This window comes from Streptomyces gottesmaniae (assembly GCF_031845845.1).
Taxonomy (GTDB): domain Bacteria; phylum Actinomycetota; class Actinomycetes; order Streptomycetales; family Streptomycetaceae; genus Streptomyces; species Streptomyces akebiae.
The window spans coordinates 401,767-514,399 of record NZ_JAVRFJ010000001.1; the positions used below are offsets into that span (position 1 = coordinate 401,767).

97 protein-coding genes and 10 pseudogenes (2 of these 107 running past the window's edge) are annotated in these 112,633 nt (G+C 70.6%); 53 read left to right on the top strand and 54 right to left on the bottom strand.

The window, feature by feature from the left end:
* Positions 1–337: the 3' portion of a MarR family winged helix-turn-helix transcriptional regulator gene (locus tag RM704_RS01690; protein ID WP_033527704.1), read on the top strand. 122 nt of this gene lie to the left of the window's left edge; the window shows 337 of its 459 coding nt (coding positions 123–459); its start codon lies off the left edge, out of view; its stop codon occupies positions 335–337.
* A gap of 193 nt (positions 338–530) precedes the next feature.
* Positions 531–962, top strand: a complete 432-nt coding sequence (locus tag RM704_RS01695; protein WP_033527703.1) for a tetratricopeptide repeat protein — start codon at positions 531–533, stop codon at positions 960–962.
* Positions 963–1,483: 521 nt separating this feature from the next.
* On the opposite strand, the gene RM704_RS01700 is transcribed toward RM704_RS01695, so the two are convergent.
* Positions 1,484–2,185 (bottom strand): DUF4142 domain-containing protein, encoded by a 702-nt coding sequence (locus RM704_RS01700; RefSeq protein WP_107072301.1) that lies wholly within the window; start codon positions 2,183–2,185, stop codon positions 1,484–1,486.
* A 332-nt stretch (positions 2,186–2,517) separates the two neighbouring features.
* On the opposite strand from RM704_RS01700, the gene RM704_RS01705 reads away from it, so the two are divergent.
* Together RM704_RS01705 and RM704_RS01710 are read left to right on the top strand one after the other, a co-directional pair.
* On the top strand, positions 2,518–3,495 hold the full coding sequence (locus tag RM704_RS01705; protein ID WP_033527702.1) for a trypsin-like serine peptidase: 978 nt from the start codon (positions 2,518–2,520) through the stop codon (positions 3,493–3,495).
* 207 nt (positions 3,496–3,702) lie between these two features.
* A complete protein-coding gene (locus RM704_RS01710) occupies positions 3,703–4,068 on the top strand; it encodes a hypothetical protein (protein ID WP_033527701.1) in 366 nt (121 codons plus the stop codon).
* 84 nt (positions 4,069–4,152) lie between these two features.
* On the opposite strand, the gene RM704_RS01715 is transcribed toward RM704_RS01710, so the two are convergent.
* From RM704_RS01715 to RM704_RS01740, 6 genes are all read right to left on the bottom strand, one after another.
* Positions 4,153–4,284: a hypothetical protein gene (locus RM704_RS01715; RefSeq protein ID WP_311588872.1), complete on the bottom strand. Its 132-nt coding sequence runs from the start codon at positions 4,282–4,284 to the stop codon at positions 4,153–4,155.
* A 7-nt stretch (positions 4,285–4,291) separates the two neighbouring features.
* Positions 4,292–5,011, bottom strand: a complete 720-nt coding sequence (locus tag RM704_RS01720) for a hypothetical protein (protein ID WP_157856706.1) — start codon at positions 5,009–5,011, stop codon at positions 4,292–4,294.
* A gap of 711 nt (positions 5,012–5,722) precedes the next feature.
* Positions 5,723–6,409, bottom strand: a complete 687-nt coding sequence (locus tag RM704_RS01725) for a class I SAM-dependent methyltransferase (RefSeq protein WP_033527699.1) — start codon at positions 6,407–6,409, stop codon at positions 5,723–5,725.
* A 174-nt stretch (positions 6,410–6,583) separates the two neighbouring features.
* Complete coding sequence (locus tag RM704_RS01730) at positions 6,584–7,171, bottom strand: hypothetical protein (protein ID WP_033527698.1); 588 nt, start codon at positions 7,169–7,171, stop codon at positions 6,584–6,586.
* 185 nt (positions 7,172–7,356) lie between these two features.
* Positions 7,357–8,793 (bottom strand): FG-GAP repeat protein, encoded by a 1,437-nt coding sequence (locus RM704_RS01735; protein WP_033527697.1) that lies wholly within the window; start codon positions 8,791–8,793, stop codon positions 7,357–7,359.
* A gap of 428 nt (positions 8,794–9,221) precedes the next feature.
* Entirely contained in the window at positions 9,222–9,518 is a 297-nt protein-coding gene (locus RM704_RS01740; RefSeq protein ID WP_311588877.1) for a hypothetical protein, read from the bottom strand.
* Positions 9,519–9,693: 175 nt separating this feature from the next.
* On the opposite strand from RM704_RS01740, the pseudogene RM704_RS01745 reads away from it, so the two are divergent.
* Positions 9,694–10,011: pseudogene (locus tag RM704_RS01745) on the top strand (MmyB family transcriptional regulator); the annotation flags it as partial.
* A 60-nt stretch (positions 10,012–10,071) separates the two neighbouring features.
* Here RM704_RS01745 and RM704_RS01750 read toward each other — a convergent pair.
* A complete protein-coding gene (locus RM704_RS01750; RefSeq protein WP_033527696.1) occupies positions 10,072–10,842 on the bottom strand; it encodes a carbonic anhydrase in 771 nt (256 codons plus the stop codon).
* Between the two features lie 465 nt (positions 10,843–11,307).
* Entirely contained in the window at positions 11,308–12,258 is a 951-nt protein-coding gene (locus RM704_RS01755) for a LysR substrate-binding domain-containing protein (protein WP_052146059.1), read from the bottom strand.
* A 71-nt stretch (positions 12,259–12,329) separates the two neighbouring features.
* On the opposite strand from RM704_RS01755, the gene RM704_RS01760 reads away from it, so the two are divergent.
* The 3 genes from RM704_RS01760 to RM704_RS01770 are packed head-to-tail and all read left to right on the top strand — an operon-like array spanning position 12,330 to position 14,886.
* Positions 12,330–13,535: a thiolase family protein gene (locus RM704_RS01760; protein WP_033527695.1), complete on the top strand. Its 1,206-nt coding sequence runs from the start codon at positions 12,330–12,332 to the stop codon at positions 13,533–13,535.
* Entirely contained in the window at positions 13,532–14,227 is a 696-nt protein-coding gene (locus RM704_RS01765; RefSeq protein WP_033527694.1) for a 3-oxoacid CoA-transferase subunit A, read from the top strand. Before RM704_RS01760 ends, RM704_RS01765 begins: the two co-directional genes overlap by 4 nt.
* A complete protein-coding gene (locus tag RM704_RS01770) occupies positions 14,224–14,886 on the top strand; it encodes a 3-oxoacid CoA-transferase subunit B (protein WP_033527693.1) in 663 nt (220 codons plus the stop codon). Before RM704_RS01765 ends, RM704_RS01770 begins: the two co-directional genes overlap by 4 nt.
* A 195-nt stretch (positions 14,887–15,081) precedes the next feature.
* Here RM704_RS01770 and RM704_RS01775 read toward each other — a convergent pair whose 3' ends face one another.
* Positions 15,082–16,515, bottom strand: coding sequence for an eCIS core domain-containing protein (locus RM704_RS01775; RefSeq protein ID WP_033527692.1), 1,434 nt, complete (start codon positions 16,513–16,515; stop codon positions 15,082–15,084).
* A gap of 99 nt (positions 16,516–16,614) precedes the next feature.
* On the opposite strand from RM704_RS01775, the pseudogene RM704_RS01780 reads away from it, so the two are divergent.
* The 5 genes and pseudogenes from RM704_RS01780 to RM704_RS01800 form a co-directional block, all read left to right on the top strand.
* Positions 16,615–16,887 (top strand): annotated as a pseudogene (locus RM704_RS01780) (LysR substrate-binding domain-containing protein); the annotation flags it as partial.
* 154 nt (positions 16,888–17,041) lie between these two features.
* Positions 17,042–17,416 (top strand): annotated as a pseudogene (locus RM704_RS01785) (MFS transporter); the annotation flags it as partial.
* A pseudogene (locus tag RM704_RS01790) lies at positions 17,412–18,100 on the top strand (zinc-binding dehydrogenase); the annotation flags it as partial. The pseudogenes RM704_RS01785 and RM704_RS01790, both read left to right, overlap by 5 nt.
* Before the next feature lie 182 nt (positions 18,101–18,282).
* On the top strand, positions 18,283–19,869 hold the full coding sequence (locus tag RM704_RS01795; RefSeq protein ID WP_033527690.1) for a Na+/H+ antiporter: 1,587 nt from the start codon (positions 18,283–18,285) through the stop codon (positions 19,867–19,869).
* Between the two features lie 56 nt (positions 19,870–19,925).
* Positions 19,926–20,885 (top strand): annotated as a pseudogene (locus tag RM704_RS01800) (amidohydrolase family protein).
* Between the two features lie 137 nt (positions 20,886–21,022).
* Here RM704_RS01800 and dgoD read toward each other — a convergent pair.
* The 3 genes from dgoD to RM704_RS01815 all read right to left on the bottom strand — a co-directional run bounded on the left by dgoD (position 21,023) and on the right by RM704_RS01815 (position 24,322).
* Positions 21,023–22,168: a galactonate dehydratase gene (gene dgoD, locus RM704_RS01805; protein ID WP_033527689.1), complete on the bottom strand. Its 1,146-nt coding sequence runs from the start codon at positions 22,166–22,168 to the stop codon at positions 21,023–21,025.
* Positions 22,169–22,508: 340 nt separating this feature from the next.
* Positions 22,509–23,276: an SDR family NAD(P)-dependent oxidoreductase gene (locus RM704_RS01810; RefSeq protein WP_033527688.1), complete on the bottom strand. Its 768-nt coding sequence runs from the start codon at positions 23,274–23,276 to the stop codon at positions 22,509–22,511.
* Positions 23,273–24,322: a LacI family DNA-binding transcriptional regulator gene (locus RM704_RS01815; RefSeq protein WP_033527687.1), complete on the bottom strand. Its 1,050-nt coding sequence runs from the start codon at positions 24,320–24,322 to the stop codon at positions 23,273–23,275. Before RM704_RS01815 ends, RM704_RS01810 begins: the two co-directional genes overlap by 4 nt.
* A 418-nt stretch (positions 24,323–24,740) precedes the next feature.
* Here RM704_RS01815 and RM704_RS01820 point away from each other — a divergent pair, with 418 nt between their 5' ends.
* The 11 genes from RM704_RS01820 (at position 24,741) to RM704_RS01870 (ending at position 37,103) form a co-directional block, all read left to right on the top strand.
* A complete protein-coding gene (locus tag RM704_RS01820; RefSeq protein WP_311588887.1) occupies positions 24,741–26,177 on the top strand; it encodes an extracellular solute-binding protein in 1,437 nt (478 codons plus the stop codon).
* Complete coding sequence (locus tag RM704_RS01825) at positions 26,174–27,205, top strand: carbohydrate ABC transporter permease (protein ID WP_033527685.1); 1,032 nt, start codon at positions 26,174–26,176, stop codon at positions 27,203–27,205. Before RM704_RS01820 ends, RM704_RS01825 begins: the two co-directional genes overlap by 4 nt.
* Positions 27,205–28,026 carry a carbohydrate ABC transporter permease gene (locus RM704_RS01830; RefSeq protein WP_033527684.1) on the top strand — a complete coding sequence of 274 codons (822 nt, stop codon included), beginning with the start codon at positions 27,205–27,207 and terminating at the stop codon, positions 28,024–28,026. The genes RM704_RS01825 and RM704_RS01830 overlap by 1 nt, the downstream gene beginning before the upstream one ends.
* A gap of 137 nt (positions 28,027–28,163) precedes the next feature.
* Positions 28,164–28,835, top strand: a complete 672-nt coding sequence (locus RM704_RS01835) for a bifunctional 4-hydroxy-2-oxoglutarate aldolase/2-dehydro-3-deoxy-phosphogluconate aldolase (protein ID WP_033527683.1) — start codon at positions 28,164–28,166, stop codon at positions 28,833–28,835.
* The gene (locus RM704_RS01840) at positions 28,832–29,800 is read left to right on the top strand and encodes a sugar kinase (RefSeq protein ID WP_311588893.1); all 969 of its coding nucleotides are present in this window, start codon (positions 28,832–28,834) and stop codon (positions 29,798–29,800) included. The genes RM704_RS01835 and RM704_RS01840 overlap by 4 nt, the downstream gene beginning before the upstream one ends.
* Before the next feature lie 41 nt (positions 29,801–29,841).
* A complete protein-coding gene (locus RM704_RS01845; RefSeq protein WP_033527682.1) occupies positions 29,842–30,915 on the top strand; it encodes a lactonase family protein in 1,074 nt (357 codons plus the stop codon).
* A 57-nt stretch (positions 30,916–30,972) separates the two neighbouring features.
* Positions 30,973–32,502: an arabinosylfuranosidase ArfA gene (gene arfA / locus RM704_RS01850; protein ID WP_033527681.1), complete on the top strand. Its 1,530-nt coding sequence runs from the start codon at positions 30,973–30,975 to the stop codon at positions 32,500–32,502.
* 11 nt (positions 32,503–32,513) lie between these two features.
* On the top strand, positions 32,514–33,467 hold the full coding sequence (locus RM704_RS01855; protein ID WP_033527680.1) for a glycoside hydrolase family protein: 954 nt from the start codon (positions 32,514–32,516) through the stop codon (positions 33,465–33,467).
* A complete protein-coding gene (locus RM704_RS01860) occupies positions 33,464–34,042 on the top strand; it encodes a hypothetical protein (RefSeq protein ID WP_157856705.1) in 579 nt (192 codons plus the stop codon). Before RM704_RS01855 ends, RM704_RS01860 begins: the two co-directional genes overlap by 4 nt.
* On the top strand, positions 34,039–36,423 hold the full coding sequence (locus RM704_RS01865; protein ID WP_052146058.1) for a carbohydrate binding domain-containing protein: 2,385 nt from the start codon (positions 34,039–34,041) through the stop codon (positions 36,421–36,423). The genes RM704_RS01860 and RM704_RS01865 overlap by 4 nt, the downstream gene beginning before the upstream one ends.
* 218 nt (positions 36,424–36,641) lie before the next feature.
* Positions 36,642–37,103 (top strand): SRPBCC family protein, encoded by a 462-nt coding sequence (locus RM704_RS01870; RefSeq protein ID WP_033527678.1) that lies wholly within the window; start codon positions 36,642–36,644, stop codon positions 37,101–37,103.
* A 100-nt stretch (positions 37,104–37,203) separates the two neighbouring features.
* Here RM704_RS01870 and RM704_RS01875 read toward each other — a convergent pair whose 3' ends face one another.
* Together RM704_RS01875 and RM704_RS01880 are read right to left on the bottom strand one after the other, a co-directional pair.
* The gene (locus tag RM704_RS01875) at positions 37,204–37,797 is read right to left on the bottom strand and encodes a hemerythrin domain-containing protein (protein ID WP_033527677.1); all 594 of its coding nucleotides are present in this window, start codon (positions 37,795–37,797) and stop codon (positions 37,204–37,206) included.
* 11 nt (positions 37,798–37,808) lie between these two features.
* Positions 37,809–39,008 carry a hypothetical protein gene (locus RM704_RS01880; protein ID WP_033527676.1) on the bottom strand — a complete coding sequence of 400 codons (1,200 nt, stop codon included), beginning with the start codon at positions 39,006–39,008 and terminating at the stop codon, positions 37,809–37,811.
* Positions 39,009–39,352: 344 nt separating this feature from the next.
* On the opposite strand from RM704_RS01880, the gene RM704_RS01885 reads away from it, so the two are divergent.
* Entirely contained in the window at positions 39,353–39,823 is a 471-nt protein-coding gene (locus RM704_RS01885; RefSeq protein ID WP_033527675.1) for an SPW repeat protein, read from the top strand.
* Between the two features lie 130 nt (positions 39,824–39,953).
* On the opposite strand, the gene RM704_RS01890 is transcribed toward RM704_RS01885, so the two are convergent.
* Positions 39,954–40,625: a hypothetical protein gene (locus RM704_RS01890; RefSeq protein WP_033527674.1), complete on the bottom strand. Its 672-nt coding sequence runs from the start codon at positions 40,623–40,625 to the stop codon at positions 39,954–39,956.
* A gap of 398 nt (positions 40,626–41,023) precedes the next feature.
* Positions 41,024–41,998 carry an aa3-type cytochrome oxidase subunit II gene (gene ctaC / locus RM704_RS01895; protein ID WP_033527673.1) on the bottom strand — a complete coding sequence of 325 codons (975 nt, stop codon included), beginning with the start codon at positions 41,996–41,998 and terminating at the stop codon, positions 41,024–41,026.
* Positions 41,999–42,375: 377 nt separating this feature from the next.
* On the opposite strand from ctaC, the gene dnaK reads away from it, so the two are divergent.
* Together dnaK and grpE are read left to right on the top strand one after the other, a co-directional pair.
* A complete protein-coding gene (gene dnaK, locus RM704_RS01900; RefSeq protein WP_033527672.1) occupies positions 42,376–44,268 on the top strand; it encodes a molecular chaperone DnaK in 1,893 nt (630 codons plus the stop codon).
* Positions 44,265–44,858, top strand: coding sequence for a nucleotide exchange factor GrpE (gene grpE / locus RM704_RS01905; RefSeq protein WP_033527671.1), 594 nt, complete (start codon positions 44,265–44,267; stop codon positions 44,856–44,858). Before dnaK ends, grpE begins: the two co-directional genes overlap by 4 nt.
* Before the next feature lie 22 nt (positions 44,859–44,880).
* Here grpE and RM704_RS01910 read toward each other — a convergent pair whose 3' ends face one another.
* Positions 44,881–45,375 carry a DUF6098 family protein gene (locus tag RM704_RS01910; RefSeq protein WP_033527670.1) on the bottom strand — a complete coding sequence of 165 codons (495 nt, stop codon included), beginning with the start codon at positions 45,373–45,375 and terminating at the stop codon, positions 44,881–44,883.
* An 868-nt stretch (positions 45,376–46,243) separates the two neighbouring features.
* Here RM704_RS01910 and RM704_RS01915 point away from each other — a divergent pair.
* A complete protein-coding gene (locus RM704_RS01915) occupies positions 46,244–47,548 on the top strand; it encodes an MFS transporter (protein ID WP_033527669.1) in 1,305 nt (434 codons plus the stop codon).
* A 271-nt stretch (positions 47,549–47,819) separates the two neighbouring features.
* Here the strand turns inward: RM704_RS01915 and RM704_RS01920 are convergent, their stop codons facing one another.
* The 11 genes from RM704_RS01920 to RM704_RS01970 form a co-directional block, all read right to left on the bottom strand.
* Positions 47,820–48,884, bottom strand: coding sequence for a glycosyltransferase family 9 protein (locus RM704_RS01920; RefSeq protein WP_078937142.1), 1,065 nt, complete (start codon positions 48,882–48,884; stop codon positions 47,820–47,822).
* A 37-nt stretch (positions 48,885–48,921) separates the two neighbouring features.
* Complete coding sequence (gene rfaE2, locus RM704_RS01925; protein ID WP_033527668.1) at positions 48,922–50,397, bottom strand: D-glycero-beta-D-manno-heptose 1-phosphate adenylyltransferase; 1,476 nt, start codon at positions 50,395–50,397, stop codon at positions 48,922–48,924.
* A complete protein-coding gene (locus tag RM704_RS01930; protein ID WP_311588920.1) occupies positions 50,394–51,053 on the bottom strand; it encodes a D-sedoheptulose-7-phosphate isomerase in 660 nt (219 codons plus the stop codon). The genes rfaE2 and RM704_RS01930 overlap by 4 nt, the downstream gene beginning before the upstream one ends.
* A 111-nt stretch (positions 51,054–51,164) precedes the next feature.
* Complete coding sequence (locus tag RM704_RS01935) at positions 51,165–52,433, bottom strand: glycosyltransferase (RefSeq protein WP_052146057.1); 1,269 nt, start codon at positions 52,431–52,433, stop codon at positions 51,165–51,167.
* Complete coding sequence (locus tag RM704_RS01940) at positions 52,430–53,395, bottom strand: glycosyltransferase (protein ID WP_033527666.1); 966 nt, start codon at positions 53,393–53,395, stop codon at positions 52,430–52,432. The genes RM704_RS01935 and RM704_RS01940 overlap by 4 nt, the downstream gene beginning before the upstream one ends.
* Positions 53,392–54,522 (bottom strand): glycosyltransferase family 9 protein, encoded by a 1,131-nt coding sequence (locus RM704_RS01945; RefSeq protein WP_078937141.1) that lies wholly within the window; start codon positions 54,520–54,522, stop codon positions 53,392–53,394. The genes RM704_RS01940 and RM704_RS01945 overlap by 4 nt, the downstream gene beginning before the upstream one ends.
* Positions 54,519–55,178: a D-glycero-alpha-D-manno-heptose-1,7-bisphosphate 7-phosphatase gene (locus RM704_RS01950; RefSeq protein WP_078937140.1), complete on the bottom strand. Its 660-nt coding sequence runs from the start codon at positions 55,176–55,178 to the stop codon at positions 54,519–54,521. The genes RM704_RS01945 and RM704_RS01950 overlap by 4 nt, the downstream gene beginning before the upstream one ends.
* Entirely contained in the window at positions 55,175–56,269 is a 1,095-nt protein-coding gene (locus RM704_RS01955; protein WP_078937139.1) for a glycosyltransferase, read from the bottom strand. The genes RM704_RS01950 and RM704_RS01955 overlap by 4 nt, the downstream gene beginning before the upstream one ends.
* Positions 56,266–57,930 carry a carbamoyltransferase family protein gene (locus tag RM704_RS01960; protein ID WP_033527665.1) on the bottom strand — a complete coding sequence of 555 codons (1,665 nt, stop codon included), beginning with the start codon at positions 57,928–57,930 and terminating at the stop codon, positions 56,266–56,268. The genes RM704_RS01955 and RM704_RS01960 overlap by 4 nt, the downstream gene beginning before the upstream one ends.
* Before the next feature lie 89 nt (positions 57,931–58,019).
* A complete protein-coding gene (locus tag RM704_RS01965) occupies positions 58,020–59,003 on the bottom strand; it encodes an NAD-dependent epimerase/dehydratase family protein (protein ID WP_033527664.1) in 984 nt (327 codons plus the stop codon).
* A 452-nt stretch (positions 59,004–59,455) separates the two neighbouring features.
* Complete coding sequence (locus tag RM704_RS01970; RefSeq protein ID WP_063774484.1) at positions 59,456–59,920, bottom strand: nuclear transport factor 2 family protein; 465 nt, start codon at positions 59,918–59,920, stop codon at positions 59,456–59,458.
* Between the two features lie 116 nt (positions 59,921–60,036).
* On the opposite strand from RM704_RS01970, the gene RM704_RS01975 reads away from it, so the two are divergent.
* From RM704_RS01975 to RM704_RS01985, 3 genes are all read left to right on the top strand, one after another.
* Positions 60,037–60,657: a TetR/AcrR family transcriptional regulator gene (locus RM704_RS01975; protein ID WP_052146056.1), complete on the top strand. Its 621-nt coding sequence runs from the start codon at positions 60,037–60,039 to the stop codon at positions 60,655–60,657.
* A gap of 354 nt (positions 60,658–61,011) precedes the next feature.
* A complete protein-coding gene (locus tag RM704_RS01980) occupies positions 61,012–62,322 on the top strand; it encodes a TolB family protein (protein WP_157856704.1) in 1,311 nt (436 codons plus the stop codon).
* Between the two features lie 261 nt (positions 62,323–62,583).
* The gene (locus RM704_RS01985) at positions 62,584–62,958 is read left to right on the top strand and encodes a hypothetical protein (protein ID WP_311588935.1); all 375 of its coding nucleotides are present in this window, start codon (positions 62,584–62,586) and stop codon (positions 62,956–62,958) included.
* 222 nt (positions 62,959–63,180) lie between these two features.
* Here the strand turns inward: RM704_RS01985 and RM704_RS01990 are convergent, their stop codons facing one another.
* Together RM704_RS01990 and RM704_RS01995 are read right to left on the bottom strand one after the other, a co-directional pair.
* Entirely contained in the window at positions 63,181–64,206 is a 1,026-nt protein-coding gene (locus RM704_RS01990) for an aminotransferase class I/II-fold pyridoxal phosphate-dependent enzyme (protein WP_033527662.1), read from the bottom strand.
* Positions 64,203–65,543 carry a radical SAM family protein gene (locus RM704_RS01995; protein WP_033527661.1) on the bottom strand — a complete coding sequence of 447 codons (1,341 nt, stop codon included), beginning with the start codon at positions 65,541–65,543 and terminating at the stop codon, positions 64,203–64,205. Before RM704_RS01995 ends, RM704_RS01990 begins: the two co-directional genes overlap by 4 nt.
* A gap of 284 nt (positions 65,544–65,827) precedes the next feature.
* Between RM704_RS01995 and RM704_RS02000 the strand changes: the two genes are divergently transcribed.
* On the top strand, positions 65,828–66,268 hold the full coding sequence (locus tag RM704_RS02000) for a VOC family protein (RefSeq protein WP_033527660.1): 441 nt from the start codon (positions 65,828–65,830) through the stop codon (positions 66,266–66,268).
* Here the strand turns inward: RM704_RS02000 and RM704_RS45425 are convergent.
* From RM704_RS45425 to RM704_RS02015, 3 genes and pseudogenes are all read right to left on the bottom strand, one after another.
* Positions 66,237–66,656, bottom strand: a complete 420-nt coding sequence (locus tag RM704_RS45425; RefSeq protein WP_438828878.1) for an AraC-like ligand-binding domain-containing protein — start codon at positions 66,654–66,656, stop codon at positions 66,237–66,239. The two genes, RM704_RS02000 and RM704_RS45425, sit on opposite strands and share 32 nt — an antisense overlap.
* A 1,164-nt stretch (positions 66,657–67,820) precedes the next feature.
* Positions 67,821–67,979 (bottom strand): annotated as a pseudogene (locus RM704_RS02010) (sensor histidine kinase); the annotation flags it as partial.
* 219 nt (positions 67,980–68,198) lie between these two features.
* Positions 68,199–68,600: a MerR family transcriptional regulator gene (locus RM704_RS02015; RefSeq protein ID WP_033527658.1), complete on the bottom strand. Its 402-nt coding sequence runs from the start codon at positions 68,598–68,600 to the stop codon at positions 68,199–68,201.
* 142 nt (positions 68,601–68,742) lie between these two features.
* On the opposite strand from RM704_RS02015, the gene RM704_RS02020 reads away from it, so the two are divergent.
* Positions 68,743–69,684 (top strand): alpha/beta hydrolase family protein, encoded by a 942-nt coding sequence (locus RM704_RS02020; RefSeq protein ID WP_033527657.1) that lies wholly within the window; start codon positions 68,743–68,745, stop codon positions 69,682–69,684.
* 212 nt (positions 69,685–69,896) lie between these two features.
* A pseudogene (locus tag RM704_RS02025) lies at positions 69,897–70,438 on the top strand (transposase); the annotation flags it as partial.
* A 66-nt stretch (positions 70,439–70,504) separates the two neighbouring features.
* Here RM704_RS02025 and RM704_RS02030 read toward each other — a convergent pair.
* Positions 70,505–71,407 carry an SDR family oxidoreductase gene (locus tag RM704_RS02030; RefSeq protein ID WP_033527656.1) on the bottom strand — a complete coding sequence of 301 codons (903 nt, stop codon included), beginning with the start codon at positions 71,405–71,407 and terminating at the stop codon, positions 70,505–70,507.
* A gap of 135 nt (positions 71,408–71,542) precedes the next feature.
* Complete coding sequence (locus tag RM704_RS02035) at positions 71,543–71,776, bottom strand: Dabb family protein (RefSeq protein ID WP_311588943.1); 234 nt, start codon at positions 71,774–71,776, stop codon at positions 71,543–71,545.
* A gap of 122 nt (positions 71,777–71,898) precedes the next feature.
* Between RM704_RS02035 and RM704_RS02040 the strand changes: the two genes are divergently transcribed.
* Both RM704_RS02040 and RM704_RS02045 read left to right on the top strand, forming a co-directional pair.
* Positions 71,899–72,516: a TetR/AcrR family transcriptional regulator gene (locus tag RM704_RS02040; protein ID WP_033527655.1), complete on the top strand. Its 618-nt coding sequence runs from the start codon at positions 71,899–71,901 to the stop codon at positions 72,514–72,516.
* A 67-nt stretch (positions 72,517–72,583) separates the two neighbouring features.
* Positions 72,584–72,832 (top strand): hypothetical protein, encoded by a 249-nt coding sequence (locus tag RM704_RS02045; protein WP_033527654.1) that lies wholly within the window; start codon positions 72,584–72,586, stop codon positions 72,830–72,832.
* Between the two features lie 212 nt (positions 72,833–73,044).
* On the opposite strand, the gene RM704_RS02050 is transcribed toward RM704_RS02045, so the two are convergent.
* Positions 73,045–73,629, bottom strand: a complete 585-nt coding sequence (locus RM704_RS02050; RefSeq protein ID WP_033527769.1) for a DUF488 domain-containing protein — start codon at positions 73,627–73,629, stop codon at positions 73,045–73,047.
* Between the two features lie 606 nt (positions 73,630–74,235).
* Here RM704_RS02050 and RM704_RS02055 point away from each other — a divergent pair.
* The 4 genes from RM704_RS02055 to RM704_RS02070 are packed head-to-tail and all read left to right on the top strand — an operon-like array spanning position 74,236 to position 79,196.
* Positions 74,236–75,909, top strand: a complete 1,674-nt coding sequence (locus tag RM704_RS02055) for a CocE/NonD family hydrolase (protein ID WP_033527653.1) — start codon at positions 74,236–74,238, stop codon at positions 75,907–75,909.
* A gap of 22 nt (positions 75,910–75,931) precedes the next feature.
* Positions 75,932–77,470 (top strand): class I adenylate-forming enzyme family protein, encoded by a 1,539-nt coding sequence (locus RM704_RS02060; protein WP_033527652.1) that lies wholly within the window; start codon positions 75,932–75,934, stop codon positions 77,468–77,470.
* 8 nt (positions 77,471–77,478) lie between these two features.
* Positions 77,479–78,597, top strand: a complete 1,119-nt coding sequence (locus RM704_RS02065; RefSeq protein ID WP_202808135.1) for a GAF domain-containing sensor histidine kinase — start codon at positions 77,479–77,481, stop codon at positions 78,595–78,597.
* Positions 78,591–79,196, top strand: a complete 606-nt coding sequence (locus RM704_RS02070) for a response regulator transcription factor (protein WP_033527651.1) — start codon at positions 78,591–78,593, stop codon at positions 79,194–79,196. The genes RM704_RS02065 and RM704_RS02070 overlap by 7 nt, the downstream gene beginning before the upstream one ends.
* Before the next feature lie 132 nt (positions 79,197–79,328).
* Here RM704_RS02070 and RM704_RS02075 read toward each other — a convergent pair.
* From RM704_RS02075 to RM704_RS02085, 3 genes and pseudogenes are all read right to left on the bottom strand, one after another.
* Positions 79,329–81,217, bottom strand: a pseudogene (locus RM704_RS02075) (propionyl-CoA synthetase).
* A 197-nt stretch (positions 81,218–81,414) separates the two neighbouring features.
* Entirely contained in the window at positions 81,415–82,326 is a 912-nt protein-coding gene (locus RM704_RS02080) for an alpha/beta hydrolase (RefSeq protein ID WP_033527650.1), read from the bottom strand.
* A gap of 424 nt (positions 82,327–82,750) precedes the next feature.
* Positions 82,751–85,522, bottom strand: coding sequence for a helix-turn-helix transcriptional regulator (locus RM704_RS02085; RefSeq protein ID WP_052146055.1), 2,772 nt, complete (start codon positions 85,520–85,522; stop codon positions 82,751–82,753).
* Between the two features lie 417 nt (positions 85,523–85,939).
* On the opposite strand from RM704_RS02085, the gene RM704_RS02090 reads away from it, so the two are divergent.
* The 4 genes from RM704_RS02090 (at position 85,940) to RM704_RS02105 (ending at position 89,915) form a co-directional block, all read left to right on the top strand.
* Complete coding sequence (locus RM704_RS02090; RefSeq protein ID WP_033527649.1) at positions 85,940–86,773, top strand: enoyl-CoA hydratase/isomerase family protein; 834 nt, start codon at positions 85,940–85,942, stop codon at positions 86,771–86,773.
* Between the two features lie 443 nt (positions 86,774–87,216).
* Positions 87,217–88,032: an oxidoreductase gene (locus RM704_RS02095; protein ID WP_078937137.1), complete on the top strand. Its 816-nt coding sequence runs from the start codon at positions 87,217–87,219 to the stop codon at positions 88,030–88,032.
* A gap of 149 nt (positions 88,033–88,181) precedes the next feature.
* Positions 88,182–89,273 carry an SMP-30/gluconolactonase/LRE family protein gene (locus tag RM704_RS02100; RefSeq protein WP_311588956.1) on the top strand — a complete coding sequence of 364 codons (1,092 nt, stop codon included), beginning with the start codon at positions 88,182–88,184 and terminating at the stop codon, positions 89,271–89,273.
* A gap of 51 nt (positions 89,274–89,324) precedes the next feature.
* Positions 89,325–89,915: a TetR/AcrR family transcriptional regulator gene (locus tag RM704_RS02105; RefSeq protein WP_033527648.1), complete on the top strand. Its 591-nt coding sequence runs from the start codon at positions 89,325–89,327 to the stop codon at positions 89,913–89,915.
* 258 nt (positions 89,916–90,173) lie between these two features.
* Here RM704_RS02105 and RM704_RS02110 read toward each other — a convergent pair whose 3' ends face one another.
* Positions 90,174–91,133, bottom strand: a complete 960-nt coding sequence (locus RM704_RS02110; RefSeq protein ID WP_033527647.1) for a GlxA family transcriptional regulator — start codon at positions 91,131–91,133, stop codon at positions 90,174–90,176.
* Between the two features lie 259 nt (positions 91,134–91,392).
* On the opposite strand from RM704_RS02110, the gene RM704_RS02115 reads away from it, so the two are divergent.
* Positions 91,393–92,349 carry an NADP-dependent oxidoreductase gene (locus tag RM704_RS02115; RefSeq protein WP_033527646.1) on the top strand — a complete coding sequence of 319 codons (957 nt, stop codon included), beginning with the start codon at positions 91,393–91,395 and terminating at the stop codon, positions 92,347–92,349.
* 209 nt (positions 92,350–92,558) lie between these two features.
* Here RM704_RS02115 and RM704_RS02120 read toward each other — a convergent pair whose 3' ends face one another.
* The 4 genes and pseudogenes from RM704_RS02120 to RM704_RS02135 form a co-directional block, all read right to left on the bottom strand.
* Positions 92,559–93,806 (bottom strand): NADH:flavin oxidoreductase/NADH oxidase family protein, encoded by a 1,248-nt coding sequence (locus RM704_RS02120; RefSeq protein ID WP_033527645.1) that lies wholly within the window; start codon positions 93,804–93,806, stop codon positions 92,559–92,561.
* An 86-nt stretch (positions 93,807–93,892) separates the two neighbouring features.
* On the bottom strand, positions 93,893–95,362 hold the full coding sequence (locus tag RM704_RS02125) for an amidase (RefSeq protein ID WP_033527644.1): 1,470 nt from the start codon (positions 95,360–95,362) through the stop codon (positions 93,893–93,895).
* Between the two features lie 242 nt (positions 95,363–95,604).
* Positions 95,605–96,474, bottom strand: a complete 870-nt coding sequence (locus RM704_RS02130; RefSeq protein ID WP_033527643.1) for an alpha/beta fold hydrolase — start codon at positions 96,472–96,474, stop codon at positions 95,605–95,607.
* Positions 96,475–97,025: 551 nt separating this feature from the next.
* Positions 97,026–97,585, bottom strand: a pseudogene (locus RM704_RS02135) (TetR/AcrR family transcriptional regulator); the annotation flags it as partial.
* 404 nt (positions 97,586–97,989) lie between these two features.
* On the opposite strand from RM704_RS02135, the gene RM704_RS02140 reads away from it, so the two are divergent.
* A complete protein-coding gene (locus RM704_RS02140; RefSeq protein ID WP_052146065.1) occupies positions 97,990–98,856 on the top strand; it encodes an alpha/beta fold hydrolase in 867 nt (288 codons plus the stop codon).
* 344 nt (positions 98,857–99,200) lie between these two features.
* Here RM704_RS02140 and RM704_RS02145 read toward each other — a convergent pair whose 3' ends face one another.
* Positions 99,201–99,806, bottom strand: coding sequence for a CGNR zinc finger domain-containing protein (locus tag RM704_RS02145; RefSeq protein WP_033527640.1), 606 nt, complete (start codon positions 99,804–99,806; stop codon positions 99,201–99,203).
* 65 nt (positions 99,807–99,871) lie between these two features.
* Between RM704_RS02145 and RM704_RS02150 the strand changes: the two genes are divergently transcribed.
* Entirely contained in the window at positions 99,872–100,744 is an 873-nt protein-coding gene (locus RM704_RS02150; protein WP_078937135.1) for an alpha/beta fold hydrolase, read from the top strand.
* Between the two features lie 475 nt (positions 100,745–101,219).
* Here the strand turns inward: RM704_RS02150 and RM704_RS02155 are convergent, their stop codons facing one another.
* Genes RM704_RS02155 through RM704_RS02165 form a run of 3 tightly spaced genes read right to left on the bottom strand, consistent with a single transcriptional unit; the run spans position 101,220 to position 104,643 of the window.
* On the bottom strand, positions 101,220–102,695 hold the full coding sequence (locus tag RM704_RS02155) for a class I adenylate-forming enzyme family protein (RefSeq protein WP_033527639.1): 1,476 nt from the start codon (positions 102,693–102,695) through the stop codon (positions 101,220–101,222).
* Positions 102,696–102,743: 48 nt separating this feature from the next.
* On the bottom strand, positions 102,744–103,670 hold the full coding sequence (locus RM704_RS02160; protein ID WP_311588963.1) for an alpha/beta hydrolase: 927 nt from the start codon (positions 103,668–103,670) through the stop codon (positions 102,744–102,746).
* A gap of 4 nt (positions 103,671–103,674) precedes the next feature.
* Entirely contained in the window at positions 103,675–104,643 is a 969-nt protein-coding gene (locus tag RM704_RS02165; protein ID WP_033527638.1) for an enoyl-CoA hydratase/isomerase family protein, read from the bottom strand.
* 261 nt (positions 104,644–104,904) lie between these two features.
* Here RM704_RS02165 and RM704_RS02170 point away from each other — a divergent pair, with 261 nt between their 5' ends.
* Positions 104,905–105,588, top strand: a complete 684-nt coding sequence (locus RM704_RS02170) for a TetR/AcrR family transcriptional regulator (RefSeq protein WP_033527637.1) — start codon at positions 104,905–104,907, stop codon at positions 105,586–105,588.
* 85 nt (positions 105,589–105,673) lie between these two features.
* Here RM704_RS02170 and RM704_RS02175 read toward each other — a convergent pair whose 3' ends face one another.
* The gene (locus RM704_RS02175; protein WP_033527636.1) at positions 105,674–106,573 is read right to left on the bottom strand and encodes a short-chain dehydrogenase/reductase; all 900 of its coding nucleotides are present in this window, start codon (positions 106,571–106,573) and stop codon (positions 105,674–105,676) included.
* A gap of 106 nt (positions 106,574–106,679) precedes the next feature.
* Between RM704_RS02175 and RM704_RS02180 the strand changes: the two genes are divergently transcribed.
* The 3 genes from RM704_RS02180 (at position 106,680) to RM704_RS02190 (ending at position 108,884) form a co-directional block, all read left to right on the top strand.
* Positions 106,680–107,177 (top strand): winged helix-turn-helix transcriptional regulator, encoded by a 498-nt coding sequence (locus RM704_RS02180; RefSeq protein WP_033527762.1) that lies wholly within the window; start codon positions 106,680–106,682, stop codon positions 107,175–107,177.
* A 112-nt stretch (positions 107,178–107,289) separates the two neighbouring features.
* Positions 107,290–107,823 carry an SRPBCC family protein gene (locus RM704_RS02185; protein ID WP_033527635.1) on the top strand — a complete coding sequence of 178 codons (534 nt, stop codon included), beginning with the start codon at positions 107,290–107,292 and terminating at the stop codon, positions 107,821–107,823.
* Entirely contained in the window at positions 107,823–108,884 is a 1,062-nt protein-coding gene (locus RM704_RS02190; RefSeq protein WP_033527634.1) for an LLM class F420-dependent oxidoreductase, read from the top strand. The genes RM704_RS02185 and RM704_RS02190 overlap by 1 nt, the downstream gene beginning before the upstream one ends.
* Positions 108,885–109,274: 390 nt before the next feature.
* Here the strand turns inward: RM704_RS02190 and RM704_RS02195 are convergent, their stop codons facing one another.
* From RM704_RS02195 to RM704_RS02210, 4 genes and pseudogenes are all read right to left on the bottom strand, one after another.
* Entirely contained in the window at positions 109,275–109,760 is a 486-nt protein-coding gene (locus tag RM704_RS02195) for an aldo/keto reductase (protein ID WP_311588971.1), read from the bottom strand.
* A 100-nt stretch (positions 109,761–109,860) separates the two neighbouring features.
* Positions 109,861–110,289 (bottom strand): annotated as a pseudogene (locus tag RM704_RS02200) (aldo/keto reductase); the annotation flags it as partial.
* Positions 110,290–110,950: 661 nt separating this feature from the next.
* Positions 110,951–111,235, bottom strand: a complete 285-nt coding sequence (locus RM704_RS02205; protein ID WP_311589045.1) for a hypothetical protein — start codon at positions 111,233–111,235, stop codon at positions 110,951–110,953.
* A 409-nt stretch (positions 111,236–111,644) separates the two neighbouring features.
* On the bottom strand, positions 111,645–111,968 hold the full coding sequence (locus RM704_RS02210) for a hypothetical protein (RefSeq protein WP_033527632.1): 324 nt from the start codon (positions 111,966–111,968) through the stop codon (positions 111,645–111,647).
* Positions 111,969–112,255: 287 nt separating this feature from the next.
* Between RM704_RS02210 and RM704_RS02215 the strand changes: the two genes are divergently transcribed.
* The gene (locus RM704_RS02215) at positions 112,256–112,582 is read left to right on the top strand and encodes a PadR family transcriptional regulator (protein WP_033527631.1); all 327 of its coding nucleotides are present in this window, start codon (positions 112,256–112,258) and stop codon (positions 112,580–112,582) included.
* Positions 112,579–112,633: the start of a DUF1048 domain-containing protein gene (locus RM704_RS02220; RefSeq protein WP_033527630.1), read on the top strand. It continues 302 nt past the right edge of the window; 55 of the gene's 357 nt are visible here — the first part of the coding sequence; the start codon lies at positions 112,579–112,581; the stop codon falls past the right edge of the window. The genes RM704_RS02215 and RM704_RS02220 overlap by 4 nt, the downstream gene beginning before the upstream one ends.

Genomic DNA, 112,633 nt, shown 5'->3' on the forward strand with positions numbered 1-112,633 from the left:
CGCCGCCGACTACCGGGTGCTCGTCCATCTCGTGGACGCGCCCGGTGGCCGTCTGCGCCCCTCGGACCTGGCCAGGAGTGTGGAGTGGGAACGGAGCCGGATGTCGCACCAGGTCGCCCGCATGGTGAAGCGTGGTCTGGTCGGCCGGGAGGGGTGCCTCAGGGGCGGCCGCGCCGCGTTCGTGGTCATCACCCCCGAGGGGCGCACGGCGATCGCGGAGGCGGCGCCCCGCCATGTGGAGACGGTCCGCCGGCTCTTCGTCGATCTCCTCACCCCGGACGAACTCCGGACGCTCGCCCGCGTGTCCCACCGCGTGATCGAGCAACTGGAGAAGTGACCTCGCGGTCGGCGGGCGAGCGGGTGGGTGGGTGGGCGATCTGAGCGGGCGGAATAACCGGACGCGGGAACGTGCTGCACAAGGGCTCCCGGCACTTGGCCGGTGTGCACGTGGCGTCCGTCGTGCCGTTCGACAGCGGTACGCCGCACTCCGGACCGTGTGAAGACGCGTCCGGGAAAGGGAGGAAGGGACCATGACCGACGACTTCCAGACGTACCCGGCCACCGGTGGGGTGGCGCCCGACCGGTGGGCCAGCGCGCTGCACCTGTTCGACAACGGCGTCGGAGTGCCGCACGAGGAGACCACCGCCGAGCGTTGGGAGCGAGCCCAGCTGCTGTTCGGCGCGCGGGACTACATCGGTGCCGCGAAGCTGCTCGTCGACGTGGTCGAGGAGGTCCCGGAGCAGACCGGCCCCCGGCTGCTGCTGGCCCGCGCCTACTACCACTCCGCGCAACTGCGGCGCGCAGAGGACCAGTTGAGGGTGATCGTCGAGCGCGACCCGGTGGAGCACTACGCCCATCTGATGCTCGGACGCACCCTGCAGCGCCAGGGACGCCAAGGCGAGGCGGAGCCCTGGCTGCGGATGGCCGGTGCGTTCGCGGGCGAGTTCCCCGACAACGAGTGAGCGGCACGGCGGACGACCGAGGGGTGGGGGCCCGGCGGCCCGGGGCCCCACCCCTCACGCCTGTGGAACGGGCCGTGAAGCACGGGGATTCGGCGCCGATCCGGTGGACGACGGTCACCCGCAGCGTCTCCCGGGGCGCCGACCTGCATGATTGTCCGCAAGGTCGTCGGGGGAGGGCTCTGCCGACGGTCGGCGTGCTGCCGCCGCGTAACCGTGCCGGTGTCACTCCTGGGCGCCAGGTAGCGGCCGACCGTCGGCTCAGCTCCCCCACCTCGATCATTGCACAGTGCAAAGATGGCCGCCAGGGGGCCGAGCCCGTTCGCACAGCCTCTTCACGTGCCCCCTTGGGGACGGGTTGCGAGGAGACTGTGCGGTGGAGCGCCGTGAGCCCCCGTGAACCGCCATGAGCCGCGGTGAGCCGCGGTGGGTCGGCTCAGGCGAAGGGGCGAGCGGTCGACCCACGCTCATCAGCCGGTGAACGGCTGCCGCTCCGACGTCGGCACGGTCGGCCGACGTGTCCCCTACTTGGGGGCCACGTCCTCCTCGACCTCCTGGAAGGTGGAGGCATCGACGAGCCCCGTGTCCTCCAGGACCTCCATGTGGTCCAGGACGGTCTGGTTGGCCTGACGGGCGTGGCGGCGGATGAGGTCGTTCTGGGTCGCTGCCCGGACCTCACCGATCGTGGCGAAGATCTTGCCGTGCGAGGCGCGAAGGACATTGGCGAAGAGCTTGTCGAACTCCTCGCCCTGCGCGTTCTCCAGATTCCGGACCCACTGCTGCTGTTCCTCGGTGGCCTCGTCGGGGATCTCCACACCGAGGATCTCGGCGTCCTCGCGCACGAGCTGGTCGAGTTTGCTGTGCCCGTCGATCAGATGGTCCCCGGCCCGCTTGACGGCCTCGCTGGACGCGTGGGTCTGGGCGAGCCGGCCGGCGGGGATCTCCCAGAGTCCGGCCTGACGTACCTTCGCGAGGAACTCGCGGTCCACGTCGGTCACGGTCAGGTCGGCGCCGTTCCGGCCCGTCGCCGCCTGTCCGGCGCCGCCACCGGCGACATGGCCGCCGGTGTGCTGGGCCTGGCCCGCGACGGTCGGGCTGGCCGAGGCTTCCTCACTGCCCGCCCTGATCGCGATGACGGCCGCGGCTATCACGGCGCACACGGCCGCGATGATCGTGACGGTCCGCCTCGACGTCCGCGTGGGTACCGCGTGTCGGTTCGCATGCATGTGTTCTCCCGGTCGGGTAGAGAGTGGTTCCTCCAGGTCGGTAGGAGCGGACACCTGTTGCGGCTGGCACGGCACGCAGTGAGAGGTACGCGTGAGGACGCCGAGATGTTCAAGGGGCGGTCACCAGGCGGTCGGTGAGGGTTGGACTTCGCAGCCACCCCGCCGACCGCGCAACTCACCGGACCCCTCGAAGAACCGCACATATGCGTGCCCGAATCGGTTCAGGGGTTGATTTCGCGCCCATTGTGACGTGTACCTGTCCAAGTCGCGGGCGGGGTGGCACTCTGCGTTGCGCGAGTTCGTCCTCGTCCCCCACCGCACAAGGAGTACGCGTGAGAGACATACGCCGCTCGTCCCGCTCCCCGCGCAAGTCCCGCCCCGTCTTCGCCGCCCTGCTCGGCGCCGCCGCGTTGCTCGCCACCGGCGTGTTCGCCTCACCCGCCGGCGCGGCCACGGCCACCGCCGACCCCGCCTCGTTCTGGACCGCCGAACGGATGCGCCAGGCCACCCCGCTGGATCTACCGACCGTGGACCGAACCCAGGTGACATCCCCGTCCCTCGCCAAGGGCCAGGAGAAGACCGTCGCCCCGACCCTCCCGGGCGTCCTGAACGAGGCCGGAGTGCTGGCCTTCCCCCACAGCGGTGGGCCCTGGACCGGCGGTGGAGCCGTGGTGTCCACGGCCGGACGGGTGTTCTTCACCTACCAGGGCCGGACGGCCTCGTGTTCCGGCAACGCCGTCACCAGCTCCAACAAGAGCACCGTCATCACCGCCGGGCACTGCGTGAAGCTGGAGGGCTCCTGGCACACCAACTGGGTCTTCGTGCCCGGCTACCACGACGGACAGGCCCCGTACGGCAGGTGGAGTGCCACGAAGACACTGGCCACCCCGCAGTGGACCGCGAGCGAGGACATCAACTACGACGTCGGCGCGGCCGTCGTCGCCCCGCTGGACGGCAAGCTGCTCACGGACGTCGTCGGCGGGCAGGGGCTGGCCTTCAACACCGGCTACAACCAGGCGATGTACGCCTTCGGCTTCCCCGCCGCCGCTCCGTACGACGGGGAGAAGTTCATCTACTGCAGCGGAACCACCAACCGTGACTTCCTGCTCTCCAACGACCACGGCATGAACTGCAACATGACCGGCGGATCCAGCGGAGGCCCCTGGTTCACCCAGTTCAACGAGTCCACGGGCACAGGACTGCTGTCGTCGGTGAACAGCTTCAAGTACAACTTCCTGCCCAACCGGATGTACGGGCCGTACTTCGGCACCGACGCTCAGAACCTCTACCAGACCGCGCAGTCGTCCTGACCGTCAGTCGGTTCGACGGACACACGGCTTCGCGCGGGGCAGGTGACGGGCTTGCGCGGTCCTTGTGACCGCGCAAGCCCCTCCCGTGCGTCGGCGTGGGTTTCCTTCCCGTCGGGCCGGCCGGCTGTCGGAGACTGGGGACCGACGGAGCCGCTGTCAGCCGATGGCTGTCACGTCGGAACCGAGGACGAGGGAGGGGCGGGGCCCATGGGCAGCTACGTGTCGGTCAGAGGGTGGCTGGAGTGTGACGAGACACAACTCGCCGCCGTCCAGCAGATCATCGCCAGGCATGACGACAACCACTACACCCATGGATGGGGAACACCGCGGCAGCACGTGAACTGGACCCACTACGTCTTCTACGGCGCCGACATCCGTGAGTCGGCCCTGGACTGGTTCGCCGACCAGGTCAGAGCGATGGCTCGGCTTCCCGCGTCCGACGCGGACGGAGACCTCGTCCAAGGTCTGTTCCTGGTCGGCCATGAAGTCGAGGGGGCGACCGAATGGCAGGTCCGCGACGGCCGACTCTTCACCGCGCCGGCCGACATCAGACACCGGTACCTCGACGAGTAGGCCGGATGCCCGGTGGCGGGCCGGTCCCGGTCCGGCCCGCCACCGGGCATCAGTGATCAGCGGGCTGAAACGGCCCGGCGGAGGTCACCGCTGTGGGGTGACGGCCGCCGCGATCGTGTCGATGGCGCCGCTGCCGTCGGCCAGCTGCGCCCCGTTCCACGAGCCGTCCACCCACCGGACGTTGTGGAACACCTGGCCCCCGACCAGCGTCAGCACGTGCAGGTCACCGTTCGGGGCGGTGGCGGCCGCGACCCTGCTGATCAGACCGTGCCGTCGGCCACCTGCGCCCCGGTCCACGAACCGTTCGCGTACCGCGCGTTGTGGAACACCCGGCGACCACCGTCAGCACATGCACGTCACCGTTGAACACCCCGGCTGCGGCGAGGTCGGTGACGGCGCCGTTGCCGTCGGCGAGTTGGGCGCCGTTCCAGGAGCCGTTGGCGTAGCGGATGTTGTGGAAGACCTTGCCCTGGACGAGTGTGAGTACGTGGAGGTCGCCGTTGGGGGTGGTGGCCGCGGCGACCTTGCTGATGGCGCCGTTGCCGTCGGCGAGTTGGGCGCCGTTCCAGGAGCCGTTGGCGTAGCGGATGTTGTGGAACACCTTGCCCTGGACGAGTGTGAGTACGTGGAGGTCGCCGTTGGGGGTGGTGGCCGCGGCGACCTTGCTGATGGCGCCGGTGCCGTCGGCGAGTTGGGCGCCGCTCCACGAACCGTTGGCGTACCGGAGGTTGTGCGACATCTGTCCGCCGGCCACCGTCAGCACATGCATGTCACCGTTGGACGCACCGGCCTCCGCCGTGTCGGTGATGGTGCCGCCGGGGTCCGAGACGTTCGCCCCGCTCCAGGAGCCGTTCGCGTACCGCAGGTTGTGGAACGCCCGGCCACCGACCGTCGTCGTCACGTGCAGGTCGCCGTTGGCCGCCTGCACTCCGTTGGGCTTCACGTAACCGGAGATCAACAGGCTGTCGGCGCCCGAACGTGCGGTGCGGGGGTCGATGACACGGCGCGCGACCTTGTCGCCGTAGTTGCCGTCGACGGTGGTGATGGTGCCGTCGCCGTGGACGGCCGTGACGAGGGAGACGTGACCCGCTGGAGTTGGCGGGGGTTCCGTAGACGGCGATGTCCCCGGGCTCGGGGTCGCCGACCCCGCCCGCGGGCCGGCTGCTGAAGAGACCGCGCTGCTGGCCCCAGAGCCCGACCCCACGGGCCACGGCCGTGTCGGGCACGGGGGACACGCCTGCGGTTCTCCATACCCAGGAGGCGAAGTAGGCGCACCAGGGTGTGGTGGTGCAGGGCCCGTACTTCAGGCACGAGCCGTTGCTCTCCGCATGGCCGACCTCCGCCTCGGCAATGGCGGCGATCTGGGCCCGGGTGGCGGCGTGGCTGGTGCCCGCCCCCATGACGAGGGCCGCGGTCATCACGGCGAGTGCGACGGCCAGGTTGACGACCAGCCGGGCTGTACGGGCGATGAGGGCGGCGTGCGTGGGGGAGGGTGAGGGTGCGGTGGTGAGTACGGCTGCGGAGGCGGGCTTCAGGCCCGTTGTTGTGGTCATGCCCGCAGCCTCCGGTGCGGCCCTTCAGCATGCCTGCAGCGGCTCCGCAGCAGCCCTTCAATCTCACCTCCGGGTCACCGCGAGCGCGGTGACGGAAGTGGTCAGCGCAGTCGGCGTACGCGTAGCACGAGGTCGTCGGTGTGGTGCGCGCCCGCTCCGCCGTCGGGTGCCAGGCGGGGCCGTTGTTCGTCGACCTCCACCACCCAGTCGTCGTCCAGGAGTTCGGTGACCATCGAGGGCCAGACGTAGTCGGCCGGGTCGAAGCCGCTCTCGTGCGTCTGCTGGGTCTGCATACCGGCGTGGTGGACGAGCAGCAGCACACCGCCTGGCGCGACGGCGGCGAGCAGGGCTTGTTCGGCTGCGGCGTCGGGTGTGCGCAGCAGGGCTGGGTACTGCGCGGAGACCAGATCGAAGGAGGCGGACGGGAGCGCTGCCCGCGTGAGTTCGGCGTGTACCCAGTTGACGGTGAGGCCGGCGTCGCGCGCGTGTCCGGCCGCGCGTCGCAGTGCCACGCCCGAGACTTCGAGCGCGGTGACGTCCCAGCCGCGGCGTGCGAGCCAGAGGGCGTCCGCGCCCTCGCCGCAGCCGACGTCGAGGACGCGTCCGGGGGTGAGCGAGGCGGTCTCGGCCACGAGTGCACCGTTGGGGCGGCCGCTCCAGAGCTGCTGCCGCTCGGCGTACCGGCTGTCCCACTCCGCACGCACCGCCGGATCGCCGGTGTAGCCGCCCCCAGGCGAACGGAACTCGGACTCGGACACGGATGCTCCTCCTGCGGTGTTGTCGGTCATGGGACCACCGTTGCCCACCGCCTCCCGGACCGGCCACTGTTGTTGCCGATCCGGCAAAACGAGTTCGCCAGTGTGAGCGTCCGAATGGTCGAGTGTCCTGGGGGCGGCGCGCCGGACGTCCCCGGCAGCGCAGCGGCTCAGCGTGCGAGCGACGTGGGCCCCGGCCTCGGGCTGTCAGTTGAAGATGTCCAGGAGGTCCGGCCAGGAGCCCGTGTCGTCGGCGGGGCGGGGCCGTATCGGGCGCGGGTCCGGGTAGGTCTCCCTCGCGGCCCTCGCGCGGACGATGTCGGGTCCGCCGCACGCCTCGACCGCGAAGGCGCCGAAGACTGTGGCGAAGGCGGCCGGGTCGCGGAACTCCACGCCGAACGCCCGGCCGTCCCGCAGCGGCACCCACACCACCCGCTCGAACCGTGTCCATTCCAGCACCGGCTGGTCGTCCGCGGTCGAGAGCCCCTCCAGCCACAGCCGCGCCACGTGCAGCAGGTTCACCTTCTCCATCGGCAGTCGCTTGCGCCGCACCCGCAGTTCACGCGCCGTCAGCTCGACGCGCTGGTCCTTCTTGGGGTACCAGACGACACCGACCCCGAACGGCACCCACAGCAGGATCCCGATCAACGGCCAGACCAGAGCGTCGCCCCACGACCGGAGCAGCCCGCCGTCCAGCAGGTACAGGGCCCCGAAGACCAGAACCCACTTCGTCGTCATCCGCCAGAATCCGCTGCCCTGCCGGTACAGGACCCGCCGCTTCCCCGTCATCGCCATGCCGACACGCTATCCACCGCCGCGCGGCAGCCGGCGAGCGCCCTACTCCGCCGGTGCGACCACGAGGCAGGCCCGCCGGCCGTGTGGTCCCTGTGCGCCTTCGGTCAGGGACCACATCGCGCTCGGTGCTCTAGGGGTGTTTCGAAAGTCCCGCACAGCACCCGACACGACTTTCGAAACACCCCCTAGTGGCCCAGGACTTCGCCGTACTTGATGGCCCCGTGGGGCAGTGCGAAGCCGAACGGGGTCAGTGACTTACCCATCGGGTACGTCTCCTCGGCGCTGGTCGGCACGAACCAGACGCCACCCGACCTGGGTTCACCGGCGTTCTCCCCGGGTGCGCTCACCGCCGTGTCCCACAGGCCGTCGCGGTTGTAGTCACCGACGGCCACCTGGGCGCCGAAACGGTCGCCGGCCTCGGCGGCGCCGGGCATGTTCGGGGTGCTCTGGCTGCGGGCGAGACCGCCGTGGAGGCCGTTCTCCGTACCGTTCAGGACGACGTATCCGCCCGCGTCCTTCACGGTGCCGACGTCCTCACCGGGCACGCCGACCACCAACTCCGGGCGGTCGTCGCCGTTCAGGTCGCCGGCTGCCAGCGCGGCGCCGAAGTCGTCGCCGTCCTCGGCGGCACCGCCGACCTCCGGGTTCGACTGCGTGATGCACTCGCTCTCGGCGCCGAAGTTCGCGCTCTTCGAACCCTTGAGCAGGAGCAGCGCCCCGCCGAGCCGGTCCGCGCAGTGCGTCGTCTCCGACTCGGGATTGGGCTGTACGAGGCCGACCGCGAGGTCGTCGGTGCCGTCCCGGTCGAAGTCGGCGGCGGCGAGAGCGCTGCCGCGGTCGGCGTCGGCCCACCACTGGGCGGGCGTGGCCTGGTCGTCCCAGCGCGTGATGAAGGTGCCGGAGTCCTCCAGGCCCTTCCAGGTGGTGGCGAGATCGTCCCGGCCGTCGCCGTCGAAGTCGCCGGTGGCCAGGTCGCGGGTGATGCCGCCCATGCTGTACCTGCGCACAGTGGTGGGGGTCACCGGGTCGGCGGTGAGCGGGCCCGGGCGGAACCGGAGCGCGCCGTGCTCCTCGCCGTTCTCGCCGTACGCGAGGTCGGTGTCGCCGTCGCCGTCGTAGTCACCCGTGGCGATGGTGTGACCGATGCTGCTGTACTCGGACGTTCCCCGGACCACGGTGGTGCCCTTGATGTTCCACTCCGAGTCGTCCAGGACGGTGATGGTGCCCTCGTCCTTGAACTGGTCGGAGGTGAGCGACTCGCCGCTCGCGCCGACGACGAGCTCGAAGGTGCCGTCGCCGTTGACGTCGACAGGCGCCACGGCGGAGCCGAAGCGGTCGCCCGCCTCGGGTGTCCCGGGTATGCCGGCCTCTGCCTGGCTGATGACGCCGGTGGACTGATACGGGCTCTCCGAGCCGCCGTAGATCACGCTGACGTAGCCGGCCTTCGCCTTGCCGTCCACGGTGGCGTCGGGCATGCCGACCGCGATGTCGACATAGCCGTCGCCGTTGAAGTCGAACCGCGCAGTCGACGCGGCGGCGGCACTCCCGGCGAGCGGCAGGGTCAGGCCGGCTGCGGTGAGTGCCGCCACGGCGGCGGTGGCGGCCAGGGTGCGTGCGCGCACGGTGAGCTCCCGTAGTCGAAGAAGGAAATGAGGGCCAAGGTGTACGGGGGTGTGACTCACGAGGTGTACGAAGGGTTGTGTGAAGGTGGCCGTCGGGGCAACGCGACCTACCTCGGTGCGAGTTCGCCCACGGCTGCCGCACCACCTCGTGCCAGCACGCCGCGCCTGCCGCCCGCCCGCGAAGGACTTCCGGAGCACTTCCCGTCAGGCGCACGCGTGACCTGAACTCGCTCTGGAAAAAGGGCCGTTGAGCGCATCGGGCTGCCAACGTTCAACATGCCCGCGCTGCGGCGACAGGTGCCCACGCCCAGCGTGTCGTACCCGATCGACCTCTTCGCCCTGGCCGGTGAGCGATGACCCGGCGCCCGCCGGCCCCGGCGGCGCCCGCGATGTGCAGCGACCTCGCAGACCGCTCTCGCAACCTCAGCTCAACAGGCGATGACGTACCAGACCGGAGTCCAGAACACGTCGTTCCGGTTGGGGGCGTCGATGGAGAACATCCAGGCACCGTTCACGTGGTAGAAGTGCGACCTGGTGCCAGGCGTCTGGTTGTTGTGGAGCGAGCCCCAGCCCACGAGGTTGGGCAGGGTGTATGTCGTGTTGCATGTGGTGTAGTCGCATCTGTTGCCGTTCCCACCCTTCCCGCACACGTAGTAGTACGCGCAGTTCAGCGAGGCGGCGACCGCCCCCGACCGGGCTGCTTCGGGAACGACGGCGTTCTTCATCTGGGCCGCCGTCAGCGACGGCTGCCGGGCGTCCTCGGAGGTGAAGTCCCGCCCCGCATCCAGTGGTTGATGGGTTCCATCACGCTGTCGGCCGCCTTCGTCCGACAGCCGCACCACCGACAGACGCGGCCGTTCGAACTTCGCCCGCTACCACTTCCTCGACGCCGGCTCACAGGCGTTCTTCGTCGACTGGGACGCCGGCGCCGCCGCCACGGTCGCGTTGCTGCGTGCCGAGGCAGGCCGTGAGCCGCATGATCGGGCCCTGCGCGAGCTGATCGGTGGACTGTCCACGGTGAGCGCCGAGTTCCGCACCATGTGGGCGGCACACGACGTCCGCATCCGCCACGAGGGCATCAAGCGGCTGCATCATCCTGAGTTCGGCTTCCTGGAGCTGACCTACCAGTCCCTGGAACTGCCCGTGTCCGACCGGACCGTGCACGACCTCAGCCTCTACACCGCCGAGCGGGCAGCACCTCCGAAGCACGCGCGGTGAACGTCCGGCCACGGTGAGAACCGGACGGCCCGGCAAGCCCGGGCGGAACAGCGACTCGGGTCAGGAGGAAGGGGCTCCTGTGAGCGTCTCCACGCGACCGGTGTCGAGCGAGTAGTAGGCGCTGACCACGCTCAGGTCGCCTCGCTTCACCAGGGGAGCGAGAGCGGTGTTGGACCGCAGGTCGGCGGCGGTCCGGTTGGCGTGGGCGCGGATCATCGCGTCGACGGGGTCGGCGTGCTTGGTCTTCGCGATGTCCTCGTAGGCGGGGCGCAGGGCCTCGACGATCGACTGCAGGTTGCCCGGCAGGTCCTCGTCGTCCTTGAGTGCCTTGTACGCCGCCTTGATCGCCCCGCAGTTCTGATGGCCGAGGACGACGATGAGCGGGGAACCGGCGGTGAGGGGCCCGTACTCGACGGAGCCGACGACCACCGGCTGCACGACCTGCCCACCGGTGCGTATCACGAACAGGTCACCTATGCCGGTGTCGAAGACGAGCTCCGGCGGCACGCGGGAGTCGATGCACGAGACGATCACGCCGTAGGGCTTCTGCTCGCTCGCGACGGCCGCCCGCCGGGCGGGGTCCTGGTCGGGGTGCTGCGGTTTGCCGCTCACCCAACGCTTGTTGCCGTCCAGCAGCCTGTCGTACGTCGCCCGCGCGGTGTCGGGCCGGGGACCGGCGTTCGGGGCGGGCGACGCCACCCCGAGGTTCGCCGCCTTCGCCGTGTCGGCACCACCGGTCTTCGATGAACAGGCGGTGAGCACGGCCGCGGAGGCCGCCGCGAGTCCTCCGGTGAGAATGGCCCTGCGTTGTGGCCGCACAGCGTTACCCATGAGTCTGCCCCTTGCGTTCTTGAGCGGAATCCGCCCGGGGGCCCGGCAAGCGTGGGTACGCCGTCCTCGGCTCCCTGCTCCCGTTCTCCCAGGCGGAGTTGGTGATTCCACCTTCGGGGGAGGCCGGTTAGCGCCCGTCCAACGCTTGTGCAGCGCAGAGGAAGGGCCCGTGCAAATCACGCCATGTGGCAGGGAAGAGGCGTGCTCGGGACCACACCGCCACACCGCCACACCGTCGTGAGGCTTGTGCACCCACTCCCGCCGCTGAGACGACAGCAGCCTCGTGCTGATCACCGTCACCGAAACCGGCACTGAAACCGACACCGATGCGGGGCGCGTGGAACGCCGTCTGTCGGCGTTCGGGTTGTCCTGCCCGCCCTGCGGGGCGTCATCTGCTCGACTCGATCGGCGGCGAGTGGCACTCGGCCGGGATGACGGAGTCGCCCAGGGGACAGCCTCGCGGACTCAGTCAGCTGACGTGGCCCGGGAGGGTTCGGCCGTCGCGGCTGCCGCCTTCCGGCGTGGGCGGGTGTCCCGGAACATCGCCCGGATGATCCCCACAGTGCGCGCCAGGTGCGGCTCGGCACGGTCGGCGCGGTGGGCGACGGCCAGCTCCACGCGTGCGTCGGCCCCGGCCAGCGGCAGGTAGATGACACCGTCGAGCGTCAGAGAGGTCACGGGCTCGGGCACGACCGCGACGCCGAGACCGCCGGCCACGAGCGTGACCAGCGTCGAGGTCTCGCCGACCTCGTGGCGGATGTGCGGCTCCACACCTGCCTCGCGCAGCAGGCCCAGCACGACGTCGTACATCACCGACCGGCGGTCGGCGGAATGCACGATCAGGTCGGCGCCGGCCAGGTCCGCTGCCCGCAGCCGTTTCCGGCGGGCGAGGGGGTGGTCGGCCGGTACGGCGACGACGAGCCGGTCCCGGCGCAGGGTGTGCGCGGTGAGGGAGAGGCCGGCCGCCGGAGGGCGCAGCAGCGCGACATCGATCGCGCCGGTGCGCAGCGCCTCGACCTGGTCGGGCGCGAGCATCTCGCCCCGGAAGGAGAAGTCGACGCCGGGCAGATCCTCCGTGAGCCGGCGCGAGAGCGCGGGCAGGAGGCTGTACGTGGCCGAGCCCACGCAGCCGATCGCGAGATGGCCCACCGAGCCGGTGGCGACGAGCCGTGCGTGGTGGGCGGCCTCGTCGACGTCGGCGAGGATCGCGCGCGCCCGCTCCAGGTAGGCCCGGCCGGCCTCGGTGAGATCGACGCGGCGTGTGGTGCGGCGGAGCAGCTCGACGCCGAGCTCGGCCTCCAGCTGGCGGATCTGCTGGGAGAGCGGTGGCTGGGCCATGTGCAGCCGCTCGGCGGCGCGACCGAAGTGGCGCTCCTCGGCCACCGCCACGAAGTACCGCAGGTGTCGCAGATCCATATCTCATCCATATCAATCAGCTCGGATATGCGTACTTCAGAATATCGCGGACCGGGGTTAGCGTCGCTGTCATGAGTGCTTTCCTCTACGCCGCGACCCGGACACCGTTCGGCCGCTTCAACGGCGCGCTGGCCGGCGTGCGCCCCGACGACCTTGCCGCCGCCGCGATCACCTCGACGCTCGCCCGGGTGCCGGGCCTCGACCCCGCCGCGATCGACGACGTGGTGTGGGGCAACGCCAACGGCGCCGGCGAGGACAACCGCAACGTCGGCCGCATGGCGGCGCTGCTCGCCGGGCTTCCGGTGAGCGTGCCCGGCACCACGGTCAACCGGCTGTGCGGATCGAGCCTGGACGCGGCCATGACGGCCAGCCGGACGATCGAGTCCGGGGACGCCGAGGTGGTGCTGACCGGCGGCGTCGAGTCGATGACGCGTGCGCCGTGGGTGCTGCCCAAGTCGGCGAAACCCTTCCCGGCCGGTGACGTCACCGCCGTCTCCACCACGCTCGGCTGGCGGCTGGTCAACCCGCGGATGCCGAAGGAGTGGACGGTCAGTCTCGGCGAGGCCAACGAGCAGCTCCAGGAGCGCTACGGGATCTCCCGCGAGCGGCAGGACGAGTTCGCCGCCCGCTCCCACCGACTCGCGCACGCCGCTTGGGAGTCCGGCTTCTACGACGACCTGGTGGTACCGGTCGACGGCATCGACCTCACCCGCGACGAGGGCATCCGGCCCGGATCCACACCCGAGGTGCTCGCGGGGCTCAAGCCGGTCTTCCGTACGCCTGAGCAGGGCGGCACCATCACCGCGGGCAACGCCAGCCCGCTGAACGACGGTGCCTCCGCGGTGCTGCTGGGCAGCGAGAAGGCCGCTGCCGCGATCGGAACCGACCCGATCGCCCGCATCGCTGGCCGCGGTGTGATGGCACTGGAGCCGCAGGCCTTCGGCTACGCCCCGGTCGAGGCAGCGAACCGGGCGCTGGCCCGGGCCGGGATCGGCTGGGATCGGGTGGGCGCGGTGGAACTCAACGAGGCCTTCGCCGTGCAGTCGCTCGCCTGCCTGGACGCGTGGAAGATCGACCCCGCCCTCGTCAACCAGAAGGGCGGCGCCATCGCGATCGGCCATCCGCTGGGCGCCTCGGGCGGCCGTGTGCTCGCCACGCTGGCCAAGGTGCTGCGCGAGACGAGGCAGCGTTACGGCGTCGCCGCGATCTGCATCGGGGTCGGCCAGGGACTGGCCGTCGTACTCGAGAACTGCGATGTCACGGGGGCGGACCGATGAGCCGCGCGGAGATCCTCGAAAGCACCGACGCCGCGGTCGCCGGGATCGAGGACGGCTCCACGATCCTCGTCGGCGGCTTCGGCCTGGCCGGGATGCCGTTCGACCTGATCGACGCGCTCATCCGGCAGGGCGCGAAAGACCTGACGATCGTGTCCAACAACGCCGGCAACGGCGACGTCGGACTGGCGGCACTGCTGGCCGCCGGCCGGGTGCGCAAGGTGCTCTGCTCCTTCCCGCGCCAGGCCGACTCCTGGGTCTTCGACGACCTCTACCGCGCTGGGAAGATCGAACTGGAAGTGGTGCCGCAGGGCAACCTGGCCGAGCGGATGCGGGCGGCGGGTGCCGGCATCGGAGCCTTCTACTGCCCGACAGCGGTCGGCACGCCGCTGGCCGAGGGCAAGGAGGTGCGCGAGATCGACGGCCGGACGTATCTGCTGGAGTACCCCATCAAGGGCGACTACGCGCTGATCGGCGCGCATGCCGCGGACACGCTGGGCAACCTCGTCTACCGCAAGACGGCCCGCAATTTCGGCCCGGTCATGGCCACGGCCGCGACGACGACCATCGTCCAGGTCGACCAGGTCGTCGAACCCGGGAAGCTCGACCCCGAGGCGGTCGTGACCCCGTCCATCTACGTCGACCGGATCGTCCAGGTGACGGCCCGTCACTACACCGTGCAGGGGGCACGATGACCATCACGCCAAGCGATCAGGTGCGCACCGACCACCGGCTCTCGATGGACGAACTGGCCGCCGTCATCGCACGCGACATCCCGGCCGGCTCCTTCGTCAACCTCGGCATCGGGCAGCCCACCAAGATCGCCGATCACCTGCCGGCCGGCTCCGGGGTGGTGCTGCACACCGAGAACGGCATGCTCAACATGGGCCCGAAGGCCGAGGGCGACGCGATCGACCCCGACCTCACCAACGCCGGCAAGGTCCCGGTGACGGAACTGCCGGGAGCGGCGTACTTCCACCACGCCGACTCCTTCGCCATGATGCGCGGCGGGCACCTCGACGTCTGCGTCCTCGGTGCCTACCAGGTCGCCTTCAACGGCGACCTCGCCAACTGGCACACCGGAAAGCCCGACGACATCCCCGCCGTCGGCGGCGCCATGGACCTCGCCATCGGCGCCAAGGACGTCTACGTGATGATGACCCTGTTCACCCGCTCGGGAGAACCCAAGCTCGTGCCGCAGTGCGCCTACCCGCTCACCGGCCTCGGCTGCGTCAGCCGGGTCTACACCGACCACGGCGTGTTCGACGTCGGTCCCGACGGCGTACGGATCCGGGAGACGTACGGCACCAGCGCCCGGGAACTCGCGGAGCGACTCGGCATCCCGCTGCCGTAGCGAGGCATCCCGCTGCCGTAGCGAGTGTTCCGTCCACCGCACTCCGGGTGTGATCGGAGGGTGGTCCGCTGCATCACCCGCGACGGCAGGGCCAGGTCCAGGTCTGCGGCACGGCGTTCGGGCCGGCACGACCGACCCGGGCCGGCTTATGCCGACCCGGGTTGGCCCGGGTCGTCCGAGTCGGCCCGGGCCGGGTCACATGAGCTTCCGGCGGCCGGTCTCCTTCTTGAGGCCGCCCACGTTGATCGGCTGGAGGATGACGGTGATCGCGCCGACCGAGAAATGCTGCACCGGGCCGCCGGTGTTGCGCCCGTGGAAGCTGTGCGGGAGCGCCTGCCCATTGGTCGGATCCGTGCCCGACGTATACATGTCGACGATGCCCTCGTACCCCTGGCGGGCCTTCGCGTCGTTGCCGTCCGCGGCCTGCTCCACGGTGATGCGGTCGTCGCCGTCCACGGCGACCACGGCCGCCACGTGGTAGGGCCACCCGCTGGTGTTGGCGGGCCGCTCGTAATCCCCGTGCCACGCGGTCTCCACGATGGCGAACGCCTGACCGGCGTTCGGCCGTTCCTCGCCGTTCGCCTGGGGACCACCCGGCCTGGCGTTCGCGTAGGCCATGGCGCCCTCCGCGTTCTCCCTGTCGCCCAAGCCGAACTGGTTTCCCCCCAGGGCGAATTCGCTGGCGTCCTGCCCCAGGGCCAGCCGCTGCTGGTGCATGATCTCCTCGGCGGTGTGGGCACAGTCCGCGAGGAAGGCCGTCGACGGCTCGTACTCCGCGTACACGCGCCCCCCGATCTCACCGCTCTGCCCGGTCGGCGTGCAGTACCGGGGCGGCGGAGCGCCCTCCGCGACCCAGATGACTGTGGTGTCCGCCCCAGAGGTGACGGTCATGAGATACAGCCCGTTCTGTGAGACCCGCGCCGGCCCCAACTCCGCGGTCGTGACCTCGGCGAAGCGCTGAACGACCGTCGTGTCGGTGTCGCGCGCCGCGCCCCGGGCGGTGACGTCGGCTTCCCGCTGTACGGGGGCGCCCGGCGGGCCTTGGTCGATCTGCTCAGGCGTCCGCCTCATCACCCGGACCGCGTTGGCCTCGGCCTCGCGCTCGAAGCGGTCGCCGGGGTCGGAGACACTCAGCCCCGACCCGTTGTCCGTACCGGCCACCGGGCCCTGGCGCTGTTGGATGACATGCGTCAGCTCATGGGCGAGGGTGTGCTTGTCGCCGCCGCCGTCGCCGATGACGACATGGCTGCCGGAGGTGTAGGCACGGGCACCCACCTCGGCGGCAGAGGCACGTGCCGCGGAGTCGGTGTGGACGCGGACGTCGGAGAAGTCGGCGCCCAGGCGGGACTCCATCTCCTGCCGCAGCGGTTCATCCAGCGGATTGCCCGGCGCGCGCAACACATCGTGCACGGCGGAGCGCTGCACCGGCTCCGCCGTGGACTGTGGGTGGCCGCAGCCCGCGCCGTGCTGGTGCCGGCTCTGCTGGAGCATACGGACGACGGCGGCGTTGCCGGCGGTGCGCTGCAGCTCGACAAGCGCATCGGGCACCCGCCCTCCCGGCCGCGCGGCCGCGCTCTTGGCCGGGCGCTGCGGCTGCTTGTCGTTCTTCATCGGCTCTTGCGCGTGCATGGACTTCCGCTCGTAGGCTGGCAGTTGGGCTGTGCTTCCCTACATACCCGGTGTCGTGGTCGCGGGTGAGAGGTAGAGGGGCACGATGGGGTGCCCGTAGGGGCAGCGCGTCCGACCTGGCGGGTATCCGCGGCCCCTGCCCCGGACGTCGGTACCACCGCGCACCTCTACCGGGACCGCTGGTTCTACCTCGTCGTCGACGACCATCCCGAGGCCGGCGAGCACCTCACCCTCGCCGACCTGGCCCGGCTGCCGTGGGTGACGTACCGGCGCACGTACGACGCCCCCGCCGCGCGCCAGATCGGCATGCTCGGCATGCTCGGCATCGAGCCGCGCGTCGAAGCCTCCGTCGACAGCTTCCAGCCGGTGCCCCAAGGGGACCATCCACGGCAAGGATGATCGCGATCCGGCAGACCTCTCGCCATCGTTCCCGCCCGCCTACGCGGAACCCGTGCCGATCGTGCCGCTGCCCGACGCGATCCTTCCGACGTCCGGTGCCGCGCACCGGCTGCGCGTCTCCCTCCTCATGGCCGGTAGCTGTCTGCCGATCCTCGGGGCCGTCCTGATCGCCCCCGTGCTGCCCAAGACGCAGGACCACTTCGCCGACGTGCCCGGCGCGGGCGCCCTGGTCCCGATGGCCCTCACCGTCCCGGCCCTGGCGCTGGACCTGCTGGCGCCCTTCGCGGGCGTCATCGTCGACCGGCTCGGCCGCAAGCGCCTGCTGATCGTCGCGACCGTCCTGTACGCGATCTTCGGCACCGCACCGCTGTGGCTGGAGTCGCTGGGCGCCATCGTGGCCAGCCGCGCCCTGGTCGGTATCGCCGAGGCCGCCATCATGACCTGCTGCACCACGCTGATCGGCGACTACTCCAGCGGTCGGGTACGGGACCGCTACCTCGCCCGCTCAGGCCGAGTACGTCCGCGTCCCTCTCGCCGACGGCACCCTGGTCACCACCCCGGAACAGCCGGCCGAGGAACTGATCCCGAGCCTGCTGACCCTGTCCGACGTCATGGGCACCGGCTGGTACGCCGCCAAGGCCGCCGAGGTGAAACCCGGTTCGACCGCCGTCGTCGTCGGAGACGGCGCGGTGGGCCTGTCCGGGGTCATCGCCGCCAAGGAACTGGGCGCCGAGCGCGTCATCGCCATGAGCCGGCACGAAGCCCGGCAGCAACTGGCCCTGGAGTTCGGCGCCACCGACATCGTCACCGAGCGCGGCGCGGAAGGCGTCGCCCGCGTCAAGGAACTGACGAACGGCATCGGCGCCGACTCGGTCCTCGAGTGCGTCGGCACCCAGGAATCGATGCACCAGGCCTGCAGTCCGCGCGCCCGGGCGGCAACGTCGGCTTCGTCGGCTTTCCGCACGGCACTCGGATCGACGGCCAGGAACTCTTCTTCTCCCACGTCGGGCTGCGCGGTGGCCCCGCCCCCGTGCGCGCCTACCTTCCCGATCTGATCAACCGCGTCTTCAGCGGCCGTATCGACCCGGGCAAGGTCTTCGATCTCACCCTCCCCCTGGACGACGCAGCCGAGGGCTACAAGGCCATGGACGAGCGCCGCGCCACCAAGACGCTGCTGCGTCCCTGACCTGAAACCCCGGCGGTGGTGGGCGGCGGACCAGCCACGTTCGAGCCGCGGACCCTGGCGGAGGCCGACGGACGGGTACCGGCACCCGGCCGATGCACCTCCCGGGTCTCCTCGGGACAGGTACTCGACAGCGAGATGATCCTCCGCTTCATCGGCGCCCGGCGTCTCCAGGAGTAAGCACCATGCTCGGTCTCGAACTCGTCGTCGTCCTCGGTGCGGCCGTACTGATGGGCAACGTCCTGGGGCAGCGCTTCCGCATCGCGCCGCCCGTCGTGCTCCTCGTCGTGGGCGCACTCCTCGGGCTCGCCCCCGCCGTCCGGCAGACGCAACTCCCTCCCGAAGTGGTTCTGCTGCTGTTCCTCCCCGTGCTGCTGTACTGGGAGAGCCTGACCACTTCCATGCGGGAGATCCGTTCCAACCTGAGCGGCATCGTCCTGCTCAGCACCGTCCTGGTGATCCTCACCGCGGGCGCCGTGGCCGTCGCGGGGCATGCGCTCGAACTGCCCTGGGGACCGGCCTGGGCGCTGGGCGCGGCCGTGGCTCCCACCGACGCCACAGCGGTCGGCGCCCTGGCCGGATCCCTGCCGCGACGCCAGATCACCGTGCTGCGCGCGGAAAGCCTCGTCAACGACGGCACCGCTCTGGTCGTCTTCGGCCTGGCGGTCGGGCTGACCGTCGACGAGGAGCATCTCACCGTTCCGCACGTCGGGGCCCTGTTCCTGCTGGCGTACGGCGGCGGCGCGGCGGTAGGCGTGGCGGTCGCCTGGGCCAACATGAACCTGCGGCGCCGACTGGACGACCCCCTGCTCGGCAACCTCGTCATGATCCTCGCGCCGTTCACGGCGTATCTGCTCGCGGAGTTCATCCACGCCTCGGGTGTCCTCGCGGTCGTCGTGAGCGGCCTCATCATGGCGCAGGTGGCTCCCAGCATCATTCGCGCCGAGCACCGACGCCAGGCCCTGGCCCTCTGGCCGCTGGCCACCTTCATCATCAACGGAGCACTGTTCGTGCTGGTCGGAGTGGAACTCCAGTACGCGCTGCGCCACTTGAGCCGCCCCGACCTACGGGATGCCCTGATCGCGATCGGAGCGGTCAGCGGGGTGCTGGTCGCGGTCCGGTTCGCCTTCCTGTTCGCCTCCGCCTACGTGATCCGCGCGCTCGACCGGCGCCCCGAGCAGCGGAGGCTGAGTATCAGTCACCGTGCCCGCGTCGTCAGCGGTTTCGCGGGCTTCCGTGGTGCGGTGTCGCTCGCCGTGGCCCTCTCCGTACCGGAGACCGTCGACTCGGGCGCACCGTTCCCCGGCCGTGCCTTCATCGTCTTCGTCACCTCCGGCGTCATCGTCGTCACGCTCGTGGGACAGGGCCTGTTGCTGCCGCGCGTGGTGCGCTGGGCCAGGCTGCCGCGCGACACCTCCGTCGACGAGGAGGAGATCCTCGCCGAGACCACGGCGACCGAGGAGGCCATCAAGGCGCTTCCGCGACTCGCCGCCGAACAGGGGACCACCCCGAAGGTCGTGGAGTGGCTGCGCCAGGAGTACGAGGCGAATCTGGCGACCGTACGGGCCAGAGGTGTCGGCTCCGACGACGATCCCGCCCTGCTCCACAACCGCCACTACACCGACCTCCGCCTCTCCCTCATCGCCCACAAGCGGGCGACCGTTGTCCGCCTGCGGGACGAACAACAGATCGACGACACCGTGCTCCGTCGAGTCCAGGCCGCCCTGGACAACGAAGAGGCGCGGCTGGCCGGTGGCGGGCAGTCCGAGTAGACCGGCTGCCCACGTGACCTCGACGACTCAAGCCCACGAGAAGGGATCCGGCCGCCATGCCGTACGGACTCATCGACGTTCACGCCCACCTCCTCCCCGACTTCTACGTCCAGCAGGCGACAGCAGCCGGCCACGCCCACCCGGACGGCATGGGAGGCTGGCCGTCGTGGTCCGTACAGGCCCACCTGGACCTGATGAACCGCAACGGCATCGACACCGCGATGCTGTCCATGTCGTCCCCCCGGTGTGCACTTCGGCGACGACAAGGCGGCCCGCCTCCTCGCACGACGCGTCAACGAGTACACCGCGGAGCTGGCCCGTGACCACGCAGGCCGCTTCGCACCTTCGCGTCGCTTCCTCTCCCGGACGTCGAGGGAGCCCTGGAGGAGATCGCCTTCGCCTTCGACGAACTCGACGCCGACGGCGTGGTGTTGCTGACCCACACCCGAGGTGTCTACCTGGGTGACCAGAGCCTCGCCCCGGTCTTCGCGGAGCTGGACCGCAGAGGAGCCGTGGTGTTCCTCCACCCCACCTCGCCGGTGTGCTGGGAGCGGTCGGCTCTCGGCAGGCCACGACCGATGGTCGAGTACATCTTCGACACGGCCCGTACCGTGACGGACCTGGTGATGGCGGGCGTGCTGACCCGCCACCCGAAAATGCGGGTGATCGTCCCGCACTGCGGTGGCGCGGTTCCGGTGCTGGCCGACCGCGTCAACGAGTTCATGCGGCTGTTCCTGTCTTCGGGGCATTCGCCCATCCCCGACGCGGTGCACCAACTGCGCGTCCTGCACTACGACATGGCGGGAACCGCCTTCCCACGCCAGATCCCGGCGATGCTCGAACTCGTCGACGCGGACCGTGTTCTGTTCGGCAGCGACTACTGCTGGACTCCCTCCGCGCTGGCCGACGCCCACATCTCCACGATCGACGCGGCCGAATCACCGATGGCCGGGACCACCTGGCGTTCCCTGACCACGGCCAACGCCCAGCAGCTTCTTCCGAGGACAAGACGGTGACGAGAAGCGGCGAAAGATGACGGACGAGCCGCCTGACGGCGGGCGCCGACGAGAAAGGGGAAGACATCATCGGCATCGCAAGGCGGAGCCCGGGCCGGACGCGCGCGATGCGGCATCCGGCCGGAGCCCCCTGCCCACTACCAGGAGGCCAGTGAGCCGTCCGTGTTGCGCCAGACCGGGTTGCGCCAGCGGTGGCCGCGTTCGGCGGCGGCCCGGACCGCGTCCTCGTCGATGGTGATACCGAGACCGGGTGCGGTCGGGCGGTCGATGTAGCCGTCGCGGAACGTGAAGGGCGTGGTGTCGGCGAGGTAGTCCAGCAGTCCGCTGCTGTCGCCGTAGCCGATGCCCAGCGCCTGTTCCTGGATGAGGAAGTTGGGGATCGCGAAGTCGAGCTGCAGGCTGGCCGCGAGGGCGATCGGGCCGAGCGGGCAGTGCGGGGCCACCAGGACGTCGTACGCCTCCGCCATCGCGGCGATCCTGCGGCTCTCGGAGATTCCGCCGGCGTGGCTGATGTCGGGCTGGGCCACGGCGATGCCGTCGGAGAGCACCGATCGGAAGTCCCAGCGGGAGTACAGCCGCTCGCCGGTGGCGATGGGGATGGAGGTGGAGCGCACCACGGCGCCGAGGTCCTGCGAGAACTCCGGAAGCACGGGCTCTTCGACGAAGAGCGGCAGGAGCGGCTCCAGGTGGGGCAGCACGCGGCGGGACATCGCCCCGCTGAACCGGCCGTGGAAGTCCAGCGCCAGATCGCGCTCCGGCCCGATGGCCTCGCGGACCGCGGCCACCCCGTCCACGATGGCGTTGATCGCGGCGGGGGAGGCGAGCGGCTCCAGCTGGCCGCAGGGGTTCAGTTTGACCGCCGTCATGCCCTTGGCGACCTGCTCGGCGGCCGACTCGGCCAGTTCCTCGGGGGTTTCGCCGCCGACCCAGCCGTAGACGCGGACCCGGTCGCGCACGTGTCCGCCGAGGAGCTGGTGGACCGGGACGCCGTGGGTCCTGCCCGCGATGTCCCACAAGGCCTGGTCGATGCCGGCCAGGGCGCTGTTCAGGACGACTCCGCCCCGGTAGAAGCCGCTCTTGGCGAGCACCTGCCAGTGCTCCTCGATGCGGGCGGGGTCCTGGCCGAGCAGGTAGTCGAACATCTCCTCGACGCAGCGGGCGACGGTGTGGGCCTTGCCCTCGACTATGGGCTCACCCCAGCCGGAGATTCCCTCGTCGGTGTCGACACGCAGGAAGAGCCAGCGCGGTTCGACGAGGAAGAGTTCGTATCCAGTGATCTTCATGGGGTGGACCTCCGGGTCCTGTGCTGTGTACGGCCGGGTGCGGGCCGAGGCTCAGTGGTGGGGCAAGCGGGCGGGTGGTGGGGCAGGTGGGTGGTTCTGTCGGTCGTGGCCGACAGCGAGCGCGGGGAACGGCCCGCCCGGGGGGACGGGAGGGGCCGGCGGTACGGGGGAGGGCTGCTGTCCGGGGGCGCAGGTACGGGAAGGCAGGGCAGAGGCAGCGGTAGCGACAGGGACAGGGACAGGGACAGGGGCAGGGACAGGGGCAGGGGCAGGGGCAGGGGCAGGGACAGGGACAGGGGCAGGGACAGGGACAGGAACGCATCGGCCGAGGTCGGGCGGCCTACTCCTGGGAGCTGATGCTGCGACCGCCGTCCACGAGCAGGTTCTGGCCGGTGACGAAGGAGGCGTCGTCGGAGGCGAGGAAGGCCACGGCGGCGGCGATGTCCTCGGGGGTGCCGAGTCGGCCGACCGGCGTGCGTGCGATGGTCTGCGCCTTGTACTCCGGGGGTGTATGGGCCCACAGGGCTGTCAGCACGGCGCCGGGCAGGACGGAGTTGAACCGGATCCGCCCCCCGTACTCGACGGCCAACTGCCTTACGAGGGCGTCGATTCCGCCCTTGGCCGCCGCGTAGGCGGGGAAGCCCTTGAAGCCGATGGCCGCATGCACGGACGAGGTGATCACCACGGCGCCCCTGGCCGTTCTGAGGAGGGGAACCCCGGCCCGGACGCCGTAGAACACCGAGTCGAGGCAGAGCTGCACCTGGTCGTGCCAGGAGGCGTCGTCGAGTTCGTGTGCCGCTCCGGGCAGGTTGCGGCCCACGTTGAGGTGGAGCACGTCGAGGCGCCCGGTCCAGGACTCGGCCTCGGCGACGGCCGCGGCCCACTGACCCGGGGAGGTCACGTCGAGGGGCCGGTCCCGTGCCCGCCCGCCCCCCGCGCGGATGTCCTCGGCCACGCGCTGGGCGGCCTCGGCGTCCACGTCGGTGACGAGGACGGACGCCCCCTCGGCCGCCAGCCGGCGGGCGGTGGCCGCCCCGATGCCGGAGCCGGCCCCGGTGAGCAGGGCCGTACGCCCGAGGAAACGTGCCGGTGCGGCGGCGAGGGTCATGGCGTTCCTCCTGGTTCCGCCGGTCCGGCCGTGGAGCCGCGCAGCACCAGTCGTGGCTCGGTCGGTACGACGACGTCTCCCACCGGCCTGTTCTCGATGGTGGCCACCAGGGCGTCCACGGCAGCGGTCCCCAGTTCGTACAGGGGCATCGCGACGGTGGTCAGCGGGGGATGGAGGTGCGCGGCCACGGGCAGGTCGTCGTTGCCGACCACGGAGACGTCCTCCGGGATCCGGAGGCCGAGGTTTCTGATCGCGGCCATGGCGCCTATCGCCTGGGCGAGCGAGCTGGTGTAGAGAGCGGTGACCGGCGGGTGCGCACTGCCGGCGGCGGGACGCAGCAGTTCCCGCGCGGCCGAGCCGCCGCCGTCCTCGGTGAAGTCCCCGGACGCCACCGGAGCCGCGTCCAGCCCCAGGGCGTCCGCGTGGCGCAGGAACGCCTCCTTGCGGACGTCGCTGGGGGTGATCCCGGCGGGACCGGCGATGTGGCCGACCCTGCGGTGACCGAGCCCGTGCAGGTGGTCCAGCGCGGTCACGCTGGAGCGGGCGACGTCCATGGTGACGTTGCGGCCGGACCCCTCCACGGCTCGGTTGAGGAAGACATGGGGGACCGGGCTGTGGTTCAGGGTCTCCAGCAGGGGGTGGCCGGGGCGGGCGGAGGCGATGAGCAGTCCGTCGACCCTGCCCTCCTGCACCAGGTCGTTGAAGGAGTCGTCGGCCTCCTGCCCGTCGAAGTCCTCCGCCAGCAGGGAGAGATAGCCCAGCTCGCGGGCCCGCTGATAGGCGCCGCGGGCGATGGTGACGTACGTGGGGTTGCCGAGGGCGGGGACCAGCAGGGCCAGCGCGTGGGTGCTGGCGCCGGCCAGGGCTCGGGCCCCGGAGTGGGGGCGGTAACCGAGTGCCTCGGCGGCCTCGTGCACGCGGCGGCGCGTCTCCGGGCGTACGGACAGGTCCTGCCGGCCGTTGAGCACCTTGGACACGGTGGCCTTGGAGACCCCGGCCGCGTGTGCCACATCCACGAGCCTGGCCCTGACGGGCTGTTCCGGCACGTGCTCCCCCTCTCCGATGGGTGTCGCCCTGTTCCGCTGGTGCGGACCGAGGGTGACTCATTACAACCTCTTGACACCTTCTGGCGACGCAACCTAACGTTCGCGAAAGTTTCAGTCAACCGGTTTCCTCAGACGGAAATAAGCGATAGGTCTGAGCAGAGCCCCCGAAACCGGCTGTATCGATACCGCTAGATGTCGGCCATGTTGACGCGCAGTCAGATGAGCCGAGGAGCCGCCCCGAGCTCACCGCGGACGCGACCACCGTCGCACCCGTGGTCTCCCGGCACCGGTGCGCGCACTCGTCCACGCAGACGGAGGCGCCCGGTCCGGGGCATCTCGCACCACCGCCGAGCGAGCCGGTGATCCACCGGCCGCAGTGCTTCCCCGTTCGCTTCTCGCGGCAGCCCCTCATGCCGCCATGGACCCCGTCGTACGTTCCGCAGCCGCCGTACGCCCCGCACCCGCGTACGCCCCGCACGAAAGGCCCATCAGCATGCCCATGTCGACGACGACCTCTCTCGACAGACGTCGCTTCCTCGCCGTCTCCGCCGGTGCCGCACTCTCCGCCAGCGCACTGTCCGGCTGTGCCGCCTCCGTCAGCGACGACGGCGACTCCGGCGGCAAGAGCGGTGCCAGGACCACGCTCACCGTCATGTCCCAGGCCAACGAGCTGGACCCCAAGACCATCAAGGCCGCCGAGCAGGCGCTGGGCGTGAAGATCAGCCTGATCACGTACGACGCCACCAAGCTCAACGCCATGCTGGCCGCCCACAACCCGCCGGACCTGGTCCGTGGCAGTGGTGCGCTGGAGACGCCGTACTTCGCCGCACGCGGGCTGATGAGCGAGCTCGACTCGTACTTCGAGAAGAGCTCCGTGCTCGATCCGTCCGACCTGGACCCGGTCAACGACCTGTGGCGCTTCGACGGAAAGAAGCAGGGGGCCGGCCCCCGCTACGGCATGGCGAAGGACTACTCCCAGGACGCGATGTTCTGGTACCGCACCGACCTGTTCGACGCCGCGGGCCTGGACCGCCCGAGCGACACCGAACCGCTCACCTACGACGAGTGGTTCGACCTCGGCAAGAAGCTCGTCAAGCACCGGCGCGGCAAGGTCAAGGTCTACGGGCTCAACGCCACCGGGCTCGGCAACTTCGCCATGTTCCTGAACATGACCGCGTCCGGCGGCGGCAGCCTCTTCGCCGAGGACCTCGCCTCGGTCGACTTCTCGTCTCCCGAGGCGCGCAACGCGCTGAAGTGGTACCTGGAGTACGCCAGGGCGGACATCGGCCCGAACGCCGCCAACCCCAACCCGGACGGCTGGGACTGGCCCACCTACCAGGCGGGCCGGATGGCGATGGCCTGCGACGGCTACTGGTTCGGCGGGGCCATCGGCGGTGACGCCAAGAAGGCCGAGGTGTCACGTTTCGCTCCCGCCCCGCAGATGGCGGGCGGCACGCGCATCAGCCCGTGCTTCGGCGCCACCGGCTACTGGATACCCAAGGAGGCCAAGCACAAGGACGCCGCCTGGAAGTTCTTCGAGTGGTACTTCGGCGGGCGGCCCGCCAAGGACCGGGCCAGCAGCGGCTGGGGCATCCCCACGCTCAAGTCGCTGCGCCCGCAGATGCCGCAGAACACGACCTTCCAGAAGCAGGCCTTCAAGGTGCAGGAGCAGGAGCTCCCGTACTTCTCGGTGCTGACCGTCACCCCGTACGTGCAGACGACAGCCCTGGACGCCGTGATCAACAAGGTTCTGCCGGGCGCCATCAAGTCCACGACATCCCCGGGGAAGGTCGCCGACCAGCTGAACACGCAGATGAACGCGCTCATCGCCAAGGGCAAGGAGCTCGTGGGGTGAGCACCGATCAGCTTGCTGGGCGGCCCACCCGGCGGCCGCGCCCCTCGTCCCCGGCCGTGGGGACGAGGGTGCGGCCCGCCGGCGGGCGGCTCTCCCTCAGACAGCGCAGGGCCGGGGCCTTCTACCTGTTCGCCGGCCCGTGGCTGCTGGGTTTCCTGGCCCTGACGGCCTACCCCCTCGGCTACGCCCTGTGGCTCAGCTTCACCAACTCCGACGGGCTCTCCCCGAACGTCAGCTTCGTCGGTCTGGCCAACTACCGTGAGGTCTTCACCGACCCCGACACCATGGCGTCACTGGGACGCACCGGGCTCTTCACCGCGATCACCGTGCCGCTGTCGATCATCGGGGGACTGCTCCTCGCGGTGCTGGTCAACCAGCCGATACGCGCCCGCGGTGTCTTCCGCACCCTGCTGTACCTGCCCGCCGTCGTACCGCCGGTCGGCGCGGCCCTCACCTTCAAACTGATCTTCGACCGGGACTCGGGCGCCGCCAACGGGATCCTCGACCTCCTTCACATCAACGGCGTGCCCTGGCTGGTGGATCCGTACGCCCGCTGGGTGCTGGTCGCCCTGACGATGTGGGCCGTGGGCAACGTCATGATCATCTCCTTGGCCGGTCTGCAGGACATCCCCAAGGAGCTGAACGAGGCGGCACGGGTGGACGGCGCCAGTCCCTGGCAGTCCTTCACCCGGATCACCCTCCCGCTGCTCTCGCCGGTGATCTTCTTCCAGGTCGTCACCGGGATCATCGGGGCGCTGCAGAGCTTCGCGCCACTGCTGATCGCGATCAACCCCACCCCGGCCGGCGTGACGTCCGTCCCCGAAAGCAACTACTTCTACATGATCGACGTCTTCGCCCAGTACTTCGCCAACGGACGCTACGGCTACGCCTCGGCGATGCTGTGGGTGCTCTTCCTGGTCATCATCCTCATCACCTTCCTCCTCTTCAGACTCAGCAGGGGCGCGGTCTTCTACTCGGTGGAGCCGGAATCCGCGAAGACCAAGCGCCGCACGATCGGAGGCGCGTGATGGTGCTGTCCCGGCGTACCGCCACCTACATGCTCCTGGTGGCCTGCCTCGTACTCTTCCTCAGTCCCTTCGGCTGGCTCGCCGTCACCGCCCTCAAAGCCCCCGCCGAGCTGCGTGCCCTGCCCATCCACTGGTGGCCGCACCAACCGGACCTGGCCAACTTCCAGGACGCCCTGACCGCGTTCGACTACCTGGGATACGCCCGCAACTCCCTGACGATCTCCGTGACCTACTCGGTCCTGGTGACCTTCGCCTCGGCCTGGGCCGGCTTCGGGTTCGCCCGGCTCGAGGCACCCGGCAAGCGGCTGATCTTCGGGGTGCTCATGTCGACGATGATGCTGCCGGCGGTCATCACCCTCATCCCGACCTATCTGATGTTCGCCAAGCTGAACCTGCTCAACACCTACATGCCATGGGTGCTGTGGGGTCTGTGCGGCGCACCGTACCTGATCTTCCTGTTCCGGCAGTTCTTCGTGAACATGCCGAAGGAACTGGAGGAGGCGGCGATCGTCGACGGCTGCGGAACCATCCGCATCTTCGCGCGGATCTTCCTCCCGCAGTCCTGGCCGGTCATCGCCACCAGTCTCATCCTGTCCTTCGCCTGGACGTGGGGCGACTACATCGCGCCCGCGCTGCTGCTCGACGACGACCACACCACGCTCGCCGTCAAGCTCGCCACCGGCTACGTCAACGCGCACGGCGAACCGCTCTCCAACCTCGTCGCGGCCGGCGCCGTGATGTACGTCCTGCCGGTGCTGGCGCTGTTCCTGATCATGCAGCGCGGCTTCGTCGCCGGCGTCGCCACCTCCGGACTCAAATGACCCGCCCGCACCGAGGCACCTCCGGTCCGCCCTTACCGACGCCTCTCTGATCCGCCTCCACCCGCGTACCTCGCCAGCAAAGGAACTCGCATGACCGACACCCAGGGAGCCCCCATGTCCCCCGCGGCGGTGGGGTCATGACGCAGCGTCCCGCCCTCACCCCGCAGCTCGGCCGGACCCGGGTCATGGCCATCCTCAGATCGGCCGACGCCTCCGGGCTGCCCGCCGTGGCCCGGGCCCTCGCCTCCGGCGGCGTCACCTGCCTGGAGGTCACCCTCACCACCGCCGGAGCGCTCGACGCGCTGGCCCGCATCCGGGCGGAACTCGGACCCGACGTGGCGGTCGGCGCGGGCACCGTGATCACCGGCGACCAGGCCAGGGACGCCCTGGCGGCGGGAGCGGAGTTCCTCGTCGCGCCCGTCGTGGACACCGAAGTCGTCCGCGGCGCGGCCGACCGGGGTGTCCCGTGCTACCCGGGGGCCTGGACACCGACCGAGGTGTCACAGGCGTGGCGGGCCGGCGCCGCCGCCGTCAAGCTGTTCCCCGCGAGCACGGGCGGCCCCGCTCACCTGCGCCAACTGCGAGCGCCCCTGCCCGACATCCCACTCCTCGCCGTCGGCGGCGTCGGCATCGACGAGGCGCGGGACTACCTGGACGCGGGCGCGTGCGCGGTCGGCATCGGCTCCCCGCTGCTGCGCGGGGCGGACCAGGCCCCGACTCCCCAGGCACTGGGTGCCCTCACCACGAGGGCACTCGCCCTGCTGGACGCGGTAGGGACCACCGCACGGGCCGGGGAGGCGACGGCGTGAGCGTGACCGCACCCCCGCCGGGCGAGCCCTACCTCGTCACCCTCGGCGACGTGCTCGCCGTCATGGCGGCCCGGGATCCCGGCCCGTTCGCGCTCGGCACGGCCCTGCGGCTGGGGATCGCCGGCGCGGAGGCCAACGTCGCCATCGGGGTCAGCCGGCTCGGCGGCTCCGCGACCTGGATCGGCCGGGTGGGCGACGACGAACTCGGCGAACTCGTCCTGCGGGAACTGCGGGCCGAAGGGGTCACCACCGTCGCCGCGCGCGACGCCGCCCCCACCTCCCTCCTGCTGAAGGAACGCCGTACCTCCAGCCGCAGCCGTACGCGCTACTACCGCACCCACACGGCCGGCGCCCGGCTCACCGCCGACGACATCCCCGAGCACGTCGTCACGGGGGCGGCGGTCCTCCACATCACGGGCATCACCCCGGCGCTCGGTGAGGGCCCCGCCCAGGCCGTGACCCGGGCCGTGGACATCGCCGCCGACGCCGGCGTGACCATCTCCCTGGACGTCAACTTCCGCGCGCTGCTGTGGAGCGAGGCCGAGGCGCGGCGCGCCCTGCTGCCTCTGCTGCGCCGGAGCGACCTGGTCTTCGCCGGACCGCACGAGGCCGGGCTCGTGGTGCCCGGTGCCGAAGGACCGGAGGAACTCGCCCGGGGCATCTGCGACCTCGGACCCGGCGGAGCCGTGATCAAGATCGGTGCCGACGGGGCGTACGCCCTCCTCGACGGACAGCCCCACCGGCAGCCCGCCGTACCGGTCCAGGTCCACGACTCGGTGGGCGCGGGAGACGCGTTCGCCGCCGGCTACCTCGCCGAACTGCTCGCGGGGGAGCCCCCGCAGCGGCGGCTGCGGACGGCGGCCCTGCTCGGCGCCTTCGCGGTGAGCACCGCCGGCGACTGGGAGGGCCTGCCCCGGCGCTCCGACCTGGGACTGCTCGACCACCACGACGACATCGTCCGCTGACCCCTCCTTCCGCCCCGGCACAGCGACTCTCAGGACCACCCATGCCCACAAGCCCCTCCACCGGCACGATCCCCTTCCTCACCGGCTCCTACACACCGGACTCCGGCGGGGACGGCCCCGGCATCGCCGCGCTGCTCCTCGACCCCGCCACCGGCCGCATGACGTACGACGGCCAGGTGAAGCCGCTGCCCGTCAGCGGTGCCTCCTTCCTGGCCGCTCACCCGTCGCTCGACGTCGTCTACAGCACGAACGAGACCGGGACGGGCACCGTCAGCGCCGTCGCCCGCAGCGGCGACGGCACCCTGTCCCCGCTGGGCGAACCGATGAACAGTGGTGGGGCGAACCCGTGCCACCTCACCGTCCACCCGGGCGGCGAGTGGCTGCTGACCGCCAACTACGGCAGCGACACCGCGCCGGGCACCGTCGCCGTGCACCGCCTCGGCGCGGACGGACGCCTGCTGGAGCCCACCGACCTCGTCGTCCATCAGGGCTCGGGCCCGGTCACCGGACGCCAGGAGGGCAGCCACGCCCACCAGGTCCTCCTCGACCCCGTGGGCCGCTTCCTCCTGGTGACCGACCTGGGGGCGGACGCGGTGTTCACGTATCGGCTGGACACCCGCACCGGCACCCTGGAGCGGGTCGCGGTGACCACGACGCGCGCCGGATCCGGCCCCCGCCACCTCGCCTTCGCCCCCGGCGGTGACCTGGTGTTCAGCGCCGACGAGCTGTCCTCGACCGTCACCTGCCATCGCTACGACACCACCGACGGCACCCTGACGGCCGTCTCCTCCACTCCTGCCACGACAGCCCACGACGTCGTCAACCAGCCCGCCGGAATCGTGGCCTCACCCTGCGGACGCTTCGTGTGGGTGAGCAACCGGGGCGCCGACACGGTCGCCGCGTTCCGCCTCACCGGCACCACCCTGGAAGCGGTCGACGAGGTACCCGCCGGCGGCACATGGCCCCGCGGCCTGACCCTGGCGGCCGGCCACCTGCTCGTCGCCAACCAGCACAGCGGCACGCTCGCCGCCCTGCGGGTCCTGGACGACGGCACCCTCACCCACCTCCACCCGCCGGTCGCCGCCCCCTCGGTGGTCTGCGCGCTGGCGCTCTGAACCCCCTTCCTCCCGCTCCCTCCCGGCCTCCTTCCTCGTCACACCTGAAAGGCAGTCATGTCCGAGCCCGGCACCACGCCCGCCGCCCGCTTCACCCTCGATCCGGCCTTCGCGGTCGGCAGTGTCAACCCACGTGTGTTCGGATCGTTCGTCGAGCACATGGGGCGCTGCGTCTACACCGGCATCTACGAGCCCGGCCATCCCACCGCCGACGCGGACGGACTGCGCCAGGACGTCCTGGAGCTGGTCCGCGAACTCGGTGTCACCACCGTCCGCTACCCCGGCGGCAACTTCGTCTCCGGCTACCGCTGGGAGGACAGCGTGGGCCCGCGCGAGGAGCGGCCGGCCCGGCTGGACCTGGCCTGGAAGTCCACCGAGACCAACCAGTTCGGCCTGGGCGAGTTCATGGACTTCTGCGGCAAGACCGGCATGGAGCCCATGATGGCCGTCAACCTCGGCACCCGAGGCGTGGAGGACGCGGTACGGCTGCTGGAGTACGCGAACCACCCCGGCGGCACGGAGCTGTCCGACCGCCGCGCCGCCCACGGCGACAAAGAGCCGTACGGCATCCGGATGTGGTGCCTGGGCAACGAGATGGACGGCCCCTGGCAGACCGGCCACAAGACACCCGAGGAGTACGGCCGTCTCGCCGCCGAGACCGCCCGTGCCATGCGGCAGGTCGACCCCGGTCTGGAACTGGTCGCCTGCGGCAGCTCCAGCTCCGCCATGCCGACCTTCGCCTCCTGGGAGTCGACCGTCCTCCAGGCCACGTACGACCTCGTGGACCACGTCTCCCTGCACGCCTACTACGAGGAGATCGACGGCGACCGGGACTCCTTCCTGGCCTCCGCCGTCGACATGGAGCACTTCATCGAGTCGGTCGTCGCCACCTGCGACCACGTGCGCGCCCGCCTCAAGGCGAAGAAGCACATCAACCTCTCCTTCGACGAGTGGAACGTCTGGTACCAGAAGCGGCCCAACCCGCACGCCGTGGAGGAGTGGCAGCAGGCGCCGCGCCTGCTGGAGGACGTCTACACCGTCACCGACGCCGTGGTCTTCGGCTCGCTGATGATCGCCCTGCTGCGGCACGCCGACCGGGTCACCGCGGCCTCCCTCGCGCAGCTCGTCAACGTCATCGCGCCGATCATGACCGAGCCGGGCGGCCCCGCGTGGCGGCAGACCACCTTCTACCCCTTCGCCCAGGCGTCGGCGTACGGGCGCGGCCGGGTGCTGCGCGTCGAGGTGGACAGCCCGACGTACCCGACCGCCCGCTTCGGTGACGTACCGCTGCTGCACGCCACCGCGGTGACCGACGACGAGACGGGCGCCGTCACCGTCTTCGCCGTCAACCGTGGCCAGACGCGGGCCCTGCCACTGACGATCGACCTGCGCGGCCTCGACGCCCTCACCCTCGCGGAGCACCTGGTCCTGGCGGACAGCGACCCGGAGGCCACCAACACCGCGGACAGGCCCGACCGCGTCACCCCGCACACCGCCACCGGCACCACCGTCAGCGACGGCGTCCTCCACGCCGAACTCGAACCGCTGTCCTGGAACATGATCCGCCTGACGAGCCGTCAGGACTGAGGGAGGCACCGATGACAGCCATTGACCGCCCCCTGTTCCGCGACCCCGTGCACGACGGCGCGACCGACCCCACGGTCATCTTCAACCGGCACGCCGGCGAGTGGTGGATGTTCTACACGAGCCGACGCGCGGACGCGCCACCGATGAACGACGTGAGCTGGGTCCACGGGACCGACATCGGGATCGCGTCCTCCGCGGACGGCGGTGCCACCTGGCTGTACCGGGGAACCGCCGAGGGACTGGACATCGAGCCAGGGCGCCACACCTACTGGGCGCCCGAGATCGTCGACGACGGATCCGAGTACCACATGTTCGTCAGCGTGATCCGGGGTGTTCCGACCCGGTGGGCGGGCCACGCGCGCGTGATCCGTCACTACACGAGCCACGACCTCTTCTCGTGGACCTACCGTTCCACCTTGCCGCTCTCGTCCGACAGGGTGATCGACGCCTGCGTCCTGCGGCTCCCCACAGGCGGCTACCGCATGTGGTACAAGGACGAGGCCGATCACGCGCACACCTACGCGGCGGACAGCGACGATCTGGCACGGTGGACCGTCCGGGGGCCTGCCGTCGAGTGCTCGAAGCACGAGGGCCCCAACGTCTTCGAGCTCGGCGGCAGTTACTGGATGCTCGTCGACGAATGGCATGGACAGCGGGTTCTTCACTCCCGGGACCTGGAGACATGGGAACCGCGAGGACTCGTCCTCGACCGTTCCGGCCAGGGCCCGGACGACGGGGGATACGGCTACCACGCCGATGTCGTCACCAGCGAACTCGGCGCCTATGTCTTCTATTTCACGCACCCGGGGCGGTCCGACGAAGCTGCCGTGCACGGCAACGACGACAACGACCGCCGGAGCTCGATCCAGGTCGCCCGCCTGCGGGTGAGCGGGGACACGCTCGTGTGCGACCGCGACGAAGTCCTTGAGGCACCCGTTCTTCCTCTCGAAGGGCCGGTCCGGTGACGGGGATACGAACGGCGACGAAGGGGGCCCGTCGCACGGGGAGGATCCCGTTCGTCGGTGTGCTCCTGCTCGTCCCCGCGCTTCTGCTCGTCACCGCCTGCCAGGCCGAAGAACGACCGGCCGGCTCCGGGGTGACCCTGCTCGACGGGAACCGGATCGCCGTCTCCGGGCCGACCCTCATATCGGCCCTCCCCGTCGACGACCAGGGAGACGTCGCAGCAACGCACGCGCGGAGCCAGATCCCGTCGCTCAAGAGCGTGGCGCTGCAGTACCCCGACGTCCGGGTCCTCATCACCGACTCCGACGGCCGCACCACCGACGGCGCGCTGCAGAACTTCGCGGCGAACTGGTCCATCCCGCCCGCCCTCGTGGTCGCCGCGGACTCGGCCTCCGCCGGCACCCCGCTGTCCATGGACGGACAGCTCCACACACTCCTGATCGGCGCCGACGGACACGTGGCCGCCGATTGGGCGAACCAGCCCGCTCCGACGCAGGCGATCGTCGCCGCGCTCCGCAAGAGCACGGCGAGCCCAACCACCCAACCCGACAATGTTGTACGGGGAGAGGCACCATGAGACATGTCACCGACATAAGACGCTTCATCGCAGGCCTGGTCGTCACCATGCTGCTCGCCTGCGCCGCGGTCGTGCTCACGCCGGCCGTGCAGGCCCACGCGGCGGGCACCTCCTACTACGTGGACTGCTCGGCGTCGACCAACGGCACCGGCACCTCCGGCTCGCCGTGGAACTCACTGGCCGGCCCGAACGCGAAGACCTTCGCGCCAGGGGACCAGCTGCTGCTGAAGAGAGGGACGACCTGCACCGGCACCCTGCACCCGCTGGGCTCGGGCAGCGCGGCAGGGGGGTCGATCTCCATCGACGCCTACGGCACGGGCGCCCTGCCGATCATCTCCGCAGGCGGTGCCACGGACGCGATCTACCTGCACAACCAGGAGTACTGGGAGATCTCCAACCTGGAGGTGACGAACACCGGCGCGGTGAAGGGCGCGAACGCCCGGCGCGGTGTCTACGTGGTGCTCGAGAACTACGGCACCGGCAACCACTACAAGGTCAGCAACCTCAACATCCACGACGTGAACGGCAACAACTCGAAGGAAGTCGACGGCAGCGCCGGCATACTCTTCGCCGTTCTCGGGACCACGACGCCCAGCGCCTTCAACGACGTCGTCATCGACGGCAACACCGTCGCGAACATCGCCCGCAGCGGCATCAACATGTCGAGCACATGGCTGTGCCGGCCGTCCATCGGATGCAACAACCCCGCCTGGACCCCGTGGACCGGCGTCGTCGTCAGGAACAACACCGTTCATGACACCGACGGCGACGGCATCGTGGTGCAGATGTCGAAGGACGCCCTCATCGAGCACAACGTGGTCTACAACGCGGCGAAGGCCCCCAACGCGGCGAACGCCGGCATCTGGGCCTGGGACTCCGACGGGACCCTGATCCAGTACAACGAGGCGTACGGGACCAAGAAGCTCACCGGGAACCCCGACGGCCAGGGCTTCGACGTCGACTACGGGCAGGACGGCACGATCGTCCAGTACAACTACAGCCACGACAACGAGGGAGGGTTCCTCCTCTTCTGCGGCTGCGGCGGAGGGTCACGCCTCAGCAGCAACGCCGTGGTCCGCTACAACGTCAGCGAGGACGACCGCCTCCGCGTCGTCAACATGCTCGGCTCCCAGGACTCCACGTTCTACAACAACACCATCTACGTCCCCTCCGGCTCCACCGCGAACATCTTCGAGGTCTCGGGTGCCTGGAACGACCTGACGCTCGCCAACAACCTCGTCTACAACCTGGGCAGCGGCGGCTACGTCTACACCAGCGGTCAGCCGGCCTCGAACTTCGCCTGGCGGAACAACCTCTTCTACGGCAACCACCCGGCCAGTGAGCCGACCGGCAACGGGAACATCACCGCCGATCCGCTGCTGGTCTCGCCCGGCAGCGGCGGCACGGGCATCGACTCCGTCGACGGCTACCAGCTCACCGCGTCGTCCCCGGCCATCGGCGCGGGGGTCGTCATGCCCGACAACGGCGGCAAGGACTACTGGGGATCACCCGTTCCCGCGGTCTGCGCACCCGACATCGGCGCCGACCAGTTCAGCACGCCGTCCGACGCGACCTGCCTCGCGAACGAGAACCTCGGCTTCGAGAAGGGATCGCTCACGGCGTGGAGCGCGTGGAACTCCGCCTCGGTGGTGAACTCGGGTGCTCACAGCGGGACTTACGCGGCCCGTCTCGGCCCGTCGCCGGCCTCCGTGGAGAACTACGTCCCCGTCGCGCCCCGGACGACGTACCGCGTCTCCGGCTGGGTGAAGTCCGCTGTCGCGGGTGAGGTCATGAACATCGGCGTGAAGAACACCGGTGGCCTGGAAACGGTGGCGAGCGCCAGCGGCACCGCGTGGACGTTCGTCTCCGCCGACTTCACCACCGGCGCGGCGAACAGCACCGTGCGCCTGTACTGCTACAAGAGCTCGGGCAGCGGAAACGGCTACTGCGACGACCTCGCCGTCACCCCCGTCAAGAACCACGTCATCAACGGCAACTTCGAGTCCGGCCACACCGTGCCCTGGCGCAACGGTGACTTCTCGCTCACGGGCACGTCGTCCAACGGCAACGCCGCCGGACTGACGAACTCGTCCCTGAGCGGTGGCGCCCTGTGGCAGCTCGTCTACACGCTCAAGCCGAACACCACCTACCGGCTGAGCGGCGCGATCGCGAGTCAGACCGCCGGCACCACGACAGCACTGGAGGCCAAGCTCTACAACGGCTCCGCCGTCACGAGTGCCTCGACCACGTCGAGCACCTACTCGAAGCAGTCGACGACCTTCACGACGGGGGCAGGCGTGACCACCGCTCGCATCTACTGCCACCTCGTCTCCGGAACCGGCGACGGCTACTGCGACGAGGTCACTCTGACCGAGCAGTGATCGACAAAGGCCCCGGCCGGGGAGACCGGCCGGGGCCGACCGGTGGGCGTGCCCTCAGTGCGGTAGTGAGGTCAGGTGGCGTAAGGGCCCCGGCATTGGACGTATCGGTTAGCCGCAGGGAGTTTGGGTACTTCGCCCTGGTATCAACCGGTGAACTCCGGGCACAGAGGAAGTCGGCTGACGTGGGCGCCCGCCGACATACAGACACGGAGGCTCACATGAGCACGGTCAAGGAAGCGGTAGAAGTCGAGGTCCCGGTGGGCACCGCCTACAACCAGTGGACCCAGTTCGAGCAGTTCCCGCAGTTCATGGAAGGAGTCGAGGAAGTCAGGCAGCTTGACGAGCGTCACAACCATTGGACGACCAAGATCGGTGGGATGGAGCGCGAATTCGACACCGAGATCGTCGACCAGCTCCCCGACGAGCGCATCACCTGGCGCACCACTACCGGTGACACCAGGCAGAAGGGCACGGTCCGCTTCCAGCGCATCGACGACACGCACACCCGGGTGGAGCTCGTCATGGACATCGAGCCCTCCGGCGCTGCGGAGAAGGCCGGTGACATGCTCGGAATGATCGATCGGCGGGTGAAGGGCGACATGCAGCGGTTCAAGGAGTACATCGAGAGCCGTGGCGGTGAGTCCGGAGCCTGGCGTGGACGGATCAAGCCCGAAGGGTGACGCCCTGCTCAGGTACGACCTGCTCAAGCCCGACCGAACAGGTGGCAGCCGGCCTCGCGTCCGGGCTGCCACCCGTTTCTCGGTGTCCGCGCTGTGATCGTCAGCTCTCCTTGCCCATGGCCTTGCGCACCGCGTCCTTGGTGCGGTCCATGAGCGCGGCGACCGGCCCGAGCGCCATGTTCGCCGTCCCCGACTCGACGCCCGGGTGGGGGCGCGTGGGCGCCATGGCTTCGGCGGCCTTGACGGCCTTGGCCATCGCGGCGAGATTGCCGGCGCCGGCGTTGCGGCGGATGTGGATGAACTCGTAGCGTTCCTCGGCCCGCGCGTGCTCCTGGACGTCCTTGCGGAGCTTCATCAGCATGGGCATGAACTTCGGGTCGTCGGTGTCGACGTCGTCCAGGGCGGCCAGCGTCTCCTTGGCCGCCCGTTCCTCGGCGAGCCGTTCCTCGACGACCTTCGCGCCGCCGGACAGGGACCGTCGTGCGAAGGGATGGACGACCTCCTCCTCGGCGGTCTCGTGCACGGCCAGCAGCCGCACCAGACGGCGGAAGGCGTCGCGACGCTCCTCGCCACCGCTCGCCTCGACCTCGTCGAAGAGGTTGCGGATGTCTCCGTGCTGCCGCATCAACAGTGCGACCACGTCGTCGTCCGCGGCCCCGTCGGCGCCGGCATGGGGGGTGTCGATCTCCGTCATCGCGACCTCCCTCACTTCTCGCGCATGGCCGGGTCGGGGTGCTCGCCCTCGGACTCGACGCGGTACTCGCGGCCGAACATGTCGTCGTGCTCCACCATGACCCGCTCGCTGGGCGGAGCCTCGCCGCCGTGGATCCGTTCCTGCATCGCCTCGAACCGCTCGTGCGCCTCGCGCACATAGCCTGCACCGAGTGTGGTGAGGTCCATCTGCGTGTCCAGCAGTCCGCGCACGTACTCCTTGTTCGGCTCGAAGGTGAGCACGTTGGGCAGCTCGGGTGCCAGCACGGAGGCGGGGTCGCGTCCGTCGTGGCGGCGCATCAGGTCACAGGCGACGTGGAGGTGCTCCAGCTCCATGTTCAGATGCAGCTCCCAGACGGCCTTGATCCTCGGGTCGCTCTCCTGCTCCATGAAGGAGTGATAGAGGTAGCACTCGTTGTACTCGTGGTTGACGAGCTGCTCCCACCACGTCTCACCCGGGTCGACGAGCGACTCGTAATGGGTGACGTGTTCCTCCTCGATGAGCCCGATCTCCTGGTAGAGCTGGCGGGCGATCGGCTCCATGTAGGTGGGGCCGGTGTTCATGTAGAAGTTCATGGTCTGCTGCTCCGCCGACATGATCGTCAGCGCGTGCAGCTTCGACAGCGGGTTCGTCTCGTCCTTCGCGTACGGGTCGCGGACGTTGTCGTACGGGTCGCGGTGGTGGTACTTCGTCGGCCGGCCCGGCATGACCTCGGTCAGCCCGTCGACGATCGACTCCGCCTTGCGGTGCTCGATCATCTCGTACAGGTTGGCGTACCGGTACAGGTGGTCGAAGTCCTCCAGGACGCCGAACTGGTACGCCTGCTTCAGATACGGATCGGGCTCCATCCGTGCCACCCACGCCGTCAGGTCCACCGCGACCTGTTCGTACGCGATCGTGGTCTCCAGTACGGAGGAGACGCCGGGCAGCAGCCAGTTCACGACCTTCTGCTGCTGTGCCTCGATGTACCGGGTCCGGGCGAGCTGTCGTTTGACCTCGGGGTCGACGGTGTTGCGGGCGAGCTGGTGACTGAAGAGGATCGCCTCGACCTCGATGCCGTTCATCGTGATGATCCGGCAACGGGTGTACGGGTCGCAGTGGTCGGGGTCGATCGGCGGCACGTTCAGCTCACGCCAGCTGCGCAGTTGGCGGTCCAGCGGGATGCCCCGCTGCTCCAGCGGATTGAATGTCATGGACGTACTCCTCGTGAAAGCTTCGAGGGGGACCGACTGGGCGTGCGAAGTACCCCCGACTCCGCGTTGCATCCGCGGTCCGCGGCTTCGCGGGCCATGTTTCAGCCAGTCGGTGCCCCCGGCCACGGCACACGCCCGGGCGGTTGAACCCGCCCTCCCTTCGAGTGCGTGAAGGACCTGTTCGGCTGAAGCAGGGGCACGAGGAGGGGCGGGAGCCGAGGAGTGTCTTCCCTGGCGGGCCAGACGGCAGAGTCTGACCGCTAAGTACGGTTTTGCGGCTTTTTGCTGGTTACCCGGTGCTCAGCGGGGACGCGAACCGTGGCCCCCTGACGAAGGAGGCAGGCATGACCGACCGGACCCAGACCACCTGGGAGTCGCACCCGGACATGCAGGAGATGCGGGAGCGCCACGCCCGGGCCGAACGGGCGGCCTCGACCCAGCAGGGTCAGGCGGTCGAGGCGCTGGCTCTCATCACCGGCCTGTACCTGGCCGCCTCGCCCTGGATCGCGGGCTTCACCGACTTCGGCACCCTGGCCATCAACAACCTGATCACCGGTATCGCCTACGCGTTCCTGCTGAGCGGCTTCGGCCACGCCTACGAGCGCACGCACGCCAGGGCGTGGGCTGCGGCGCTGATCGGACTCTGGACCATCGTCGCGCCATGGGTGGTGGCGGGGAACGTGGACACCACACGCACCATCGTCAACAACATCATCGTCGGCGTCGTCGGACTGCTGCTCGCGTTGGCAGCGAGTGCGGCGGCGGGCGAGACCGACAGGGGCGATCGTGGCCGAACCGCCCGGACGGCACGCTGACAACCTCAGGTCGTCACGGAGGGCCGGCGCCGGACGGGGGAGCGGGGGCGAGTTCCGGTGGACAGGTCAGTGCGGCGCGGCCCTGGACGACGTGCCGGTTCTCGTGATGCGTGGAATCCCGGCGGGACGCTCAGTGGCGGCCCGCCCGGGAGCCTCGGTACGCGGCACGGCGGGTCGCGGCCAAGGTACGCCCCGGCGTGAACCCGGGGGCTCCGTGGGCGTAGACGTCGAAGTCGAGGGTGTCCTCCGGCGGCGTGGGCAGAACCTCCCGAACCGTCAGTACGGCGAACGCGCGCCAGGACCGGTGGAACGTCTCGGCACACAGGTCGAAGACGAGCGGCTCGTCGGCGAGGACCGCGGCCAGGCTCGTCGGATCGCCGTGCACGTGCGTGTGCCGACCTCGGCGGGGGAAGGCGGCCAGGGTGCCGCTTCGACCGCCGATGCGGTAGGGGAGCAGGCTGGAGTACGGGCCGCCGAGCGCGTCGGTGCGCGGTCGCGGCAGATGCCGGGTGATCCGGCCTTCACCGCTGCTGGTCAACAGGAGGTCGAGGGGGCGGTCGGCGCCAGCGGCCTGCTCGACGCGTACGGCCAGCCCCAGCCCGTCGGGCAGCCGCCTGGGTAGACCGGCCGCTCGCGAGAGTCGAACCCGGGCCGTGTAGCGTGCCGGTTCGTCCATCCACGGCGCGCCCCAGGGTCGCCGGCCGTCGTCCACGACCTCCACCTCGGCCCGGCAGGTCAACCCGTCGGGATGCAGCGCCGGGGCGCTTCGCAGCCGGGCGAGCAGACGGAACCCCGTTTCCACAGCCGAGACCGGACGCGCGTCCCGCAGACGCGCCTGTCCAGGTTTCACGGACCGGACCACCCCGCCTCCCACGCCTTGTTTCCGTCCTCGCCCTCGTCGTCCCTGCCGCCCTTCTCGGCCTCGTGCGCCACGTCGTCGTCTTCTTCCTCTGCTCCCTCTGCTGCTCCCTCTGCCTGAGAGGGGGTCGTCCGTGGAACGTCGCGGTGGTCCGAGGTCTGCGCCTCGTCAGCCCGGCCCCTGGCGTTCGCCTTCCGCCTGGGACGGTGTCTGTTCAGTCATGAGGGCCTCGCTTTCCAGGGGACGTGCCGGGTGGTGATTCACCGGGCGGGAGGCGTCGGGTACCCCCGGCCGGATGTCCCTACTCCGCGCCGGGGGCATCGCCAGGAGGGCGGGCCTGCTCACAGTTTGCGGGGCTCGTTGTTCCTGGCTGGATCGGTGATCTCGGTGCCTGCCGGGAGGAAGCCGCGCTGCCCCTTGTCGGCCAGCTCCCGGAGATGGTTCCGGTAGCGCTCGGGAGAGACGACCTTGACGTTGAAGAGCATGCGGGCGTGGTCGACTCCGCAGAGTTCGGCGCACTTGCCCCGGTAGGTGCCCTCCTGGGTGGGTGTCACCTCGAAGACATTGACGTTGTGGCCGGGGAAGACGTCCTGCTTCATCAGGAACGGCAGCACCCAGAAGGAGTGGATGACGTCCCGCGAGGACAGCACGAACCGGACCTTCTCGCCCTTCGGCAGCCACAGGGTGGGACCCGGGTTGCCGGTCTGCGGGTTCCGGGTGCCGGGGACGCCGACGTCGAAGACGCCTTCCGCCCCCGGCGGGAAGGCCCTGCGCAATCTGTCCGGGACGATGCGCAGGGCCGGGGCGTCCTTCGCCTCGCCCGTCTCGGCTCTGCCGTCCACGTCCTCGACGTAGTTGAAGGCCCAGCTCCACTGGAAGCCGACCACACCGATGGTGTGAGCGGGTTTCTCGGAGAGGTCGAGAAGCTCGGCCTCGTCACGGGCGGTGAAGTAGAAGAGCACCGAGACGATGATCAGCGGGACGACGGTGTAGAGGACCTCGATGGGCATGTTGTACCGGGACTGCGGGGGGACCTCGACCCTGGTCCTGGTGCGCCGGTGGAAGATCGCCGCCCAGATGATCAGCCCCCACACCAGGGCGCCCACGGTGAGCGCGGCCGCCCACGAGCCCTGCCACAGGGAGAGGATCCGGGGTGCCTCCTCCGTGACCGGGGTGGGCATCCCGAGGCGGGGGAAGTCCCGCCAGGTGGCCTCGCAACCGGAGACGGTCGCCAGGACCAGGACCGCGGTCAGCGCCTGCGGCAGCGTCCGACGCATCGGACGCCGCGGGGATCGGTCGCAGCCGTTGGGACTCACGTAGTGCCTTCCCGAGTGTCTGAGCCCGCACGTCGGCACCGCCTGCGACCGTCGCGCTGGTCGGCCGCCGGTCCTCGCACGGGCAGGAGATATGGAGCTTTATGCGGAGGAAACCCTACTGAGGGTCACGGCGGGAGAACGGCCAACGCGCCGCCGACACTCGGCGCGTGCCCGAAGCCGCGCGGGGGCCGTGTCGCGCCACGCTCCTCCCCTGGGGTGGTGGGACCGCACGCTCATGGGCGACTACATCCCGCTGTCGCGAAAGCGTCCAAGGAGGGTAAAAACTGGAATATGACGACAAATGGTCAATGGCTCGCCTGTGCAGGTAGCGGCGCCTCGGAAAACCGGCGTCCGCGTGCGGATGAAGGAGAGGATCAATGACACGCGCAGTGGGAATCGACCTCGGCACGACCAATTCGGTCGTCAGCGTGCTGGAGGGCGGGGAGCCCACGGTCATCACCAACACGGAAGGCGCCCGGACCACCCCGTCGGTGGTGGCCTTCGCCAAGAGCGGCGAGGTGCTGGTCGGTGAGGTGGCCAAGCGCCAGGCCGTCACCAACATCGAGCGCACCGTACGGTCCGTGAAGCGCCACATGGGCGAGGCGCAGTGGCGGTTCCCGGACTCGGGGAGCATCGACGGCAAGCGGTACACGGCGCAGGAGATCTCCGCCCGTGTGCTGCAGAAGCTCAAGCGGGACGCGGGAGCGTACCTGGGTGAGGACGTCACGGACGCGGTCGTCACGGTTCCGGCGTACTTCAACGACTCCCAGCGCACCGCGACCAAGGAGGCCGGGGAGATCGCCGGGCTGAAGGTGCTGCGGATCGTGAACGAGCCGACGGCCGCCGCCCTGGCGTACGGGCTGGACAAGGAGAACGACCAGACCGTTCTCGTCTTCGACCTCGGTGGCGGCACGTTCGATGTGTCGCTGCTGGAGATCGGCGAAGGCGTGGTGGAGGTCAAGGCCACGAACGGTGACACGCACCTCGGTGGTGACGACTGGGACCAGCGGATCGTCGACCACCTGGCCCAGCAGTTCAAGAACAACTACGGCGTGGACCTGACCAAGGACAAGATGGCCGTCCAGCGGCTGCGGGAAGCCGCCGAGCGGGCGAAGATCGAGTTGTCGTCGTCCTCGGAGACCACGGTCAACCTGCCGTACATCACCGCCTCCGCCCAGGGCCCGCTGCATCTGGAGGAGAAGCTCACCCGCGCCCAGTTCCAGCAGCTCACCAGTGATCTGCTGGACCGCTGCAAGAGCCCGTTCCACAACGCGATCAAGGACGCCGGGATCAAGGTGTCCGACATCGACCACGTCATCCTGGTCGGCGGCTCGACGAGGATGCCGGCGGTGACCGAGCTGGTGCGGGAGCTGACCGGCAAGGACCCGCACAAGGGGGTCAACCCCGACGAGGTCGTGGCGGTCGGCGCCGCCCTGCAGGCCGGTGTCCTCAAGGGCGAGGTCAAGGACGTCCTCCTCCTGGACGTCACCCCGCTGTCCCTGGGCATCGAGACCAAGGGCGGCATCATGACCAAGCTCATCGAGCGGAACACCACGATTCCGACCAAGCGCTCGGAGGTGTTCACCACCGCCGAGGACAACCAGCCCTCCGTGCAGATCCAGGTCTTCCAGGGCGAACGCGAGATGGCGGCCTACAACAAGAGGCTCGGCATGTTCGAGCTGACCGGCCTGCCGCCGGCTCCGCGCGGTGTCCCGCAGATCGAGGTCACCTTCGACATCGACGCCAACGGCATCATGCACGTCACGGCGAAGGACCTCGGCACCGGCAGGGAGCAGAAGATGACGGTCACCGGCGGCTCCTCGCTGCCCAAGCAGGACATCGACCGCATGATGCGCGAGGCCGAGCAGCACGCCGAGGAGGACCGTAGGCGACGCGAGGCGACCGAGGTCCGCAACCAGGCCGAGCAGGTCGTCTACCAGACGGAGAAGGTGCTGACCGACAACGCCGACAGGATCCCTGGGGACGTGAAGGGGGAGGTCGAGACCGCCCTGTCCGAACTCAAGGAGACCCTCAAGGACCAGCCGGCCGACAGTGACAACACGGCGGCCCTGCGCCAGGCGACGGAGAAGGTGATGGTGGCGGCTCAGAAGGTCGGCACCGCCATGTACGCCCAGGCGCAGCAGGGTCAGGGCCAGCAGGCCGCCGGTGGCGGCGCGGCCGGTGGTGAGGCAGGCGGCGCCGGGCAGGACGAGGACGTCGTCGACGCCGAGATCGTCGACGACGACAAGGGGCGGGAGGGTGCCGGATGACCCGCCCGAGCGACACTCACCGTCCCGGCGAGCACTCGCTGTCGATCATCGGCGACAACCGGCGGCGGGATCCGGGCACCAGCCTGGAACCCCGCCGCCACGGTGACGTCGAGCCTGTCGACCAGGCCCGGTCGGGCGATACCGCCGCGGGCGAGACCGACGCCCTGCGCGCGCGACTGGGGGAACGCACAGCGGACCTGCAGCGTCTGAAATCCGAGTTCGACAACTACCGCAAGCGGGTCGGTCGGGACCGCCGCACGGTCGGCGAGATAGCCGTGGCCAACATACTCACCCGCCTTCTCCCTGTCCTCGACGCCATCGACCAGGCCCGCGAGCACGGAGAGGTCACCGGCGGCTTCCAGCGCGTCACCGAGGTGCTGGAAGGTGAACTCGCCGCCCTCGGGCTGCAGTGCTTCGGCACAGCGGGCGACCCCTTCGACCCCGTGTGGTACGAGGCCGTCTCCTGCACCCACTCCGACCAGGTCGAGCAGCCCACGTGCACGAGGATCCTGCGCCCCGGCTACCGCGTCGGCGGCCAGCTCCTGCGCCCGGCCCAGGCGGAAGTCGCCGAACCACCGGCAACGGGGTGAGGCGCCTCAGCCCGGTGCTCACTCAGTGACGGGTCTGGCGCCGCCCGCTCCCGGCCCGCTCGGACTCCTGCCCGGGGGCGCGCCGCATGGGCCCCCACTCACCCTCTTGCCGCTCCACCGTCGTCTGAGCCTCTTCGATGACCGTCTCGTCGATCCAGGCGATGGGCTCCACGTCACGGAGCAGGGGCTCGTTGTCGGGCCCCCGGCCCCCGACCCGGCCGCGGAGAACCCATGGGCGTACCCCGGGACCCTTCTCGCGCGGCAGGTGCGAGTAGTCGTACAGACGACGGGCCACCCAGAGGTCGACAGGCCGATCCCGCCACCACGGCTCCAGGTCGAGCGGATTGGCGGACAGGCCCGGCAGCCGTACGCCCGTGAGGCCGTCCCTGCTCGCCGTGAGTTCCTGGTCGGCGTCGGGGCCGTGCGACCAGCGCACATGGAGACCAGAGGTGCGTCGTACCAGGGCCGCCAGGTCACCCAGGGACCGCAGGACGGGGAGTTCGTCAGGGGTGCTCATGACGTGTCGCCTCTCTCCCGGTCGCGGGTCCGGCCGCCCGCACTCGCCGACGTCGTCGGGCTCTCGGCCGTCGCCCGCTGCCACGTCATCGTGATGTTCCCGAGCGCGTGCGCTCACGTGTCGTGAAGGTGGCCGCGACCTGCCGCAGGTGCGGCTCCTCCAGGGACGATCACCGCGGGACCCCCTTCGCGGTCGTGTCGATCATGTGCCGCAGCGAGTACCCGACGAGCCGCGAAGCAACCCGTGGGACGGCTGGGGAGGAGCGGTACGTACAGCCCATGTCCCTGTCGGCGGGTGACGGCCGGCCGGGACCGGATCCCGCCGGGTACGAGGACGCGGAAGCCCGGCTGGTTCAGGCGTGGGAGCCGAGCCGACGAAGCCGACGACGCCGGTGACCAAGACACGTCTCCCGGGCCGGCCGTGTCATGCGCACCACCCTTCCGGTGCGGGGTGCGACGGACGTTCCGCCCCGCCCTGTGAGCAAGCCCACCTGGGTGGGCAAGAGCGCGTGGGGCGGAGGGAGTTGACGGACCGGTCCCACGCCGTCGCGGCGGTGTCGAAGTGACTCGCCCGCCCCGTCTGCCACGATGGGCGTCGCCGTGCCCGAGGGCGGGCCCCGACACACCTGTCGTGGGACACCGACCCGGTGGCACCGCCTCCGGACCGATCCGGTGGAGCGGCCGCGCAGCGAAGCCGGCGTTCCGAGACCCCGCCGTCGCGCCCTCACCCTCGCCCGTCCCTGCCCGAGTCCCCGGACCTCTCCGAGTAGCTCACCTTGCCTTCTTCCCCCACGGGCCGTCCGCCCGCCCCCGCACCCGCCTCCGCGGACGCTTCGCGTTCGCCTTGGCGGTCCCTGACGTACCCCAGCATGCGCTGGTGGTCCCTCGCGAACTTCCTGTCCAACGCGGGCACCTGGATGCAGCTCACCGTCCAGAACCTGCTGGTCCTGCAGATCACCGGCTCCGCCGCCGCGACCGGACTGTCCATCTCCGTCCAGGCCGCGCCCGCGCTGCTCGTCAGCCTCGCGGGCGGCGCGGCCGTGGACCGGTGGCCCCGGAAGACGACGGCCGCCGTCAGCCAGGCCCTGCTCGGCACGGTGGCGTTCGTCACCGCCGTCCTCGTCGCGCTGGACCGGCTCGACCTGACCGTACTGATGGTGCTGGCCGCCGTGACCGGGCTCGTCGCCACGGTCGACGGCCCCGCCTGCGCGCTCCTCGGCAACGACCTCGTCCGCAAGGAGGACGTGCCGTCCGCCATCGGTGTCGGCTCGCTGGTGCACAGCGCCGGCCGGCTCGCCGGGACCGCGCTCGCCGGCGTCACCGTCGCGTTCGTCGGTACGGCCGCCGCGTACACCGCCAACGGACTGTCGTTCCTGTTCGTCGCCGGGGTCATTCCGTTCCTCCGTCCGGTGCGCGAGGTGCCAGGGGGAGCGGGGTCCGCCAGGGCCGTCGTTCCCGCCCAGCGCGGGGCGAAGCAGAAGGCGGAGCGCTCGGACATGACGGTGCTGGAGGGGCTGGCCTTCTTCGCGCGCCGGCCCCGGCTGGTCGCGCTGGCCGGCATCACCGGCGTCAGTTCGGTGTTCGGGCGGAACTACGGGCTCACCCTGGCCGTGCTCGTCACCGGCCCCCTCGCGGGCGGCGCCGGGGCGTTCGGCACGGTCTCGACGGTGCTGGCCGTCGGCGGCATCCTCGGTGCGGTGCTCGGCGCCCGGCTGCGCAACCCGTCGGTACGACTCGTCGGCCTGCTGGCGGCAGGGGGAGCCCTCCTCCAGGCGGTGGCCGGATTCTCCCCGTCGCTCGCCGTGCTGCTGGTGCTCGTGCTGCCGATGGCCGTGGTGGAGTCCGTCTCCGACACCGCCGGCACCACCGTCCTGCAGACCGATCCTCCGGCCCACCTGCGGGGTCGGGTGCTCGGCGTCTGGGGCAGTGTCAGCACGGTCTGGGGCCTCGGCGGCCCTCCGCTGCTGGGGCTCCTGATGGAACTGGCCGGAGCACGCGGTGCCCTCGTGGTCGGCGGCCTGGTCATCGCGGGCACGATCGGAGCCGGCTTCGCCCTGCGCGGCCGCCGGACCACGCCGTCGGTGGAGCACGGGGTGCGGGACCTCGGTTCCGAAGCGGCGGTCGTCGCGGCACACGGCGTGGCGAACCGACCGGGGCTGAGCGCCGCAGCCTGAGCCCGCCCCCGGTGGCGACCCGCGGGGGACTCATGCGCCGAGTACCAGCGGCTGGGCCGGCCGGGGCATGGCACGGTGGGGCACAGCGCCTGCGACCCGTGCCGGTGGCGCGGCGCGCGCCCACGGACCGGGGCTGAGCGCCGCAGCCTGAGCCCGCCCCCGGTGGCGACCCGGCCGGCCCATCCGATGCGTACCCGCGGCTGGGTCGGCCGGGGCATGACACGGCCGGGTACAGCGCCGGCGACCCGTGTCCGGCGGCGCGGCGCGCGCCTCACCGGAAGCCGCCCGGGGCGAGGCACCGGGCGTCGCCGACCGGTGCCTCGCGGCCTGGCTCACGCGTCAGCAGGGCGCCCACAGCGTCGAGGACCTCCTCGACCGTGATGCGGAGCAGTCGTTCGTCGGGCGACCTGCCATGGGCGTCGCCGGGGCGGGCCGAGTCGTCGCCCTCCGGGTGCCACAGCACCCGGTGCCGGGGATGGGCGGGCGGCCCCCACAGGCGGGGTGCGACGGGGCCGAACAGGACGACCGACGGTGTGCCCAGCGCGGTGGCCAGATGTGCCGGTCCGGTGTCGCCCACGACCACGCAGCGGGCCCCGGCGACGAGTGCCGCCAGCCGGTCGAAGGGCAGATCGCCGTCCGCGCCGCCCAGCACGGCGTCCTGCGGCAGCCCCGCCGCCGCGGCCACCGCCCGGGCGGCTCCCTCCTCCCCGGCACCCGCGGTCACCACCACGTCCAGCCCCTGCCGGCGCAGTTCCCGGGCCACGGCCGCGAACCGTTCCCCGGGCCAGCGACGCGCCCCGGCGTCGGCACCGGGGTGGACGACGACCGCGCCGGGTGCCGGGGAGGGGGTCGTCGGCGGCGGTACGCGCAGGTCCTCGGGGTCCGCCGCGACGCCGTACCAGCCGAGCAGGCGACACCAGCGCTCCCGCTCGTGCTCGTCGTCCCGCCAGACCGGGCCGGGGACATCGGGTGTCCCCGGGTGTGCGTACGCGTAGAGCTGCCCTGGGTCCAGCCGCTGGAGCAGCAGATGGCTCGGCGGGCCGGTGCCGTGCAGATCGACCGCGAGGTCGGGCGGGGATCCGGCCCAGTCCAGCCGCGTCGGCACCGCGCGCCCGGGGGCGGACGTCGGCAGCAGCCGGTCCACCAGGCCGGTCGCCGCCGTCGCCGCCGCCAGCCGGGCGGGCGCGGCGAGCACGAGCTCGTGGCCGGGCAGGTGCCGGCGCAGAGCCCGCAACGCGGGTACGGCGGTGAGCAGGTCACCGAGCCCCAGCGCCCGGAGCACGAGCAGCCGGGGGCACCCCTCCGCGCCCTCGCCAGACGCTGGACCGACCTTCATACGAGTGCCCCCGACCGGTGGGCGCGGCGGGTCACGGTCACCGTCCCCGGCCCTTCGTGGGGGCGGGCCGTACGGCGGCCCGCGCCGCCCGGCGGGCCAGCAGGGTGGTCGAGCGGCCGTCGAGATACGGCAGGACGACCGCCTGGCCGCCCCAAGCACGCAGCACCCTTGCCTCGGGGAGATCCTGGACGGCGTAGTCGCCGCCCTTGACCCACACGTCGGGCCGCAGCCGTCGCAGCAGCGCCTCCGGTGTGTCCTCCTCGAAGACCACGACCGCGTCGACGCTGCCGAGGGCCGCGAGCACCCGGGCACGGTCGGCCTGGGGGGTGAGCGGCCGCCCCGGGCCCTTGCGGCGGGCGAGGGACGCGTCCGAGTTGAGGCACACGATCAGGCAGTCGCCGATGCGCCGGGCGCTCTCCAGCAGGCCCACATGGCCGGCGTGCAGCAGGTCGAAGCAGCCGCCGGTGGCCACCACCGTGCCGCCGCGCGCCCGCACCCGCTCCACCAGTGCGAACGCGTCGGCCCCCGGCTCGTCCACCGGTTCGGCGGCCCGCTGCGCGCTCCACAGGGCTGGGTTCCCCGCGCCGCCCGCCGAGACGAACGCGGCGGCCTCGGCGACCGCCCGCTGGACCGCCTCCTCCGGGAGCGCTCCGTCCGCGAGCGCCGCGGCCGTCGCGGCCGCGAAGCAGTCGCCCGCACCGCAGGGGTCGCCCACGGCCCGGTAGGGCGCCGGGACCAGCATCGGCGTACCGCCGCCGGACCTGGTCAGCAGTGCGCCCCGCTCGCCCAGCGTCACGGCCACCCCCGCCGCACGCCAGCGGTCGGCCAGCGCGGTGCCCCGTTCCGCGTAGGCGCGCAGCGACGCGTCCTCACCCTCGGGCGGGGCAGGCGTCCGTACGAGGGCTTCCGCCGCGTGCCGACGCACGGTCGGCGCCACGCCGGGGCACAGGATCCGTGTCTCGGCCGCGTTCGGCGTGACGAGCCGCGCGCCGGGCACGGGAGCGCCGCCCCTGGGGTGCGGATCCCACACCACCGGCGTGCGGGGGGCGATCGCCGCCAGGTCGTCGCGTACGGCGTCCGCCGTGTGCCGGCCGTAGTCGGCGACGAGGACCGCGACGGCCTCCTCCAGCGCCTCCCGCACGGCCGCGTCCGGTGTGCCGGGTGTACCGCCGCCCCGGTCCATCCGGACGACGGGGCGGCCGCCCGCGAGCACCCGTGTCTTCACCGGGAGCGTGCCGTCCAGGGGAAGTTCGACGAGCCGGACCCGGCCGCGCAGCGCACGGCGCACGAGGTCACCGGCCTCGTCGTCGCCCAGTGCCGTCACCAGGAGCACGTCCCGGCCGCCCTCGGCCGCCAGCGCGGCGGCGAGTCCGGCGCCGCCCGGGCGTCGCCGCCTGCCGGTGACGTCCACGACGGGAGCGGGCGCGTCCGGGGACAGCCGCGTGGCCGTGCCCTCGATGTCCTCGTCGAGCAGGGTGTCCCCGACGACCACGAGCGGCCCGGCCCCGGTCATGACACCCTCCCGCGGACCGGCACCGAACGACCGGCCCCGGCGCCGAGGGCGGACCCGAGGGGCGGCTCGGCGAGGGCGGCGTCGAAGGACTCGCACAACAGATGCACGGCGACCAGATGGGCCTCCTGGACGGTCGCCGTGCTGGCGGCGTCGATGGCCAGCGTCTCGTCGGCGGCGTCGGCCAGCGGGTTGGGCGAGGGCCCGGTCATCGCCCAGACCCGCAGGCCCGCCCGGCGGCCCGTGACGGCCGCGGTGATCAGGTTGGCGCTGCGGCCCGACGTCGACAGAAGCAGCAGCAGATCGCCGGGGCGGCCGTGGGCGGAGACCTGCCGGGCGAAGACGTGGTCGAAGCCGTAGTCGTTGCCGATGGCGGTCACGCTGGACGTCTCCGCGTGCAGGGCGATCGCCGAGTACGCCGGCCGCTCCTGCCGGTACCGGCCCACCAGCTCGGCGGTCAGGTGCTGGGCCTGGGCGGCGCTGCCACCGTTGCCCGCGGCCAGCAGTCTGCCGCCGGTCGTCAGGACGTCGGCGAGCAGGCCGCCCCACTCCGCGATCCGGCCGAGGCCATGGCCACGGAGCCGGCCGAGCGCCTGTTCCAGGGACCGGCAGTGCAGATCCGCGGCATCCAGTACGGGGGTCATCGGGGTTTCTGCCATGGCGATCGGGTGCGCCGCGTCACGGGGACGGCGGCCGGACCCGCACCTCCTTCGGACCTCGGGGATTCGCGATCTCGTGCCGTGGCCGGCGCAGGGCTGCTGCCGGGTCGGTCAGACCACGCCGGTCATGGCGGGACGCGCGTCGACGACCTCCTCGTACGCCGCCTCGGTCGCCGCGGCGACACGGTCCCAGCAGTAGCGGCGCAGCACCCGACGACGGCCGGTCGCCCCGCAGGCCGCGCGGGCCGCGGGGTCGGCGAGGAGTTCGCCCACAGCCTCGGCGAGCGCCTCGGGGTCGCGCGGCGGCACCAGCCGCCCGGTGCCCGGGTCGGCGACGGTGTCGAGCTGCCCGCCCACCGCGCTGGCGACCACCGGCCTGCCGCAGGCCATCGCCTCCAGCGGGACGATGCCGAACGGCTCGTAGTCCGCGGGACACACCACCACGTCGGCGCCGCGCAGCAGCGGCGGCACCTGCCGGCTGGGCACCCCGCCGGTGAAGCGGACCCGGTGTGCCACCCCGGCCTCGGCGGCGAGGGCGCGCAGCCTGCGCACCTCGGGGTCGTCGTCGATGCGGTCCACCGGGGGACCGCCGGCCACGACGAGTTCGACGTCGGGCAGCAGGGCGAGGGCGGCGACGGCGACGGCCGCGCCCTTGCGCGGGACCAGCCGCCCCAGCTGCAGGATCCGATGGGGGAGGGGACCGGGCTCCATGGCGGGGCCGCGCGGGGTGAACAGGTCGGTGTCCACCCCGCAGGGCACGATCGTGACCTGGCTCGCCGGCACGCCCATGCGGGCGAGTTCGTCGACCTCGTCGCGGCAGGTGGCGACGATCCGGTCGCAGCCGAGACCCACGTCCCGCTCCAGCGCGATGCGTGGCGGTGGGCTGGTGTCGGCGAGCCGCTGGTGGCGTCGCTTCACCGTGCCCAGCGCGTGGTACGTGTGCACCAGCGGGAGCCCCAGCGCGCGGGTGGCGGGCAGGGAGGCGACACCCGACATCCAGAAGTGCGAGTGCACCACGTCGGGCGGCCGCTCCTGCCACACACGGAGGAGATGGCGTCCGAAGTGGCCCATGTACGGCAGGAGTTCGTCCTTGGGAACCTGCTCCGGCGGGCCGGCGGGCACATGGTGCACCACCACCCCGGCCCGCATGCGCACCCGCTCCGGCAGGTCCGGCGCGTCGCGGCGGGTGTACACGGTCACCTCGTGACCTCGGTCGGCGAGGGTGCCGGCGAGCGCGGCGACATGGACGTTCTGCCCGCCCGCGTCCACCCCGCCGAGGACGGCGAGGGGGCTCGCGTGCTCCGAGACCAGCGCGATCGACCGGGGGCGCGGACCGCCGCCGGCACCGCCGAGCCGCAAGGGGGTGGGGACCGCGTTCATGAGCGCGCCTCCTTCATCACACGCTCCCAGTCGTCCAGGAAGCGCTTGAGCCCGTAGCGTTCGAGGGCCGCCTGCCGGGCGCGCGCACCGTCGGCGGCCGCCGCCCCGGGGTCCTCCAGATAGTTCCGTGCGGCCCGGGCCAGCACCTCGGGCCGGGTGGACAGGGTGCCCGCGCCCGGCGGGACCGCCTCGACGGCCTCGGTGGTGGCGAGGGCCACCACCGGCATGCCCAGATGCATCGCCTCCAGCAGGGAGAGCCCGAGAGAGGTCCAGCGCACCGGGTGCAGATACAGCCGGCGCTCGGCCAGCGCGGCGTGCAGCTCGCGTTGGGGCAGGTCGGCGCCGCGACAGCGATCCTCGGGCAGGCCGAGATGCGCGGCGAGGCCCTCGGTGCGCATGCCGAACACGTCCAGGGGCACGGCGTCGGCGAAGGCGGGCAACAGGTCGGTGCCGGTATGACGACCGCGCCGAACCGGCTCGTTGACCACGACGGCCGCGCGGGCGAGCCGGCCGGTGTACTGATGGCCCGGGTCGACGATGCCGTGCTCGATCACCTCGGTGCGGGTGGAGCCGCAGTCCCAGAACAGCCGGTTGAAGTGGGTGACGTGAACGAGCGTCAGGTCGTCGCGGTCGGCGAACGGGTGCCGGGTGTTCGGTACGTCGCCGTCCGGGGCGTTGTGCTCCAGATGGACGGCGGGTACGTCCCGTCCGGGACGGCGCCCACCCAGCCAGCGCTCGGCGAGCTCCAGTTCGTGCGGCCTCTGCAGGATCACCAGGTCCACCGGTTCCTCCCGCAGTTCCTCGGGCGTCACCTCGCGCACCGAGGCCGGCCAGGAGAACGTACGGGCCCGACCGAGGCCGTCCGGCCCGCGGTCCGGCGTGACCGGAACGAGGTAGGTGTGCGGGCCCTGCACGAAGGCCGTGGTCCAGGAGCCGTGCACATGCCACAGCAGGATGTTCATAGGGTCGCTCCTCGTTCCGTCGCGAGGCCCCGGCCCGGCCCGTACGCCGGGCCCGCGGTGGGGCCCCACGCCTCGGGGCGGGCGGTCCGGGCGGTGGGGTGAACGGGCAGGCCGTCGAGTGCGGCGACGGCCGTGAGGACCTGCCGGTCGCCGATCCCGTCGAGGCAGGGGTGCCCGGCCGTCGGACACCGCCGTGCCCGGCTCCCGGCGCACGCGGCGTCCTGGTCCCCGAGCAGGACGTGCGGCACGCCGTACGGGCCCCAGCGCTCGGCCGGCACCACCGGCGCGAACAGACAGACGACGGGGGTGCCCACCGCGGCGGCGAGATGGGTCGGCCCGGTGTTGCCGGCCACCACCACGCGTGCCCCGGCCAGAACCCCGGCCAGCTGCTCCAGATCGGTGGCCCCGCCCAGGTCCAGCGCGTGCCCACCCGCCACGCGCGAGGTGAGGTCCCGCTCGCCGCGGCCGCCGGTCACCACCACCCGGTGGCCCGCGGCGGTCAGGGCGGCGGCGGCCCGTGCCGCACGGGCGGGGCTCCACGCGCGGGCCGGCACCGCGGCCCCCGGGTGGAGCACGACGTACGGTCCGGGGCCGGTCAGGTGCGTGGTGTCCGGCGGTGGCTTCACCCGCAGCGTCCCGTCGTCGCCGGGAGGCAGCGTGAACCCCGCGTCGCGCGCCAGGTCCAGGGCGGCCAGGACCTCGTGACGGTGGGGCAGCCGGTGGTGGCGCAGATCGAGCAGGGCGCCCGGGTAGTCCTCGCTGTCCGCGGCGGTCCTGCCGACCCCGGCCAGCTTCAGCAACAGCGCGACCGGCAACGGGCTCTGGTGGTAGGACACGAGGATCAGCGCGCGGTCGAAGCGCCGGACCGACAGCTCCTGGAGCAACCGGTCCGTCACCGCCCGCGACACCGCCGGCGGCTCCAGACCCACCCAGGGGGCGTCGTACTCGATCACCTCGTCCACACCCGGCAACAGGCGCCCCGCCGACACACCCTGAGGGCCGCACAGCAGCGCGGTGTGGGAGGAGCCCGCGGCCACCGCGCGGACGGCGGGACCGGCCAGCAGCACGTCGCCGGCGCTGTCGAGGCGCACGACGAGGGTGCGGGGGAGGGGCGTGGCCGTACTCATCGCCGGCCTCCGGCGGTCACCACGTCGGACCCCTCGCCGACGGGCTCCGGGCCGAGCACCAGCCGCACCGCCCCCAGCAGGTCGTCGGCCACGCGGTCGGCGTCGGCGATCTCCGCAGGCCGGGTCACCGGGGTCGGCACCAGCACCCCTCGCGCGCCCGCGGCACGGGCGGCGGCCAGGTCGGTGCCGATGTCCCCGATGACGACGGTGTGCCGGGCCCGTACTCCGAGCCGGTCGCAGGCAGCGAGCACCAGACCCGGGGCGGGCTTGCGGCACCGGCACCCGTCGTCCGGCCCGTGCGGGCACACCGCCCACACCTCGAACGGCCCGAGCAGGTCCTCCACCCGCCGCCGTACGGCGTCCACCTGCCGGTAGGTCAGCAGCCCCCGGGCGACCCCCGACTGGTTGCTGACGACGCCGACGGGGACACCCCGCGCGCGCACGGCCGCGACGGCCTCCCGCGCCGAGGGCATCGGCTCCACCCGCTCGGGGTCGCCGTTGTAGGGCACGTCGGCCACCAGGGTGCCGTCCCGGTCGAAGAGGACGGCCTCCGGGAGCACGGGCCCGGCTGCCCGTGCCGTCGGCCGGGGCGTGTCCCGCTGGGCAGCGGAGCCGAAGAGCCAGGGCACCGCACCGCGCGCCGGGACGCCGGTCATGACAGCACCTCCTCCTCGCGGGCCAGGCCGACCGGGGGCGCGGCCGGCCGGAACGGCTCCGTCGCCCGGTGCGCCAGCCGGCCGCGCAGCCGGTGCCAGGTGGCGGCGGGCGGGATGACCAGGCTGGTCAACGCCATGGCGGCGATCTCGTCCCGGGTACGCGGCCCCGGCGTGATCCGGGCCAGCGCGAACTCGGCCGTGCCGGCCAGCCACCCCGCGGCGCACAGCGCGGCGGCGCGCGGCCGGCCGAGGACGGCACACACCAGCGAGGCCCCGGCGAGCGCCGTCACCGCCAGATGTCCGGGCAGACGCCCCCGTGGCGCCCCCGCCCGGTCCCACCAGTCCCGGCCGTGCCGACGGGTCATCAGCACGTCGTCGGCGTTGCCCGCCTGCAGCCGCACGGAGATCCAGCGGTCCACCGGACGCACCGGGTGCTGGGTACGGCGCTGCCCGGCGGTCAGCGTCCAGCCGGTGCCCAGCACACGCAGTGCCAGGTCCGCGTCCTCCCGGAAGGCCCGCCGGAAGCGCTCGTCGAAGCCGTCGACGGCCTCCAGCGCCTCCCTCCGGTACGCCATGTCGGCGGTGATCCACCGGGCCGTGGCGAGGCCGGCCGTGTTGCGCTCCCAGTCCGTGGGCCGCCGTCCCGCCGGAAGCGGTACCTCGATCCGGGCCGTGACCCCCGCGCTGTCCGCCGGCGCGGCGGCCAGGTCCAGGGCGAGATCGTCCGCCCAGGACGGTCCCGGCACCACGTCGTCGTCGAGGAAGACGATCCAGGGCACCCGGCCGGCCGCCCGCCATCCGGTGTTGCGCGCGGCGGCCGGCCCCGCGGCGCGTCCCTTCACCACGGTCGTGATGTCCCGCAGGGACGGGGGAACCTCCAGGTCGAGCGGCGCGCCGCCCGGCTCGGGGCGGTCGTCGACGACGACCACCCGGACCGGCATGGGTCCCTCGGCCCGGGCCAGGGCGCGCAGACACACCCGCAGACCGGGACGCCCGAGCGTCGGGACGACCACCGCGTACGCGCTGCCTCCACCACCGGACCCCGTCCGGTTCGCGGGACGCGCGCGCCACTGCCGTACGAAGTCGCTCATCGCGCCGCTCCCTCGTCCCCGGTGCCGAAGAGGCCCTGCCGCCGCACCGCGTACGGGCCGATCGCCAGCAGGTCGACGGGGGAGGAGCCGAAGCACTCCAACGCGTCCCGGGGATCGTCCACCATGGGCCGGCCCGCCGTGTTCAGGCTGGTGTTGACCACCACGGGCAGTCCGGTCAGCTCCTCGAACGTGCCGAGCATGCGGGCCACCAGAGGTTCCCGGCCGGCGTCCACGGTCTGGATGCGGGCCGTGCCGTCGACGTGTACGACGGCGGGGATCCGCTCACGCCACGGAGGAGCCACGTCATGCACGAACAGCATGTACGGGCTGGGCAGTGGGCCGTCGAAGATCTCCCCGGCCCGGTCGGCGAGGACCATCGGCGCTACCGGCCGGAACTGCTCGCGGCCCTTGACGTCGTTGAGCCGTTCCAGATTGCCCGCGTGACCGGGGTGGGCGAGCAGGGAGCGGTGGCCGAGCGCCCTCGGCCCGTACTCGGAGCGGCCCTGGAACCAGGCGACGATGTCGTTGTCCGCCAGCGACCGGGCCACGGTCACGGCGATGTCCGCCGGCCGCTCGAAGGGCACGCCCGCCGTCTTCAGCCAGGCCCCGAGTTCGGCGTCGGACCAGTCCCGGCCGAGGTCCGCGCCCGGCATGGGCTCCGGCTCCTCGCCCTCGGCCGCGGCGAGCAGCAGCGCGCCGCCCAGCGCCGTCCCCGCGTCACCGGCGGCCGGCTGCACCCATACCCGGGAGAAGGGGCCCTCGCGGGCGATCCGGGAGTTGGCGACACAGTTGAGGGCGACGCCTCCGGCGAGGGTCAGCATGCTGTCGTGGGTCCTCCCGTGCAGCCAGCGCACGAGGTCCAGGAGGGTCTCCTCGAGGACTGCCTGGGCACTGGCCGCGACATCGGCGTGCGCCCGCGTCCACGGCTCGTCCGGCCCTCGGGGCGCGCACAGTTCGTGCCAGGGCACGCCCGTGGCGCGGAACCCGCCGTCGCCGGTGGGGTGCACATGGCGGCGCAGCTCGGACAGCATCCGTGGGGTGCCGTGGGAGGCGAGGGCCATCACCTTGAACTCGTCGGAGGAGCGCAAAAATCCCAGGTGCTCGGTCAGCTCCTCGTACACCAGCCCGAGGGAATGGGGCAGTTCCTGCGCGTACAGGGGTTCCAGCCGGTTGCCGACGCGGCGCGCGGCCAGGTGCGAGGCGCGTTCGCCGCGGCCGTCCAGCACCAGCACGGAGGAGTCCCCCGCGTCCGGCGCGGCGAACGCGCCCGACGCGGCGTGGGCCATGTGGTGCGGTACGAAGCGGACGATGCCGGGGTCCAGTCCGGGCAGGGCCGCCTCGAGGAAGCCCGCGGCCTCGCGCGCGTACGTCTGCCGCAGGTGGTCCCACGGGTCGTCGAGGCCCAGGTCCCGGGCGGGCCGGGCGAGTCGCGGATCGTAGGAGTAGGTGACCGCGTCGAGGTCCTGGGGGCGCAGACCGGCCCGGGTCAGACACCAGGCGGCGGCCTTCTCCGGCAGCTCCCAGGCGGCGAACGGCACCGGCCGCTTCCCGTGTTTCCGCCGGGAGAACCGCTCCTCCTCCCCGGCGGCGACGGTGTGGCCGTCGATCACGAGCGCGGCGGCAGGGTCATGGAACAGCGCGTTGATTCCGAGAATGCGCATAAGGGACGGAACCTTTCGGCGAGGGGTGCGCCGGTGCGGGGCGTGCGAAGGGCCTACGGGACGGCCGCCGCCGAGTGTTCGGGCGCGGGTCAGCGAGGCGGGGGCGCCGCCGTGTGCTCCGCCTCGGCGCGGAACCACGCGATCGTGCGGCGCAGCCCGTCCTCGGGTGCCACCCGGGGTTCCCAGCCGAGCTTGTCCTGGGCCAGGGTGATGTCCGGACAGCGCAACGCCGGGTCGTCGGTGGGACGTTCGATGAAACGGATCTCGGAGTCCGACCCGGTGAGGATGATGACCAGGCGGGCCAGGTCGAGCATGGTGATCTCGCCCGGGTTGCCGATGTTCACGGGGCCGCGCATGCCGTGGGCCGCCGCCGCGAGCACACCGCGCACGGTGTCGTCGACGTAGCAGAGCGAGCGCGTCTGCCGCCCGTCCCCGGTGACCGTGAGGGGCTCACCGGCGAGTGCCTGCCGGACGAACGTCGGTACGGCGCGCCCGTCATGCCCGCGCATGCGTGGGCCGTAGGTGTTGAACAGGCGCACGATGCCGGTGTCGGTGCCCTTGGTGCCGGCGTGGGCGGTGGTCAGCGCCTCGCCGAACCGCTTGGCCTCGTCGTACACACTGCGGGGTCCGACGGGGTTCACATGGCCCCAGTAGCGTTCGTTCTGCGGGTTCTGCTGCGGGTCTCCGTACACCTCCGAGGTGGAGGCGAGGAGAAAGCGGGCGCCGGAGGCGTGGGCGAGTTCCAGGGCGTGACGCGTGCCGAGGCTGCCGGTGTCCATGGTGTGCAGGGGCAGCCGGAGATAGTCGGCGGGCGATGCCGGGGACGCGAAGTGCAGGACCAGGTCGGGTGGCCGCTCGACCGGGATGCCCTCCGAGACGTCGGCTTCCAGCATGGTGAACCCGGGGCGGCCCCGGAGCGCGGCGACGTTGTCGAGCCGGCCGGTACTGAGGTCGTCGACGCAGGTGACGTCCACACCCGAATCCAGCAGTGCCGTACACAGGTGGGAACCGACGAAACCCGCGCCGCCGGTGACGACGGCGTGCTGCCAGTTCGCTGCGAAGGCGGTGGTCATGGCGATCTCCCCTCGTTTGCGGCGAGGCGTGGAGCTTCCCGGCGCGCGCCGAGCATCGCGGCGCACCGCTTCTGGGGCTCACGGGGATGAGCGGCCGGGCGCGGGGACTCGCGGGAGCCGCCACCACGACGCTGTGGTGGCACCCCTGGCGGGTCGCGCCGCGCAGGACAGGCGGTGAAAACGCCGGAGGCGAGGGAGCCCCGGCGTGGTCCTCCACAGCGACTCGTGACGATGGCTGGATGCGCACCGCCGGTGGAGGACGCCCGAGCATCGAGTTTCACACGCATCGCTCCCGCTCGCGACCGGTGACGTCCGACCGCGCACGGTCACGGGGATGCGCGCACGTCGCGGGAGCGACGTGCGCGGTTCTCACCTGACGGAGCGGCGTGGCGGGCCTGTTCGTGGGTACTTGGGTTCGGGCCGGAGAGGTCTTCGTCGCCGAAGGGAGCGCATCACTGGTTCGTGTCGGGTTCCCTCGTAAGGTCGTGACCGCGTTCGGGCAGAAGTACGGGGTTCTGCCTGATTTCCGTCGCTTGGGACCACACCGCTCGCCAGTGGCCGTCGATGTTCTCGTAGCTGTCGGTGTGCCAGTACGTAGCGCGAGGGACCGCATGGCCCGCGAACAGCACTTCGAGCGTGGCCTGGTAGCGGATGACGGCGGCGTTGCCGTAGACGCGGACGTCGATGGCCCCGGGCTCCCAGACGACATAGTCGATGTGTCCGGTCGCGATGGCGGTGAGGTATTCGTCCTTGGACAGCACCGCACCGACCGGGGTGACGAGTTGGAAGTCCGGTGCGTGCAGATCGGCCCCGGCGGCGACATCACCCGCAACCAGCGCGCGGAGCCGGGCTCGCTCGACCTCGCGGATCTGTTCCGCGATCGGGTCGGTGGCCGGGGCGTCGGCTGTCTGTGTCATGAGGTGTCACTTCCTGGGGTTCCGGGAGCGGGAATGCGCGTGACCCCGCTCTTCTAGACAACTTAACATCATCTGTCTAGCTGGACTCAATCTGTCCAGCTTGTTAACGTGCCGCCGTGGCAGCCAACCGGAACGAGCACATCCTTGACACCGCACTGACCGTCTTCAGTCGGTACGGGTACGCCAAAACCACCATGCAGGACATCGCCCGCGCTGCCGGGATGTCCCGGGCAGCGCTCTACCTTCACTTCTCCACCAAGGAAGACCTCTTCCGGGCAGGGGCCCGAAGGGCGCACTCCAGAGCACTCGGTCAGGTGGACGAGTCCCTCGCGGGGCAGGGCGACGTTCTGTCGCGGATCGACGCCGCGATGGACGTCTACTTCGGGGGGCTGATGGCGCAGATCTCATCGGGCGTGCACGGCGGGGAACTGCTCGACGCCGGTCTCACCATCACGGGGGACATCGTCAGCGAAGCCCATACCGCCCTGGCGGCCCGGCTGGCCTCCGCGCTGGACGCGGCTGCGGCGGCGGGAGAGGTCCAGTTCTCGAACGCCGACACAACCGCCGAGGACATCGCGCGTCTCCTCCTCGCGGTCGCGGACGGACTGAAGGAGACAAGCACGGACCCAGCGCTCAGGCGAGAGCACCAAGACCTCTTCCTGCGCCTGGTGCGTGCGGCGATCGCGCCGTCCGGCACATCGGTTCCCTCCCGCCGCGCACCTCACCGACAGTCCTAGAGGGCGATCAGTCCGACTCCGGTCGAGCGGAAGTGCTGGGCGACCACGGTGTCCAGGATGAAGGCGTGCACGCACCGTCTTCCTTGATCGTCACGTCCCGATCCTACGACCGTGTCGCCCAGATGGAACGAAGGATGCCCACGATCGGCCACGGTCCTCAACGACCGCTTCCTCTCGCACCGTTGGTCGACCGGATGAGAACGGCTGGTTTGCCCTCCCGCCCTGTTGCCCGCGGCCTGCCCCCGCTATTGGCTGTGTCCGGCCTGTTCGCCCAGGGGCCGAGGGGCTTGTGGAGGGGGAGCGATGCGTGATGTGCGACGGACCGCGGTGTGGGCGGTCCTTGTCGGCAGTTGTGTGGCCGTGCTGCCTGCGACCGGGGCGGCGGCGTCCGGTGAGGGACACCGGCCCCGGACGGAGCGGGTCAGTGTCACGGCTGAGGGGGCCCAGGCCAACGATTTCTCCGACGCTGGCGGGATCAGCGCAAACGGGAGATATATCGCTTTCGATTCTTCGGCGACCAATCTTGTGGCCGGTGACAGCAACGGGTTTTCCGACATCTTCGTGAAGGATCTGCGGACCGGCACGATCGAGCGGGTCAACGTGGCCGGCGACGGCACCCAGGCCGACAACGAAACCACCACGTACTCGCTGAGCGCGAACGGGCGTTACGTCGCCTTCAGTTCCTACGCCGACAACCTGGCGCCCGGCGACACGCCTGACGCCCAGGACGTCTTCGTCCACGATCGCCTGACAGGGCGGACCGAGCTGCTGCTGGAGGCCGGGACCGCCTGGGCGCAGACGTATGAGCCGTCCATCAGCGCCAACGGCCGTTACGTGGCCTTCACTTCCAGCAGGAGCGATCTGGTCGAGGGGGACACCAACGGCCGGGGGGACGTCTTCGTCCGCGACCGGTGGAAGAAGACCGTCGAGCGGATCAGTGTGGCCGACGACGAATCGCAGACGGCCGGTTTCTCGGAAGGCGCGGCGATCAGCGCGGACGGTACCCGGATCGCCTTCCGTACCCAGTTCTTGCTCGACGGAGGCGACGAGGAGGGGGCCCCGCCGGAGGGCTCCGAGGCCAGAAGACCCCAGGCGTTCCTCTTCTACGTGCGCGACACCCGAAGCGGGCGGACCGTCCAGGCGGCACACACCCGCGATGGCGTGCCCGTGGCCGTCCGAGGCGACATCGGGCTGAGCCCGGACGGGCGCTACGCCCTCTACGCCAGCGAGTGGGAGGGGATCGTGCCGGATGACACCAACGACAAGCGCGATGTCTTCGCCAAGGACCTGAGCACCGGAGCCACCCGGCGCCTCACCCTCGCCCACGACGGGTCGGAGCCGAACGACCACTCGGCGGGCCAAGTCAACCAACGCGGCCCTGCGCTCAGTGCCGACAACCGGCGGGTGGTCTTCACCTCGTCCGCCGACAATCTGGTGCCGGGCGACACGAACGGCGATGCCGACGCGTTCCTGCGTGATCTGGTCACGGGCGAGGTGCAGCGGCTGAACGTCACGCGGGACGGAGGGCAGAGCGACATGGCCCAGCGCTCGTCGCCCGTCGTTGACGCTTTCGGGCGCACGGTGGCTTTCGGCTCGCCGGAGAACGACCTCGTGCCGGGGGACACCAACGAGACCAGCGACGTTTTCGTCCGCCGCCTCGAGTAGCGCGCACGCAGGCCCCCGAAGAGGGGCCTTGAGTGAGTGTCAGGTCCATCATGCCTGTTCGGAGGTGGTTTTCGGTAGGACGCAGCGCACGTCCGTTTGTTCTTGTGGCAGTCGAGGCCGCGCGTCAGACTCGTCGTCATCCCCACTCCGGCCCACGTGCCGACAGCCGTTCTCGGCTGTCGGCGCGGTCGCCGTGCTGTCTCATCGTGTGACGTGCACGGGCCGGAGGGGGCCTGACGAAGGGGATCGATGGATCAGGGCATGGTCGAGCTGGCGAGGGTCAGACTGCTGAGTGCCAACCGGCGCGTGGTGCGTGGTGCCGAAGGGCTGTGGATCTACCGGCTTCTGACACAGGTCGAGCCGGAGACGTACGGGTCGAAGCTGGCGTACGTCCTGGTGGAGGCGAGCGCGTCTCCTCTCGTGAGGGAACTGCCTGAGCGACGGTTGGCCCTGTTGGACGAGGCCGTGGAGGTGGCGAAGGCCCTTGGAACCTCGAACCCCTACCGGGCGAAGATGCTGGCGAGGGCCTTGGCTGCCAGAGAGCGGGAACTGAAGGGCCGCCCGGCGGAGCCGCTCGCGTCCGAGGGGCGGGAGCACCGGGCGGCCCTTCAGGAAGACCCGCGAGAGCACGCATGACCCTGGGGGTGTCGGGCACCGACTCCCCGGACGGCGGTGAGGAAGCGGGGGAGCAGGTCCCGTCGTCCGAACGGAGCGGTGCCTGATCCCCCGGATGTCAGCACGCGGCGTGGGGTTCCTGCTGCGCCCGGTACCCCACGCTCGCGATGCCGGACGCACGTGTGGGCAGGATCGAGTGCGGATGTGGGCAGGGACCGAGTGCACTGTGGGCGGCCAGGCCCTTCAGTGGCCTCGTGTGCCCGTCTGCGCGGGGGCGAAAGCGTCGGCGAGGCTGGTCAGGACGGAGCCGGGCCAGGTGCTCACCCCGAACACGCTCACCGGCATGGCGAGCACGCCGTACTCGCGCTGGAGTGTCTCCGCCGGGACTTCGGCGGGGAAGAAGTAGTTGCCGGGACAAGCCCGGCTCGCCGTGGAAATGGCCTTGAGGACGTCGTCCGGCAACCGTTCGAACAGTCGCTCAGCCCGTGCGGTCAGTTCGCCGACGACGTGCCGGGGGACGTCACTGTGCTCGGTCAGCAGGCGGTCGGCGAACCCCAGCTGTGCCGGCGTCGGTGGATCAGCCCGGAAGGCTTCGGCCAGTTCGGTCTGCGTCGGCCCCAGGAGGACCACACCGAACGTGCGGGGCCACAGCCATCCCTTGGTGACCGAGTGCAGCAGGACCGCACGACCGGTGTCCAGCAGTCGCCGTGTGCCGGGGGCGAAAGGGGCTCCCAGGTCGTAGACGCTGTCGATCAGCACGCGGCGGCACGGTGATGCTCGCAACCACGCGATCACCGCGGCGCACTCGTCATCGGACAGGTAGCGGCCGAGCGGCTTGCTGGGGTTGGCGAGCAGCAGGTACTCGGGCCGGTGGTGGTCGATCGGTGACCTCGGCAGGACCGGCGCCGGCAGCGTCGGGTAGGACGCGGGCGCCAGGCCCGCGGCACGGGCCAGCTCGAAGTACACCGGGTACACGTCGCCGGGCAGCCACACCCGCGCTTGCACGGCGCGCAGCCACTCGAACACCACCCCGAGCCCGTGCCGGACCCCTCGACTGACCATGGCGCGGCCGGACCACTCTTCCGGCAGCTCGAAACGCCGCAGCCATGCTCGCGCGAGATCGCACCGGTGCACCGTACCGATCTCGGTGGGCGGTTCCGGTCGTGTCGGAGCAAGCGCCCGGTACACATTGGTCTCGGCGGCGTCCAGAAGCGTCGGAGCAGCACTGAGTTGCCGCTGCCGGAATTCCTGGAACTCCTCGAACCTCATGCCGCCGCGCCTTCCGCCACGATCTCGCTGGCCCGGTCCTCCAGGGAGGCGTAACAGCGTCCGTCGGCCATGACGTTCCAGCTGCGTGCGATCCCGTTGGTGCGTTCCCAGAGCAGGCTGGGTTCGGTGTAGGCGGCGATCCGCATCGGCCGGCCGCCCCAGCCGCCGTGGTAGACCGGCGCGCCCCAGGGCAGGCGGTCCGCCAGTGCGAAGCCGTGCCGCTCGGCGAATCCGGTGACGACGGACAGCGAAACCTGGTGCTCTCGGCTCCAGAGGTTGGCCGTGCGGTCGAAGTAGAGCGACTCCGTGCTGGTGGATACGTAGAGCTCCTTGAAGCAGACCTCCTCGACACCCAGAGCCGCGGCCCACGAGAGGTAGTCGCCGACATCGGCCGCGTCGGCGACGCCGCCGTGCTGGAGCACGCATATCAGTCTCATCCGCAGCCCCGGCCAGCGATCACGTTCCACGCGCCAGGTGTCGATCACCGAGCTCACCGGCGTGCGCAGCATCATCAGGCGCTCGTTGACGGCGTCGTCCTGATGGTGCCGAGAGACTGCCAGTACGCTCAGGCCCGCGGCGCCCAGGGCTGCGAGGCGGTCGGCCCGGTCGGCGTGCCGCCCCTTCGCCGTGGTGTGCGCGTTGGTGATGAGGACGACCTTCGGGAAGGCCGCCGAGCAGGCCGACACCAGCCGCAGCTGCTGTTCGAACGGTATGAGCGTGGGTTCCCCGCCGCCGGTGATCACCGCACGCTCCGCCCCCGCCGCACGGGCGCGCTCCAGCCAGTGCGCGACCGCGCCCCACGGGACCCGTGCCGGTGCCTGGTCGCTGGAGATCGAAGCCGAGGAGAAGCAGAACGAACAGCGTGCCTGGCAGGCGGAGGCGACCGGCAGGAACGAGACCGAGCGCGGTCGCGTGGCGGCGTAGCTGCGCAGTGCCGAACCGTGCAGGTGCAGGGAGGCCGCCATCGCATCCTCCACGGTTGTCGGACGCAGCGTGAACTCATCCGCCCCTTGGTCGAGTTCGTGCACGGCTGACAACCGGATGCGCGCCTCGTGCAGTTCCATGCCGAGGCCGGTCGACACGTTGGGCACCAGCGTGTCGGGGTCCACCAAGGTCTCCAGCACCAGCAGCCGGTCGCCCGGAATGGCCAGACGATCCAGCAGGCGTCGCGCCTTGCCTATGCCGATGTCCAGCTCCGCACGGGTCAACAGGTGGAACCGGTCCGGATAGGTGCTCTCCGGAATCCCCGCCTTACCGTAGGCGAACGCGTACTTGTCGAAGCCCTTCGCGAAGTTCGACAGCACGATGACGTGGAAGCGCGGGTCGCTGTGGTTCATGCCGTCATCATGCTTGACTTCCTCCCCTCTCTGAAGGCGGGGGATCATCCAGCTTCTTGGGCTCTCGCACAGGGGCGATCCCGGAGTCGACTCAGGTCAAGCGGGGGTCGGGGTGTCAGGTGGGGGACGCCGGCGGGGGAGAGGCCGGGTCGGGTGCGTGTCGGCGAATATTTCGGAGTCGGCGGTCTGAGGATGTCGAGAAGGCGCCACCGGCTCCGTCCCAGGTGCATCACCGGCCACCACCGGCCATCACCCGGCCGCGCGAGGAAGAGGGAGAAATCAGCATGGCGATTCAGCGGATGGACAACGTCGGTATCGTCGTCGAGGACCTGGACGCCGCCATCGCGTTCTTTCTGGAGCTCGGTATGGAACTGGAGGGCAGGGGGCAGGTCGAGGGCCTCTTCGCCGACCAGTGCACCGGACTCGACGGTGTTCGCTGTGACATCGCGATGGTCCGGACCCTGGACGGTCACAGCCGGCTCGAGCTGGCGAAGTACCGCAGTCCTGAAGCGATCAGCGCCGGGCCGCGCAACCGGCCGCACAACGTTCTGGGCACGCACCGCGTCATGTTCGCCGTCGACGACATCGAGGACACCGTTGCCCGCTTGCGTCCGCACGGCGCTGAACTCGTGGGCGAGATCGCCCGGTTCGAAAACAGCTATCTCCTCTGCTACGTCCGCGGCCCGGAGGGCATCATCGTCGGACTCGCTGAGCAACTGCGCTGAGAAGGAGGAACCGATCAGGCGGATACGGGCCCAGAAGGGTGCCGGAGCCGGAACTGTCGGGGAGCGGCTCAGCCAGCATGCGGTCGGCGCGACCGTCGGGTAGTGGGAGGACAGCGCGGGGGAGCCGAAGGAGGGTCAGCCGGAGAGGGCCGCCCTTGTCCAGGAAGTCGCAGGTCAGCGGATGCGAGGTGGAGAACAGCGCCATGCCGCCGGGGCCGAGGCAGGCGACGCCGCGCTTCTGCTCCAGCCGGACCGCGCCCTCCCGGACCAGCACCAGGAAGTGATGCTCGGGGTCCTGACGGCGGATATGGGCCGGGGAGCGCCGGGCGGCCATGGGGGAGAAGTCGAAGGCCGCGACCTGGCTGTACGGGAGCCCGACGGACTCCACCCGGCGGGCGGCGAACTTAGCCCTGAAAGCGGTCTGCGTGGGGACTCCGGATCGACACCGGCATGACCTCGTGGTCGACCATGTCGTGCCACCAGCCGAAGGGGTCCGGCACCTCGAGTCGTCGGTCTCCACCCCCTCCGCCCCCGCCTCACTGGCGACGGCTTCGCCGTCTCCGGCGGCGGTCTCGCCCGGCCGGGTCGCGGCCGCCCGCGCCGCGCGCAGGGCGTTGCCGCCCGGCTCCACCACCGGGCCCCGCTGCGGTGGCGGGTCGGTCCTGCCAGCTGTCTGAGACTCGACATGTAACGAGTGTGTTCCCGCCAGGGAGTTGGTAGGTAGCGTACGGTGTTCCGGGCTTCGCTGCAGGCGGTGGGCAACTGGTGGGCGAAGTGGCTGGCAGGCGGGCACGAAGCGCTCGCGGTCCAGCCGCGTGGACGGTGCCTCGGAGAGCACCAGACCCTCGCTGCGGTCGAGCGGCAGCGATCCGGCAGGTCGTACGACACAGGATCACCGGCCCGGTGATCCGGGCTGGTCGGCAGATGTGGACGCGCGCTGCATGGGGATCTGTTGCGACGTAGTACCGGCTCCGGCTGACCGAGCAGGGCGTGGGCCAGTACCTGTGCCGCTGGGGGCCTGTCTTCCAGCGCGTGGACGACAAGCGAGCCGTCGAGCAGGACGGCCCAGAATCGAGCCCAGCTCGCCGCCGAGACCCGCAGTTCGTCCACCGGCTCCCGGCGCCAGCCGCACATCGTGCGCGGCTACTTCGACGGCCCTCACGTCCGCTGCGTCCTCGCAAGAAACCTTTCGAGTTTCGGATCCATAGCTGACGAGCGGCGCCTGGGCACGCGTGGATGCGTTCAGCTACGGAGATCCGGCGACGTGTTCGTGCTCAGCTGGCCGGCCCGCGGTTCACCTGGCGGCTCGTCAGCGGCACGGCCCGACCCGCGGTGGTGCCTGGCCATGAGGAAGGGCCGCTTCGACCTCCCCAGGTGTGACGGCCCTTCCTCCTTCAGGCATCGTCCCGTCTACCCGAACGATCCATGTTCATGCCTCACCTCGCACGCCCGCACACCCGCCCGCCCGCACGGCCGCCCTCTGATGTTCCAGCAGCCGGGCGGCCCAACCGGTACGACGAGAGCGGCGATCTCCGTACCACCAGCGCCCGTTGAGGAGGGCTTCGGACCAGTGGGCGTCGATGTCGGCGAGACGGCTGATCAGCGGCAGGACGAGGGCGTCGCGGCGCAGCAGTCCGCACCGCGTTCCGTCGACGACCAGGCCCAGCGGCCACAGCGGCACGGCGAGGAGGAAGAGGGCGCCGTAGACGTGACTCAGCCGTCGTCTGCCCGGTGCCGCCTCGGTGAGGACGGATGGCGTCCCGCGAGGTGGTGTAGGGGATCAAGGCGCCGGAGCCCGCAGCCCGAGGATACGCAGGGGTCCGCGTATAACCCGCCTTGGCAGGACGCATCGCGGGCTGCCGCCTGCGCGGACGGCCCCGCGGGGACGTCCGTCGCGCCGACGCACGACTCGCGGCCGAATCGACGCCCCTCATCGTCCGTCAGCGCTGGACGTGGACTCGGACTTCCGTCGGCAGGACATGCCCGTGAGCATGTTGCTGGTGGCGGCGGTGATGACCGAGTCGAGTCGGTCCCGGGCGTGCAGGAGATCGGTGATGCGCTGGTCGACATGACCGCGCTCCGTCGCCAGCCGCTCGAGCAGGGCGGGTGTGGCACGGCCGTCGATGACGCACGGCAGGAGCTCGGCGATGGTCTTGCTGGACAGCCCGGCGGCGTACAGCTGCTGGATGAGCTGGACCCGGTCGACCGCGCTCTCGGGGTAGTGGCGCTGGCCGCTGGGACTGCGCTCGGCGCTGAGCAGGTTCTGCTCCTCGTAGTAGCGCAAGGCCCGGACACTGACGCCGGTCCGGCCGGCGAGTTCTCCGACGCGCATCTCGTCTCCTGTGCGACTTCCGTCATGCGACTTTCCTCTGACGTCAACGTCAGGTTTTACCGTAACCGACGTGCGCCTCACCACGGGGCTCTCCCGGTTCGTCTCCTGGCGTACGAAGGCCCGAACGAAGGAGTACGCGAGAATGACCGCGAGCCAGATGACCGGCCTCTCGGACCCCCCGTTCACCCCGACTGTGTCGGTCAGGCCGGTCGTGCTTCCCGCGCCGTATCGCGGCGAGGACCTGCCCGTACGCGTTTCCGCACCGGTCACTGGTACGAATCTGCCGATCGTGCTGTTCGCGCACGGATTCGGTTCGCATCTGGATGGCTACGCGCCGCTGGTCGACCACTGGGCGTCCCATGGTTTCGTGGTGATCCAGGCCACGCACCTCGACTCCAAACGCTTCGGTATCCCCGCTGACGATCCCCGCAAGCCCCACATGTGGCGCTACCGCGTGCAAGACATGAAGCAGATTCTCGACGAACTCGATCACCTGGAGGCGTCGGTACCCGCACTGGTCGGCCGGGTGGACCGCGGCCGCATCGTCGCGGCGGGGCATTCCTTCGGCGGTCAGACCGCGGGTGTCCTCGTGGGCCTGCGTGTCATGGACCCGACGACAGGCATCGCGCAGGACATGTCCGACCGCCGGGTCATGGCCAGCGTCCAGCTGGCCACCGCCGGCAAGGGCGGCGATGAATTGACCCCCTTCGCCCTCGAGAGCGCTCCCTGGCTGCTCGGCCAGGACTTCTCCCACATCACCGCGCCCGGACTCGTCGTCGCCGGGGACAAGGACGAACTCCCGCTCTCCACCCGGGGACCGTCCTGGACGACCGATCCGTACACCCTGAGCCCCAGCGGCAAGAGCCTGCTGACGGTCTACGGCGGCCAGCACTCCCTCGGCGGCATCGCGGGCTATGCGGCAGCAGAAACCACCGACGAACATCCCGGCCGCGTCACCCTGGTCCGGCAAGTCACCCTCGCTTATCTCCGCCACGTCACCGGCATCGACCACACCGACTGGGAAACGGCGCAGGCGGCGCTCGCTGGTGACTCCCACCCGCTGGGACGACTGGAGTCGAAGTAACCACCCTCGCCAGATCCGGCTGCCACACGATGGCGTCCCACTTTGGGGTTTCAGGGATCTCCGCTTTGGGGTTTCAGGGATCTCCGCGGTCGAGTGCGCGGGTTTCCGCTCCCTCGGGTGCGTCGCCTGCCGGTGACGGCTCCCTGCTCAACTGTCAGGCCACCGTGCAACTGTCCGGAGTGAACGGGCAGTTCAACCCCAGGGGGCGCACGGTGGCCTTGACCCAGAATGACCTGCTTCGCCTGCTTGAATCACTATGTTCGGCCGATGGTCTTGAACTCGTCCGCGAGGTCGCCGAGCGGCTGCTGCAGGAACTGATCGAGGCCGAGGCCACCACACAGATCGGCGCTGAGTGGGGCGAACACACCGACGCCCGCACGACCTGGCGCAACGGACACCGCGAGAAGACCGTGACCACTCGACGACCTCGTCAAAGCCCTCGGCTCCGACACCGGGACATCCACGAGCGAGGTCTCCCGGATCCGCGCGGACCTGGACGAACAGCTCGGCGCCTTCCGGACCCGCCCACTGGACCACATCCGCTTCCCCTACCTGTTCCTCGACGCCACCTACGTCAAGGCCCGCGTCGACCACCGCATCGTCCCCCAGGCGATCGTCATCGCCACAGCCGTCACCCAGGACGGCGGCCGGGAAGTCGTCGGGGTCATGGCCGGCGACAGCGAAGACCGAAGTGTTCCGGGCCCAATTCCTGCGTCACCTGCGCGGACGCGGCCTGACCGGTGTCCGTCCAGTGCCATGACCACGAACGTTCACGGTGTAGGCGGACCTGCCGTCGACGTGCCGGTGTGGCGGTGGGAGTTCAGCTGACCTCGTTGCGGACGGCGGTGTCGAGGTCGGTGGCGGTCAGGCCGAAGGTCTCGGCGGTCTCCGTCGCGTCCATGTGGAACGGCGCGTACCACTGGTAGTCCATCTCGGCCATCTCGCGGGCGATCGGCACGATCAGCCCGGCCGTACGCGTCACGGAGCGCGGTATCTGGATCAGTTTGACCGGTGGTCGGCCTGCCGCGACGGCGTAGCGCCGCGCCAGCTCACGAATGGTGACGGCCGGCGCGGACGGCACGTGCCAGGGCCGGCCCCACGCGCGTTCTTCCGAGGCGAGCGTGATGAGGGCCTGTGCCATGTCGCCGTTGAAGGTGAAGGTGTGCGGCATGTCCAGGTGGCCGGTGATCCAGGCCGCTTTCCCCTTCTGCAGGGCCGACTTGATGAGCAGGGAGTAGATGCCGTTGGCGTCCTTGCCGATGTAGTCGGAGCCGCGGACCTCGACGGTGCGGATCCCCCCGGCGAGGGCCTGTTCCCACATGCGTCTGCGCAGCCGACCCTTGTGCCCGGTGGCGGCCATGGGGGTGTGTTCGTTCATCCAGCCACCGGGCTGCGGACCGTAGGCGTAAAGGCTGCCGGTCAGCGCGAGCACGGCGTCGTTCGCCTTGGCGGCGGTGATGGCCGCCGTCTGCAGGGGCGGCAACAGGCGCTCCCACACCGTGTATGAGGGTGGATTGGCGCAGTGGTAGATCACTTCCGCCCCGCGGGACAGCTCGGTCAGGCGGGACGGGTCGGACGCGTCCGCGGCGACCCGGTCGACCAGCGGGTGCTCGGGGCCGGTGCCGCTGCGGGTGACGATCCGGACGCTCTCGCCGCGCTCGGCGAGCAGACGAGCGACGTTGGTGCCGATGGAACCGGCACCGATGATGACGTGCTTGGCCATGACGGTTTCTCCCTCTCCGGGGTATCGGTCAGTCGTCCACGCCGGAGCCGGTGGAGGTGGGCACCTCGGCGAGCATGCCGGCGATCTGCGGGTTGAGCTCGTTGCGGCGCCGGTGCAGTTCCTGGATCTTGGCGTTCAGGTCAGGAGCCTCGTCGTCACCGACGTCGAAGATCTCCAGCCGTTCGACCAGGTGCAGTCCGAGGTGGTCGGCTGGTGGGTGGTCGGGTGCGTCAGGTAGGCGAAGAGCCCGTCGAGATGTTCGACGACGAACACCGCGCCGTACGTGTAGTCGCCGCCGTGGTCGCGGCCGACGGCGAAGGACTTGACGGCGGGGTTCGACCGGCCCTGATTGCCCCAGCTCTCCGGCACCCCCTCGATCTGCTTCCTAACGTCGTTAGATTTCCTAACGGCGTTAACTATGACGCGAGTGGTCGGCGCGGTCAAGGCGGTGACTACTGTTCGAGGACACCATCGAAGCGAAGTGACGGACCATGTCGACCAGCACGAGACGGGCCCGCGAACGGGCGAACACCCGGGAGCGGATCATCGAGGCCGCGCTGCACGTTCTCGAGACCGAGGGCGTCGCGGCCCTGACGATCCGGCGCATCGCCACCGATGTCGAATATTCCGCGCCCGTCGTCTACCAGCACTTCGCCAACAAGGACGCGCTCGTACTGGAGTTGGTCGCGCACGGTCACCGCCTGATGCTGAGCGAGTTCCGCCGAGCCGCGCAGGAGCCCGATACGGACCGGCGCATGACAGGCATCGCGTCGCAGTACGTCCGGTTCGCCGACGAGCACCCCCACCTCTTCCAGGTCATGAACGACCCGATGGTCGACGCGGACGAACGCCGACGCGTCGCGGAACCGGTCATCGACGTCCTCAAGGAGCTGCTCACCACCTGGTCGGCTGCACACGACGTGGTCCTGGCCGATTTCGACCAGGCTTGTGAGATCCTCTGGGGCACTCTGTACGGCATCGCGTCGCTCAGTCACCTCGGCAGCGTCGGCAACGATCGCGCCCGATACCTCGCCGAACAGGCGCTTCGCGCGATCCTCCTCGCCTGGCGAACCGAGACGCCGGCGAACGGTCGACCGGCGAGCAGCTAGGTGCTCTGACCGCTGTGGTTCGCCGGGGTCAGCTGGAGGACCGGAGTGGTTCTTCGAGATCGTCTTCGTGGGGCTGCCGATCGATCGTGACGAGGTCGAGGAGGCTCTGGAGACGGCGTCGTTGGCCCCACCGCGTGCGATGGCGAGGCTCAAACCGCTCAGCGGTGTCACCGACTCGTGTGATCTCGCGGTGAAACTCTGGACGGAGCGCCCTGCCCATACCGACGTCGAAGCGGTCGTTCGCCGCTACGTCAGCCTGCTCCGAGCCGGGAGGATCCCTGAGGCCGATCAACTCATCGACGTTGAGATCACCTAGCGCGCGCGGATAATCAAGGTGGCATTGGGCTTCTGGGTCAGGCCCACCGACGCCGGCTGGGTCGTCATGGGACCGGCCACCTACCGGTGGAAGCCACGAAAGAGCAGCATGATCCAGGTGTCAGCACACTTCTGCCGCCAGTGGACCATCACATGCTGTCGATGTAGGACCCGACCAGCCCGAGTATCCCGCCTCGTGGCCGAGGCGAGCCGTCATGAGAGCGTCTGGCCGGCGTTGTCGTACACAAGAAGCCGGTCATCGCGAAGGCGCACCCCTGGCGTCGGTTGGTGCTCTGTGAGGCGTCCGTCGAGCATCAGGTGGCGGACGGGCATTCCACCGGACAGGACGGCGAAGTCGGCGATCAGGCGCCGGTGGCATCGCCACCACACCGCTTCGCTGCACATCACCGCGGTGCGCTCCTGAACCGCTTGGTGCATGAGGGCATCCATGGCGGTGACGAACTCCGGGCTGCGGGTATGGGCGGCGTAGCCGCGGAAGGAGGAATTGCGCCATACCGTGTCGGGCGAGTCCGGCGCCGGTTTGCGAAAGCCGCCCAGCCGCGGTTCCCACCGGTAGGCGAGGCCCTCTTCGGGCATCCACTGGGCGAGCCGTTGCCGTGACAGGTTCGGGTCGCGACGCGTGCCGGGAGCGGTCCTGACGTCCACGACGGCGGCCACGCCGGCTCCCCGAAGGAGTTCTGCCAGCGTTCCCCGGTCCGCCGTGCTGTGGCCGAAAGTGATCAGCTCACTCCTGGGGAACGGGAACTCGTCCGCGGGGTCGGTCCGATCGTCGGTCATACATGGAGTGCAGCAGCTCCCGGCCGGCGCCGCACCGTCCGACCCGTCTCGCTCGGCTATGCGGCTCAGCGGGGAAGGCCGGCCCGGGTGAGGGAAGGCGCCGCGCCGCTGCAGGGATTCCACCAGGACGTCGGGCGCCGCCCCCGGCTCGTACCCGACGAGCGCGGCGAGGTCGCGCAGCCGTACGCCCCGCCACCACTGGTCGGACATGCGCTGGAGGGAGCGAGCGTCGCTGCGCAGGGGACCGAGCAGTGTGGAGGTCATGGTCGTCACGCCGGTGGCCTGGGACACCGTGCAGCCTGGACGCCGCGCAGCGTCGCCCACGTCCCTCCGACCCACGTCCCTCCGGCCCACGCGTCCCTCCGGCCAGAGAGGACACCGGTGATGCGGAAGCGCTGCGGCGAGATGCCCGGCTCCTGAGGTCATCGCCGGCCATGGCGTCCGCGCGAGCGCGGCTCGGCTTCACCCCACGCCGCGTCGGACCCACAGAACTCTGCCCGTGACAGCCCGAGGAGGCGGGCACCACACCCATTCGGGGGTGGTGCCCGAGGGCAGCCGTCTCCACGATGTCGCGGAGAGGCGTCGTGGCAGGCAAAGGAGCAGCACATGACGGAGATCCGGATCCAGTTCGATGTCCCGGTGGAGATGCGGGACGGCACCGTGCTGCGCGCGGACGTGTACCGGCCCGCCGGTGAGGGCCCGTGGCCGGTGTTGCTGACCCGGCTGCCGTACGGCAAGCAGATGCCCCTGCTGGCCAGCATTCTGGATCCTCTGGCGGCGGCTCGGCGTGGCTTCATGGTGGTCATCCAGGACACCCGCGGCCGGTTCGCCTCCGAGGGCGAGTGGGACCCGTGGACACACGAGGAGAGCGACGGCTACGACACCGTACGGTGGGCTGCCGCCCTCCCCGGCTCCAACGGTTCCGTCGGCATGGTCGGCGCCAGCTACTTCGGACACACCCAGTGGATGGCGGCGCTGTCCAAGCCGCCGGAGCTGAAGGCGATCGCGCCGATGGTCACGTGGTCCGATCCGGACGACGGACTGTGGACCCGCGGCGGTGCGATCGAGCTCGGCATCACCGCACCCTGGACCCTCATGATGGGCGCCGACGTGCTGATGCGCCGGCACGCCACCGACCTGGAAGGGCTGGTGAGCGGCGTGAGCGGACTCGTACAGGACCTGGACGGTCTGGCGGGCGGCGGGTACGCGGAGCTGCCGGCGGGGCGGTTCCCCGCGTTCGTCCGGCACGATCTTCCCGAGCTGGGCTATGAGCGGTCGCGGCGGGAGCCCGAGTGGGCGCGGTCCTGCACGGTCACGGGTCGGCACGACGAGGTGGACCTGCCCACCTTCCAGGTGGGTGGCTGGTTCGACATCTTCACCCAGGGCACGCTCGACAACTTCACCGCCATGCGCCGCGCGGGCCGGTCGGCCACGCTGGTCGTGGGCCCGTGGACGCACACCAACTTGCGGAATGTGGTCGGCGACGTCAACTTCGGGTTCGCCGCCAACTCCGACTTCATGGGCATGCGCGGACGCCTGACCGACATGCAGTTCGACTGGTTCCGGCGCACGATCGGCGACGGCGAACCACTGGAGCTGGACACGGGCACGGTGCTGCTGTTCGTCATGGGGATCAACCAATGGCGCGAGGAGACGGAATGGCCCCTGTCGCGGGCGGTGGAGAGGGACTTCCATCTCCGCGCCGATGGACGCCTGACCCCTGAGCCGCCGTCCGCCGCCGAGCAGCCCGAGGAGTTCACCTACGACCCCATGAACCCGGTGCCCACCACCGGCGGCGCGCTGCTCCTGACCGACGACTTCCGTGCCGGACCGCTCGACCAGACGGCCGTGGAGGAGCGCGAGGACGTCCTCGTCTTCACCACCGAGCCGCTCGCCGAGGACACCGAGGTGACAGGCCGCGTGCGGGTGGTGCTCTTCGCCGCCACGGACGGGCCCTCGACCGACTGGGTGGCACGGCTGTGCGACGTCGACGAGCACGGCGTCTCCCGCAATGTGACCGACGGCGTCGTGCGGGTGCGCGCGGCGACGCCGGGCGAGCCGGCCGAGCACGTCGTGGACCTGTGGTCGACCAGCATCGTCTTCCGCGCAGGGCACCGCATACGCGTGCAGGTCACCTCCAGCAACTTCCCCCGCTGGGACCGCAACCTCAACACCGGCGAACCCGAGGACAGCGCGACCACGGCCCGGGTGGCCCGCCAGCACATCTACCACGACCCCGCCCGGCCGTCCCGCATCGTCCTGCCCGTCGTCCCGGCCTGACAGGAAGCAGGGGGGAACGCACATGTACGACGTTCTGTCGCCCGGGGCGACCCTGCCTCAGGCCGCGACGCGGTTCGGGGACAAGACCGCGCTGGTGACCTCGACGCGGACGCTGACCTTCCGCGAGCTCGACGCGGAGAGCGACCGCGTCGCGGCGGCCCTGATCGCTCGCGGGGTACGCCCCGGTGACAGGATCTCGTTGTACGCGCAGAACCGGTGGGAATGGATCGTCTCCTACCACGGCGTGCTCAAGGCCGGGGCGGTCGTCAATCCCGTGAACGTCATGCTCACGCCGGAAGAGCTGACGTTCGTGCTGCGTGACTGTGACTCCGCGGCGGTGTTCACCAGCTGTGAGCAAGCCGCCGGGGTGGTCGCGCTGTGCCACCGGCTTCCCGCACGCCCCACTGTCGTCGCGTTCGGAGAAGCGAAGGACGTGCCCGAGGGCGCGATCGCCTTCGCGGATCTGACGACAGCCGAGGGGCCTGTCCCGATGTTCGGTCCCGACCCCGCGTCGCCGTGCACGATCGGCTACACCTCCGGTACCACCGGATACCCCAAGGGCGCGGTGCAGAGCCATCGGGCGGTGGCCCTGAACTGTGCGCTGACGGCGACCATGCACGCCCGTACCGAACGCGACATCGTGGTCACCGCGCTGCCCGCCGCGCACGTGTACGGCAACGTGGCGATCAACGGGACCTTCCTCGCCGGCGGCACCGTCGTGCTGATGGACCGCTTCGCGCCGACCGACGCGCTCCGGCTCGTCGAGCAGCACCGGGCGACGATGTTCGAGGGCGTGCCGGCGATGTACGCGACCATGCTGGCCGACCCCGCGCTGGAGTCGGCGGACCTGTCGGGTCTCACCCGCTGCACCGTGGGCGGCCAGACCATGCCGGTGTCCACCATCGAGCGCTGGCAGGACCGCACGGGCGCCCCGCTGATCGAGCTGTGGGGGATGACGGAGATCTCGGGCCTGGGTACGACCCACGCGGTGCGCGCCCCGCCTGTGCCGGGCTCGGTGGGCGTGTCGCTGCCCGGGGTCGAGGTTCGCATCGCCGACCTGTCCGACGTCACCAGGGAGGCGCCTCGGGGCGAGGCGGGCGAGCTGATGGTCCGCGGTCCGCTCGTCATGCTCGGCTACCACGGCAACCCCGAGGCCACCGCGGAGGTGATCGAACCCGACGGCTGGCTCCACACCGGGGACATCGCCTCGATGAACGACACCGGACACGTCTTCGTGGTCGACCGCCGCAAAGACATGATCATCACCGGTGGGTACAACGTCTACCCGGCCGAGATCGAACGGGTCCTGGCCGGACATCCGGCGATCGCGATGGTCGCCGCCGGACCGGTCCCCGACGCCGTCAAGGGCGAACTGGCCTGCGCCTACGTCGTCCTGGCCGAAGGCGCGGAGGCGACCGAGGAGGAGTTGATCGCCTTCGCGGGCGAATCCCTCGCCGCCTACAAACGGCCCCGCCTGATCCGCTTCGTCGACGACCTGCCCAAGACCTCGACCGGCAAGATCATGCGGCGCGAACTCATCAAGTACGGCAGCGACCGGTGAGGGCGCCGGTGTCCGACCACGACCTGCCCGGCCAGTCGCTCTCCGACCTCGCGGGACAGTACGCCGAGTTGGTCACCGCCCTCGACCGCGGTGAGGCCCTGCGCAGGGCGGCCGTGGCGATGGCGGGACCGGGAGAGGCGGTCTGGGCCGCTTCTCCCACCGCGTTCGGGACACTGCGCCTCGAACACGTGGTGGGCAACCGGACGGGTCTGTTGCGCGGCCTGGAGGTCCCCCCGGGAGCCGGCCTGACAGGCAAGGTCCACCGAGCCGGAGGGCCCGACTGGGTGGACGACTACTTCCGCAGCTCCAAGATCACCCATACGTTCGACGCGTACATCCGGGCGGAGGGCCTGCGGCGCGTGCTCGCCGTGCCCCTGCTGCACAACGGGTCGGCGATCGGTGTGCTCGCCCTGGGGCGACGCGTGGACGGTGCCTTCGGCGACCGCGACGTCGATCGGGTCTCCGCACTCGCCGCCCAGGCCGCGTTGGCCGTCTCGGTCGCGGAACGGGCCAGACTGGCGCGGGAGATCGCCGTGCACGAGGAGCGCGAACGCCTCGCCGCGGCTCTGCACGACAGCGTCGGTGCCCTGCTGTTCGCGATCGGATCCGGGGTGCAGGATCTCGCCGACACCGCCGAGGGCGACGGCGCACTGCGAGAGAGGCTGGAGAGGCTGCGACGACAGGCCGCCGATGCGAGCACCGCGCTGCGCGAGTCGCTGCGTACGCTGCGCGCCTCGCCGTCGTCCCTCGCGCTGGGGGTGGCGCTCCGCGCCGACTGCTCGGCCTTCTCCGACCGCACCGGCATCCCCGCCGAACTCGTCGTCGTCGACCAGACTCCGCCGGAACTGCCCTCCTCACGCTCCGAGACCTTGGTGACCGCCGTGCGGGAGGCACTTTTGAATGTCGAGAAGCACGCGCGGGCGAGTGCGGTCGTGGTCACCGTCGGTCAGTTCGGATCGTCGATCACCGTGGCCGTCCACGACGACGGGGTCGGGCTCGGTGAGCATCACCGGCCAGGGCTCGGTCTGACCAGCACGGCTGAGGCCCTCGCCCGTCTCGGGGGCTCGCTCACGGTCCAGTCGGACAGCGACGGCGGCACGGCCTGGCGGGCGCGACTGCCATGCTGAGCGCCGGGCCCATTCGCATCGTGGTCATCGACGACCACCCTGTCGTCCGGGACGGTGTCACCGCGCAGCTCCAGCACCACGGCGACATGACCGTGGTCGGATACGCGGCCACCGCGGCCGAGGGGCTGCGGGTCTGCGCGGTCGAGCGACCGGACGTCGTCCTCCTCGACCTTCGCCTTCCGGATGCTCCCGCCGCGGAGGTGGTCGTCGACCTGCGACGGACTTCTCCCGAGAGCAGGGTGCTGGTGTTCACGGCCTTCCCGGAGCACGCCTCTGTCGCTTCCACTCTCGCGGCAGGGGCCTGCGGGCTGCTCGTGAAGGACGCGAACGGGACGACGGTCCGGGACGCCGTTCGCAGCGTCGTCCGCAGCGGCACCTACCAGGTCACTCACATCGCCGCCTCCGTCTCACCGGTCACCGCCCGCGAGTACGACGTCCTGCGTCTCGTCGCGGCCGGTCACACCAACCTCGAGATCGGTGCCGAGCTGAACCTGTCGGTCAACACCGTCAAGAGCTACCTGGGTGAGGTCATGCGCAAGCTCGGCGCCCGCAACCGCGCCCAAGTGATCATGAAGGCGCGGTCGAGCGGGTTGCTCTGACCCGTGGTGGTGCTCGGCTGCACTTGGGCGGCGTCGAGTACGGCGCGGCCGTGGTGACCGGCCGGGGCCAGGCTCGCGCCGCCGAGCGCCTGCCGCACGCGCACGCTGTGGCCCGGACTCTGGGGCGGCCGTTCACGGGGTGTGATCGGCGCGGCGGAGGACAGGGCGCAGGGTCTCGATGACGTCGGGGTCGTCGACGGTGGAGGGGATGGGTTCGTCGTGGCCGTCGGCGATGCCGCGCATCGTCTTGCGCAGGATCTTTCCCGAGCGGGTCTTGGGCAGGGCGGCCACGACGGTGACGTCCTTGAGGGAGGCGACGGCGCCGATGCGTGTCCGTACGAGCTGGACGAGTTCGGCCTCGACCTCGTCCGGTTCGCGGTCGCTGCCCGTCTTGAGGACGACGAAGCCGCGCGGGATCTGTCCCTTGAGTGCGTCGGCGACGCCGATGACGGCGCATTCGGCGACGTCGGGGTGGGCGGCCAGGGCCTCTTCCATGCTGCCGGTGGACAGCCGGTGTCCGGCGACGTTGATGACGTCGTCGGTGCGGCCCATGACGAAGACGTAGCCGTCGTCGTCGATGTGGCCGCTGTCGCCGGTGAGGTAATACCCGTCGTAGGCGGAGAGGTAGGAGGCGACGAAGCGGTCGTCGTCGTTCCAGAGGGTGGGGAGCGCGCCGGGCGGCAGAGGGAGCTTCACCACGATCGCGCCGTCGACGCCCGCGGGTACCGGCTCGCCCGAGGCGTCGAGGACGCGGACGTCCCAGCCCGGCAGCGGGCGGGTGGGGGACCCGGGCTTGAGGGGAGCGGCCTCGATGCCCACCGGGTTGGCGACGATGGGCCAGCCGGTCTCGGTCTGCCACCAGTGGTCGATCACCGGGATGCCCAGCAGAGCGCTCGCCCAGTGGTAGGTCTCGGGATCGAGGCGCTCACCGGCGAGGAACAGGTGGCGCAGGCCGCTCAGGTCGTGGTCGCGGTGAGCGTTCCCTTCGGGTCCTCCTTGCGGATGGCCCGGAACGCGGTGGGCGCCGTGAACATGGTCTTGACCCGGTGGTCGGCGGCGACGCGCCAGAACTGGCCCGCGTCGGGGGTGCCGACCGGCTTGCCCTCGTAGAGGACCGTGGTGGCGCCGGCCAGCAGGGGCCCGTAGACGATGTACGAGTGCCCGACGACCCAGCCGACGTCGGAGCCGGTGAACATGGTCTCGCCCGGGCCCACGTCGTAGACGGCGCCCATCGACCACTGGAGCGCGACCGCGTAGCCGCCGCAGTCACGCACGACTCCCTTGGGTTTCCCGGTCGTTCCGGACGTGTAGAGGATGTACAGAGGATCGGTGGCGGGCACGGGAACGCAGTCGGCCGGCGGCGCGTCGGCGACCAGATCCGCCCAGTCGAGATCGTCGGGCCCCAACTCGGCCTGCTCCTGCGGGCGTTGCAGGATCACGCTCTTCTCGGGCTTGTGGGCCGCGAGTGCGATCGCCTGATCGAGCAGGGGCTTGTACGCGATGACGCGCTTGCCCTCGATGCCGCAGGAGGCGGAGACCACCACCTTGGGGGCCGCGTCGTCGATGCGCAGGGCGAGTTCACGGGGGGCGAACCCGCCGAAGACGACCGAGTGGACCGCGCCGATCCGTGCGCAGGCCAGCATCGCGATCGCGGCCTCGGGGACCATCGGCATGTAGATGACGACACGGTCGCCGTGTCCCACGCCGAGCCGCGCGAGCGCCCCCGCGAAGACCGCCACCTCGTTCCTCAGCTGCGTGTACGTGTAGGTGCGACGGGTGTCGGTCACGGGGGAGTCGTAGACGAGCGCGGGCTGTTCGCCTCGGCCGGCCTCGACGTGCCGGTCGAGCGCGTTGAAACAGACGTTGAGCCGCCCGTCGGGAAACCAGCGGTAAAAAGGTGCGCCGGACGAGTCCAGGGCGCGTCGCGGAGAGACGTCCCAGTCGATGGCCTCTGCCGCCTTCAGCCAGAAGCTCTCCGGGTCTTCGGTGCTGGCTCGGAAGACATCCTCGTACGTTTCCATCGCGCGCACTCCTTTGTGGCATCGAGGGACGGTGGTGTCGCTGCGTGCGGAACGGTGTCGGACACAAGTACCGCACGCCGGCCGGACGGTCGAGCAGGAAGCCGGAGACCGGGGGACCGGTCACCGGCATGGCGGTGGTGCAGCACCGGGGCACCCGACGGCCTCGCCGCCGGGCCGCCGTCAGGCGCAGCCTCCGCTCACGCGCCGAGGTGCTCGCGGAGCCACTGGCCCATCTGCCCGATGGCCTGGTCCACCTCGGGTACGCGGCCCGCGCCCAGGACGAACGAGTGCTGCCCTTCGGGCATGGCGTGGGTCTCGGTGGTGACCTTGAAGTCCGCGAGGCGGCGTCCGAGCTGGGCGCCGTCGTCGGCGAGGGTCTCGTACTCGCCGTAGTAGACGATCGTGGGAGGCAGGCCGGTCAGGTCGGCGTTCACGAGGCTGATCTGCGGGTCGGTGAAGTCCACGGCGGGGTCCTGCAGCCAGGCTCCCCGGAAGAGCTCCAGCGTGGCGCGGCTGAGCATCTTGTCGTTGTCCTCGTTGGCGTCCACCGCCGGGTTTCCGAGGGTGAGGTCGGTCCAGGGGGAGACGCTGACGATCGCGCCGGGGGTGGCCTCGCCCTTGGCGATCAGGCGCAGGGGCAGCATCACCGCGAGGGTGCCACCGATCGAGTGGCCGGTGCTGCCGATGTTCTGGGGCTGGTAGCCCTGGGTGAGCAGCCAGCGGTAGGCGGTCTCGGCGTCGTCGAGCTGCGCGGGGTAGGGGTGTTCGGGCGCCAGGCGGAAGTCCACGACGAGGGAGCGGGCGCCGGCCGCCTTCGCGATGTGGCCGGCGGCCTTGCGGTCGGAGTGCATGGAGGCGGTGACGGATCCGCCGAAGTGGAAGTGGAGCAGAGCACGGTCGGGGTCGGCGCCCTCGGGGATGGCCCACAGGGCGGGGACGCCGCCCGCGTCCACTTCGGCGTAGGTGACGCCTTCCGGCTCGGTCGACGCCTTGTGGTTGGAGTCGACGATGTCGCGGATGACGGCCAGGTCGAGCCCGGGTGTGGACGACTTCGCGCTCACAGTCGCGAGGAACTCCGCGAACTGGTGTGCCTCTGGGCTTACTCCCATGGTGGTGCTCCTTCTCGGACGAGTGCCGGGCGGGGGTCTCCGCGGCAGCCGGGTCGACGTGATGGGCACGACGCTAGTAGCTGAGTATGAGAAAGTAAACCTAGGCGCTCCGGCTCCTGCGTGACCGGACCGCGGCCGAGGCCGAAGCGCGATGCAGAGACGATCTGGTCAGGGACCTTTGCTCTGGCGACCCTGCCGCGCGCCGAGGCCCGCCAGGGCGCACTACGGGCGAACCTGCTCGTCGACGAGGTTCAGGTGGTCGGGTGAGGGACCAAAGCGAAAGCAGTGCCGCGAAAGTCGTTCAACTCGCCGCTAAGCGCCGGATTCGATCGACGGCCAGGGCATTGCGGTTGGCCCACGATTGCCGCGCCGACGTGTCAGCTGAAGCTGACGGGACTCCCTGCTCCTTCTCGGAAGTGGCCGGTCAGCCGGTCAGATGCATCCCGTCCGCGAAGTCGATACGTGCCAGGTCGGCGCGCGAGACGATGCCGAGTTTGGGGAAGACGTTGGCCAGGTGATGCCCCACCGTGCGGTGGCTGATCAGCAGCTGCGCCCCGATCTCCCGGTTGGTGAGCCCCTGTGCGGCCAGCTGTGCGACGCGCAGCTCCTGCGGGGTGAGGATGGCGGCGGCGTCCCGGGCGGGAGCGGGTTGGCGGCGCTGGTGCTGTCCGGTGAGTTCCTGTTCGGCCCGCGTGCGGGCGAGCAGGGGAGCCGCGTCCAGTCGGCGGAAGGTCTCCGCGGCTTCGGTGAGCTGAGTGCGGGCATCGGCACGGCGGCCTGCCCGTCGCAGCCACTCGCCGTACAGCAGGCGGGCGCGGGCGTGGTTGAAGGGCCGCGAGCGGGCTCCGGGAACTTCCAGCGCTAGCCGGAACTGCTTCTCGGCGCCCGCTCCGGCGGCCAGCAAGGCTTGGACGTGGTGCGTCGCGGAGATCGCCCACGCCGCCCCGGTCCGCTCGGCCCACCGCCGCAGCATCCGTGCCTGGTCCTCGGCCGTCGCCCGCTGCCCGCTCTGGAGGGCGGCCTCGGCGGTGTCCGCCGCGGCGAGCAGCGCGATGGTGGGGTGCGCGGCGTGGTGCCCGTCCTCGGTCAGTCGGACCAGGCGGTCCAGCGCCTCCTCGGCCCGGCCGGCGAAGAGCGCCGTCATACCGAGGTTCCACTCCACGCCGGCGCTGAAGACGCGCATCCCACGCGGCAGCCACACCTCGATGGTCCGGGCGGCGAAGTCGGCGACGGTCTGCTCATCGCCTCGCGCGGCTGCCAGCCAGCCGAGAGTGGCGCGGAACTGCGCCGCCAAGAGGTCGTCGCCGGTCCCCTCGGCCACTTGGATCCCCTCAAGGGCGTTCGCCGTGGCCGAGGTCCAGGAGCCCTGCGCGGTGTCGAGCGCCACGGTCTGGGCCAGCGCCTGGGTCAGGGCGGTGACCTGGTCCGTGTGCCGCAGTGTCTCGGTCTCGCGGCGCAGCGCCTCCTGAAGGGCGGAGTCGATGCCCCAGGCCACCGCCAGCGGTGCCGGTGGCATCAGGAGCCAGGAACTGCCGCTGAGCCGGGTGAGGATGTCAGCAACGGGGGCCGCGACCTGGTCGCGGTCATCGGCGCCGCCGCCGTCTTCCTCCGTCCACCATGCGCGCAGCGACGGCAGCAGATCGGCGTTCGGGAAGTTCCCGTGCGGGAGCCGCCGCTCCAGCCGCTGGAGTGCCTCGCGCTGAAGTGCTCCATGACCAGCCGCCCACGCCGCCCGCAGCGCCATGCTGCCGATCCTGAACGCCTGTCCGGGATCGGCCACTCGTTCCATGTCCCGGGCCAGCTGACGGCAGGCGGTTTCCGCATTTCCGTGCGCGAACTCGATCAGCCCGCGCAACCCCTCGCTGAGATCCGCGACCGTGGACGGTGAGGAAAGCCCTTCGGCCCGCTCCAGCATGCCCCGCGCCACGTCGACGTGGCCTGCTTCCCAGGCCGCCCTGGCTCCGTGAGCCAGGCGTCTGGCCGCGTCGTCCGTCGAGGGGGACAACTTCGCCGCACGCCGCAGGGCACGGGCCGCGGTGGCGCAGCCACCGCGCGACCAGGACCGCATGGCCGATTCCTCCAGCAGCCGTGCCACTTCCTCGTCGGGTCGGCCGGCGGCTTCCCAGGCCGCCGCGAGGTGCCAAGGGCGCAGTTCGTCGGCGTTCTCACCGGTCAGTACGGAGGCGAGCGCGCGATGAACGGCCTGGCGGTCCGCGGGCGGTGCCTCGTCGTAGACCACCGCCTCCATCAGTTGGTGGCGGAAGCTGACGCGTCCGTCCGGGCGAGTGGTGAGCAGGCTCGAATGCATCGCCTCGTCCCAGGCGACTGCGTCGAGGCCGAGCGCAAGTCCGGCCTGGCGCATGGTGTTGCGGTCGCTGCGGTCGTCGGCGGCCGCGAGAAGGAGTGCGGTGCGGGCAGGCGGGGAGAGTTTCTCGATCCGGGCGCTGAAGGCGCGGCGCAGGCGTGGCCCGACGGCGATCTGCTCGTCGGCGAGAGGGTGCGTCGAGAGGTCGCCGGCCTTCGCGGACGTCGTCAGTTCCTGGAGTGCGAGGGGATTTCCGGCTGCCGCGCGGACCGTACGGCGGATGACCGACTCGTCGGCGTCCGGGGCGAAGTCGCGGGCGAGGAGCCGGGCGTCGTCGTCACCCAGTTCCCGGACCTCCATCGCCGGCAGTTTCTCCCAGAGGCCCTCGGCGGGGTCGTCGTGTCCGGTGAGGAGCATGACCACGGGCTCGTTGCGCAGCCGGCGCGCGGTGAAGGCCAGGCACTGTGCGGACGGCTCGTCGAGCCATTGGGTGTCGTCGGCGACGATGAGCACCGGCCGCTCTCTGGCCAGCTCGCCGACGAGCGTCAGGACGGCCACGCCGATCAGGAACCGGTCCGCCACGTCGTTGCTGGTGCCGAGCGCCCCGTTCAGGGCGTTGGCCTGCGGCTCCGGAAGCGTGCTGATCCGCTCCGTCACCGGCCACAGCAGTTCGTGCAACGCGGCGAACGTCAGCCCCGACTCAAGGCGAGTGCCCCCGCATCGCAACACGGTGAAGTCCGTCGCCGCGGACCGGGCCGCGTATTCCAGCAACGCGGTCTTACCGATGCCGGGGTCACCCCACACCGTCATGGTCGATCCGCATCCCTGACGGGCGCCGTCGAGGATCCGGTCGAGGGCTGCCTGCTCATGGCGCCGTCCGTACAGGTTCATTTGCTTGAAAGCTTAATCGTCTGCGGCCGCCCGGAGCCACCGCCGGCAACCCGAGTCAATGAGACCAGGTCACATCTCGACGGCCAGGCTGGCAGCCAGGATGACGGACAGGATGACGGATCCGTTTTCCTCGCGTCCTTCGTAGGGTCGGGCGTGATCAGTGAACTCGCGCCCCACCGCAGGAGAAGGACGTGGCGACGGTGATCCGAGACCGGGGACGCCGCTGTCGCCACGGCAGCCAGGGCGGCCACGGACCCGAAACCGAGGCTGTGCTGCCCGTCGTCGGCGACCGAAGGAGAAGCAGGACATGGTCACGCCTCCGCGAGACCTGGTTCCGGGCATCGCCTCCGCCGGTTCGGGGCGCCCCGATGAACACGCATCCCTGACGACTTGTCAGGGTCACTTTGGGAGCGAACGATGACGCAACCCGGCACGATCAGCGTGGAGCGGTCGGCACCAGGGATCCGCAAGATCACCTTCTCGAATCCACCGGTGAATCTCATCGTCGGGGAGACCGTGTCCCGGCTGGTCGAGGTCGTCACGGAGCTGAGCGAGGACCCGCAGGTCCACGTGGCCGTCTTCACCAGCAGTACACCCGGCTACTTCTTCAACCACTTCGATCTCGACCGGGTTGCCGACTTCCTGCCGTCCGATCCGGAAGCGACGCCGGTGTGGGTCGATCTCGTGGTACGGCTGTCCACAGCTCCGTTCGTCAGCATCGCGTCCATCCGCGGACGGACCCGGGGCGGCGGGGACGAACTGGCCCTGGCCTGCGATCTGCGCTACGCCAGCCGCGAGCACGCGGTGTTCGGGCAGCCCGAGGTCGGCGGCGGGATTCTTCCCGGCGGCGGGGGCACGGAACGCCTGCCCCGGCTCATCGGACGGGATCGGGCACTCGAAGCCATCCTCAGCAGCAACGACTACGACGCCGACACGGCGGAACGCTACGGATGGGTGACCCGTACCGTCGCCGACGCCGAGCTGGACGGCTTCGTGGACGGTGTGGCGAAGCGGCTGGCGTCCTTCGACAAGACGGCGCTGGCAGCCGCCAAGGCTCAGGTCGACAGGGCGACGCTCCCGCCCGACGCCGACCTGCGAGCGGCCTACGCGGAATTCCTCAGCTCCTTGACCTGGCCGGGAGTGCAGGCATTCCTGCCCCGGTTCGAGAAGCTCCTTGCCGAGAAAGGCCACGAAGAGGTGGAACTCCGCTTGGGCGACTACCTCGGCATCGCCCGTCAGGAGAGCCGATGAGCACCGGCTGCGAAGCTCCGCTCACGACCGGTGGCCGACGCCTGAAGGGTCCGCCTGCGCAGCCAAGCTCGCGGTAGTTCCCGCCTGTTCGGCACCGACGACCGGCGTGGCCGCCTTCCACCACCGGCACCGTCCGCGCGGCAGGGCTCGCTCGGCCTGCCGCTCTGGGACGCCCAGATCCGAAGCGGTGCGCGAGCACGGCACCGGGGGCGCCGTCGCCGAATGCGGCGGGTCATGCGAGCACCGGCCGTCTCCGTCCGGCCGTCTCCGTCCCTGCTGGGTCGCCCACTCGTGGCCCTCGGGACCGCGCCCCCGTTCCCCCGGCTCTCCGGGATCGCCGGGTGTGACCACTTGCCACGGGCGGGCGACCGACATATGGTCGTACGAACGTAAGACATACGTCCGTAAGGCATAGGTGCGTAATGCAATCCAGGGAGTTCGTGATGGCGGCAATCCGACCGGTGGCACTCGTGACAGGTGCCTCATCAGGGATCGGCAGGGAAGCGGCCCGCGCCTTCGTCGCGGCGGGCTTCGAGGTGGTCGGAACCGGTCGCAGGACGTCCGGGCTCACCCCGCCCGCCGGGGTGACGTACGTCGACCTCGACGTGGGCAGTGACGACTCGGCCACCGCCGCGGTCGCCGAGGTGATCGACCGGTTCGGGCGTATAGACGTCCTGGTCAACAACGCGGGCATCGGCTCGGCGGGTGCCGTCGAGGAGAACTCCGTCGCCCAGGCCCAGAACGTCTTCAACATCAACGTCTTCGGTGTCATGCGGATGACGAAGGCCGTCCTGCCGCACATGCGCGCCCAGGGCGGCGGACGCGTCATCAACATCTCGTCCGTCCTGGGGATCGCTCCCCAGCCCTTCATGGCCCTCTACGTCGCCGCGAAGCACGCCATCGAGGGCTACTCCGAGTCCCTGGACCACGAGGTCCGCGAGCACGGCGTCCGTGTCCTGCTCGTGCAGCCCGCCTACACCAAGACCAGCTTCGACACCAACGCCGCACAGCCCGACACGCCGCTGCCCCTGTACGCGGAGCGGCGCCGGATCTTCGACGAGGTGATCGCGGAGGCGATGAACGCCGGCGACGACCCGGCCGTCGTCGCCAGGACGATCGTCACCGCGGCGACCGACAAGAAGCCGAAGCTGCGCTACACCGCCGGCCCGCTGGCCTCGCGCGTCACCACGGCGCGCCGCCTCGTGCCCGCCGGAACGTTCGACAAGCAGATCCGCAAGAACAACCGCCTGCCCAGCTGACATCCGGGTCCGGCCTGCCGAGCTGATTCCGTCCGGCAGCCTCGTTGGGGTCGATGCAGGCGATGCAGGCGATGCGGTTCATGCAGTCGATGCCGCGGATGTTCCCGAAAGCCCATTCCTCAGTCATTCGTGTTTTGCCAAGGAGAGTCATGCAGGAGCGGCACCAGCTCACGGTCCGGCCCAATGCATCCAGCGCATCCAGCGCGAGGCGTTTCCTGAAGAGGAACGTCGGAATCGCTCTGGCGGTCACCACGACGGCGGCCGTCCTGGTGTCGGCGCCCTCCGCGTCGGCAGGCACGGGACCTTCGTATCGCGGGTCCATCGTCACCGACGTGCGGACCGCGGCGACGTTCGACTTCGCCGCCGGCGAGATCCCCGAGAACATCACCGTCAACCCCGACGGCTCGGTGACCCTGTCCATGCTCGGCAGCTGCGCGGTGTGCGAGCGCACCCATGGGCCGCAGTTGATGCGTGTCTCCGCCTCCGGGGAGCGCACGGTGCTCGTCACCGGGCAGGTGGGGGAGGCGATCAGCGGTAACACCCGTGGCAGTGACGGCACCGTCTACTACAGCTTGTGGGCCCCGGGCGACGCGGACCGGAACGGCGTGTACAAGCTGCTCGCGGCCGGCACCCCGCAGCGCATCGCCGCCCTGCCTGCCGACTCAGGCCCCAACGGGCTCGCCATCGACTCGGCCGGACGCACCCTCTACATCGCGGACAGCCTCAGGGGCGTCATCTGGTCCGCTCCGGTCTCGGGCGGATCGGCGAGGCCGTGGCTGTCCGACACCGCTCTCGCGCCGGTGCCGACCGAAGCCCTGCCGATCGGCGCCAGCGGGCTCAGGTTCCACAACGGCGCACTGTGGGCCACCAACTTCAACAAGGGAACCCTGCTGCGCATCCCGGTCACCGTCACCGGCACGGCCGGCCCCATCCGACAGATCACCGGCGGCCTGCCCAACATCGACGACCTCAGCTTCCTGACCCCCTGGTCCGATGTGGTGTTCGCGGCGCAGAACGGCTCCTCCTCACGGAACGGTCCTGACAGGGTCGTGGTGATCTACCCGAACGGCACCTACAAGGCTGTTCTGAGCAGCGCGGACGGTCTCGCCTCGCCGTCCGCGACCGCGGTGCGCGGCGACCGGCTGTACATCACCGACGGCGGGGTCCCCGAGCCCCACGACGCGAAACTGCAGACCGCCAGGATCAACTTCCCCGCCCTCCTCTCAGGCGCGGCACATTGACCGACCAGCGGCAGCCGGGGTTCAGGGCCCCGGCTGCGACGGAGGGAACACATCGTGCGATACACGAAAGAACACAAGCGGGAGACTCGGCAGCGGATCATCACGACGGCCGGCCGCCGGCTCAAGCGCGACGGCATGGACGGCTCCGGAGTCGCCACGCTCATGAAGGACGCGGGCCTGACCCACGGCACCTTCTACGCCTACTTCTCGTCCAAGGAAGAACTCGTCGCCACCGCGGTGGCCGACCAGATGCGCGCACAGCACGCGAACATCGTCGCGCAGGCGGCGCCCGGCCGTGCCGGACTCGAACAGGTCGTGCGCTGGTACTTCTCCATCGAGCAGCGCGACGACGTCGAGGACGGCTGCCCCAACGCCGCCCTGCTCGACGAGATCGCACGCTCCACGGATCCCACCAGGCAGGCCTACACCGACGGCGCGCTGATCCTCATCGACGACTTCGCCGCCCGCCTGGCACCCCACGACCCGCCCTCGGCGCGTCTGCGGGCACTTGGCCTCCTCGGCATGCTCGCCGGGACCCTGCAGCTCTCCCGCGCCCTGACCGACCGGCGGCTCGCCGACGAACTCCTCGAACAGGGCATCCGCAACGCCCTGGCACTGCTGGACGCCGAGCAGCACGACTGATCGCTTCAGCCGGTGAATCCGCGTCGGGTTGTCCCAACCGGACCGCCCCGGCGAGTCTCCCCTTCCAGCCTCGTGGTCTTCCTCGGCCAGGCGTCCTCGCGCGTCGTCCCACTGAAGATCGTCGGCGTCGGCATGGTCCTCACCATCCTGCTGGACGTGACCGTGATCCGGATCCTGCTGGCCCCCGCCCGCGGGCTTGCCGCCATCCATCGCGTTGACGTGGCAGCCGCCACCAGGATCCGCGGACGGAAGAACCGCTCAGTGGGCGGGGGACAGGGTGCCGCGGAAGGTGCGCCGGTAGGCGAGCGGTGAGACGCCGATGGCGGCATGCAGGTGTTCACGGAGCGATGTGCCGCCGGCGAAGCCGACTTGGCCGGCGATGTCGTCGACCGCCAGGTCGGTGGTTTCCAGGAGGTGCCGTGCCCGTTCCACGCGCTGCTGGATCAGCCAGCGCCCGGGGCTCGTGCCCACCTCCTCGGTGAAGCGGCGGGCGAAGGTGCGCAGACTCATGTGGGAGTGCTCGGCGAGGTCGGTCAGGGTCAGGGACTCGTGCAGGTTCTCCAGGGCCCACTGGCGGGCGGTGGCCGTTCCGCTGGCCGTGGCGGCGGGTACCGGGTGCTGGATGTACTGTGCCTGCCCTCCCTCGCGCCACGGGGGGACGACGCACATGCGGGCCACCTGGTTGGCGACCTCGCTGCCGTGGTCCTTGCGGATGATGTGCAGGCAGATGTCGAGCCCGGAGGCGGCACCGGCCGAGGTCAGGACATCTCCGTCGTCGATGAACAGCACGTCCGGATCGAGTGCGACGTGGGGGAACCATGCGCGGAAGAGGTCGGCGACCATCCAGTGAGTGGTGGCGGGCCGGCCGTCGAGGAGCCCGGCGGCGGCGAGGACGAAGGCGCCGGTGCAGATCGATACGAGGCGGGCGCCCGGTGCCACGGACGCGAGCGCCTGGACCATGGCCCGCGGCACTTCCGCCGTGACGTCCGGGGCGACGAAGGGCGGGATGACGACGGTGTCGGCGGTGCGCAGCGCCTCGGGACCGTGCTCGACGGTGATCGAGAAGTCGGAGTTGGTGCGTACCGACAGGCCGTCGACGCTGCAGGTGAGCACCTCGTAGCGGCCGCCCGCGGCCCCGAAGACCCGGCTGGGAATGCCCAGTTCGAAGGGGTACACCCCGTCCACGGCCAGGACGACGACTCGGTGTGGGGATGTCATGGCGTGATCCCGTCGGAAGGTGGAATTTCCGCCATGCTAGCGAACCGTTGACCGTGACCGTGACCGTGACCGTGACCGTGACCGTGACCGTGACCGTGACCGTGACGGTGATGGCGACCTGCTGGGCGCGTCTCCGTGGATGGTCCGGTTTCCGAAGCGCGTCGTGGCATGATCCCGTTGAAAGTTGGCATTCATGCCATGGCGTGGGGCAGGGGCAGGCCGCGAGGGTGGACGCATGACGAATCCCGATACCCCCACCATGCGCGCCATCCGCCAGGACACCCACGGTTCCCCCGAGGTGCTCGAGGAAGTCGAACTTCCCAAGCCCCAGCCGGGGTTGAGCGAGATCCTGATCGCCGTCCGCGCGGCCGGCGTCAACCCGACCGACTGGTGGAACCGGGCCCAGCCCATGACCGTCAGTGGGCTGCCCCTCATCCTGGGTTGGGACGTCTCCGGGGTCGTCGAGGCCGTCGGCACCGGCGTCACCCTGTTCAAGCCGGGCGACGAGGTCTTCGGGATGCTGCCCTATCCCCACGGGGTCGGCTCGCACGCCGAGTACGTGACCGGCCCGGCCCGCGCCTTCGTGCACAAGCCCGCCGGTATCGACCACGTCCAGGCCGGCGCGCTGCCGCTCGCGGCCCTGACCGCCTACCAGGCACTCGTCGACACGGCCGACGTCCGGCCCGGGCAGCGCGTCCTCATCCACGCGGCCGCCGGCGGCGTCGGCCATCTCGCCGTCCAGATCGCCAAGTCCCGCGGCGCCTACGTCATCGGCACCGCCAGCGCCGCCAAGCACGACTTCCTGCGTTCGCTGGGAGTGGACGAGGCCATCGACTATCACACGGTCGACTTCACCGAGGCCGTCAAGGACATCGACTTCGTCCTCGACCCGATCTCGCGGGACACCGCCGCCCGCGCCCGCTCCGTGGCCGTTCTGCGCCGGGGCGGCACCCTCGTCTCGATCCTTCCGGTGCCCGTGGACCCCGCCGAGCTGGCCGACATCGCCGAGCGGGGCATCCGCTACGAGGCCCTCCTCGTCGAGGCCGACCGCGCCGGCATGCAGGCCATCGCCGACCTCGTCGAGACCGGCGCCCTGCGCGCCCACATCGAGGCCACGTTCCCGCTCGCCGAGGCCGCCAGGGCCCACGCCCTGGGCGAGACCGGCCGCACCACCGGCAAGATCGTGCTGACCTTGGAGGAGACGTCGGCGGCGTAGACCGCCGACGTCTCCTCCCTGACCGCTCCGACGGAGGCGGCACGACCGTCGTCACGGACCGGTGGGTTCGCGTCTGTCTCAATGGGGCTCAGGCGACAGGCGGGCGCCGTTGTCGGAGCCGACGGCGAGATGTTCCGTCGGCCGCCGCGGCCTGTCACCTGAACCCCGAGGGGCTCAGCGCGGGCTCCGACCGTTGTAGCCGCAGCGGTTCACGACCCGCCTCGCTTGGCGCGGAACGAGGTGCGGCCGTTTCGTCGCACCATCGCGAGGGTGGCGGCAAGGCTGCCGCGGTTCAGATCGGGGCGCAGGCCGTTGCCGAGGCGATGTATCTGGTCGGTGTGCCAGCTGATGTCCAGTACCCCGTCCAGGGCCTTGAGGTCGGTGATCTTGCCCAGCAGGGTTCTCATGCCGTAGCGCACCTGGTGCGCGGTGAGTGCCTCGGCCCGCCCTTCGAGGATGAGCCGGGCCGCGTCCGGGGTGGTGATCGTCGGCCGGCCGATGCCGACCACGTCGCATTCGCCGGCCCGCACGGCCTGCCGCATGGCATCACGGGTGCGGAATCCGCCTGTGACGGCGAGTGGGATGTCGCCCACGAGCTGGCGAACGGTGCGGGCGTATTCCAGGAAGTACGCCTCGCGTGCCCTGGTACTCGGGGCCGCCGAGCCGCTCATGGCCATGGATTCGTAACTCCCGCCGCTGACCTCGATGAGGTCGACGCCTTCGCGGGTGAGCGTGGCCAGCACGGCCTGGGACTCGTCCTCGGTGAATCCGCCCCGCTGGAAATCCGCCGAGTTGAGTTTGACGCCCACCGCGAAGCCGGGCCCGACGCGGCCGCGTATGCGGCGGATAACCTCAAGGCCGAAACGCATGCGCCGCTCGAGGTCGCCGCCCCAGTCGTCGTCGCGCCGGTTCGACAGCGGTGACAGGAACTGCGAGATGAGATACCCGTGGGCTGCTTGCACCTGTACGCCGTCGAAGCCGGCTGTCTCGCACACGGCCGCGGCCGTGGCGAAGCGCTCGATGATGTCCTCGATCTCGGCCGGTCGCAGTTCGCGCGGCGTCGTTGCTCCGGGCAGTTTCGTCGGGATCGGGCTGGGGGCCACCGGCGTGTGTCCGAGTGCCAGGGGATTGGCCTGGCGGCCGGGGTGGTTGAGCTGCGCCCAGACCGCACCGCCCGAGTCCTGGGCCGACTTGGCCCAGCGCGAGAGCGCGTCGAGATCACGCTCGTCCTCGACGACGATGTTGCCCGGCTCACCGAGCTGGGCGCGATCGACCATGATGTTGCCGGTGATCATGAGGCCGTAGCCGCCTCGGCTCCAAGTGGAGTACAGGCGGCCCAGGCGCTCGTCGGGTGCGTTGTTCTTGTTTCCCAGCGCCTCGCTGAGCGCCGACTTCATCAGGCGGTTGGGCAGTATCTGGCCGTTGGGGAGAGTGAGGGGGGCGTCCAGCGTGGTCATCGGGGCCTTCTTCGGTGGGTGGGGTCGGCGCAAGGCAGGGCGGCTGCCTGGCGTCCGGTTCGTCGGAGGTGCGGGTCGGCGGAGCGTCACATGAAGGCCGGAGGGGGCTGATAGCCCTCGAGCTCTCGGCCGAGCAGCTCGGCGAACTTGATGGTGGTCAGGTCACCGCCGCTCGGACCCATCGCCTGGAGCCCGACGGGCAGACCGTCTCGGCCCGTTCGCACGGGGACGGTCGTCGCCGGAGAGCCGGCCACGTTGGCGATGGCGCTCCACTTGACCTGGTCCCAGTAGGGGCGAGACCGCTCGTCGACCTGAATTCGGCGTCCGAATCGGTCGATCGGCTTGTTGTGATGAGGCGGTGCCGTGGTCGGTGTGACCGGCATGAGGAGGACATCGAAGTCCCGGAAGAACTCGGTCCACCGCTGGCGCAGCTCATGGCGTGCCACGTCCGCCTGGAGCCAGCTGTAGTGGGACTGGAAGGTCCCTCGCAGGGCGTACAGCGCCTCTCCACGCGGATGCTGGACCAGACGCGCGAGGAGGGCCGTGTTGGAGGCGGCTGTCAGCCCGGATCGGTCGTAGGTGAACGCGCCGAAGAGCAGGCGCAGGAAGATGTCATGACTGGTCGCCATGTCACCGGGGAGGCCGGGCGGCCGCAACGCGACCTTCGCGCCGACCGCCTCGAGGGCGCCCAGGGCGTCGTCCATCGCCGTGGCGACGTCGTGGTCGACGGGGCACGAGGGGTCCTCGGGCCACACCGCGACCCGGAAGCCGTCCAGTGCGCTCGCCCTGGGCGGTGCGAGGGTGTAGCTGAAGCCGCCGTCACGCTCGGGCGGTCCCACCGTGGCGTGGAGAACGGGGACGAGGTCGCGCGCCTCGCGCACCTGGGCGCCCGCACAGGCGAGGTCGATCTCCCCCCACCGCCCGACACCGGGGCCGCCCGGCACGTGGCCGATCAGCGGGATGGACCGCCAGGTCGCCTTGTGTCCGTAGAGGCCGTTGAAGTGTGCCGGGATCCGGGTCGATCCGCCGATCTCCGAGCCGAAGTCGAAAGCGGTCAGCCCCGCGGCGGTGGCCACGGCGCCGCCCCCTGCGGAGCCTCCGGACGTGCGTGCGGTGTTCCACGGGTTGAGCGTCGGTCCGAAGACCGGGTTGTCCGCCTGGACGTCCTGGTTCCCCGCGGGCATGTTGGTCTTGCCGATGATCACCGCACCCGCGGCCCGCAGCCGTCGTACCGCCTCGGCGTCCTGTTCGGGCACGTGGTCCCGGAGGTGGGGCCGGCCGCAGACGGTCCGCAGGCCGGCGGTCTCGTAGCTGTCCTTCAGCGTGATGGGCAGACCGTGCAGCGGGCCGAGTCCCGCCCCGCTCGCGCGCTTCGCGTCGGCCTTCCTGGCCGCGCTCCGCGCCCGTTCGACGTCGAGGGTGACGATCGCGTTGAGCGTCCGGTTGTGGGTGTCGATGCGGCTCAGATAGACCTCGAGCAGTTCCTCACTCGACACCTCGCCCGAGGCCATCGCACGCAACTGGTCCACGGCTGACTGGAACGGGAGGTCACGCACGGAGAGCCTCGTTTCTGTAGGTGCTGATGTGGCGGGCCCGGAAGCCGAGAGGGGCCGGTGCCCGTCGTGCGGTGCCGTGGATGGACATCACTCGGCCCGCGGTTTCGATTGCGCCCGTGGGCGCGGCGGGAAGACGCGCAGAACTCACATCCGTACGGCGATGACGCGTGGAGCAGCGAATCCCGGTGCACGTGGGACGCGCCGGCGCAGGGGAGGCCCGCTCCAGCGCCATCCGATCGGGTTCAGGACTCGAGGAAGCCGAGCGCCCTGGCGACGAAGTCCTCGTGGTACTGGAAGATCCCCCCGTGTCCGGAGTCACGGTAGAGAGGGACGAGTTCGCTGTTGGGCAGACGGGCGGCCAGGTCGATCGTGTTCTGGCTGGGCACCATCCGGTCGTTCTCACCGTTGGCCACGAGGACGGGTTGGCGGATGGCCGAAAGGTCCGACGGTGTCTGGCGGCCCCATCGTCTGACGGCTTTCAGCTGGGCCCGCAGCGACGACGGCGAGACGTTCCTGTCGCGATCGTCCGTGCGCTCCTTCAGCCGTTCCACCAGGGCGCGCCCGGCCTGCCGGCCGTCTGTGGTGTCGGTGAAGAAGATGGAGAGCAGTGGGTCCTGGCGGGTCAAGGCGCCCTTGACCGTGGCCTGGATGGCCAGCACCGGGACCTTGTCGATGCCGGGCCCTCCGGCGGGTCCGGTGCCCGCGAGGATGAGCTTGCGGACGAGGCGCGGTTCCTCCGCCGCGATGACCTGTGCGATGAAGCCGCCCATCGACAGGCCGAGCAGATCGACCTGGTCGAAGCCGAGGGCCCGGATGAACCGCACCGCGTCGTGGGCCATCGCCTCGATCGTGCCGGGAGTGGAGCCGCCCGACCCGCCCACCCCGCGGTTTCCGAAGGTGATCACCCGGCGTCGTGCGGCGAGTCCGTCGACGACGCGCGGATCCCAGTTGTCCAGGTTTCCGGCCATGTGGATCAGGAGGATCAGCGGCACGCCGTCCTCGGGGCCGAGCTGCCGATGGACGAAGTCGACCCCGTCCACGGGCACGGAGCGCGTCGGCGCGAACTTGTACGACGTTCGTGAGGAGGGCGAGGAATTTCGCGATGCGCTCATGTCCGGGTCCTTCTGGTAGGGGTGTCAGGCCGGTCTCGTCACCGGATGGCAGGGGTCCTTCACGTCCTCAACAGGAGGGGTTGGTGACGTTGCCCGCGGCCTGGATCCGGGTGAAGGCCCTCACGGTTGTTCGGCAGGGCTGCCGACAGGGGCGGCAGCCCCGGTGACGGGTGCGCGCCAGGCGAACGCCGGCGTAACCGGCCTGGCACCAGCCTCCCCACCTTTAGATTACGCTCATAATTCTAAGGGGTCGGCTGGCGGCCCGCAAGAGGAACCTTCCTCCCGTGGGCCATGTCTCGTCGCGGATGCGGCGCCCGTCGGTGAGTCGGGTCAGTGATCGGGCGGCGCGCTCGCGGCGTCACGTGACGCCGCTCGGCTCCTGCTCTCGGGGGTGGCGAGCAGTGGGGTCAGGCGCTGTGCCGGTCGGTGGCGGCAGGCGCCGTCGGGCGCGGATGGCCGTGCTTGCGGGGGAACGGCTGCTGCCGTGAGGGCGAGGGCGAGGACGGGTGCGGCAGGTCGAGGCCCTCCTCGTGGGGCGCGTTGCCCATGCCCAGCAGGACGAGGGCGTTGCGGATGCCCTGTTCGAGGAGCTCGTCGGCGAGTCGCGCGTCGGCGAGGGCCCGGGAGGGCTGCGGGTCCCGGCCGTCATGGCGCAGGCGCTCAGTGCTCTGCTGCGGGCCGAGCGTGGATCGTCGGGCGCCAGGCGCGGGGGCTGACGGGACGGGCCGAGTCCTGCGCGTACACGTTGCCCGCGCGCGGCGATGCCGTCGATGACCACGAGCACGCCGTCTGCGCACGCCTGCTTGGTGGGGTCTGCGCGGCGCCCTGTCTCGTCGAGCGGGGCGGCGGACGGGCAGCCGCTGTCAGGGCTGTTGCGGTGCCGGGTGGACAGGTGCCGCCGCACGATCTGTTCGAGTCCGTCGCGGCCGGGTGCCCCGTGCGCGACGATGTTCGCGTTCAGCGCGTGCAGTGGGTCGGCGACAGCGGTGGCGACGAGCTCGTCCTCCGAGGCGAAGTGGGTGCAGAAGGCGCCGTTGGTCAGCCCTGCGTCCTTCATGAGCGCCGCGACCGAGCAGTTGATGCCGTCCCGCTCGCGCCGGCGTCCGGCCATCTCGATGATGTGCTGCCTGGTCACCGGGTTGTGCTCTTTCCCGTATCGCACCCATGCCCCTTCGCTCCCCAGGAGGGCCGCTCGCCCTTCGCCTGCCCTTGCACTTTATGTTATGTCGAACGTAATTCAATGGTGGCCGGGTGCGGCATGGGGCTCGCCCGCCTTCCTGGGGGTCGCCCCCTCGGGCGGGGTGGACTTGAGGCGGAATCGATTCGCCGTCGGGGCGCCTCGCCGGTATCGCGGGGCGCGCCTCTTGCGATCGCATTAAATTACGGTCATACTTCTAAGGGTCAGCGTGATGCTGAAGGGTCCAACCGGACAGGAGTGCGACTCCTGCGGGCCTTGTGCCGTCGACGCATCTGGCTGCAGCCGCAGTCCGGAACTTCATCCAGAAGGGCACGGCCGTGAACGACGCATATGGAGTACGAGGCGACGCGGTGGCGTCGTACAAGGAGGCGCCCACCCGCACCGTCACCGCCGGGGGAGTGACTTTCGCCTACCGCGACCTCGGCCCGAAGACCGGCGTCCCGGTCGTCTTCATCACCCACCTTGCCGCGGTCCTCGACAACTGGGACCCCCGGGTCATCGACGGCATCGCGGCCAGGCATCGTGTCATCACCTTCGACAACAGGGGTGTCGGCGCTTCCACCGGCTCGACACCGAAGACCATCGAGGAGATGGCGAAGGATGCCGTCACCTTCATCCGGGCCCTCGGGCTGGAGCGGGTCGACATCCACGGCTTCTCGATGGGCGGCATGATCGCCCAGGTGATCGCGCAGGAGGAACCGGAGCTGGTCCGCAAGCTGATCCTCACGGGCACCGGCCCGGCGGGCGGCGAGGGCATCAAGAACGTGACCCGGCTGTCCCATCTCGACACCGTCCGGGCCCTGTTCACCCTCCAGGACCCGAAGCAGTTCCTCTTCTTCACCCGCACCCCGGGCGGGCGCCGAGCCGGAAAGCAGTTCCTGGCCCGCCTCAAGGAGCGCACCCAGGACCGGGACAAGGCGATCTCCCTCACGGCGTACTTCGCCCAGCTCAAGGCCATCCACCGCTGGGGCCTCGCGCAGCCCCAGGACCTCTTCGTCATCCGCCAGCCCGTGCTCGTCGCCAACGGCGAGAGCGACAGGATGGTGCCGACGAAGAACTCGTACGACCTGGCCCGGCGACTGCCGGACGCCGACCTGATCGTCTACCCCGACGCCGGCCATGGAGGCATCTTCCAGTTCCACGAGCAGTTCGTGGCGGAAGCCCTCGATTTTCTTGCTCGGTAGTGGGTGTCAGGGCGGGCGGCAGGTGCGCTCCGTGAGCGAGGGCGCGGGAGGCTTCTGCGGGCCGGGCTGGCCACGGCCGCTCGGATGACCGAGCCGTCCGTTCCGTCCTGCTGGAACCAGTGACCGGCTTTCTCGGAGATCCGGCGCCGCGTCACCTGCTCGTGGTCCTTGGCTGGGGGGCCAAGGCTTGGGGCCCGGTTCGCGGAGTCGGCCGAAGTGTGTGATCACGCCCAAGGGCATGGATCTGGTGCCGGCGGTGATGGGGGTGCAAGCCGAGGACTTCGAGAGCGTCCCGGGTCTGGCTTTTCGTATGAACTCGCCCGAGTGGGCTGAGGACTCCTCCGTCAGCTTTCCGTGATCCGGCCGCTCTGTCGTGTACGCGCCTGATGAAGGCGGACCTTGGTGCGGTTTCCGCAGCGGGACATGGAGCACCAGCGGCGGTTGCGGGCAGGGGAGCGGTCCAGGAAGCGCAGGGCGCAGCGGTCCGCTCCACAGACGCGTACACGCCGGATCTCAGCGGACAGAAGCAGGTCGACGGCGTCCTGGGCGATGAGCGCCAGGGCGAGTGTGGGGTCGGCCGCGAGCGCGGCGGTGCCGGCGGGCTCCAAGCGGCCGCCGGTGACGACGAGTTGCAGGGCGGGCCTGGGGGCCGCCGCTGCCGATCGGTTGAGCAGTGTCACGTCGCCGGATGCGGGCAGTCGGCCGTCGGCGACCGCGAGTACGGCACGGTCGACGGCCTCGCGCAGCCTGCGGGCGGAGGTGAGGACGGCTGCAGTGGCGGGATCAGGGGTTTCCGGCGCGAGCAGAAGAGCCTCCCGGAGCCAGCCCATCAGGTCGTCCGGTCCCCGCAGTGTCTCCTCGGGAGGCGTTCTCCACCGGCTCCGGAGGGTGTTGGCGAAGTCCAGGCAGAGGCGTCCGCCGTCCCAGATCCACATGTCGTCCGTTGCCACGTCTCCATTCTGCACGCTAGCTTAACCGTCTAAGACGGTTAGCTCTCGTCAGGAAGGCGCACTCCATGGGACAGCCGATGGTGACGACCGGAGTGACGCAGGTGGACGGGGTCCGCCTGCACTACGTCCGAGCCGGGGCAGGGCCTCTGCTCGTCCTGCTCCATGGCTGGCCGCAGACCTCCGACTGCTGGCGGCCGGTGTTGGCGGATCTCGCCGCCGAGTACACGGTTGTGGCGCCGGACCTGCGCGGATACGGCCTGAGCGACAAGCCCGCCACGGGGTACGGCAAGCGGCGCATGGCCGCCGACATGGCCGGCCTCGTCGAGGCTCTCGGCTTCGAGCGGGCCCTGGTCGTGGGCCACGACCGCGGCGCCCGCGTGGGGCACCGCTGGGCGTTGGACCGTCCGGACCAGGTGGAGCGGCTGGCCGTGCTCGACATCGTTCCCACCCGGGAGATGTTCCGCCGCCTGGACGCCTCGCTCGCCTCCGGGTACTGGCACTGGTTGTTCCACATGCAGCCCGATCTGCCCGAACTCCTCGTGGGGCGCGACATCCGCGGGTACCTCGAGTACTTCTTCGAGCGGTGGACCTACAACCGCCACGGACTCACCGCCGACGCGGTCGACGGCTACGTCCGTGCGTTCTCCCGACCGGGTGCCCTGCGGGCGAGCCTGGACGACTACCGCGCCATGGAGGAGGACACCGCCCTCGACGACATCGACGCCGCCGAAGGCCGCCGCCTGACCATGCCGTTGCTGGCGCTGTGGGGTTCCGCGGGCCTGCCTGCCCGCCTGCCGACGCTGGACATCTGGCGAGCCTACGCGGACGACGTCACCGGTGCCGAGATCCCGGAGTGCGGCCACTTCATCCCGGAGGAACAACCGGAGGCGTTGTTGGCACAGCTGCGGCCTTTCCTGGCCGGCAGGACGAACCGGTGACCCCCACAGCGTGAGGCCCCCGCACGGCGAACGCTCCTGCAGGGCAGGCAAGGCAGGGCAAGCAGGGCAGGACAGGGCAACTGAGGGGCGGCCCCGCCGTAACCGGCTGGGCCACTCCTCGGTCCGGGGCTTCAGGTCGTGACCGGGGCGCCGCGCCCGGCGGGCGGGCACGGATCCGGCGGGCACGATGCGGCGGGCACGGATCCGATGGACACGACCCCGACGCGCCCCATCGAAGTCCGCATCCGCAGTCGTCCGGGCGAGGCGCCGTGAGCCGTGCACCGTCGCAGGCTCGCGTGTGGTTGGTGGTGGGTGGTCTCGCAGGAGCCGAGCATGGTCGCGATCTGGGAGGTCTGCGTCCCAGTGGCGAAGACGTCCGAAGACGTCCCATGCCATCTCATGCCGCGCCGGGGTACGCGGCACAACCGGGCGCGCGCCGTAAAGCCGAGACAGCCCCCAGAGTCATCCGCGTTGATCAGGACCGGGCGGAGAGGGCGGCATGGTGGGCACGCAAGGCGGTTTTGTCGATCTTGCCGACCGCGTTCTTCGCGAGGGCTTCCACCACGAAGAACGCGGTCGGGCGCTTGTAGCCGGTGAGGCTGCGTGCACAGAGCTCTTTGAGCGCCGTCGCATCGACGCTCGCGCCCGGTGACGGCTGGACATAGGCGACGACCACCTCGCCCCACTTTTCGTCGGGTACGCCGATCACCGCGGCCTCCAGCACCGACGGGTCACCTGCCAGCACGTCCTCGATCTCCTTGGGATAGATGTTCTCCCCACCCCGGATGATCATGTCCTTCGAGCGCCCGACCAGAGTCAGATAGCCCTCGGCGTCGAGGTGGCCCACATCGCCCGTGTGCAACCAGCCGTCGACGACGACCCTGGCCGTTTCGTCGGGACGGCCGAGATAGCCACGCATGACGTTGGGGCCCCTCACCACGACCTCACCGTCCGTGCCCGGCTCCACCTCGCTGCCGTCGGCGTCGACGATCCGGACCTCCTGACCGGGGAAGGGAAGCCCCACGGTGCCGGCGCGTCGGGGGCCGCCGACGGGGTTGATGGTGGAGCCGCAGGTTCCCTCGGACAGGCCGTATCCCTCGACCAGGGGAAATCCGAACCGTGCCTCGAAGCGGGCCAGCAGCTCGGCGGAGGCGGGTGCGGCGCCGCAGACCGCGAACCGCAGGGACGATGTGTCGGGTCGAACGTCGTCCGGGAGCGCTGCGAGCATGCTGTAGATCGTGGGCACGGCACTGAAGAAGGTGGGGCGTTCCCGCTCGACGAGATCGAAGAAGCCGTGGGGATCGAAGCGGCGGCCCGCGATGACGACACTGGCTCCGGCGAGCAGCGGCGTCAGGACGCTGACCACGATGCCGTTGACGTGGAAGAGCGGCAGGATCAGCAGACAACGGTCCGCCGGCCCCAACTCCAGCGCCCGGAGCCCCATCCCCACCATGGCGTCGATGTTGGCGTGGTCGAGCATCACGCCCTTGGGCACCCCGGTCGTACCGCTGGTGTAGATGAGCAGCGCCAGAGTGGCCGGGTCCAGAAGCGGTGCTTGATCCGGCTCCACCGTTCCTTCGTGCAGTCCGCCGACGGCGAGTACGGTGACGCCGGGCGACGCCACGGCCGCGCCGTCCTCGACCACCAGCAGGCGCGCACCGGAGTCCTGCAGCTGTCGCACCACTTCGACGTCGGTCATGCTCGGGTTGACCGGTGTGATGGTCGCACCGAGCCGCCAGGCGGCGAACAGCAGGACGACGAACTCGACGCGATTCGTCAGCTTGAGCGCGACGACGTCCCCGGCGCCGATTCCGAGGTCCTGGAGCTGACGCGCTGCCGTGCGGACCCGGCTCAGCAGCTGCGTGTTGGTGAGGGAGCGGTGTTCGTCGGAGACTGCGGCCCCGTGGGGGTCGAGCTCGGCGCGGCGGTCGGGCAGAGAAGCGACATTCATGGCGAGTCGTACCTGTCTCGGTGTGGTGCGATCCGTTCGGCGGGCGGGTCAGGGAGTCGATGGGGCAGGCGCCGGGTGGAGCTGTCGGCTGAGGAACTCGGTCTGGTCGCGCACCAGTTCCTCGAAGGTCTCGCCGGTGTAGAAGTCGAAGTGGCCGGCGTCGTACCTCTTGATCTCCCCCCGGGGCGCGGTGCCCGCGTACCGGAGGGTCTGGGCGGGAGGCGTGACGGAGTCGGTGTCGCTGACGCAGAAGAGGATCGGCACGGTGACCTTCCTCGCCGCCCGCCCGGGCCGGTAGGCGGCGATGGTCGGGATCACCCGTGCCGCCACCTCGTTGCGGAACGTCGTCCCGGGCGGCTGCAGCGCCTGGTATCCGGGCAGTGCGTCAGGGGCGTTCATGAGAGCCGGTGAGCCGGGGGCGGCGGCGATGGGAACCATCACGGGCGCCCTGCCGCGCACTCTGGCCGACAGGTCCCGGGCGAGCACGGGCGTCATCCTGAGGGAGGCGAGCGGGCCCAGCGCGAGCGCGGAGGCGAGACCGTCGGTGAACGGGCACTGGGCCACGGCCGCGCGCAGTTCGGGATGGCGTGCGGCGACGGTGATGGCGTGGCCGCCGCCGAAGGAGCTGCCCCAGACCGCGACGCGGGAGCGGTCGATGTCAGGGCGGGATGCGACGTGGGCGAGGGCGGCGTCCCAGTCGGCGAGCTGGCGCTTGATCGACAGGAGCTGTCGCGGGTGGCCGCCGCTGTCGCCGAAGTGCCGGTAGGTGAACGCCACGGCGGCGATGCCGGCCTGTGCGAAACGCTCGGCGAAGGCGTCCAGGCGCATCTCACGGGTGGCGCCCAGGCCGTGCCCGAGGACGACGACGGGCGGCGAGGTGACGCCCGTGGGGAGGTAGAGCCACCCGGCGCAGGTGCTGTCGCCGGAGGGGAACGTGATGTCACGGCGGATGAAGGAGTGCGCAGTGGTCATCATCGGCTCACCGTCCGTTCGCCGAGCGGCGCCCGGGCACACTGCCCGAGGCGAGAGCCTGCGCGTAGGTGTCCGGCCGGTAGAGCGGGAGCTCGCCGGTGGCGTCCGTCGTCTCCAGGTAGTCGAGCATCAGTTCCTGCCCTTCCTTCGACATGACCCTGCTGAAGAACTCGGCGCGTTCGACGTGCAGGCCGTCCTCCAGCGACATCGAGCCGCCGAAGTACACCGACCTCTTGGCGGCCGCCACCGAACCCTTCGGCCGCTTCCCGAAGTGCTCGGCGAGTTCGACCGCCTGCGCGACCACCTTGTCCTGAGCGACGACCTTGTCCACCGCCCCGTTGGCGAGCGCCTCCGCGGGCGTGAACGGCCTGCCTTCGAGGATCGCGGCCAGGGACCGGTGGGTGCCGATCAGGCGGGTCAGCCGTTGGGTGCCACCGCCGCCCGGGATGATGCCGAGGAGGATCTCCGGCTGGCCGATGAAGAAGTCCCCGTCGGCCATGACCCGCAGATCGCACGCCCAGGCGAACTCGGCGCCGAGGCCGAGCGCCGAACCGTTGAGGGCGGCGACGAAGAGGACACCGCTCGCGTTCATCCGGAGGAAGGTCGTGTGCAGACGCTCCAGCTGGAGGGCTCCCCGCATCGGGGTCCTGCGCATCACGGGCCCGAGGAGACGGGACCGGTCCACGTACTTCGCGGCGCGTACGACGGCGGTGGCCCCCCGTCGGCCGACCGTGGGGCTCGCGGCGCCCTCTTCCTGCAGCCAGCGGACCGCTGCATGGCTGACGAACCGCTCGGGATGCGCCCCCGTGAAGACGACGGCACGGATGGCCGGATCGCGGTCGGCCCGGGTTACCAGCTTGTCCAGTTGATGGGCGATGTCGAGGCCGAACTCCTGGTGCGGGCCACCGTCGACCCGGACAATCAGGACGGCCCCGCGATCTTCGATCTCCAGATGGCCCTTGTCTTGATACGGCATGAATACTGCTCCCGTGCTGAGTTCATGGGGGTGGAAAGTGCGAGGGGACGGCCGCGGAGGCGTCTCGCGGCGATGAGGTCGGGTTCGCCCCAACAGGCTGTGCCCGTACCGGCGGCAGGAGACTGGCCCAGCGCGTGATGACGTGTCCGAGGACGGACGCGTGGATCCGGGGCGGCCTGTCACATTCGATGTGTACTATTGCCGTGAAGAATCACATAACCAAGTTATTTTTGGCGTGTCAACGGTGGAGGCGAGCGGGAAATGGCGGGGCGGGCGAGAGTCGGTGACGCACCGGAACGGCTTGTGCGGGCGGCCATCGGTCTGCTGGCCGAGCAGGGGCCGTCGGCTTTGAAGGTGCGCGCGGTGGCTTCCGCGAGCGGACTGTCGACGATGGTGGTCTACAGCCACTTCGGCGGGATCCCCGAACTGATGAGCGCCGTCGCCGACCACGGGTTCAAGGAGATCGGCAGAGCGTTCGCCCGGGTACCGGTGACGGAGGACCCGATCGCGGATCTCTTCGCCATGGCCTTGAGCTGCCGCCGGCTGGCCCGCGAGAACCCGCACCTCTACGACCTGATGTTCGGGCTGTCCACTCGGGCGACCTACCGGCCCCTGTCGGATGCGGACCTTCGCCTGAGCGGGCACTCCCCGGCCTTTCGAGAAGCCCACGCCCATGTCATCGCGGCGTGCGACCGGCTTGTGCGCTCCGGCAGGGTCGAGCGGCAGGAACCCGAAGTCGTCGCCGCCCAGTTGTGGAGTCTGGTGCATGGTTACATCACCCTCGAACTGGCCGACCACTTCGTCGAGTTCGACGACCCCGTCGTACAGGTGTTCCTGCCGATGGGCGTGAACTTCTCCGTCGGCCTGGGGGACGAGCGGGAACGTGCCGAGGCCTCGCACGAGGCCGGTGCGCGGCTGTACGACTCGATGGTCCAAGGCCACTGAGACGTCGGGTGGTTGGGCGCCGCCCCGTGTACGGCTGCGTCCCGTGCGCGGCCGCGCGTGGTGTGCGGCTGCGCCTCGTGTGCGGCTAGGAGTACGGCCCGGTCGGCGCGGCGGGGGCATCGGTGCCCGGCGTGAGTTGGTCCTGCCTTCCCAGGGCCGCGACCTCCCGTTCGAGGGACGGAACCGCGCGGGCCGCGAAGCGCCGGGCCCAGGGCCAGGCCACGGGTGAATTCAACGCCCCCTTGGCCCAGTTGGCCACGGCGACCGCGCGCGGGACGTACACACGGCTGCGTCGGCGCGCGAGCCCGTCGACGATCGCGCGGGCTGCCCGGTCGGCACTTGTCGTGACGTTCCCCGGATAGGGCAGCCGCCCGCGCAGCTCCTGGAAGGAGGGGAGGTCGGCCTCGGCGCCCCGGACGAGGTCGGTGTCGATCCAGGAGGGGTGTACGAGGCCCACCGTGACCCCGAGGTGTGCCACCTCCTGGCGGTAGGTCAGGGCGAGCAGCTCGGCCGCCGCCTTGCTCGCGCCGTAGGAGGCCATCGCGGCCAGCGGCATGAACGACAGCGCGGACGCCACCACCAGCACGTGACCCCGGCTGCGCTCCAGATGGGGCGTCGCGTACTTGAGGGTGCGGAACACGCCGTTCAGGTTGATGTCCATCACCCGCTCGAACGACGCCTCCTCCGTCTGCCGCACCGTCCCGTACGCGACGACGCCTGCGTTGGCGACCAAGAGGTCGATGCCCCCCATGACCTCCGCGGCCTCGTCCATCGCCGACCGCAGAGCGGCCCCGTCGCGCACATCGGCCTCCCGCCAGGCAGCGGTGGGACCCAGCTCGTCGGCGAGGGCGCGCAACCGGTCGGCTTCGAGGCCGACCACCGTCACCCGGGCCCCTCGGGCGGCGGCCAGACGGGCCACCTTCTCCCCGATACCGCGTGCCGCTCCGGTGACAACCAGCTTCCTGCCCAACAAGTCACGTTTCATGGCGGCAACATAACTTCGTTATTGACGGAACACAAGAGGCCGCGCACCTGGCCGCTCCTCGATCACCTGCTGGGTCTCACGACTGGACGCACCTATGCTGGTCCTCATGAGACGGACATCCTTTGCGCAGTGGCCCTGCTCGATCGCACGGACCATGGACCTGCTCGGGGACTGGTGGACGCCGTTGGTGCTGCGTGAGGCGTTCTACGGGATCCGGCGGTTCGACGCGTTCCAGGAGTCGCTCGGCATCGCCCGCAACACGCTGACGGACCGGCTGCGCCGACTGGTGGAGGAGGGGCTGCTGGAGAAGCGGCCGTACCAGACGGAGCCGGTGCGCTACGACTACGTGCTCACCGAGAAGGGACGCGACTTCTACGGCGTGCTGCTGGTGATGAACCGGTGGGGGGATCGTTGGCTGGCCGGTGAGGCGGGCCCGCCGGTGGTCATGGTCCATGAGGCGTGCGGGCAGGAGAGCCACGCCGAGGTGGTGTGCGCCGCCTGCGGCCAGCCGATGAGCGCGCGGAACACCCGTCCCCGTATGGGCCCCGGCTATCCACCGCATCTTGCCCAACGGCCGGATGTGCGGGAGCGGTTCGCGGACTGATTCGGCTCCGCCGTGGTGAGCACGGCACCCTTGACAAGTGGGTCTATCTACGCAACTTTCATGTTCAGACGCTTGCATGAGCGTTCTTGGCGGGTAGGGAGGCTGCTGGGTCATGGAGTGGACGGGCGCGCGCTATGCGGACAGGCCGACGGCTGAGGTACACACCTGGATCGCCGCAGCGCCGGCTCAGGTGTGGACGCTGGTGTGCGACATCGAGCTGATGCCGCAAGTCAGTCCCGAGCTGCGGGCGGTGGAATGGCTGGACGGCTGGAGCGGCCCGGCGCTGGGAGCCCGGTTCGTCGGCCGGAGCAAGCATGAAGCGCTGGGGGAGTGGGCCACCACCTCCCACATCGTCGAGTACGAGCCGCCGAGGAGACTGGCCTGGGCGGTCGAGGATCCGCAACACCCCACCGCCGTCTGGCGGTTCACCCTGGAACCTCAGGACGGTGGCACCCTGCTGAGCGAATGGATGCAGATGGGGCCGGCCCGCTCGGGTCTCTCCTTCGCCATCGATCGTATGCCGGAGAAGGAGCAGAAGATCGTCTTCGTGCGCATGCGCGAGTTCGAGACCAACATGACCCTCGCCCTCGCGGAGATCAAGAAGCTGGCCGAGAGTGCCGGGAACTCAGGCGAGGCGGGTCTGTGATGCGTACCTCCACCACGATCGAAGCCTCCGGGGGCGACTGGCGGGAGATCGTCGACTACGTCACCGAGGCGGAGAGGCTCGGCCTGGACATCTGCTGGGTCGCGGAGGCCTGGGGCTCCGAGGCGCCCTCACCGTTGGGCTATCTCGCCGCGAGGACCGAGCGCATGCTTCTCGGCTCGGGAATCATCCAGCTCGGCACCCGCACTCCGACGGCCATCGCCCGCGCCGCGATCACCCTGTCGCAGATCTCCCAGGGGCGCTTCCTCCTCGGACTGGGCCCCTCCGGACCGCAGGTGATCGAAGGGCTGCACGGCGTGCCCTTCGCCCGGCCACTGTCCCGGATGCGCGAGACCGTCGAGATCGTGCGACAGGCCGCCTCGGGCGAGAAAGTCTCCCACTCCGGGCGTGAATTCCAGATCCCGCTGCCGGGCGGGGAGGGCAAGCCCATGCGCCTGTCCACGCGCGCCGAGTACGACATCCCCGTCTACCTGGCCACCCTGTCACCGAAGATGCTGCACCTGACCGGCGAGATCGCCGACGGTTGGCTGGGCACCAGTTTCGTACCCGAAGGCGCCAAGGAGGCGTACTTCGACCACCTGGACCAGGGCCTGGCCCACGCCGGCCGCACGCGTGCCGATCTCGACATCTGCCAGGGCGCCGAGGTCGCCTTCGCGGACGACGAGGACGCGCTCCGCGCGATGGTGGCCGGCCGCAAGAAGGAACTGGCCTTCAGCCTCGGCGGTATGGGATCGGCGACCACGAACTTCTACAACAACGCCTACAGCCGCCAGGGATGGGCCGAGGTGGCGGCCGAGGTACGGGACCGCTGGCAGGCCGGTGACCGGGACGGCGCGGCCGGCCTGGTCACCGACGACATGGTGCTGGCGACGACGCTGATCGGAACCGAGGACATGGTGCGCGAGCGGCTGCGCGTGTGGCGCGACGCCGGTGTCGACACCGTCCGTTTCTATCCCGCCGGCGAGAGCCTCGACGCCCGACTCGGCACCCTGGGCCGGGCCATCGACCTGGTGCGCGACATCGAGGACGAGGCAGCACGGTAGCGCGGCCATGGCGGCTCATGGCGGGGCGCCATGAGCCGACGCGGTCCGTCAGGCCCTGGTTCGGATCAACTGCGGGCGCTGATGCCGTTGGCCGCCTGGGCCGACATCAGCAGAACGCGGGCCGCCGGAGGCACGGCCAACTGGAACGGTCCGCTCATCACAGTCCTCCTCGCGTGGTCCAGCACACCTCTTGCGAGGCGCACCGTGCTGTCCCCGGTATCAGCGGACGCGTACCCTCCGACCGGCTGACCCACCTGGCGGCAGAGGGCCTCCACGCACGCGAGGTGGGCACTGGCCCACCTCGGCGCGGCAGACACCGCCCCCGCCTGGATCGTGTGCGGTCCGGGCGGGGGGTGTCTGCCGATGGGGCAGCCCGAGCCAGGGACGCGGCTACGCGGCTACGCGGCTACGCGGTTCAGGCCACGGGCACGGCGGGCTGGGTGACGCGGGAGGAGTCACCGCGCTGGAGGGCGTTGCGGGCGCCGGCGGCCGCCTCGTGGGGCACCCCGAGGGGATCCCGCTGACCTCGGACAGACGCTCGAACTGCTTCGGGGCGAGCTGGACACCCAGGGCGCCCAGGTAGTCGTCGAGCTGGGCGAGATTGCGCGGGCCGATGATCGGTACGAACGAGGTGGACGCCTGGGCGGCACGCTCACGGAGCCAGGCGACCGACACCTGGGCGGGCGTGGCGCCGGTCTCCTCGGCGATGGCCAGCACAGCGTCGACGACGGCGGTCTTCTGGTCGGTGCTCTCGGTGTGAATGACCGCCTTGAGATCGGTCAGACGCCCCTCGGTGCTGCGGCGGTACTTGCCGGTGAGCAGTCCGCCGCCGAGCGGGGACCACGGGGCGGCGCCGAGGCCCAGACTCTCGGCCATCGGACACGCTTCGACGCGTAAGCCGGCCCTCGCCGCACAGACTCTCGGCCATCGGCAGCAGCTCGCGGTCGGCGCTCCGCTCGACGAGGCTGTACTCGATCTGGATGCCCGCCACCGGCGCCCAGTTCTTCAGGTCCGCGAGGGTGGCGGCGCGGGAGACGCGCCAGGCGGGGAAGTTGGACAGGGCGGCGTGGAGTATCTTGCCGGAGCTGACCAGGTCGTCCAGTCCTCGCAGGATCTCCTCCATGGGGGTGAGATCGTCGGGGAAGTGGACCCAGAACAGGTCGATGTAGTCGGTGCCTAGGCGCTTCAGGCTCGCCTCCTGGGAAGCGACCATGTTCTTGCGGCTGTTGCCCGTCGTGGAGATGCCGGGCTGCGGTCCGGCTCCGTTGGTGAACTTGGTGGCCAGGACGAAGTGGTCCCGGTCGGCCGCTATGAACTTGCCCACCAGCTCTTCCGACTGGCCGAACTGGTAGGCGTCCGCGGTGTCGAGGAACGTCCCGCCGGCCTCGGCGAACCTGTCGAACATCCGGCGCGCCTCATCCGGCGCGCCTCATCCGGCTCCGCATCGGCACCCCAGCCGGTGCCGAAGTTCCGCGTGCCGAGCGCGTACGCGGAAACGCGCAGCCCTGTCCGTCGTCCGAGTCGCGTAACGCATCAGGTCTCCTTGGTGCTGATTTCGCATCGATGGCGGGGGCGGGGGCGTCAGGCACCGGCCCGGACGTTGGCCCCGGCGCGCCGTGAAGAGGCGGAACGCCCTGATCTGGCGCTGTGCCGACGAACTACCACCCATCCGCGTGCAGCGAGATGCGGACGTGGCTTAAGTAAGAAGATCGGTCTACTTAAGGGTGTGACCGACTCTCACCCCGTACGTCGGCGTCGTGGGCGTGGCGCCCGGGAACGGATCCTCAAAGCGGCGACCCAGCTGTTCACGGCACAGGGGATCCATGCGACTGGCATGGATCAGCTGTCGACCGTCGCCGAAGTGTCGAAGCGCACCCTCTACGCGCACTTCCCCAGCAAGGACGAGCTCGTCGAGGCGTACCTGCGGTCCCTCGTTGACGATCTCCTGCCCATCCCTCCATCGCCCACCGGGCCGGCACCGAGCCCGCGGGAGCAGCTCCTCGCCGTCTTCGACTGGGAACTCCCGGAAACCACCGCTCCGTTCCGGGGATGCCCGTTCCCGAACGTCAGCGTCGAAGTGCCCGGCCCCGGGGCATTCCGCCCATCACCTGGCCGCGGCGTACAAGAGGGAGTTCGCCCGCCGCCTCACGGACATCGCCCGGCAGGCCGGGGTCGCGGACCCGGAGACCCTCGGTGAACAACTGGCCCTGCTCTTCGACGGCGCCGCCGCACGCGGCACCGCGCTCAACAGCACCGACACCGCCGCGTACGCGCGATCCATCGCGGAGTCGCTGGTCGATGCCGCCCTCGCCGACGCCGGTCCGGCACTCCTGCGATGAGGGCGTTGACATCGAGCTGAGCCTCGCCTGACGAGCTTACGAGGAGCCTTCCCTAGGGTGAGGGTGGCTGCCCTTGCGCCTTCTGTTGCGCAGCGGGGCTGAGGCTCCTTGAGCAGCGAGGCCCGAGGGGCGCGGATCCGGAGCCACGGCGGCGAGGCTCGCCGGCTGGCCGACGACGCCTGGACCGCTTACGAGAAGGAGCGGGACGACGAATGCCGGCCGACGGGGAGCCGGTGTTCTACCGCAGGGCCGGTGTCGGAGGCGGCCCAGGTTCGCTGGGGTGAGTGGGTGCGGGGCGGAGTCATCGGTATGTCGGACACCGAAGGGGCGGAAAAGCACTCTCCCGGGGGCGGAAAGCACTCTCACAGTCGTGGCCTGATCCAACCCAACCCGGCGAACCTACGCGTTCGCAGCACCCGGCTCAGTCGGACGGCGGTGGCGACGCGGAATGCTGCTCGGCTCTGGCGACGCGTTCTTCAAGGGCCCGGATGCGGTCGTAGAGATCGACCAGGGTCACGCCGTTGGCAACCACCCCGGGGCGCTGCCAGTGCCTCCGCACAAATTCCTCTCGGCTCTCCTGCGCCGACTGCTGGAAGCCGGTCGGAGCCACCGAGCTCGGTGCTGTCGCCGACCTGGGCTCGTTTTGCCCGAGCGAGACCTTTTGCAGCTTCAACACAGCAATCGCACCGAGCACGAACACCACGAGAGCGGCGACGGGGATCAGCAACGCCCAGCTGGCCGACATGAGAACTCCCTAGTCCCTGGCAGTGGATCGACCCTACCGGCCCCCGGCCGAGCCGGAGTCGGTGAGCGGGCTCCACGGAAGATGCGCCTGATGCGTGTCGAAGTGCGATGGCCCACCCGTCAGCTCAACCGATGGCCTGGCTGCAGCGTTCGACGGACCCGGTTACCTCGTCGGAGGAGTCGGCTCGAAACGGCGTCCACCGGAGACGTCGCCCGTCCACTACTCGGTGATACCGTGTAGCGGTACTCGGTGGTACGCAGTACCGGGCGGGCTGATGAGGAATCGCGATGGACGACCTGACGGAGATGCTGAAGGGCACGCTCGAGGGGTGCGTGCTCGAAATCATCGGAAGAGAGGAGACGTACGGGTACGCCATCACCCGTCAGCTGAACGAGCTCGGCTTCGCCGACGTCGTCGAGGGGACGGTGTACACGATCTTGCTGCGGCTGGAGAGGAACGGTCTCGTCCAGGTGACGAAGCGGCCGTCCGGGGTCGGCCCGCCGCGCAAGTTCTACACGCTCAACGACGCCGGGCGCGAGGAACTCGCAAAGTTCTGGGCGAAATGGCAGTACCTCTCATCACGCATCGACAGGCTCAAGGAGGGCGGGAGATGAACTTCTGGGAGAAGGCCACAGGCAGCGATCTCACCAGGGATTGGAAGGCGT

Excerpts from the sequence above, each read along its gene's own strand:
- RM704_RS02030 (WP_033527656.1), bottom strand. The coding sequence starts at position 71,407 with ATGGCCAAGCACGTCATCATCGGTGCCGGTTCCATCGGCACCAACGTC.
- RM704_RS01750 (WP_033527696.1), bottom strand. The coding sequence starts at position 10,842 with ATGGGTAACGCTGTGCGGCCACAACGCAGGGCCATTCTCACCGGAGGA.
- RM704_RS01740 (WP_311588877.1), bottom strand. The coding sequence starts at position 9,518 with ATGAAGAACGCCGTCGTTCCCGAAGCAGCCCGGTCGGGGGCGGTCGCC.
- RM704_RS01710 (WP_033527701.1), top strand. The coding sequence starts at position 3,703 with ATGGGCAGCTACGTGTCGGTCAGAGGGTGGCTGGAGTGTGACGAGACA.
- RM704_RS01920 (WP_078937142.1), bottom strand. The coding sequence starts at position 48,884 with ATGAAGGTCGGTCCAGCGTCTGGCGAGGGCGCGGAGGGGTGCCCCCGG.
- RM704_RS01830 (WP_033527684.1), top strand. The coding sequence starts at position 27,205 with ATGGTGCTGTCCCGGCGTACCGCCACCTACATGCTCCTGGTGGCCTGC.
- RM704_RS01845 (WP_033527682.1), top strand. The coding sequence starts at position 29,842 with ATGCCCACAAGCCCCTCCACCGGCACGATCCCCTTCCTCACCGGCTCC.
- rfaE2 (WP_033527668.1), bottom strand. The coding sequence starts at position 50,397 with ATGACCGGGGCCGGGCCGCTCGTGGTCGTCGGGGACACCCTGCTCGAC.
- RM704_RS02090 (WP_033527649.1), top strand. The coding sequence starts at position 85,940 with ATGACGCAACCCGGCACGATCAGCGTGGAGCGGTCGGCACCAGGGATC.
- RM704_RS02040 (WP_033527655.1), top strand. The coding sequence starts at position 71,899 with ATGTCGACCAGCACGAGACGGGCCCGCGAACGGGCGAACACCCGGGAG.
- RM704_RS02170 (WP_033527637.1), top strand. The coding sequence starts at position 104,905 with ATGGCGGGGCGGGCGAGAGTCGGTGACGCACCGGAACGGCTTGTGCGG.
- RM704_RS02130 (WP_033527643.1), bottom strand. The coding sequence starts at position 96,474 with ATGAGCGCATCGCGAAATTCCTCGCCCTCCTCACGAACGTCGTACAAG.
- RM704_RS01970 (WP_063774484.1), bottom strand. The coding sequence starts at position 59,920 with ATGACACAGACAGCCGACGCCCCGGCCACCGACCCGATCGCGGAACAG.
- RM704_RS01990 (WP_033527662.1), bottom strand. The coding sequence starts at position 64,206 with ATGAGGTTCGAGGAGTTCCAGGAATTCCGGCAGCGGCAACTCAGTGCT.
- RM704_RS01945 (WP_078937141.1), bottom strand. The coding sequence starts at position 54,522 with ATGAGTACGGCCACGCCCCTCCCCCGCACCCTCGTCGTGCGCCTCGAC.
- RM704_RS01770 (WP_033527693.1), top strand. The coding sequence starts at position 14,224 with ATGACCATCACGCCAAGCGATCAGGTGCGCACCGACCACCGGCTCTCG.
- RM704_RS01955 (WP_078937139.1), bottom strand. The coding sequence starts at position 56,269 with ATGAGCGACTTCGTACGGCAGTGGCGCGCGCGTCCCGCGAACCGGACG.
- RM704_RS01885 (WP_033527675.1), top strand. The coding sequence starts at position 39,353 with ATGACCGACCGGACCCAGACCACCTGGGAGTCGCACCCGGACATGCAG.
- RM704_RS01995 (WP_033527661.1), bottom strand. The coding sequence starts at position 65,543 with ATGAACCACAGCGACCCGCGCTTCCACGTCATCGTGCTGTCGAACTTC.
- dgoD (WP_033527689.1), bottom strand. The coding sequence starts at position 22,168 with ATGAAGATCACTGGATACGAACTCTTCCTCGTCGAACCGCGCTGGCTC.
- RM704_RS02160 (WP_311588963.1), bottom strand. The coding sequence starts at position 103,670 with ATGATGACCACTGCGCACTCCTTCATCCGCCGTGACATCACGTTCCCC.
- RM704_RS01870 (WP_033527678.1), top strand. The coding sequence starts at position 36,642 with ATGAGCACGGTCAAGGAAGCGGTAGAAGTCGAGGTCCCGGTGGGCACC.
- RM704_RS02020 (WP_033527657.1), top strand. The coding sequence starts at position 68,743 with ATGACCGCGAGCCAGATGACCGGCCTCTCGGACCCCCCGTTCACCCCG.
- RM704_RS01935 (WP_052146057.1), bottom strand. The coding sequence starts at position 52,433 with ATGAACGCGGTCCCCACCCCCTTGCGGCTCGGCGGTGCCGGCGGCGGT.
- RM704_RS01700 (WP_107072301.1), bottom strand. The coding sequence starts at position 2,185 with ATGCATGCGAACCGACACGCGGTACCCACGCGGACGTCGAGGCGGACC.
- RM704_RS02000 (WP_033527660.1), top strand. The coding sequence starts at position 65,828 with ATGGCGATTCAGCGGATGGACAACGTCGGTATCGTCGTCGAGGACCTG.
- RM704_RS02085 (WP_052146055.1), bottom strand. The coding sequence starts at position 85,522 with ATGAACCTGTACGGACGGCGCCATGAGCAGGCAGCCCTCGACCGGATC.
- RM704_RS01910 (WP_033527670.1), bottom strand. The coding sequence starts at position 45,375 with ATGAGCACCCCTGACGAACTCCCCGTCCTGCGGTCCCTGGGTGACCTG.
- RM704_RS01985 (WP_311588935.1), top strand. The coding sequence starts at position 62,584 with ATGGTCGAGCTGGCGAGGGTCAGACTGCTGAGTGCCAACCGGCGCGTG.
- RM704_RS01915 (WP_033527669.1), top strand. The coding sequence starts at position 46,244 with ATGCGCTGGTGGTCCCTCGCGAACTTCCTGTCCAACGCGGGCACCTGG.
- RM704_RS01820 (WP_311588887.1), top strand. The coding sequence starts at position 24,741 with ATGGACCCCGTCGTACGTTCCGCAGCCGCCGTACGCCCCGCACCCGCG.
- RM704_RS01950 (WP_078937140.1), bottom strand. The coding sequence starts at position 55,178 with ATGACCGGCGTCCCGGCGCGCGGTGCGGTGCCCTGGCTCTTCGGCTCC.
- RM704_RS02205 (WP_311589045.1), bottom strand. The coding sequence starts at position 111,235 with ATGTCAACGCCCTCATCGCAGGAGTGCCGGACCGGCGTCGGCGAGGGC.
- RM704_RS02120 (WP_033527645.1), bottom strand. The coding sequence starts at position 93,806 with ATGACCACGCTGGACGCCCCCCTCACTCTCCCCAACGGCCAGATACTG.
- RM704_RS01795 (WP_033527690.1), top strand. The coding sequence starts at position 18,283 with ATGCTCGGTCTCGAACTCGTCGTCGTCCTCGGTGCGGCCGTACTGATG.
- RM704_RS01875 (WP_033527677.1), bottom strand. The coding sequence starts at position 37,797 with ATGACGGAGATCGACACCCCCCATGCCGGCGCCGACGGGGCCGCGGAC.
- RM704_RS02050 (WP_033527769.1), bottom strand. The coding sequence starts at position 73,629 with ATGACCGACGATCGGACCGACCCCGCGGACGAGTTCCCGTTCCCCAGG.
- RM704_RS01940 (WP_033527666.1), bottom strand. The coding sequence starts at position 53,395 with ATGAACATCCTGCTGTGGCATGTGCACGGCTCCTGGACCACGGCCTTC.
- grpE (WP_033527671.1), top strand. The coding sequence starts at position 44,265 with ATGACCCGCCCGAGCGACACTCACCGTCCCGGCGAGCACTCGCTGTCG.
- RM704_RS02210 (WP_033527632.1), bottom strand. The coding sequence starts at position 111,968 with ATGTCGGCCAGCTGGGCGTTGCTGATCCCCGTCGCCGCTCTCGTGGTG.
- RM704_RS02180 (WP_033527762.1), top strand. The coding sequence starts at position 106,680 with ATGAGACGGACATCCTTTGCGCAGTGGCCCTGCTCGATCGCACGGACC.
- RM704_RS01835 (WP_033527683.1), top strand. The coding sequence starts at position 28,164 with ATGACGCAGCGTCCCGCCCTCACCCCGCAGCTCGGCCGGACCCGGGTC.
- RM704_RS01930 (WP_311588920.1), bottom strand. The coding sequence starts at position 51,053 with ATGGCAGAAACCCCGATGACCCCCGTACTGGATGCCGCGGATCTGCAC.
- RM704_RS02190 (WP_033527634.1), top strand. The coding sequence starts at position 107,823 with ATGCGTACCTCCACCACGATCGAAGCCTCCGGGGGCGACTGGCGGGAG.
- RM704_RS01810 (WP_033527688.1), bottom strand. The coding sequence starts at position 23,276 with ATGACCCTCGCCGCCGCACCGGCACGTTTCCTCGGGCGTACGGCCCTG.
- RM704_RS01865 (WP_052146058.1), top strand. The coding sequence starts at position 34,039 with ATGAGACATGTCACCGACATAAGACGCTTCATCGCAGGCCTGGTCGTC.
- RM704_RS02015 (WP_033527658.1), bottom strand. The coding sequence starts at position 68,600 with ATGCGCGTCGGAGAACTCGCCGGCCGGACCGGCGTCAGTGTCCGGGCC.
- RM704_RS01775 (WP_033527692.1), bottom strand. The coding sequence starts at position 16,515 with ATGCACGCGCAAGAGCCGATGAAGAACGACAAGCAGCCGCAGCGCCCG.
- RM704_RS02175 (WP_033527636.1), bottom strand. The coding sequence starts at position 106,573 with ATGAAACGTGACTTGTTGGGCAGGAAGCTGGTTGTCACCGGAGCGGCA.
- RM704_RS01965 (WP_033527664.1), bottom strand. The coding sequence starts at position 59,003 with ATGACCACCGCCTTCGCAGCGAACTGGCAGCACGCCGTCGTCACCGGC.
- RM704_RS02100 (WP_311588956.1), top strand. The coding sequence starts at position 88,182 with ATGCAGGAGCGGCACCAGCTCACGGTCCGGCCCAATGCATCCAGCGCA.
- RM704_RS01695 (WP_033527703.1), top strand. The coding sequence starts at position 531 with ATGACCGACGACTTCCAGACGTACCCGGCCACCGGTGGGGTGGCGCCC.
- RM704_RS01880 (WP_033527676.1), bottom strand. The coding sequence starts at position 39,008 with ATGACATTCAATCCGCTGGAGCAGCGGGGCATCCCGCTGGACCGCCAA.
- dnaK (WP_033527672.1), top strand. The coding sequence starts at position 42,376 with ATGACACGCGCAGTGGGAATCGACCTCGGCACGACCAATTCGGTCGTC.
- RM704_RS01765 (WP_033527694.1), top strand. The coding sequence starts at position 13,532 with ATGAGCCGCGCGGAGATCCTCGAAAGCACCGACGCCGCGGTCGCCGGG.
- RM704_RS02155 (WP_033527639.1), bottom strand. The coding sequence starts at position 102,695 with ATGAATGTCGCTTCTCTGCCCGACCGCCGCGCCGAGCTCGACCCCCAC.
- RM704_RS02055 (WP_033527653.1), top strand. The coding sequence starts at position 74,236 with ATGACGGAGATCCGGATCCAGTTCGATGTCCCGGTGGAGATGCGGGAC.
- RM704_RS02060 (WP_033527652.1), top strand. The coding sequence starts at position 75,932 with ATGTACGACGTTCTGTCGCCCGGGGCGACCCTGCCTCAGGCCGCGACG.
- RM704_RS02110 (WP_033527647.1), bottom strand. The coding sequence starts at position 91,133 with ATGACATCCCCACACCGAGTCGTCGTCCTGGCCGTGGACGGGGTGTAC.
- RM704_RS01755 (WP_052146059.1), bottom strand. The coding sequence starts at position 12,258 with ATGGATCTGCGACACCTGCGGTACTTCGTGGCGGTGGCCGAGGAGCGC.
- RM704_RS02095 (WP_078937137.1), top strand. The coding sequence starts at position 87,217 with ATGGCGGCAATCCGACCGGTGGCACTCGTGACAGGTGCCTCATCAGGG.
- RM704_RS02080 (WP_033527650.1), bottom strand. The coding sequence starts at position 82,326 with ATGGGAGTAAGCCCAGAGGCACACCAGTTCGCGGAGTTCCTCGCGACT.
- RM704_RS02215 (WP_033527631.1), top strand. The coding sequence starts at position 112,256 with ATGGACGACCTGACGGAGATGCTGAAGGGCACGCTCGAGGGGTGCGTG.
- RM704_RS01855 (WP_033527680.1), top strand. The coding sequence starts at position 32,514 with ATGACAGCCATTGACCGCCCCCTGTTCCGCGACCCCGTGCACGACGGC.
- RM704_RS01725 (WP_033527699.1), bottom strand. The coding sequence starts at position 6,409 with ATGACCGACAACACCGCAGGAGGAGCATCCGTGTCCGAGTCCGAGTTC.
- RM704_RS02070 (WP_033527651.1), top strand. The coding sequence starts at position 78,591 with ATGCTGAGCGCCGGGCCCATTCGCATCGTGGTCATCGACGACCACCCT.
- RM704_RS01730 (WP_033527698.1), bottom strand. The coding sequence starts at position 7,171 with ATGGCGATGACGGGGAAGCGGCGGGTCCTGTACCGGCAGGGCAGCGGA.
- RM704_RS02165 (WP_033527638.1), bottom strand. The coding sequence starts at position 104,643 with ATGCCGTATCAAGACAAGGGCCATCTGGAGATCGAAGATCGCGGGGCC.
- RM704_RS01960 (WP_033527665.1), bottom strand. The coding sequence starts at position 57,930 with ATGCGCATTCTCGGAATCAACGCGCTGTTCCATGACCCTGCCGCCGCG.
- RM704_RS02150 (WP_078937135.1), top strand. The coding sequence starts at position 99,872 with ATGGGACAGCCGATGGTGACGACCGGAGTGACGCAGGTGGACGGGGTC.
- RM704_RS02115 (WP_033527646.1), top strand. The coding sequence starts at position 91,393 with ATGCGCGCCATCCGCCAGGACACCCACGGTTCCCCCGAGGTGCTCGAG.
- RM704_RS02185 (WP_033527635.1), top strand. The coding sequence starts at position 107,290 with ATGGAGTGGACGGGCGCGCGCTATGCGGACAGGCCGACGGCTGAGGTA.
- RM704_RS02195 (WP_311588971.1), bottom strand. The coding sequence starts at position 109,760 with ATGGCCGAGAGTCTGGGCCTCGGCGCCGCCCCGTGGTCCCCGCTCGGC.
- arfA (WP_033527681.1), top strand. The coding sequence starts at position 30,973 with ATGTCCGAGCCCGGCACCACGCCCGCCGCCCGCTTCACCCTCGATCCG.
- RM704_RS01760 (WP_033527695.1), top strand. The coding sequence starts at position 12,330 with ATGAGTGCTTTCCTCTACGCCGCGACCCGGACACCGTTCGGCCGCTTC.